The 115343-nt window shown below is 55.8% G+C and carries 83 protein-coding genes and 1 riboswitch (2 of these 84 only partly in view); of the genes, 56 read left to right on the forward strand and 27 right to left on the reverse strand.

Annotated features, from left to right (window positions below; all coding sequences use genetic code 11):
* A protein-coding gene (locus tag NYE48_RS01680) for a hypothetical protein (RefSeq protein ID WP_340996492.1) crosses the window boundary here: on the forward strand, positions 1 to 218 show its 3' portion. It extends 130 nt beyond the left edge of the window; only the last 218 of its 348 coding nucleotides appear in the window; its start codon lies off the left edge, out of view; its stop codon occupies positions 216 to 218.
* Positions 219 to 281: 63 nt separating this feature from the next.
* Here the strand turns inward: NYE48_RS01680 and NYE48_RS01685 are convergent, their stop codons facing one another.
* Positions 282 to 1115, reverse strand: coding sequence for an AraC family transcriptional regulator (locus NYE48_RS01685; RefSeq protein WP_340996494.1), 834 nt, complete (start codon positions 1113 to 1115; stop codon positions 282 to 284).
* 197 nt (positions 1116 to 1312) lie between these two features.
* On the opposite strand from NYE48_RS01685, the gene NYE48_RS01690 reads away from it, so the two are divergent.
* Positions 1313 to 2611, forward strand: a complete 1299-nt coding sequence (locus tag NYE48_RS01690; RefSeq protein ID WP_340996495.1) for an alpha-glucosidase/alpha-galactosidase — start codon at positions 1313 to 1315, stop codon at positions 2609 to 2611.
* Between the two features lie 155 nt (positions 2612 to 2766).
* Here the strand turns inward: NYE48_RS01690 and NYE48_RS01695 are convergent, their stop codons facing one another.
* Positions 2767 to 3867, reverse strand: coding sequence for an amidase domain-containing protein (locus NYE48_RS01695; RefSeq protein WP_212949464.1), 1101 nt, complete (start codon positions 3865 to 3867; stop codon positions 2767 to 2769).
* Positions 3868 to 4000: 133 nt separating this feature from the next.
* Between NYE48_RS01695 and NYE48_RS01700 the strand changes: the two genes are divergently transcribed.
* The 18 genes from NYE48_RS01700 to NYE48_RS01785 all read left to right on the forward strand — a co-directional run bounded on the left by NYE48_RS01700 (position 4001) and on the right by NYE48_RS01785 (position 30525).
* Positions 4001 to 4327: a hypothetical protein gene (locus tag NYE48_RS01700; RefSeq protein ID WP_036715485.1), complete on the forward strand. Its 327-nt coding sequence runs from the start codon at positions 4001 to 4003 to the stop codon at positions 4325 to 4327.
* A gap of 190 nt (positions 4328 to 4517) precedes the next feature.
* Entirely contained in the window at positions 4518 to 5807 is a 1290-nt protein-coding gene (locus tag NYE48_RS01705) for a cupin domain-containing protein (protein WP_340996502.1), read from the forward strand.
* 48 nt (positions 5808 to 5855) lie between these two features.
* Complete coding sequence (locus tag NYE48_RS01710; RefSeq protein WP_340996505.1) at positions 5856 to 8372, forward strand: glycoside hydrolase family 95 protein; 2517 nt, start codon at positions 5856 to 5858, stop codon at positions 8370 to 8372.
* A 344-nt stretch (positions 8373 to 8716) separates the two neighbouring features.
* Entirely contained in the window at positions 8717 to 9610 is an 894-nt protein-coding gene (locus NYE48_RS01715) for an ABC transporter permease (protein ID WP_052147446.1), read from the forward strand.
* Between the two features lie 18 nt (positions 9611 to 9628).
* Positions 9629 to 10492: a carbohydrate ABC transporter permease gene (locus tag NYE48_RS01720; RefSeq protein WP_036715492.1), complete on the forward strand. Its 864-nt coding sequence runs from the start codon at positions 9629 to 9631 to the stop codon at positions 10490 to 10492.
* A gap of 136 nt (positions 10493 to 10628) precedes the next feature.
* On the forward strand, positions 10629 to 12209 hold the full coding sequence (locus NYE48_RS01725; RefSeq protein ID WP_340996509.1) for an extracellular solute-binding protein: 1581 nt from the start codon (positions 10629 to 10631) through the stop codon (positions 12207 to 12209).
* Positions 12210 to 12282: 73 nt separating this feature from the next.
* The gene (locus NYE48_RS01730) at positions 12283 to 13305 is read left to right on the forward strand and encodes a response regulator transcription factor (RefSeq protein ID WP_340996512.1); all 1023 of its coding nucleotides are present in this window, start codon (positions 12283 to 12285) and stop codon (positions 13303 to 13305) included.
* A gap of 5 nt (positions 13306 to 13310) precedes the next feature.
* Positions 13311 to 15197: a cache domain-containing sensor histidine kinase gene (locus tag NYE48_RS01735; RefSeq protein ID WP_036715496.1), complete on the forward strand. Its 1887-nt coding sequence runs from the start codon at positions 13311 to 13313 to the stop codon at positions 15195 to 15197.
* Between the two features lie 205 nt (positions 15198 to 15402).
* The gene (locus tag NYE48_RS01740) at positions 15403 to 16965 is read left to right on the forward strand and encodes an extracellular solute-binding protein (protein WP_036709453.1); all 1563 of its coding nucleotides are present in this window, start codon (positions 15403 to 15405) and stop codon (positions 16963 to 16965) included.
* Positions 16966 to 16998: 33 nt separating this feature from the next.
* The gene (locus tag NYE48_RS01745) at positions 16999 to 19434 is read left to right on the forward strand and encodes a glycosyl hydrolase family 95 catalytic domain-containing protein (RefSeq protein WP_340996516.1); all 2436 of its coding nucleotides are present in this window, start codon (positions 16999 to 17001) and stop codon (positions 19432 to 19434) included.
* Between the two features lie 150 nt (positions 19435 to 19584).
* Positions 19585 to 20775: a glucuronate isomerase gene (locus NYE48_RS01750; RefSeq protein WP_340996518.1), complete on the forward strand. Its 1191-nt coding sequence runs from the start codon at positions 19585 to 19587 to the stop codon at positions 20773 to 20775.
* A 2-nt stretch (positions 20776 to 20777) separates the two neighbouring features.
* Positions 20778 to 21821 (forward strand): glycoside hydrolase family protein, encoded by a 1044-nt coding sequence (locus NYE48_RS01755; protein ID WP_340996520.1) that lies wholly within the window; start codon positions 20778 to 20780, stop codon positions 21819 to 21821.
* A gap of 11 nt (positions 21822 to 21832) precedes the next feature.
* Complete coding sequence (locus NYE48_RS01760) at positions 21833 to 24052, forward strand: glycoside hydrolase family 31 protein (protein ID WP_212949480.1); 2220 nt, start codon at positions 21833 to 21835, stop codon at positions 24050 to 24052.
* Positions 24045 to 25223 carry a glycoside hydrolase family 88 protein gene (locus NYE48_RS01765; protein WP_212949482.1) on the forward strand — a complete coding sequence of 393 codons (1179 nt, stop codon included), beginning with the start codon at positions 24045 to 24047 and terminating at the stop codon, positions 25221 to 25223. The genes NYE48_RS01760 and NYE48_RS01765 overlap by 8 nt, the downstream gene beginning before the upstream one ends.
* Before the next feature lie 64 nt (positions 25224 to 25287).
* Complete coding sequence (locus tag NYE48_RS01770) at positions 25288 to 27150, forward strand: alpha-L-fucosidase (protein WP_052146949.1); 1863 nt, start codon at positions 25288 to 25290, stop codon at positions 27148 to 27150.
* 120 nt (positions 27151 to 27270) lie between these two features.
* A complete protein-coding gene (locus NYE48_RS01775; protein ID WP_036709460.1) occupies positions 27271 to 28053 on the forward strand; it encodes a TrmB family transcriptional regulator in 783 nt (260 codons plus the stop codon).
* 78 nt (positions 28054 to 28131) lie between these two features.
* Positions 28132 to 28929, forward strand: coding sequence for an inositol monophosphatase family protein (locus NYE48_RS01780; protein ID WP_212949484.1), 798 nt, complete (start codon positions 28132 to 28134; stop codon positions 28927 to 28929).
* Positions 28930 to 29295: 366 nt separating this feature from the next.
* Positions 29296 to 30525 carry a glycosyl hydrolase family 8 gene (locus NYE48_RS01785; protein ID WP_212949486.1) on the forward strand — a complete coding sequence of 410 codons (1230 nt, stop codon included), beginning with the start codon at positions 29296 to 29298 and terminating at the stop codon, positions 30523 to 30525.
* 106 nt (positions 30526 to 30631) lie between these two features.
* On the opposite strand, the gene NYE48_RS01790 is transcribed toward NYE48_RS01785, so the two are convergent.
* Complete coding sequence (locus NYE48_RS01790; RefSeq protein WP_340996529.1) at positions 30632 to 31585, reverse strand: phospho-N-acetylmuramoyl-pentapeptide-transferase; 954 nt, start codon at positions 31583 to 31585, stop codon at positions 30632 to 30634.
* A gap of 325 nt (positions 31586 to 31910) precedes the next feature.
* Here NYE48_RS01790 and NYE48_RS01795 point away from each other — a divergent pair, with 325 nt between their 5' ends.
* From NYE48_RS01795 to NYE48_RS01830, 8 genes are all read left to right on the forward strand, one after another.
* Complete coding sequence (locus tag NYE48_RS01795) at positions 31911 to 32579, forward strand: response regulator transcription factor (protein WP_036709467.1); 669 nt, start codon at positions 31911 to 31913, stop codon at positions 32577 to 32579.
* A 2-nt stretch (positions 32580 to 32581) separates the two neighbouring features.
* On the forward strand, positions 32582 to 34015 hold the full coding sequence (locus NYE48_RS01800) for a HAMP domain-containing sensor histidine kinase (protein WP_340996531.1): 1434 nt from the start codon (positions 32582 to 32584) through the stop codon (positions 34013 to 34015).
* Between the two features lie 43 nt (positions 34016 to 34058).
* Positions 34059 to 34850, forward strand: coding sequence for a DUF3919 family protein (locus tag NYE48_RS01805; RefSeq protein ID WP_339323044.1), 792 nt, complete (start codon positions 34059 to 34061; stop codon positions 34848 to 34850).
* Between the two features lie 20 nt (positions 34851 to 34870).
* On the forward strand, positions 34871 to 35908 hold the full coding sequence (locus NYE48_RS01810; protein WP_340996532.1) for an ABC transporter substrate-binding protein: 1038 nt from the start codon (positions 34871 to 34873) through the stop codon (positions 35906 to 35908).
* A gap of 89 nt (positions 35909 to 35997) precedes the next feature.
* On the forward strand, positions 35998 to 37653 hold the full coding sequence (locus tag NYE48_RS01815) for an ABC transporter permease (protein WP_340996533.1): 1656 nt from the start codon (positions 35998 to 36000) through the stop codon (positions 37651 to 37653).
* A 48-nt stretch (positions 37654 to 37701) separates the two neighbouring features.
* A complete protein-coding gene (locus tag NYE48_RS01820) occupies positions 37702 to 38787 on the forward strand; it encodes an ABC transporter ATP-binding protein (protein ID WP_212949492.1) in 1086 nt (361 codons plus the stop codon).
* 127 nt (positions 38788 to 38914) lie between these two features.
* Positions 38915 to 39946: an extracellular solute-binding protein gene (locus NYE48_RS01825; protein WP_340996534.1), complete on the forward strand. Its 1032-nt coding sequence runs from the start codon at positions 38915 to 38917 to the stop codon at positions 39944 to 39946.
* Positions 39947 to 40261: 315 nt separating this feature from the next.
* Positions 40262 to 41182, forward strand: a complete 921-nt coding sequence (locus NYE48_RS01830; RefSeq protein ID WP_156124560.1) for a hypothetical protein — start codon at positions 40262 to 40264, stop codon at positions 41180 to 41182.
* Between the two features lie 100 nt (positions 41183 to 41282).
* Here NYE48_RS01830 and NYE48_RS01835 read toward each other — a convergent pair whose 3' ends face one another.
* Entirely contained in the window at positions 41283 to 43073 is a 1791-nt protein-coding gene (locus NYE48_RS01835; protein ID WP_340996538.1) for an ABC transporter ATP-binding protein, read from the reverse strand.
* The gene (locus NYE48_RS01840; protein ID WP_212949497.1) at positions 43070 to 44812 is read right to left on the reverse strand and encodes an ABC transporter ATP-binding protein; all 1743 of its coding nucleotides are present in this window, start codon (positions 44810 to 44812) and stop codon (positions 43070 to 43072) included. Before NYE48_RS01840 ends, NYE48_RS01835 begins: the two co-directional genes overlap by 4 nt.
* Before the next feature lie 427 nt (positions 44813 to 45239).
* On the opposite strand from NYE48_RS01840, the gene NYE48_RS01845 reads away from it, so the two are divergent.
* A complete protein-coding gene (locus NYE48_RS01845) occupies positions 45240 to 45914 on the forward strand; it encodes a response regulator transcription factor (protein ID WP_036709484.1) in 675 nt (224 codons plus the stop codon).
* Positions 45911 to 47191 (forward strand): sensor histidine kinase, encoded by a 1281-nt coding sequence (locus NYE48_RS01850; protein ID WP_340996540.1) that lies wholly within the window; start codon positions 45911 to 45913, stop codon positions 47189 to 47191. Before NYE48_RS01845 ends, NYE48_RS01850 begins: the two co-directional genes overlap by 4 nt.
* A gap of 60 nt (positions 47192 to 47251) precedes the next feature.
* On the opposite strand, the gene NYE48_RS01855 is transcribed toward NYE48_RS01850, so the two are convergent.
* Together NYE48_RS01855 and NYE48_RS01860 are read right to left on the reverse strand one after the other, a co-directional pair.
* On the reverse strand, positions 47252 to 47914 hold the full coding sequence (locus NYE48_RS01855; protein WP_036709488.1) for a hypothetical protein: 663 nt from the start codon (positions 47912 to 47914) through the stop codon (positions 47252 to 47254).
* A 275-nt stretch (positions 47915 to 48189) separates the two neighbouring features.
* The gene (locus tag NYE48_RS01860) at positions 48190 to 48921 is read right to left on the reverse strand and encodes a hypothetical protein (protein WP_340996543.1); all 732 of its coding nucleotides are present in this window, start codon (positions 48919 to 48921) and stop codon (positions 48190 to 48192) included.
* 298 nt (positions 48922 to 49219) lie between these two features.
* Here NYE48_RS01860 and NYE48_RS01865 point away from each other — a divergent pair, with 298 nt between their 5' ends.
* The gene (locus NYE48_RS01865) at positions 49220 to 50278 is read left to right on the forward strand and encodes a CotH kinase family protein (protein WP_339323052.1); all 1059 of its coding nucleotides are present in this window, start codon (positions 49220 to 49222) and stop codon (positions 50276 to 50278) included.
* Between the two features lie 88 nt (positions 50279 to 50366).
* On the opposite strand, the gene NYE48_RS01870 is transcribed toward NYE48_RS01865, so the two are convergent.
* From NYE48_RS01870 to NYE48_RS01885, 4 genes are all read right to left on the reverse strand, one after another.
* The gene (locus NYE48_RS01870; protein ID WP_340996544.1) at positions 50367 to 52301 is read right to left on the reverse strand and encodes an ABC transporter permease; all 1935 of its coding nucleotides are present in this window, start codon (positions 52299 to 52301) and stop codon (positions 50367 to 50369) included.
* On the reverse strand, positions 52276 to 53046 hold the full coding sequence (locus NYE48_RS01875) for an ABC transporter ATP-binding protein (protein WP_036709500.1): 771 nt from the start codon (positions 53044 to 53046) through the stop codon (positions 52276 to 52278). The genes NYE48_RS01870 and NYE48_RS01875 overlap by 26 nt, the downstream gene beginning before the upstream one ends.
* A 177-nt stretch (positions 53047 to 53223) precedes the next feature.
* On the reverse strand, positions 53224 to 54195 hold the full coding sequence (locus NYE48_RS01880) for a sensor histidine kinase (protein ID WP_340996546.1): 972 nt from the start codon (positions 54193 to 54195) through the stop codon (positions 53224 to 53226).
* Positions 54196 to 54894 carry a response regulator transcription factor gene (locus tag NYE48_RS01885; protein ID WP_340996547.1) on the reverse strand — a complete coding sequence of 233 codons (699 nt, stop codon included), beginning with the start codon at positions 54892 to 54894 and terminating at the stop codon, positions 54196 to 54198.
* A gap of 285 nt (positions 54895 to 55179) precedes the next feature.
* On the opposite strand from NYE48_RS01885, the gene NYE48_RS01890 reads away from it, so the two are divergent.
* Complete coding sequence (locus NYE48_RS01890) at positions 55180 to 56634, forward strand: catalase (RefSeq protein ID WP_212949510.1); 1455 nt, start codon at positions 55180 to 55182, stop codon at positions 56632 to 56634.
* A gap of 173 nt (positions 56635 to 56807) precedes the next feature.
* Here the strand turns inward: NYE48_RS01890 and NYE48_RS01895 are convergent, their stop codons facing one another.
* Positions 56808 to 57917, reverse strand: a complete 1110-nt coding sequence (locus tag NYE48_RS01895; protein ID WP_212949512.1) for a tetratricopeptide repeat-containing glycosyltransferase family 2 protein — start codon at positions 57915 to 57917, stop codon at positions 56808 to 56810.
* A 283-nt stretch (positions 57918 to 58200) separates the two neighbouring features.
* Between NYE48_RS01895 and NYE48_RS01900 the strand changes: the two genes are divergently transcribed.
* The 5 genes from NYE48_RS01900 (at position 58201) to NYE48_RS01920 (ending at position 65714) form a co-directional block, all read left to right on the forward strand.
* Positions 58201 to 58899 (forward strand): class I SAM-dependent methyltransferase, encoded by a 699-nt coding sequence (locus tag NYE48_RS01900; RefSeq protein ID WP_340996550.1) that lies wholly within the window; start codon positions 58201 to 58203, stop codon positions 58897 to 58899.
* Between the two features lie 36 nt (positions 58900 to 58935).
* The gene (locus tag NYE48_RS01905) at positions 58936 to 59784 is read left to right on the forward strand and encodes a glycosyltransferase family 2 protein (RefSeq protein WP_036709508.1); all 849 of its coding nucleotides are present in this window, start codon (positions 58936 to 58938) and stop codon (positions 59782 to 59784) included.
* A gap of 188 nt (positions 59785 to 59972) precedes the next feature.
* Positions 59973 to 60197 (forward strand): hypothetical protein, encoded by a 225-nt coding sequence (locus NYE48_RS01910; RefSeq protein ID WP_036709509.1) that lies wholly within the window; start codon positions 59973 to 59975, stop codon positions 60195 to 60197.
* A gap of 167 nt (positions 60198 to 60364) precedes the next feature.
* Positions 60365 to 64147 (forward strand): copper amine oxidase N-terminal domain-containing protein, encoded by a 3783-nt coding sequence (locus NYE48_RS01915; RefSeq protein WP_340996553.1) that lies wholly within the window; start codon positions 60365 to 60367, stop codon positions 64145 to 64147.
* A 367-nt stretch (positions 64148 to 64514) separates the two neighbouring features.
* Positions 64515 to 65714, forward strand: a complete 1200-nt coding sequence (locus NYE48_RS01920) for a multidrug effflux MFS transporter (protein ID WP_341000585.1) — start codon at positions 64515 to 64517, stop codon at positions 65712 to 65714.
* An 82-nt stretch (positions 65715 to 65796) separates the two neighbouring features.
* On the opposite strand, the gene NYE48_RS01925 is transcribed toward NYE48_RS01920, so the two are convergent.
* The 7 genes from NYE48_RS01925 to NYE48_RS01955 form a co-directional block, all read right to left on the reverse strand.
* Positions 65797 to 67125 (reverse strand): 6-phospho-beta-glucosidase, encoded by a 1329-nt coding sequence (locus NYE48_RS01925; protein WP_340996554.1) that lies wholly within the window; start codon positions 67123 to 67125, stop codon positions 65797 to 65799.
* Between the two features lie 46 nt (positions 67126 to 67171).
* Entirely contained in the window at positions 67172 to 68164 is a 993-nt protein-coding gene (locus NYE48_RS01930; protein ID WP_340996555.1) for an N-acetylglucosamine kinase, read from the reverse strand.
* 12 nt (positions 68165 to 68176) lie between these two features.
* Entirely contained in the window at positions 68177 to 69175 is a 999-nt protein-coding gene (locus NYE48_RS01935; protein ID WP_340996557.1) for a LacI family DNA-binding transcriptional regulator, read from the reverse strand.
* A gap of 130 nt (positions 69176 to 69305) precedes the next feature.
* Positions 69306 to 70700 carry an ABC transporter substrate-binding protein gene (locus NYE48_RS01940; protein ID WP_052146958.1) on the reverse strand — a complete coding sequence of 465 codons (1395 nt, stop codon included), beginning with the start codon at positions 70698 to 70700 and terminating at the stop codon, positions 69306 to 69308.
* A 56-nt stretch (positions 70701 to 70756) separates the two neighbouring features.
* On the reverse strand, positions 70757 to 71641 hold the full coding sequence (locus tag NYE48_RS01945; RefSeq protein WP_340996560.1) for a carbohydrate ABC transporter permease: 885 nt from the start codon (positions 71639 to 71641) through the stop codon (positions 70757 to 70759).
* A complete protein-coding gene (locus NYE48_RS01950) occupies positions 71638 to 72354 on the reverse strand; it encodes a carbohydrate ABC transporter permease (RefSeq protein WP_340996561.1) in 717 nt (238 codons plus the stop codon). Before NYE48_RS01950 ends, NYE48_RS01945 begins: the two co-directional genes overlap by 4 nt.
* A gap of 255 nt (positions 72355 to 72609) precedes the next feature.
* Positions 72610 to 72867: a hypothetical protein gene (locus NYE48_RS01955; protein WP_340996562.1), complete on the reverse strand. Its 258-nt coding sequence runs from the start codon at positions 72865 to 72867 to the stop codon at positions 72610 to 72612.
* A gap of 68 nt (positions 72868 to 72935) precedes the next feature.
* Between NYE48_RS01955 and NYE48_RS01960 the strand changes: the two genes are divergently transcribed.
* Positions 72936 to 74345 carry an MATE family efflux transporter gene (locus tag NYE48_RS01960; RefSeq protein WP_036709528.1) on the forward strand — a complete coding sequence of 470 codons (1410 nt, stop codon included), beginning with the start codon at positions 72936 to 72938 and terminating at the stop codon, positions 74343 to 74345.
* Between the two features lie 190 nt (positions 74346 to 74535).
* Positions 74536 to 75249, forward strand: coding sequence for a DsbA family oxidoreductase (locus tag NYE48_RS01965; protein ID WP_036709532.1), 714 nt, complete (start codon positions 74536 to 74538; stop codon positions 75247 to 75249).
* A gap of 93 nt (positions 75250 to 75342) precedes the next feature.
* Here the strand turns inward: NYE48_RS01965 and NYE48_RS01970 are convergent, their stop codons facing one another.
* Positions 75343 to 76398, reverse strand: a complete 1056-nt coding sequence (locus NYE48_RS01970) for a serine hydrolase domain-containing protein (RefSeq protein ID WP_340996564.1) — start codon at positions 76396 to 76398, stop codon at positions 75343 to 75345.
* A 231-nt stretch (positions 76399 to 76629) separates the two neighbouring features.
* Here NYE48_RS01970 and NYE48_RS01975 point away from each other — a divergent pair, with 231 nt between their 5' ends.
* On the forward strand, positions 76630 to 79017 hold the full coding sequence (locus NYE48_RS01975) for an Ig-like domain-containing protein (RefSeq protein ID WP_340996565.1): 2388 nt from the start codon (positions 76630 to 76632) through the stop codon (positions 79015 to 79017).
* Between the two features lie 95 nt (positions 79018 to 79112).
* On the opposite strand, the gene NYE48_RS01980 is transcribed toward NYE48_RS01975, so the two are convergent.
* Positions 79113 to 80885: a hypothetical protein gene (locus NYE48_RS01980; RefSeq protein WP_340996567.1), complete on the reverse strand. Its 1773-nt coding sequence runs from the start codon at positions 80883 to 80885 to the stop codon at positions 79113 to 79115.
* A 136-nt stretch (positions 80886 to 81021) separates the two neighbouring features.
* Between NYE48_RS01980 and NYE48_RS01985 the strand changes: the two genes are divergently transcribed.
* Both NYE48_RS01985 and NYE48_RS01990 read left to right on the forward strand, forming a co-directional pair.
* Positions 81022 to 81726 (forward strand): hypothetical protein, encoded by a 705-nt coding sequence (locus NYE48_RS01985; RefSeq protein WP_052146960.1) that lies wholly within the window; start codon positions 81022 to 81024, stop codon positions 81724 to 81726.
* A gap of 19 nt (positions 81727 to 81745) precedes the next feature.
* Complete coding sequence (locus tag NYE48_RS01990) at positions 81746 to 83065, forward strand: polysaccharide deacetylase family protein (RefSeq protein WP_340996568.1); 1320 nt, start codon at positions 81746 to 81748, stop codon at positions 83063 to 83065.
* A 218-nt stretch (positions 83066 to 83283) separates the two neighbouring features.
* On the opposite strand, the gene NYE48_RS01995 is transcribed toward NYE48_RS01990, so the two are convergent.
* Together NYE48_RS01995 and NYE48_RS02000 are read right to left on the reverse strand one after the other, a co-directional pair.
* Complete coding sequence (locus NYE48_RS01995; protein ID WP_340996569.1) at positions 83284 to 84222, reverse strand: hypothetical protein; 939 nt, start codon at positions 84220 to 84222, stop codon at positions 83284 to 83286.
* A complete protein-coding gene (locus tag NYE48_RS02000) occupies positions 84219 to 84368 on the reverse strand; it encodes a hypothetical protein (RefSeq protein ID WP_340996570.1) in 150 nt (49 codons plus the stop codon). The genes NYE48_RS01995 and NYE48_RS02000 overlap by 4 nt, the downstream gene beginning before the upstream one ends.
* 302 nt (positions 84369 to 84670) lie before the next feature.
* On the opposite strand from NYE48_RS02000, the gene NYE48_RS02005 reads away from it, so the two are divergent.
* From NYE48_RS02005 to NYE48_RS02035, 7 genes are all read left to right on the forward strand, one after another.
* A complete protein-coding gene (locus NYE48_RS02005; RefSeq protein ID WP_340996572.1) occupies positions 84671 to 86452 on the forward strand; it encodes a vWA domain-containing protein in 1782 nt (593 codons plus the stop codon).
* Between the two features lie 64 nt (positions 86453 to 86516).
* A complete protein-coding gene (locus NYE48_RS02010) occupies positions 86517 to 89909 on the forward strand; it encodes a tubulin-like doman-containing protein (protein ID WP_340996573.1) in 3393 nt (1130 codons plus the stop codon).
* Positions 89909 to 92359 carry a transcription initiation factor TFIID gene (locus tag NYE48_RS02015; RefSeq protein ID WP_341000586.1) on the forward strand — a complete coding sequence of 817 codons (2451 nt, stop codon included), beginning with the start codon at positions 89909 to 89911 and terminating at the stop codon, positions 92357 to 92359. The genes NYE48_RS02010 and NYE48_RS02015 overlap by 1 nt, the downstream gene beginning before the upstream one ends.
* 58 nt (positions 92360 to 92417) lie before the next feature.
* Positions 92418 to 93698, forward strand: a complete 1281-nt coding sequence (locus NYE48_RS02020) for a vWA domain-containing protein (protein ID WP_340996575.1) — start codon at positions 92418 to 92420, stop codon at positions 93696 to 93698.
* Positions 93699 to 93716: 18 nt separating this feature from the next.
* Positions 93717 to 94364: a hypothetical protein gene (locus tag NYE48_RS02025; protein WP_036709555.1), complete on the forward strand. Its 648-nt coding sequence runs from the start codon at positions 93717 to 93719 to the stop codon at positions 94362 to 94364.
* A gap of 678 nt (positions 94365 to 95042) precedes the next feature.
* Positions 95043 to 96305 carry a hypothetical protein gene (locus tag NYE48_RS02030; protein ID WP_212948614.1) on the forward strand — a complete coding sequence of 421 codons (1263 nt, stop codon included), beginning with the start codon at positions 95043 to 95045 and terminating at the stop codon, positions 96303 to 96305.
* On the forward strand, positions 96302 to 99487 hold the full coding sequence (locus NYE48_RS02035) for a GAP1-N2 domain-containing protein (protein WP_052146961.1): 3186 nt from the start codon (positions 96302 to 96304) through the stop codon (positions 99485 to 99487). Before NYE48_RS02030 ends, NYE48_RS02035 begins: the two co-directional genes overlap by 4 nt.
* Positions 99488 to 99541: 54 nt before the next feature.
* Here the strand turns inward: NYE48_RS02035 and NYE48_RS02040 are convergent, their stop codons facing one another.
* A complete protein-coding gene (locus tag NYE48_RS02040; protein WP_340996576.1) occupies positions 99542 to 99949 on the reverse strand; it encodes a VOC family protein in 408 nt (135 codons plus the stop codon).
* Positions 99950 to 100231: 282 nt separating this feature from the next.
* Positions 100232 to 100331, forward strand: a riboswitch (purine riboswitch).
* Between the two features lie 139 nt (positions 100332 to 100470).
* Here NYE48_RS02040 and NYE48_RS02045 point away from each other — a divergent pair.
* Together NYE48_RS02045 and NYE48_RS02050 are read left to right on the forward strand one after the other, a co-directional pair.
* The gene (locus NYE48_RS02045) at positions 100471 to 101901 is read left to right on the forward strand and encodes an NAD(P)/FAD-dependent oxidoreductase (RefSeq protein ID WP_340996578.1); all 1431 of its coding nucleotides are present in this window, start codon (positions 100471 to 100473) and stop codon (positions 101899 to 101901) included.
* Positions 101902 to 102316: 415 nt separating this feature from the next.
* Positions 102317 to 103645 (forward strand): MATE family efflux transporter, encoded by a 1329-nt coding sequence (locus NYE48_RS02050; RefSeq protein ID WP_246536749.1) that lies wholly within the window; start codon positions 102317 to 102319, stop codon positions 103643 to 103645.
* 166 nt (positions 103646 to 103811) lie between these two features.
* Here the strand turns inward: NYE48_RS02050 and NYE48_RS02055 are convergent, their stop codons facing one another.
* The 3 genes from NYE48_RS02055 to NYE48_RS02065 form a co-directional block, all read right to left on the reverse strand.
* Positions 103812 to 105446, reverse strand: coding sequence for an extracellular solute-binding protein (locus NYE48_RS02055; protein WP_340996579.1), 1635 nt, complete (start codon positions 105444 to 105446; stop codon positions 103812 to 103814).
* 81 nt (positions 105447 to 105527) lie between these two features.
* Positions 105528 to 106412 carry a carbohydrate ABC transporter permease gene (locus tag NYE48_RS02060; protein ID WP_340996580.1) on the reverse strand — a complete coding sequence of 295 codons (885 nt, stop codon included), beginning with the start codon at positions 106410 to 106412 and terminating at the stop codon, positions 105528 to 105530.
* 15 nt (positions 106413 to 106427) lie between these two features.
* A complete protein-coding gene (locus NYE48_RS02065) occupies positions 106428 to 107327 on the reverse strand; it encodes an ABC transporter permease (RefSeq protein ID WP_081992337.1) in 900 nt (299 codons plus the stop codon).
* Positions 107328 to 107898: 571 nt separating this feature from the next.
* Between NYE48_RS02065 and NYE48_RS02070 the strand changes: the two genes are divergently transcribed.
* From NYE48_RS02070 to NYE48_RS02090, 5 genes are all read left to right on the forward strand, one after another.
* On the forward strand, positions 107899 to 110151 hold the full coding sequence (locus tag NYE48_RS02070; protein WP_340996584.1) for an AraC family transcriptional regulator: 2253 nt from the start codon (positions 107899 to 107901) through the stop codon (positions 110149 to 110151).
* Positions 110152 to 110479: 328 nt separating this feature from the next.
* Positions 110480 to 111079 carry a TetR/AcrR family transcriptional regulator gene (locus NYE48_RS02075; RefSeq protein ID WP_036709578.1) on the forward strand — a complete coding sequence of 200 codons (600 nt, stop codon included), beginning with the start codon at positions 110480 to 110482 and terminating at the stop codon, positions 111077 to 111079.
* A gap of 103 nt (positions 111080 to 111182) precedes the next feature.
* Positions 111183 to 111455, forward strand: coding sequence for a hypothetical protein (locus NYE48_RS02080; protein WP_036709582.1), 273 nt, complete (start codon positions 111183 to 111185; stop codon positions 111453 to 111455).
* A 454-nt stretch (positions 111456 to 111909) separates the two neighbouring features.
* On the forward strand, positions 111910 to 114312 hold the full coding sequence (locus NYE48_RS02085; RefSeq protein WP_340996588.1) for a glycoside hydrolase family 95 protein: 2403 nt from the start codon (positions 111910 to 111912) through the stop codon (positions 114310 to 114312).
* Between the two features lie 257 nt (positions 114313 to 114569).
* Positions 114570 to 115343, forward strand: the 5' portion of a protein-coding gene (locus tag NYE48_RS02090; protein WP_212948623.1) for a GntR family transcriptional regulator. The gene runs 354 nt beyond the window's last position; 774 of the gene's 1128 nt are visible here — the first part of the coding sequence; it begins with the start codon at positions 114570 to 114572; the stop codon falls past the right edge of the window.

The following is a 115343-nucleotide window of genomic DNA, read 5'->3' on the forward strand; positions in this document are numbered from 1 at the left end:
AAAGAGGGCGTCTTCGTTACGTCAGCAAGCTCGAGCAGAATAAGCCGCAAATCAAAGGCATCCAGGAAAAAAGCAAACCTCAGGTAAAAAACCAACCCCAGGAAAAAAAAGCGAAGCTTTCGGCGTACACGGCGGCAAATCAGAGTTATGCCCTCCCGCAAAGCATCAGACGTACCGCGTTTATGGGGAAATTGGCGAAATCGAATTCGGGCCGGTAAGGCTCTTTTTATTTTGAAGATTGTTGCAAAATCCGGATTGGGGAAAACATGACGACGGCCGGACTACAATCTCGTTTCCCGGTATTGCCGCGGGGAGGAGCCGGTCACCTTTTTGAACATTTTCGAGAACAGGAACGGATCGATATACCCGACGGAACGCGATACGTCGCTGACGGACAGTTCGGGGTTGCGCAGCAGGTCGGCCGCCCGGTTCATCCGGTATTCCAGCAGAAAAGCCTGCAGCGACACGCCGTACTGTTCCTTGAACAAGCCTGACAGATACGTCCGGTCGAGACCGACCGAGCGGGCGATGTCCAGCACGGATATTTTTTGGCTGTAGCTGCTTTCGATATATTCGATCGCTTTGCGGATGTAACCTTCGCGGGAGTGGCGCGTTTTCAGTCCGTCGTCCGGTTGGGGCGAGCAGCGGATCAGATCGGCAAGGACGCGGTATAAAATGCTGTGGCTTACGACGTCGCCGCCCCGCTCGCCTTCGGCGGCCTTCAGATCGCGATAGAAGCTGCCGAGGCCGTTGTCGGAAAGCTCCGTAAACACCGGATGCGCGACATGGATTTGCGCCCGCTGCAGCAGCGATTTGGCGTTCAGTCCGGTGAAGCCGATCCAGGAATACGTCCAGGGGTTCGCTTCGTCGGCGCTGTAATGGACAAGCGTATCCGGGAAAATGACGAAACCCTGTCCCGCCCGCAGCTCGTACGCCGTATCATGCGTACGGAAGACGCCGCAGCCGCTATGGACGTAATGCAAAATATACGCGTCCCGGAGCCCCGGCCCCCAGGTATGCCCCGGCAAACATTCCTCCAAACCGAAAAACTGCAGATTCAAATCCATTTGCCCCTGGATCGCGGGGACGGTGCAGTTGTCGTTGATACGGGTCATGAGAAAGCTTCTCCTTTATCTCAGATGCGTTGTCTCTTTATATTATAACAGGTCAAACGTTTTATTTTTACTTTGTAAACGGATACAGAAGTGGGATTATGACATGTTTTGCTTTGTTTGCTCCATGTCGCTTCCGCGGGCGGAGGGGTATAGTTAAAACCAAGTTGAAGCGAATCGCGAAAGGGAGGAAACATTCCATGTCCAAAATTACGTTCATCGGTGCGGGCAGTACCGTTTTCGTCAAAAACGTGCTTGGCGACGTCATGACGACGCCGGCGCTTCAGGGCTTCGAGCTCGCCTTGTTCGATATCGATCCGGAGCGTCTCCAGGATTCCGAGCGCCTGCTGAACAGCATCAAAGCCACGCTTGGCAGCACCTGCGTCATCAAAGCCTACTCCGACCGCAAAGCCGCGCTGAAGGGCGCCAAATACGTCATCAACGCCATCCAGGTCGGCGGCTATGATCCATGTACGATCACGGATTTCGAGATTCCGAAAAAATACGGCCTGCGCCAAACGATTGCCGACACGGTTGGAATCGGCGGCATTTTCCGCAATCTGCGCACGATCCCGGTCATGCTCGATTTTGCGAAGGACATGCAGGAAGTGTGCCCGGACGCGCTGTTCCTGAACTATACGAATCCGATGGCGGTGCTCACCAACGTCATGAACACGGTGGGCGGCATCCAAACCGTCGGCCTCTGCCACAGCGTGCAGGTGTGCGTGCCTCACCTGTTCGAATCGCTGGGCATGGACCCGACCGGGGTGAAGGCAAAAATCGCCGGGATCAACCATATGGCATGGCTGCTCGAAGTGTCGAAGGACGGGGTCGACCTGTATCCGGAAATCAAACGCCGCGCCGCCGAGAAGCAAAAGGAAAAACATCACGACATGGTGCGTTTCGAACTCATGAACCGTTTCGGCTACTACGTGACGGAATCCTCCGAGCATAACGCCGAATACCATCCGTATTTCATCAAAAAGACGTATCCCGAATTGATCGAAAAATACAACATTCCGCTCGACGAATACCCGCGCCGCTGCGTCAACCAGATCAACGGCTGGAAAGAGATGCGCGAGAAAATTTTCGCCAGCGAAAACATCGAGCACAAACGTTCCAAAGAGTATGCGTCCTACATCATGGAAGCGATCGAAACCGACGTGCCGTTCAAAATCGGCGGCAACGTCATGAACACCGGGCTCATCACGAACCTGCCGAAGGAAGCCTGCGTCGAAGTGCCGTGCCTCGTCGACCGTTCCGGCGTCACCCCGACCTATGTCGGCGATTTGCCGCCGCAGCTTGCCGCGCTGAACCGCACGAACATCAACACGCAGCTGCTCACGATCGAGGCAGCCATCACCGGCAAAAAGGATCATATCTACCATGCCGCGATGCTGGACCCGCACACCTCTGCCGAGCTGTCGCTGGATGATATCGTGGCATTGTGCGACGATCTGATCGAAGCTCACGGCAGCTGGCTGCCGGAGTTTAAATAAGGAACGGCTCACCAGGATTTGCGAGGCTGGTTCATAGTGACTGCATGTACTGCCCCTTGATTTCAAGGGGCTTTTTTATTTGGCGAAAAAAAAAGAAACTGTCGGCTGTAAGCCACTGTCGGCTGTAAGCCGGCAGTTTAAAAATTCTTATTAAATTAAGGGATTTCGAGAATTTCAAAATAATCGTAATCACCGTATGCGGGAGAAATTGCGTCTAACAATGGAAGGGCTTGTCTCTCGTTAGAATGGCCCGCAAGTTTAAAATCTTTGTTTGAAGTATCATAAGCAGAAATAATCATAAGGTGTGTAGGAGTAGTAATCCAACCAGCCACACCTTTATGGAAAACGACAACATCTCCCTTATAAATAGTACTGTTGTAGATCGTGCTATGGTTGTCTTGATAATTTTTTCTCGAATAGGAGTGAACCGTTGATTTTGGTTTCCAATAGTCTCTAAATTCTTGTACGCTAATCCATGGACTAGGATCTGCAAGCGTCCAACTGTAATTTAATTCGGATGCGCTTTTAGGAGACAGGTATGTAGAATTTTTCTTATAAACATACCATTTTCCTTCCATTGCTTTTCCACCGCCAAGGTGCATGGCTTGTGAAACAAAATTTGTACAATCACTCCCCCACCCAGCATTAAAAGCAGGAAAGTTTGTATTATACTTATTATAATTGTTATATGCCCAATCTCCGGCAGCTGTTCCATTGTAGGCTGCAGCTAATGAAATTTCCGACTTAGATTCAGTAATTTGCTTCAAGAAAGTCTGCGCCTGCCCATCCTCAGAAGAAACGGCATATCGATCCAAATATCCTACTAATACTTCCTGATCCGAAGTAGGCAGGTTTTGGTAATACTTTTCGATTTCATGCATAATATCAATTTTGTCTTCCTTTACTAGCGACAACGTTTTCTCACGAATGCTTTGATCACCAGAGATTGTTTCAAGAATTTGGGCTACTTGTTGATCCTTTTTATAATATGTTTCCAGCGTCGCCTCAATTATATGTCCTTCTTCAGCAGGATTTACCAAGTAATCTCTGTTCGAATTCAAGAGATTAGTCACATTTTGTTCATTGCGGTATTGTTCAATGTATGGATTAATTAATTTCAAATTATCCATGGATGTAACGTCGTTTAAGTCCTCACTAACAGGTGGATTTGCTTCACTTGCATAAGCAGGGGCACTAATAATACTCAATGCTAAAAATGAACTCATAGCAAGTGTTAAAAAATTTTTCTTAAACATGATTTTGAAATAGACTCCTTAATATGGTATTTTATGGACAAACCTATTAAACTATATTTTCCAATATTTATCAATAGTGTTTTTATATGGAAGTTGGTCCGAATGATATTTTGTATACAAAGGAGGAGTTAAGGTGAGGATTCGGAGGATTTTTGGCTTAGTTTGTATTGTCCTGATTGTTTTGTTGGTGTTGGAACAGATTCCGGGCGTGCAGCGTTTTACGGCTGCAAACGTTTCTCGAATTTATGTTTATTTCACCTATGGGCATGACAAATTATTTTTTGAGAAAATAGAGTATGTACCGCAATTCGGAGATTATTTTGTTACCTATGAGAACAAGCTCGGTGAAAAATATTCATTTATCGTCTCGCCCCGTTTTTTTCCTGTGCTTGTAAAGTATGATCCGATCAAAAAAGAAGCGGTTGGGTATGACAGGTTTCAATACGGTAAGCTTGAATAACATAATGCATGGTTAAGCGGGAGGCTTATATCGCTTGGCTTGAATACACATTTGAAAAGCCCGGCAAGGTGCCGGGCTAATTTGCATTTCATAAAAAAACACAAGCCGTACGCAACCCTCGCCATGGAGGAGAGGAGCTGCCGGTAGTAGCATGAAGGAAGACGGATCGCGGGAAAGGGGATGGTGTATTATGAAAGCGCTCTTAGTGGGGATGGGCGAAGCCGGAAGCGGCTGGTACCGCAGACTGCGGAGCATGCACAGTGAATTGGAGCTGGCCGTTTCGGACCCGGACGAAAGCAGGCGGGAGCGGCTGCAGGCGGACGGGGTTCCTTTTTATACGGATGCCAAGGAAGCGATCGAACGGGTAAAGCCCGATTTTGTCATCAACGTGACGCCGCGCCATGTGCATACGGCCATCAACCATTTGGCTTTCGATTATAAGCTGCCGGTGCTTTGCGAAAAACCGATCGCCGAAAACTACGAGAAAGCCCTCGAAATCGTAAAAAGAGCGGAGGAGGAGCGGATTCCGTTCATGATCGCGGAAAATTACCGCACCTTCGCGCCCTTGCGCAAGCTGAAGCGGCTCATCGAGGCAGGCGCGGTCGGGGAGCTGCAATCGCTGGAATGCGAGTTTTTCCGGAAGCGCCAAAAGGTGGCGCTCGAGCCGAACGACGAGCTGGAGGAAGTGATCATCCATCATTTCGATTTGCTGCGCCATTTGTCGGGACGGGAGGTCGGCAAGCTGTATGCCGTCAGACGCCACGTGTTTCATATCGTGATGGATTTGCAGGCAGGCATTCAGGCCTCCTTCCGGTGCTCGCTGCACAGTGCGGGACGCGAAACGCAGTGGCCGGGCGATTGGCGGATCGAAGGGACAAAAGGCAGCCTGATTTTCAAGGATGGCGGGATTGAGCTGACGACGCCGGAAGGCGTGCAGCGCTGGGACGACTTCAGCGATGTCCCGGCCCCGACCGCCTTGCAGGAATTTCTGGCTGCGCTGGCGGAAAAGCGTCGCGGCGAAACCGATGCGAAGGAATATTTAAAAAACCAGGCGCTTGCCCATTATACGCGTTTGTCACTCCAGCAGGGGGAGCAGGTGGATACGTCGGCAAGCTGGGGATACGGCCCGGCGGACATCCGCAATTTTTTGCGGGCCGAACGGAAGCCGTCCCAAAGCCATGGAGGCATCGGAATGGTGGAAGGCGCAAGGCTGTTCGGCCAAGGGGACTTCGAGACGCCGCTCAAGTTTTTGTATTATTCGGTGCTGCCTCCGGGCACGTCGATCGGGTACCACGGGCATCGCGAGGATGAAGAGATTTATATCATCCTGGAGGGTACCGGACTGATGACGATTAACGGGACCGAAACCCGGGTTGGCCCGGGGGATATCGTCGTCAACAAGCCTTGGTGGAAGCACGGCCTGCTCAATGACGGCAGCGAGCCGATCCGGGCAATCGTGTTCGAGGTGGGCAAAACCTGATCATTGAAGCCGCGTAAGTGCTTAAGCAGAAGAAGGGGGGTTCAAGAGGTGAGCTGGACAAACGAACGGGATTGGAAGGATCGGCAAGCGGCGGCAAGGGAGGAAGGCCGGGCGGAGCTTGCCGGAGGCAGCGGAGCAAAAGGCGGAACCGGGCGGCACGGCCGCCCGGTGCGGCTGTGGTATGCCGCGCCGGCGGACCGATGGGAAGAAGCGCTGCCGATCGGCAACGGGCGTCTTGGCGCGATGGTATACGGCTCGACGGGGCTCGAAACGATCCGTTTGAACGAAGATTCGCTTTGGTACGGCGGGCCCGGGCGGGCGGCCAATCCGGATGCCCGGCCGTATCTGGACGAAATCCGCGGCCTGCTGCGGGACGGCAGGCAGGCGGAGGCGGAGCATCTCGCCCGCATGGCGATGACCGCCTCTCCCAAATACGAGCAACCTTATCAGCCGCTTGGCGACCTGATGCTGAAACCTTTAAAAGACGCCGCTCCGGTCGAGGATTACGAACGGGAGCTGGACCTGGAACGTGCCGTCGTTAACGTATCCTACCATGCGGACGGCGTCAATTACCGCCGGCAGTATTTCGTCAGCGAACCGGACGGGGTGCTGGTCATCCGCCTGACGGCAGACCGCCCCGGCGCGCTGATGTTTGCCGTCAATTTGATGCGCCGTCCCTTCGACGGCGTCTGCCGGGCCCTTGCAGATGGCACGGTCGTCATGAACGGGGAATGCGGCGCGGACGGCGTTCGTTTCAGCGCCGCGTTCCGCGCCGTCCATGAAGGGGGGACGGTACGGAACATCGGGGATTTTGTATCCGTGGAAGGCGCGTCCTCGGTGACGCTGCTGCTGGCTGCGCAGACGTCCTTCCGCGCGCCCGATCCGGAGGCAGCCTGCCTTGAGCAGCTTCAGCGGGCGTCGGAACGGCCTTTCGACGAGCTGTTCCAGCGCCATGTCACGGAATACCGGCAAAGGTTCGACCGGTTCGAGCTGTCGCTGACGCCGGGCGGCGATCCCTTGGCATGCCTGCCAACCGATCAGCGGCTGCTTCGGCTGAAAGAGGCGGGGAAGGCCCCGCGCAGCGAGCCGCCGGAACAAGCGAAAGCATCCGCCGATCCCGGCCTCATGGCCCTCTACGTGCAGTACGGCCGTTACCTGCTGTTATCCTGTTCGCGCCCGGGTTCTTTAGCCGCAAACCTGCAGGGCATTTGGAACGACAGCTTTACTCCGCCCTGGGAGTCGAAATATACGATCAACATCAATACGCAGATGAATTATTGGCCCGCAGAAAGTTTAAACCTTGAGGAATGCCATGAGCCGCTGTTCGACCTGATTGAGCGGATGCTGCCCAACGGGAAAGCCACGGCCCGCGATATGTACGGGTGCCGCGGGTTCGTCGCCCATCACAATACCAATCTTTGGGGCGAAACCCGGCCCGAGGGCATCCTGATGACCTGCACCGTCTGGCCGATGGGCGCCGCTTGGCTCAGCCTCCATCTGTGGGAGCACTACTGCTACGGGATGGACGTATCGTTCCTGAAAAAGCGCGCCTTTCCCATCATGAAGGAGGCGGCCCTTTTCTTGCTCGATTACATGACGGAGGACGAGGACGGCATGCTCGTCACCGGCCCGTCGGTATCGCCGGAGAACCGCTTTTTGCTCCCGAACGGTCAAAGCGGCAGCCTGTGCATGGGGCCGTCTATGGACTCGCAAATCGCGCTGACCTTGTTTGAAGCTTGCCTGAAGGCGGCGAAAACGATCGGCCGGGCCGAACGGACTGCTTCCGGTGCGGAGTTTGGCGGCGGCTATATACCGCAAGGGGAAGCTGAATTCGTGGCGGAACTGGAGCGGGCCATCAAGCGAATGCCGAAGCCGTCGGCGGGGCGTCACGGGCAGATCATGGAGTGGCGCATCGACCGCGAAGAAGCCGATCCCGGGCACCGCCATATCTCGCAGCTGTTTGCGCTGCATCCGGGCGAGCTGATCGACGCGCTTGAAACCCCGGAGCTGGCGGAAGCGGCCCGGACGACGCTGGCCCGCAGGCTGGCGTCCGGAGGCGGACATACGGGCTGGAGCCGCGCCTGGATCGTCAACTTTTATGCGCGGCTGATGATGGGCGGCGAAGCGCACGGCCATTTGGAGAAGCTGCTGTCGCATTCGACGTATCCGAATATGCTGGATTGCCATCCGCCGTTCCAAATCGACGGCAATTTCGGCGGGGCTGCCGGGGTGGGGGAAATGCTGCTGCAATCCCATGCCGGGGAGCTGCGGCTGCTGCCGGCGCTGCCGCCGCAGTGGCCCGCGGGCGAGGTGCGCGGACTGCGTGCCAGAGGCGGCTACGGCGTCGATCTGAGCTGGAAGGACGGCATGATCGTGGAAGCCGTCATCCATCCGGAGCGCAGCGGAACCTGCCGAATATGGTCCCCTGTGCCGCTCCTTGCGCAGAATCCGCACAACCAATGGCACGAGGAGAGCGGCGGCGCCGAAACGCCGGGATACCGCTATCTCATCGAGGCTGCCGAAGGGCAAAGCATTATGCTCGCAGCCAAAAAGGACCGGCGATAACCTTCATGCTTCGGCCGAAAGAAAATAATAAAACACAAGCCAGCCGACAAATCTCCATTCCGGCGGAAGGACCGCGAACGTTAAGATAATCACGAAGGCAAGGGATCGTTCCGAACGTGGGCCGGCCCGACCGAACCGATCGAACGGGAGAACAGGCAAGTTTCGGCCGATCGGTTTGGATAACGCTTTCTTTTCCAGAATACATTCCTGAACCGGCCTTACCAAGCGAGCCATCCGGCTTTCCGAACCGGTTCAAAAGCGAAAAAGGAGCGATGGACATGTCAGGACAGGCGCCGACGGCCCCCCGGGCAAGCCTCAAAACACCCAGCCGGTTCGCCAGGCAAATGAGCAATTTCCGCAAATACAAAGCGCTCTATTTGATAACGATTCCGGGCATTCTGTATTTTATCGTGTTTAAATATTTGCCGCTGATGGGCTCGGTCATGGCTTTTCAAAATTACAACATTTTCAAAGGGTTCACCGGCAGCCCGTGGGTGGGTCTGGACCAGTTCAAGCGGATGTTCACCTACACGGAATTTCTGCGCATTTTGGAAAATACGGTGCTGATCGGCTTGTACGACATCCTGTTTGCGTTTCCGGTGCCGATCATCCTCGCGCTGCTGCTCAACGAGCTGCGAAAGGTGCTGTACAAGCGCATTTTGCAGACGGTCGTTTATTTGCCCCATTTCCTGTCCTGGGTCATCATCGGCGGGATCATGATCGGCATTTTGTCGCCGACGACGGGGATCGTAAATCAGGTGCTGAACTTTTTCGGCTTCCAGTCGGTTTATTTTCTCGGGGAGGATTCCTACATCCGCAGCATTCTGGTGGGCACGGGGATTTGGAAGGACAGCGGCTGGGGGACGATCGTGTATCTGGCTGCGCTCGCCAGCGTGAACCCCGAGCTGTACGAGGCGGCGCGGATGGACGGGGCGAACCGCTGGAGGCAGACGTTATCCATCACCATCCCGGCGATTTTGCCGACGGTGACGATCATGTTCCTGCTGCATATCGGCAACTTCCTGGATTTCGGCTTCGAACGGGTTTTCGTCTTCGTCAATTCGCTGAACGAGCAAAAGGGCGACATTCTCGATACGTACATTTACCGGGTCGGCCTGATCGACCAGCAGTACAGCTATACGACGGCGATCGGCCTGTTCAAGTCGCTTGTCGGCCTGATGCTGATCATGATCGGCAACGCCCTCAGCAAGAAGGCAAGCGGAGAAGGACTTTATTAGGGAAAGGAGCATGCGACAATGAACATCAAAGGACGCTGGTTCGACTGGTTCAACTCGATATTTTTGGCGCTCGTCGGCTGCCTCATGGTTTTTCCGCTGCTCCATGTGCTTGCCAAGTCGTTCAGCAGCAGCAAAGCGATCAATGCCGGTCTCGTGAAGCTGTTTCCGGTGGATTGGACCCTGGTGAATTACCAGGTCATTTTGTCGGACAGCTCGATCTGGAGGGCGTTTCTGGTCAGCGTCATCATCACCGTCGGCGGCACGGCCATCAACTTGATCCTCACGGCATCGCTGGCCTACCCGCTGTCCCGTCCGGAATACACGATGCGGAAAATGGTGCTGATTTTCATCCTGGTCACGATGATTTTTCAGGCCCCGCTGATCCCGAACTATCTCATCATCAAAAATTTGCATCTGCTGAACACGTTATGGGCGCTCATTATCCCGTCGGCGATCAGCGCGTATAACCTGTTTATCATGAGGTCCTTTTTCGTCGGGCTTCCGTCCGAGCTGATCGACAGCGCCAGAATCGACGGGGCCGGCGAGCTGCGGACGATGTGGAGCGTCATTTTGCCCCTGTCCAAGCCGGTGATGGCGACGATGGGATTGTTTTACGCCGTATCGCACTGGAACTCGTATTCCACGGCCCTGTATTACATCAATAACCGCGCCCTGTACCCGCTGCAAATGCGGCTGCGCGAAATCGTGCTGAGCAACGATCTTGGCCAGGCCGGCAGCCTGCTGGAAGGCTTCAACGAAGTGTCTCCGGCGGGCGTGCAGATGGCGGTGATCATCGTTTCGGTGCTGCCGATCGTCATCGTCTATCCGTTCCTGCAAAAGTATTTCATTAAAGGGATGCTGATCGGGTCGATCAAAACCTAGAACGCGGCACGTCCTGCCATTGAATGCGGTTTCATAGTTGCGAAATTATGATAATATAGAGGTGTTCCGCACCAACGCGAAAAAGCGCCCGTCACGTCCTGCAGCGATACTCCGGATGAAGAAAGTGGGGGAGGCCATGAAAAAATGGTGGTATGCGATCCTGACGATGATTGTGACGCTTGCAGGCTGTTCTTTGCCGGGAATGACCCATTCGCCGGGCACCTCCGAATCCTCCCCTGGGCAGGCGGCCGGCAGCGGCGCGTCTCCGGGGGCTTTATCGTTTTCCATCGTTCTTTCCACCGGGTCCAATCCTTATGCGGCCAAGTCGCCCGACATTCAGCAGGATAAATGGGTCAAACAATTGGAAGCGCTGACAAACACCGATCTGCAAATTACGATGCTTCCGCTGAAGGATATCGACAAACGCCTGCCGGTGCTGCTGACCGGGGACGATTTTCCGGACGTCATCCAGACCGTCGGCGGGGCGAGCTCCGCCGCCATGGCCGGAACCGTGGAGGCCGGATTGTTTATGCCCCTGGATGATTTGCTCCGGGAGTACGCGCCCCGCCTGCTTGCGCGGATTCCGCGGGAAGCGTGGCAGGAAACGAGCTACCATGGAAAAATTTACGGCATCCCGGCCTGGCTGGATAATCCGTCGCGGCGGGGCACGTACATCCGTACCGATCTGCTGAAAAAAACGGGGCTTCCGGCGCCGAAAACGGTGGACGATTTTCTGAACGTGCTGCGCGCCTTCAAGAAGCTGGGCGTGGAAAATCCATACCAGATGCGCGAAAATTTCAAATACGCGGATATCGTTTTTGGCGCGTATGACGTGCTGGGATACCAGTTCGAGCTTCAAAACGGCGAGGTCGTTCCGAAGTTTTTCGACGAAAAACGCATGATGCAGGCGCTTTCCGTCTATAAGACGATGCTTGACGAAGGCCTGATCGCGAAAAATTTCGCCACGGTCAGCATCAGCGAATACAGCCGCAACATCAATAGCGGCAAGTCCGGCATATGGACGGCGAATGCGGCAGGGCTGCTTGAGTTCCGCACCAAAGTCCGGGAATCCGTTCCCGGGGCCGAGGTGGACGTCATCCCGTCTCCCATGGGGCCCGAAGGTTCGAAAGGGTACGGGCTTTACAGCTCGGTGATCAACTCCTATTTCATCAATAAGCATGTTTCGAAAGAAAAGGCCGTCGGCATCGTGCGGTTTTTTGACTGGATGTTGACCGACGAGGCCGAACGTTATTTTTCCTTTGGCATCCCGGGCGACACCTACACCATCGAAAACGGACTCGTCAAATACCGGTTCCCGCAAAACCGGGAGCAGCAGGATGAACAAGGCTTCCGCGAGCTGCTGTGGCTGACCCATGATTTGACGATCAACCGCCAGCGGATGAAGCTGCTTCCCGGCGGCGGCGACGTGATTCATGCGATCGATTCGACGCTTGCGAAAGAGGGGCTCGGCAATATCGTTTTCGTTCCCGAGCTGGAATCGTTCGGCATTTATCCCGAGCTTGCGTCGAACAATCCGAACCAGCCGCCGCCGCTGATCGTCGACCATATGGTCCGGATGATTTACGGCAAAGAGCCGATATCGGACTGGCCCAAGGTGATTCGGGAATACAGGGACCGCGGCGGGGATGCCATTATCCGCGAGGCGACGCAGCGCTATCATGCGCGGGAGGGCGTTCTGGTTTTGCCTAGCCGCTAAAGTCGTGAAACAGACAGGCGCATAGCGCCGCAGCTTTCTTTTCAAATCCGGCGAGAAAAGGGGTTATGGATCCATGCGTGTGCTGATTGTGGAAGATGAACCTGTCATTCAAAAAGGGCTTGTCAAAATGGTGCAGCGGTATCCCGCGTCGTTTTCGGCCATATATACGGCAGACGACGGGGAGTCCGCCCTGGAAATGATCCAAAGCGTGGAGCCGCATCTGGTGTTGACCGATCTCAGGATGAAGCGGATGGACGGCCTGGAGCTGTGCGAGCGGATCCACCGGGAATTCGCGCATGTGCAGGTCGCGGTCATTTCCGGCTACAACGATTTCGGGTACGCCCAGCGGGCGATCGAATACGGCGTCAAACGGTACCTGCTCAAGCCGGTGACCCAGCAGGACGTGCATAACGCGCTCCGCGAAATCATCGCCGGCATGAACGAAAACATCGTTCCCCTGCAAAAATACGTGGAATGGTCGGAAAAGCTGGAGCAAAGCATCTGGATGCTGCAAAAAAGCGACATGGACCGGCTGCTCGAAGAAGGGGAGCGGGAGGGATTGTTTGCGGGGCTGCATGTGCCCGGCATGAAATCCGTGCTGGAGGACTGCCTGCGCATGATCGCGGGAAAGCTCTCCCAGCGGGGATGGAAGCCGCAAATCTGCCTGGACATCCGCGGCACGGACATCAGCAAAAAGGAAACGCTCGCAGCATTCGGGGCGGTGCTTGAGCAAATGTATGCCCAGCTGCAGCTGACGCGCAAAGGCAAATTCAAGGATCCGATCGAGGAAGCAAAGGCGTTCATCGACCTGCATCTTTCGGAAGAGGTGACGCTGGAGGAGGTCGCCAAGCGGGTGGGCCTGACGCGGACCTATTTCAGCGCATTGTTCAAAAAGATGACCGGCGAAACCTTCGTGCATTACCGCATCAAAAAACGGATCGAGGAAGCGCGCAAGCTGCTTGCCGTCCCGACGCTGACCATCACGGACATCGCGGTTCAGGTCGGTTATGAGGATTATCCCCATTTTACCAAGACGTTCAAAAATTTCGTCGGCATGTCGCCTTCGGAATACCGGTCGTCTTTTGGCATCGAGTGATGCGCATGATGAAGCTTCGGCTGCGCGTCAAGCTGCTGATCGGATTTTTGGTCGTCATTTTGCTGTCGCTTTCGACCGTCGGGATCGCCTTTTATACGATATCGGCGAGGCAGCTGTCCCAAAGCGCGGAAAATCAGATGACGCAGATCGTCAACAACGCCGTCCATCATACCAACCTGTATTTATCTTCCTACCAGCGCTCGATGGTGGCCCTGCTTTCCAACCTGAACGTCAAAAAGTACATCGATCTGCCGTCCGACCGCGAGGAATACGAAAACTACCGCTACCTGACCGACATCCGCGATTCGATCGTGGAGCCGGTCTGGATCCGCAATCCGGAGATCAGCGCGCTGTACATCCTCGGCTACAACGGCAATGCGCTGTATTATTTCAACGGGGGCACCGAACCGTTCCTCGGCCCGGAAGATACGGCCAAACAAATCGATTACTTCAAGAAGCATACGGACCCGTCCGGGCGCCTGACCATCGTCAATCACAGCATCCAGGGGGAGGGGGCGCCGATGCTGACCTTGATCCGCCGCATCCGCGGGCTGCGTTCCCCGGAGATGAAAGGTTTTGTCGGCATCGAGGTCAAGTCCGAGGAGCTGTCGACGCTGTGGAAAGGAATCGATCTCGGGAAGGACAGCTATTTTTTCATCGTCGATAACCAGGGACGGATTCAATACCATGCCGATCCCGGGATGACCGGAAAGGCGCTTCCCGCCAGTTTGGCCAACCAGATTTCCGGGGCGGGAGCTTCGATGTTCCACAGCGCGGCGGAAGGCGAGAAACGGGCGTACATCAGCCGCAAGGCCGACTACTCGGACTGGAACCTGGTCGTGTCCATCCCCGACAGCCAGCTTACGAAGCCGCTCGAAACGACGCGGACGCTGATGTTCATCGTAGCGGGAATCACGTTCCTTTGCGCGCTGTTCCTGGCGAACCGCTTCGGCGGGGCGATCACGAATCCGATCCGCAGGCTGATGAAAGGGATGAGCCAGACCGAAAAAGGGAACTGGGAATTCATTCCCCTCCCGAAACGGCACGACGAAATCACGGAGCTGATCATCCGCTACAATTTGATGGTCAACCGGCTGTCGGAGCTGGTGGACATCGTCTACCAGTCCGAGCTGAAAAACAAGGAGATGCAGGCCGAGCGGCAGAAGGCGGAATTCCAGTCGCTGCAGCTGCAGATCAATCCGCATTTTTTGTACAACACGCTGGAAACGGTCGTCTGTTATGCCGTCATCCAGGACTCGGAGGAAATTTCCGAAATCGTCGGGGCGCTTTCCTATATGCTGCATTATTCGGTGCGGACCCATTTGGAGGAAATTACGGTCGCCAACGAGCTGAAGCACGTCATGTATTTTATGGTGATCATCAACCACCGCATCGGACGGACGTTCGAGATCGATATGCGGGTCGCGCCCGAGCTTTTGCTGCGGAAAATGGTCCGCTTGACGCTGCAGCCGCTCGTGGAAAACGTGTTTCAGCATGCGTTCCGCGGCGGGATCGAGGATCATCATGCGATTGCGATCGATGCGGGCGAAGAGGAGGACTGCTTCTGGGTCAGCGTCGAGGACAACGGCTGCGGCATGGCGCCGGAACGTCTCGAGGAGCTGCGCGCCAAGCTGCGCGAAAATCGGCTGGCCGACGGCGGCGGGGAAGGGCAAATTCACGGCGGCATCGGCGTCGCCAACGTGCACCGGCGCATTCAGCTCGTGTTCGGGGAGGATTATGGGCTGAGCGTGGAAAGCAGCCCCGGACGCGGCACGAAAATGATCATGCGCATGCCGCGCACGGCGGCGGCTCACGAAAAGGAGACGGCTGACGGAGCCGGAACATGGCTGCCTCCCGGCCGGTCCGATGGAGACGCGTGGCGGGCGGGGTGACCTTCTGAACGATAAAAATGGAACAGCCGGGAGACCGGTTGTTTTTTTGTTTGCCGTCCATTGCCTTCAGCTCCGGCCGTCACACCCTAAAAAAACACACCACCAGCATAATCCGCCCCATGGGTGCGCCCCGGGCTTTCGTTTTATCATGAGATCAGCAAGGAAAGAATGCCTGTCTCTACAGTAACGGAAAGGGGAAAAGCCAATGAAGAAATGGATTAGCCTGGTTTTGGCATCGGCGCTTCTGACGGTTGGCGTCGCAGGATGCGGCAAAGGCAGCGGCTCCGAAGCGGCAGACGCTTCCGACGAGTCCAAGCCGCTCAAATTTTCGATCTCCCTGACAACAAGCGGAAACAGTTACGCAGAAAGCGCAAAGGATATCAACAACGACAAGTGGGTCAAAGAATTTGAAAAGAGGGCGAACATCGACGTAGACATCCAGATGATTCCGCTCAAGGATTTCGATTCCAAGATGTCGATCATGTTTGCGGGCGGGGAGATTCCTGACGTGGTGCAAAACGTCGGCGGCGCGACGGACAAATCGATGTCGGGATCCATTGAAGCCGGCGTGTTTATGCCGCTCGACGACCTGCTCAAGGAGTATGCGCCTAATATTATGAAAGCGGTTCCGAAGGAAGCCTGGGCCGAAGTGAGCTATAAAGGAAAAATCTACGGCGTGCCGACATGGCTGAGCAACCCTTCCCGGCGCGCGACGTTTATCCGGACCGACCTGCTCGAAAAAACGGGGCTTCCGGTGCCCAAAACGATGGACGATCTTCTGAACGTGCTGCGCGCATTCAAAAAACTGGGCGTGCCTGCGCCGTACCAAGCCCGCGAGAACTTTAAATATGCGGACATCGGCTTCGGGGCCTACGACGCGCTCGGATACCAGTTCATGGAGAAGGACGGCGAAGTCGTTCCGAAATTCTTCAATGCCGAGAACATGGAAAAAGCGCTCAACTTCTATAAAACGATGTATGAAGAGGGCCTGATCCAGAAGGACTTTGCCACCATCCAGGCGCCGCAGTACACCGAGAACATCCAGGCGGGGAACGCGGGCATCTGGACGGCGAACGCAGCCGGCTTGCTCGATTTCCGCACCAAAATCCAGGAGGCCGTGCCGGATGCGAAGGTCGATATCATCCCGTCTCCCGAAGGAGACAACGGCTTGAAAGGCTACGGCCTGTACAGCTCGGTCAACACCTCCCTGTATATCAACAGCAAGGTCAGCAAGGAAAAAGCGATCCGCATCATCAAGCTGTTCGACTGGATGCAGACGCCGGAGGCCGTGAAGTTCTTCAGCTTCGGCATCGAGGGGGAAAACTACACCGAAAAAGACGGCAAGATCGATTATAAGTTCCCGACCGACAAACAAGGCAATGACGAACAAGGCTTCCGTTCCCTGCTCAGATGGGTGGGCGACGCAACGATCAACCGCGAGCGCACCGAGCTGCTTCCGGGCGGTACGGACGTGCTGAAGGCGCTGGACGAAACGCTGGCCCACGAAGGCATCGGCGGCATCGGTTTCGTGCCGGACCTGGAAACCTTCAGCCAATTCCCGGATTTGGCGTCCAAACGTCCCGACCAGGCGCCGAAGCTGATCATCGACCACATGGTGAAAATGATTTACGGCAAAGAGCCGATTTCGGATTGGCCGAAGGTCATCGAGGAGTATAAGCAAAAAGGCGGCAATGAAATTGTCAAAGAGGCGACCGAACGCTTCAAAAACAACGACGGCATTCTGAATCAATCGAGCCGCAACCAATAACATCCGCGGCAAGCGGGGAAAGAGGTGTACAGCATGGATACGGGTTCCGCGGAAGCATGGAGGCTGAAGCTCCTTACCCCGTCTTCCTGGTGGGGCGCTAGGTGGCGCGAAGCGCTTCCGGCCGGAAACGGCCGTCTCGGAGCGGCGGTGTACGGAGGCGTTCATCACGAGACCATCATGCTGACGCACGGCGATTTATGGTGGCAGAGCCGCACGCCCGAGCTGCCCGACGTCAGCGAACGGCTTGCGGACATGCGCCGGCTGATGCTGGCGGGCCGGGAGGCGGAGGCTGAGCCGATGCTGATTCGGGAGCTTCAAAACCTTGGATACGATCCGGTGATGGCCGTTCCGCTTCCGCTGGGCGATCTGACGATCCGTTGCGAAGTAGGCGAAGGATTCAAACACTATTCCCGCGAGCTGGATATGCAGACCGGCGAAATCATCGTTCGCTGGCAGGACAGGGGGGCCGCTTTCGAGCGGGCCCTGTTCGTATCCCGCCCCGATGACATGGTCGTGATGGAGCTGCGGGCGGAAGAGCCTTCGGCCGTAAGGGCCGGTTTATCGCTGGGGCTCCATGATCCGGCGGATGTTAAACGGCCGCCGGGCCGGCCTGAAGCGCCGCTGCCGACGGACGCGGAGTCGGGGGCGGACGGCGCTTATGTATGGTACGCGGCCCGTAGCGACGACGGCAGCGAATTCGGAGCGGTAGCCCGGATCGTTCCGGCGGACGGCAGCTTGGCCGCCGCCGGGGCGGAAACGGTGGTCGAAGGCGCCGGGAAGGTGCTCGTTTTGCTCCGCATGTTCGTTTCCGGCAGCAGGGAAGCGGAATGGGCGAGACTGAAAGCTGAACTGGCGGCGGAGCAAAGAGGCTACCGCGAACTGCTGGCCGCGCATGTCCGCGAGCATCGCGGGCTGTTTGACCGGGTATCGCTGGATCTCTCCGCGGGCGGGCGGGAGCGTTCCAATGAGGAGCTGCTGCTCGAAGCCTATCAAGGCGAAGCGCCGCTGGCCCTGGTGGAGAAAATGTGGGCGTACGGCAGGTACCTGCTCATTTCAAGCTCCCGCGAAGGGGGCAACCCCTGTCATCTATACGGATTATGGTGCGGCGAGTACCGGGGCTTTTGGGCGTTCAACATGGCCAATGAAAACCTGCAGATGATGTATTGGCAGGCGCTGAGCGGCCGGATGCCGGAGCTGCTCCTGACGGTGTTCGATTATATGGAGCGGCTGCTGGACGATTTCCGTTCGAATGCCCGGCATCTTTTTGGCTGCAGGGGAATTTTTATCCCGGCGCCGACGGCTCCGGATTCGGGGCTCGTCAAGACGCTCGCGCCGCATATCGTTCACTGGACGGGAGCGGCGGGCTGGGTCGCCCAACATTATTACGATTATTACCTTTATACCGGCGACCGGGAGTTTCTTAGAAACCGGGCGCTCCCGTTTTTAAGGGAGGTTGCTTTGTTTTATGAAGATTTTTTTGTCGTCGGGGAAGACGGCAGGCTGCTCAGCTGCCCGTCCAATTCGCCGGAGAACAGGCCCGGCAACGGGGCGGGCGGACCGAAAGGGACGACGATTAACGCGACGATGGATTTTGCCATCGCGAAGGAGGTGCTGAGCCGCCTGGTGGCGGGGGCCGAGGAGGAAGGCATGTACCCGGGCGAAATTCCCGTCTGGAAGGAGCTGTTGCGGCGCATCCCGGATTACCAGGTGAATGAAGACGGCGCGGTCCGGGAATGGATGCATCCTTCATACGACGACGAATACCACCACCGCCATCAGTCGCATCTTTATCCGGTGTTTCCGGGCAAGGAGATGACGAAGGAGAAGGATCCTGTTTTGTTCGAGGCGTTTTGGACGGCGGTCCGGAAAAGGCTGGTCGTCGGGATCAAAGAGCAGACCGGCTGGTCGCTTGCCCATATGGCGAATTTGTACGCCCGTTTGGGCGAGGGGGATTTGGCGCTCGAATGCCTGGATTTGCTAAGCCGCTCGTCGGTGATCAACAACTTTTATACGCTCCATAACGACTGGCGGCAGATGGGGATCGGACTCGCCATGGATTGGGCACCGGTGCAGCTGGATGCGAACATGGGCTGGACGGCGGCGGTGCAGGAAATGCTGCTCTATTCCGAGCCGGGGCTGCTGAAGATTCTTCCGGCGCTGCCTTCGAAGTGGCGAAGGGGGCGCGTGCAGGGACTGTCGGCCTGCGGCGGCATCGAAGTGGACATCGGTTGGGATGGGGAACAAGGGCGGCTGGAGGTAAAGCTGGCATCGTCAACGGCCGATCAGCGCGTCTTGGTGAAGCTGCCTGAGGGGGCCGAAACGGTTGAGGGGCGTTGTACGCTCCGGAATACTGCCGGACAGAGGGCTCCTTTGGCTGCCAAGCAGGGGCTGGAGATTCCGTTGCGGCTTCATGCCGGCGAGGCGACGGTTCTGACAGCGGCATTCAGGCCGTCGGCGAATCGGGGTTGAGCCGGTTATCCGCCTATTTTCAGGCCGTATCATCGGGTTCCGGGCCGGCAAAAAAAGTTATGTGCTTCGGGCGCGGCCCGGCGATGGGCGAAGGATGAACCGAAATGAAAACAATACAAACGCAAGCTGGCAACCGAAGGAGGGTTCCGGATGAAAGAGGCTTCTTTGCTGGACGACATCATGGCGACGGACGTCATCGATACGCATACCCATCTGGCGGGCGACCATCTGTGCGCGGAAGACTTTTGGGAAATCGCCGACTATTTCTGGCTGAACCGGGAGCTTCAGAGCGCAGGTTATCCGCCCGGGGCAGGATCATTGCCGGAGGAAAAGCGGATCGAAGCTTTCCTGAACGCTTACCATGTTTCGCGCAACACGCTGATGAACATCGCGTTCACCACGATCTTGAAGGACTTGTACGGGGTGAAGCTGACGGACGCGGCATCGGTCCGGGAAGCGGATGAGCGGATCAAGGCGTATCGTAAAGATCCCGTCTGGGCGCAAAACGTGGCGGACCGGCTGCATGTGCGCCGTTTTGCCGTCAATCATCCGCAGCATGCCTCATTCGAAGGCATGGGGCACGATGCGCTGCTGTTTCCGCGGATCGACGGCTGGCTGCCCAAGCTGGTCGGACAAATATTGCAGTCGGATCGGCGGGAGGAAGCGCTTGAGCAGGCCAAGGAACAGGTTCGCAAACAGTTGGGCGAATATCAGGAAATGGGCTGCCCCGGCATTATGACCACGCTCCCGGAGTTTGAGGCGTCGGCGCATGAAACGTACCGGATCGGCAGGGACAGCCGGTCCGACGAGGTGCTGTTCATGCTTTTGCACGAAGCGTGCGCGGAGCTGGAGCGCCGCGGCATGTTTTTGCAGCTGTTTCTCGGCGTGGAGCGCAGATGGGGCAGCGCTTCCGCGGCGCCGGTCAATGACCCGCTCCGGGTCGTCCGGCTGTACGGATTTTTCGAAAAATACTCCATCCCGTTTGAGCTGGTCACCGCCGCGGAGCTGAGCAACCTGGACGTCGTGCAGGCGGCATGGAACTTCCCGAATGTCCATGTCGGCGGGATGTGGTGGTACAACTTCCGGGCAAGCACGTATACGCAAAGCATGCAGTACCGGCTCGAAGCGCTGGCTCCCGCCAAAAGCTCGCTGATCGTATCGGATGCCCGCTGCATCGAATGGACGTACGGCAAGATTCATGTCGTGAAGCGGCTGCTGGCGGGATTTTTGGATGAGCAGGTCGCCAAGGGATGGATGGACCGCGAATTTGCGCTTTACTGCGGGGCGGAATGGCTGTATGGGAGTGCGGCCGGGCGGTACGGACTGAAGGGGCGGGAGTGAGCATGATGGATGTTTCGCTGATGGATCGGATGCTGCCCGCGCCGGTCAACGGCGGCTTTCGGATGGACGGCTGGTGGGTATGGTGCGGTTCGGTCATACGCGGCGAGGACGGGCGCTATCATATGTTTGCTTCCCGATGGCCCGACTGGCTGCCGATGCATCCGGGCTGGCTTCTCCGCTCGGAGATCGTCAGAGCCGTATCGGATACGCCGGAGGGACCTTATCTTTACGCCGAAACGGTGCTTCCCGCCAGAGGGGCGGAGTATTGGGACGGGCGCAGCACGCATAATCCTCATATTATCCGGCATGGCGGCAAGTATTTCCTCTACTATATGGGCTCCACGCATCCGTTTGCGGAGGCGAAACCCGGGGAGGAGATTGGGCTGGACGACTGCCGCGCGATCGCGGCGAGGGCGAACAAACGGGTAGGCTTGGCCGTATCGGACAGCGTGCTCGGACCATGGGAGCGGATGGATTCCCCGATTTTGCCTGTGCGCCCCGGCAAGTTCGACAGCTACCTGACTTCCAACCCGGCGCCTTGCGTCAGGGAGGACGGATCGGTGCTCCTGATTTATAAGGCGCGGAAATATGAAGGACACGCGTACGGCAACATGACGCTTGGCGCGGCGATGGCGGATGGGCCGGAGGGACCTTACCGCGTCATCCGCGAGGAGCCGTTGTTTCCGCCCGACGTGCATGTGGAGGACCCGTTCATTTGGCGGACCGATAACGGATACGCCATGATCGCCAAAGATATGGAAGGCCATCTTTGCGGCGAGAAGCACGGCGGCATTTTGGCTTTATCGGACAACGGGACGGATTGGCGGTTAGCCGATGCCCCTAAAGCTTATTCGCGGGAAATTTTATGGGATGACGGACGGAAGCGGGTGATGGGCAGCTTCGAGCGGCCTTTCCTTTTGTTCCAGGACGGCCGGCCGACGCATCTGTTTGCGGCGACCGCCGACGGTCCGGGAGGTTTCCGTCATGCGCGGCAGACATGGAATATGGTGATACCGCTCTCGGCAGACCCGCCGGGCGGCCTGTAGGAGGGAGAGCTATGCGGCATACGGATTGGATCCAAGCGGCGCCGGGCGTATGGAAGACGACCCTCGGCAGCCCGGAGGGGCTGACGCCGCTCACCTGCATGAAACGGAAGCCGAAAACGGAAGCGATGGCCGGGATGCCGGATGTTCCGCTTCCGATAGAATGGGAGGAAATCGCATTCACCGAGCTCAAAGCAGGCGGGAGCCTGCTGTCGTTTCCGCTCGGCCAAAGCGAGGAGCTGTACGGCGCCGGCCTGCAGTTCATGCGGATGAATCAGCGCGGCCGAACCCGATACCTGCGGGTAAACAGCGATCCCCGGCAGGATACGGGGGAGACGCATGCGCCCGTCCCTTTTCTGGTGAGCGGGCGCGGGTACGGCGTGCTGGTGGATACCGCGCGGGCCGTCACGATGTACTGCGGGTCGACGCTGCGGCAGCATGAAGGCGCCGCGGCAGAGGCACGCGACCGCAATACGGATCGCGGCTGGAAAGCGACGCCGGCGTCGGACCGGCTGGAAATCCGGCTCCCGCCGGAAGGCGCGGCGGTATACCTGTTTGCCGGTCCCGGCATGATGGATGCGGTGCGCCGCTACAACCTGTTCTGCGGCGGGGGCGTTTTGCCCCCGCGCTGGGGGCTGGGCTTCTGGCACCGCGTCCCGACGCTGTACCGGGATGAAGAGGTCGAGCGGGAGGCGATGGAGTTCCGCGCAAGGGACATTCCTTGCGACGTCATCGGGCTGGAGCCGGGCTGGCATTCGGCGAGTTACCCTTGCACTTATGAATGGGGTGCGGACCGTTTCCCCGATCCGGCCGGATTCGTTTCCCGCATGCGGCAGGCCGGGTTCCGGCTCAATCTGTGGGAGCATCCCTACATATCGCCGCGGTCGGAATTGTACGGCGAGATGCAGGCGCTGTCCGGCGATTACGCCGTATGGGGCGGCCTTGCCCCCGACTTTGCGCTGGAGAAGGCGAGGGAGCTGTACGCCGCCCAGCATGAACGGGAGCATGTCAGCCTCGGCATAGCCGGCTACAAGCTGGACGAGTGCGACGGCAGCGAGCTGACGCGCAATTCATGGATGTTCCCGGCGCATGCGGCCTTTCCGTCCGGACATGACGGGGAGCAAATGCGGCAGCTGTACGGGTTGCTGCTGCAGGACATCACAAGCGGCCTCTATCGCCGGAAAAACCTGCGGACTTACGGGCTTGTCCGGGCCTCCAACGCGGGCGCGTCGTCGCTTCCGTACGTGCTGTACTCGGATTTGTACGACCACAGGCAATTTGTAAGGGCGCTGTGCAACGCATCGTTTTGCGGGCTGCTTTGGAGCCCGGAGGTGCGCCGGACCGAAAGCACCGAAGACTGGGTGCGGCGGATGCAGACGGTTTGCTTCTCGCCGCTGGCAATGCTGAACGCCTGGGGGGACGGCGTGAAGCCGTGGAGCGATCCCGCAGCGGAGGCGGAGATCCGCCATTATATCCGTTTGCGGATGCGCCTGCTGCCTTATTTGTATACCGTATTCGCCGAATATGAGGCGAACGGGACGCCTCCGTTTCCGGCCATGCCGCTCGTGCTGGACGAAGCAAAGCGCACGAAGCAGCGCGCCGCATCCGCCGCCGGAGAAAATCATCCGGACGCTGCAGCCTTAAACGGTGCCTCTCCCAAAGGACCGATCCAAGCCTTCGATGTGCTTGATACTTCGGAGGGAGCCTACGGAACCCGGCTTGGGCGCGAATGGGATGACCAGTTTTGCATCGGGCGCGATCTGCTTGTCGCGCCGATGTTTGCGGGCGAAACCGGAAGGGATGTGCTGCTGCCGGAGGGCGTCTGGTATGAAGCCGAAACCGGCGTGCGCCGCGAGGGGGGTCGCGTCATCCGCGTGGAGTGCCCGCTGGAACGCCTCCCGCTTTTCGTTCGCGAGGGTGCCGTCATTCCGATGATGCCTGCCTTAAGCCATGTGCCCGAAGGAGACATTCCGATCGAGCTGGTCCATTTTGGATCCGCACCGGGCGAAAGCCTGCTGTACGACGATGACGGAGAGACCTTTGATTACGAACAGACCGGCGGATGCTGGCGTAAAGTGACGGTGGCCAAAACCGCGGACGGGAGCTTTTCCGGCACCGTGGAGCCGGGAGGAGCGGGAAGCCGATACCGCATCGCGGGCTGGCGTTTCGGGCAGACCAGCTTGCCGCCGGAAGCATCTGAACCTGCGAATAGAGGAGGAATATGCAATGAGTGAACAGACTTTACAACAAGCCGAAGCCAAACCGCTGCAACCGGCAGAGATCCCTGCTTCCGTCCAAGTTTGGGCGGACGGCGCGTGGGACCGGATTCGCCACAAAATCGGACGGACCAGCCGCCGCATCGGCGTCAGCTGCCCGCATGCCTCCGTGAACGGCGTATACGACGATATGCGCGTGTCCTGGTGGACGGCCGGCTTCTGGCCGGGCATTTTATGGCAGCTGTCCGCGGACGGCGGACAACCCGAATTCAGGGACATCGCGGAACGGTGCGAAGAACGGCTCGATGAACCGCTGCATGCGCTGGCGGTGCACCATGATTCGGGGTTTATCTGGCTGCTTTCCGCCGTGGCCAACTACCGTATCACGGGCAATGAACGCTCCCGGCAGCGGGGGCTGATGGCGGCATCGCAGCTGGCGAGCCGTTTTAACCTGAAGGGACGGTATATCCGGGCTTGGCATGATGCGGAGAACATCAACCGTGCCGGCTGGTCGATCATCGATACGATGATGAACCTGCCGCTGCTGTATTGGGCTTCGGAAACGACGAACGACCCGCGCTTCCGGCATATCGCCGCCGCGCATGCGGAAACGGTCCTTGAGCATTTCATGCGCCCGGACGGATCGAGCTATCACATTTTGCGCTTTGACGCCGAAACCGGGGAACTGCTCGGCGCGGATGCCGGGCAGGGTTATGCGGAGGATTCGGCCTGGGCGAGGGGCAGCGCCTGGACGTTGTACGGGATGGCGCTTTCCTATAAATATACCGGAAACGAAGCGTTTTTGACCGCAGCCAAGCGGGCCGCGCATTTCTTTTTGGCCCATCTGCCGGAGGATTACGTGCCTCATTGGGACTTCCGGGCGCCCCGGAACGACGACACGCCGCGCGACACCTCGGCCGGCGCCTGCGCCGCCTGCGGGCTGATCGAGCTTGCGGCCCATGTTCCCGCAGGAGAAGGCCAAACGTATTTGGACGCCGCCGGACGGCTTGTCCGCGCCCTGGATGAGCAATACGGCGCTTGGGACCGGGAGGACGAGGAAGGGTTGATTTTGTCGGGTACCTCCAATCTGCCGGGCGGGGTGCACATCGATACGCCGCTTATTTACGGAGACTACTTCTTCGTGGAGGCCGTCTCGAGGCTGCGCGGTTCCAAGCTCGGTTTTTGGTAACGGATGTACGAAATAGGAGGCTATTGAACAGGACACGGGACAAGGAAAGGGGATCGGGAGAAGCATGGGGAATCGGAAGGGGCATCAGACGGACATCAACCTACCGGGACGCGAGTATCCATCGGCCGTCCGCGAGGAAAATCTGCTGGATGATCCTCTGCAGGCCGTAAACGATGGCCCGGAGGCCGGGGACGAAGCCCATGAGCGAAGGATCGCCTGGTGGCGCGAAGCGAGGCTCGGCCTGTTCATTCATTGGGGGCCTTACGCGCTTCCGGCCGGCGAGTGGAACGGGGAAGAGGTCAAAGCTTCCTACAGCGAGCATATTATGCTGCGCGCCCGCATCCCGGTGCAGGCTTACGAGGAAATGGCCGAGCGTTTCAACCCTACCGCCTTCGATGCCGGCAGATGGGTGCGGACCGCCAAGCGGGCCGGGTTGAAATATATTATTTTTACCGCCAAACATCATGACGGATTTGCGATGTACGACTCGAGAATATCCGACTACTCCATCGTGCGGCATACGCCGTTCGGGCGGGACCCGTTGAAGGAATTGGCCGAAGCGTGCCGCGAGGAAGGACTGGTATTCGGCATTTATTATTCGCACGCCATGGATTGGCATGACCCGGACTCGCAGGGCAACACCTGGGATTATCCCGGCAACATCGGCGCCTACGACGAGGTGGAGAGCTGGATTCACGATGAAGACAAACGTTCCCGGTTCGACCAATATCTTCACCGCAAATCGCTGCCGCAGGTGCGCGAGCTGCTGACCGAATACGGCAAGGTGGGGCTGATGTGGTTCGACTGCGGGGGCAAGCTGACCCGGGAGCAGGGGGAAGCGTTTCTGACCACCGTTCACGCCCTGCAGCAGGACTGCCTGGTGAACAGCCGCGTCTGGAAAAGCCCGCTCGGGGATTACGCCAACACCTCCGACAATCAGCTTGAAACCCGGGCCGTCCGCAGGGACTGGGAAAATATCATCACGCTGAACGACTCCTGGGGCTATAAAAAATCGGATGCCAACTGGAAGCGGCCGGATGCCATCATTCGCCAGATCATCGACGTGGTCAGCAAAAACGGCAATCTCGTCATCAACGTCGGACCGACGGCCACGGGCGAATGGGATCCCGTCTCCGAATCGATCCTGCTGGAGGTGGGCGAGTGGCTGCAGGCGAACGGGGAAAGCATTTACGGCGCGGGAGCGTCGCCGACCGCCAAGCCGTCTTGGGGAAGATGCACGCTGAAAGGCCGTACGCTGTACCTGCACATATACGACCGGCCTGCGGATGGACAGCTGGTGGTGCCGGGGCTGCTAAGTCGGGTCGAGCGGATCTACCCCCTGGCAGGAGGGGAGGATTTGGCGTTCCGGCGGCAGGGCGCACAGGATATTGTCGTATTCCTGGACGATGGGCTGCAGATTCCGGACGGAAAACCGGTCGTCCTGGCGGTCCTATGCGCCGAAGCGGTCCAAGGAAATCCCGTCCGGTTGCTGATGGACGGCCCGGGTTCGCCGCCGATGTACGAGCTGGGGGTTTTTGAAAGCGAAATTTCCGGCTCCGCGCTCCGCTACGACACGGGCAAAAAAAACCGCGACAACCTGCTCGATTGGTCCGACCCTGCGGATTTTGCGTTCTGGAACATACGCACTTCAGGCCCCTGCACATTTACGGCAAGCCTGGTTTACGGATGCGGCGCGGACGGGGGAGGTTCCTACCGCTTGGAGGCTTCCGCTCCCGGTCAAACGCTCCGTCAAAAGGTCGAGCCGACCGGAGGTCCATACGAATTCCGCGAATTCGAAGCCGGCATCCTTCATTTTCCGGATGCGGGCGAATACCGGATCGAGCTGCATGCCGAACGGATCGAAGGCGCGTATTTGATGCAGCCGCGGCAACTGAGGTTAACGCCGGCGGCCAAATCTTTTATATAAAAGAACAGCCCGCTGCCGGTTTTCCGGTCCGGGTTGTTTCTTTTTTTCGGGTTGACATGTGATGGCTCTATGAGTAGTATTTATAAATAATACTATAAAATCCGAAAAAGGGGTGAGTCCATGATCGAGGAATTGCGAAGCATCGGCTTGTCCGATTTGGAGGCGAGAATTTACCTTGCCCTGCTGGAAGAGCCGGAGATTTCGGGATATGAAGTGGCGAAAAGGGTATCCGTATCCCGAACCAACGTTTATGCCGCTTTGCGCGCGCTTACGGACAAAGGGGTGTGCCGCACGATTGAGGCCGAACCCGTTTTGTACGATGCCGTTCCGATCGCGGAGCTGATCCGCACGATGAAAACGCGTTTCGACCAAACCTCCAGGCTGCTGCTGCAGGAGCTGGATGCGCCTCCGAAAAAGGCGGCGTCCTTTTATTCCTGGAAAGGAGAGCAAGCGCTGCGGCAGGCGATGGATCGGGTGATCGCCAACAGCGAGCGCAGCATTATCGTCGATGTATGGTCCGAAGATTTTCAAGCGATGGAAGAAGCGCTGCTGGATGCCGAAGGGCGGGGCGTTCGCGTCATCGTCATGACGATCGGCAAGGTTCATACGCCGCTGAAGGAAGTCATCACCCACCTGAGGAGTGCGGACTGGGAAGGGCATATATCGAGGAAATTTTCCGTTTTAGCCGACGGCAAGGCCGCATTGATCGGAAGCTTTGGCAAAACCGTCAAATTGTCCGCGCTGGAGACGGACCATCCGTCGATCATCGAGCTTTTGAAAAACGGATTTTACCATGATCTGGTCGGCGAGCGGATCGAACGGGATTTTGGCGATGCATTGGCGGAGAACTACGGCAAGGATTACGAAAAGATCATTGCCTCTTACCGGGAGCTGCTCGCCTAGGGCCGGCTCCGCCTCTTTTGCGGATTTTGTAGTAGTATTTATGAATACCATTAAAATGTCGAAGGAGTTGTATTTTGTATGATCCAAGCGAATGTCGATGAAATTCGGGACGTTTTAACCCGCACCGGGCAGCTGCTTTTGCAAAAATATAACCGCGAGCAGCCGCCGCAAACCCGGGAGCTTCTGATCGAACGTTTCAACGATGCCAACGGCTGGGCCGAACGGGAGATTCGAAAGGCTTTGGAGCCCCGTTATCCCGGCGTGTGCTGGTCGGAAGCCGAGCTGGATGCCGGCAAACAGGCCGATCCCGAATTCGGCGGGGCCTATTGGGTGCTCGATCCGATCGACGGCGCGGTGCATCTGCACCAAGGGTTTGCGTTCTGGTCGACCTCTTTGTGCTTGATCGAAGACGGCGTTCCCGTCTTTGCCGCGGTATATGATGCGAACCAGGGTGAGTTTTTTTATGCTCTTCGGGGTCAGGGGGCGTTTCTGAACGGAAAACGGATCGGGGTGGCGCGGAAAACGAAACTGAAGGATGCACTGCTGCTGACGGCACCGCCGAACAAAGTCGACGTCGAACCGGAAAACGTCCGCTACACCTCCTGGAGCTTCGGCAAGCTGCTCCCCGAATCGACGGCCGTGCGCATGCTGGGTTCCGTCGCGCTCCAAATGGCGTACGTCGCCTGCGGCCGGATGGATGCTTACTGGGAATACGGGCGGGAAATCTACGACTGGATGGCCGGTGCCCTGCTGATCGAAGAAGCGGGGGGAAGCGTGTCGGACGTGGACGGCAAGCCGTTTGCCTGGGGAACTTCAGGCGTCATCGCCGGATATGAACCTTTGCGGTTCAGCATTCAAAAGGTGTTGGCGGAGTAAGCAAGCGGTGATGGCGGGAGGAATGTCCGGGGCAGCATGCCCCGGTTTTTTTGCGTCCGGAGTCCGGCATAATCAGGGGGTGAATTGGCATTTACGGCTGCCAAAGAGGCACATAAGGGACATGGAAAAACATGTCGATTCAGGACTTTCGATGCAATCTTTTCTGGAACTATTTACAAATATTAGCATGGCATCTAAAATGGATATAGGCGTTTAAATTAAAGCGCTTTAATTTAAAGGAGGTGTTCGGACGAGGCTGTTTTGTTTAACCGTTATTACTTTTCCAACCAGATGCTGCATGACGTCACCCGGCTTAAACAGGCAAAGGCACGGACCTAAATTCGACTTTAAAGGAGAGTAAGGAAAATGAGAAAAAACGGAAGGTTTTCGCTTCGCGGCAAAGCTGTTATGATCAGTTGTCTCGCTTTTCTCTTGATTCCCGCAAGTTTCGCTTTCGCATCTCCTAACAAGCCGTTTCCGCAGCATACGACATATACATCCGGCACGATCAAACCGAACAACGTCTCGCAAAGCGCGATGGACAGCGCGGTCCAGTCGAAATGGAACAGCTGGAAGGCGGCTTATTTGAAGCCGGCCGGCACCGGAAAATATTACGTGAAATACGATTCCAACGGCGATACGGTGTCCGAAGCCCATGGCTACGGCATGCTGGCAACCGTTCTGATGGCCGGGTACGACAGCAACGCGCAGACCTATTTTGACGGGCTTTATAAATATTACAAGGAACATCCAAGCGACAACAATCCGTACCTGATGGCGTGGAAACAAAACAGCAGCTTCCAAAACATCGAAGGCGCCGATTCGGCCACCGACGGCGACATGGATATTGCGTATTCGCTGCTGCTCGCGGACAAGCAGTGGGGAAGCAGCGGCAGCATCAACTATCTCCAGGCGGCCAAAAACATCATCAACGCCATCATGGAAAGCGACGTGAACCAGACGCAATGGACGTTGCGTCTCGGCGATTGGGCGACGGACAGCAAATATAAAGACGCGACGCGCCCTTCGGATTTCATGCTGAACCATATGAAGGCTTTCCAGGCCGCAACCGGGGATTCGAGATGGAACAACGTCATCGACAAAACCTACACGATCATCAACTCGATTTACAACAACTACAGCTCGTCGACGGGCCTGCTCCCGGATTTCGTGGTGTTGTCGGGCGGGGCGTACAAGCCTGCTCCGGCCGATTTCCTGGAAGGCGCCAATGACGGGAACTACGAATACAATTCCTGCCGCACGCCATGGCGGATTACGACCGACTACCTGATCTCCGGGGATAACCGCGCGCTCAATCAGCTGAACCAAATGAACGCCTGGATCAAAAGCAAAGTAAACGGCAACCCCGGCAGCATCAAAGACGGCTACAAGCTCAGCGGCAGCGTCGTCGGCTCCTACAACAGCGGCGCGTTTTACGCTCCGTTCGGCGTCAGCGCCATGACGTCCTCGGCCAATCAAAGCTGGCTGAACTCCATATGGTCCAAAACGGCCGGCAGCTCGAACGAAGGCTACTATGAAGACAGCATCAAGCTGTTTTCGATGATCGTGATGTCCGGCAACTGGTGGACGTATTAAGGGAAAGACCGGTTGAAGCCGGCAGTCTGCATAAAAAGGCCCGATTCGCTTGTATTTCACAGCGGATCGGGTCTTTGTCATGTCTTGAATCCGAAAATAAGCCGGTTTAATGCATGAGGTATTTCCAGATCAACCAGCAGATCAACACCGACATCCACGAAACGAAACCAAAAATCATCACGATTTTGTTTTCGCTCCATCCGTATTTTAGCCTGAAATGGAAGTGGATCGGGGTCATCCGGAACAGCCGCAGCTTCGTGCGTTTATAGTACCACACCTGCAAAATGACCGACAGCTGCTCCGCCAAATAGACGATAAACAACATCGGGATCAAAATCTCGACCTTTTCGATCACGGCCAGCACGGAAAGGGAACCGCCGATCGCCATCGACCCCGTGTCGCCCATGAACGCCCTTGCCGGATAAATGTTGTAAAGGAAAAGTCCGAGCAGGCAGCCGATCATGACGAGCGAAAAGGTCTGCACTTCAGGTTTGTCCGAAATCATGAAAAAGAAAAAATACGTCGGAACGGACACGTTGATGAGCAGGCCGTCCAGCCCGTCCGTAAAATTGATGGCATTCGCGGAGCCGACCACAAACAGCAGGAGGACCGCCACATACACGAATACCGGCAGGTGCAGCTCGTACCCTTGAAATAACGCGATGTCGCTCGTGAGGCCGAAGAAGCGGAGAAGCAGGTACAGGATCGCCCCGGTAAAAAGAAATTGAAGCACCAGCTTCGTGCGGCCGGAGATGCCGGAAGGGTCTTGCCAGAAGGCTTTTTTGAAATCGTCCAGGAATCCGACCGAGCTGAACAGCAAAAACGTCGCGCACAGCAGCAGCATCAGCGGCACGGGGTGGAACTGCAGCGAAGTCGCTACCCCGATGAGCAGGATGAGCCCCGCCATCAGCGGCGTGCCCCGTTTGGCCTGATGATCCGCCGGAAGCTCGGCGCGAATCGGCTGCGTCAGCCGCAGTCTGCGCAGCGTCCAGATCAACAGCGGCGTCAGCGCCGCCACCAGCAGGAAGGACAGGCCGGAAACAGCCATAATTCCGTACATAAGATAAACTCCCTTATTTGAAAAATATGGTATCCCTATCATATAAATAATTCGGGCAAGCAGACAAACATTCCTATTATCGAGGCACTGATCCGTTTTCAGGTCATTTTCCGTGTTCCGCGACGGGATATTCGCCTACGGACGGATAATCCCTGCATTGCGGTGCCGGCGTCGAAAATCGATTCCTGAGCCATGTTTGTTTTTAGTCCAAAAAACCCCGATTTACATCTTGCCCGATTTAAGCTAAGTTGAACGTAAATAAGTCATCTGATGTCGAAATACGCGATACGCGAAGTTCCCATATGGATGGGGGAGGTGCACAAAGGTGAATATTTTGATTATCGAAGACGATGCCAGCATCCAGATGCTGCTGAAGCTCAGCCTGGAGGTGGAGGGGTACCGGCCGTCCGTTGCCGGCAGCGTCGCCGAAGGCTTGGACATTCTTGCGGAAGGACAAACGGATCTTGTTTTGCTCGATTTGATGCTGCCGGACCGTTCGGGTTTTGAATTGCTCCAGCAGCTGCAGCGTCAATACCGGAACATTCCCGTCATCGTGCTGACGGCCAAAAACGAAATGAACGATAAAATTCTCGGGTTCCAGCTCGGGGCGGACGATTATTTGACGAAACCGTTCGAAACCCGGGAGCTGGTGGAGCGGATCAAAGCCGTCATGCGCCGGATGCGGGCCTCGCAGCCCCCGTCCGAGACGGTCGCGATCGGCTGCATCGAAATCGACCGGAGGGAGCGGTCCTGCCGGATCGCGGGCAAGCCGCTGAAAACGACGAGCAAGGAGTTCGACTTCCTGTGGCTGCTGTGCACGAATCCGAAAAAGGTTTTTACGCGGGAGGAATTGCTTGACCAGGTTTGGGGTTACGAATATTACGGCCATACCCGTTCCGTCGACATGATGGTGAACCGCCTCAGGGAAAAAATGAAGCCGCATGACCATCTGGTGGCAACCGTCCACGGTACAGGCTACAAGCTGGAGGTATAGGGATGGGGCTGCGCAATAAAATGTTTCTGCAACACGCCGTCACGATCGTAATGCTGCTGGCGGCGATGTATTTCGTCGTCAATTACACGCTGAACAAAAGCATGATCGAACGCGATACGCAAACCTTGAGCCAGTATTTTGCCCTGCACCGCATCGAGGCGCTTAAAATCGTCAACGACAAAAAAATAAGGATGGACCAGCTGTTTTCCGGCACCTACGCGCCGTTTATCGCTTCCCACCTGGCCGCCAACAGCAATTTTCAGGTGCAGCTGTTTGCGCCGGACGAAACGATCGTCGGGAGCAGCAGCGACAAGGACAACCTGCTTAAACGGGGCGACATCGCGGCGGCGCTTCAGGGGCAAAACGCGACGGTCATCACGGAAAAGGAAGGCATGCGGACGCTCATTTATTCCGCTCCGTTTTGGTATGAGGGAAAAATCGTGGGCGGTTTCCGTTATTTGCTCGATTTAAGCCCGAACGCGGAGACGCTCCGGCAGATGCGCATCTGGTTTATCGGCGCAGCCGCCGGATGCCTGGCGCTGTCTTTGCTTGCAAGCTATTCCTTCGCTTCGTTTTTGATGAAACCTCTGTATGCGCTGCAGCGGGCGTTAAGGCGTGTTTCGGTCGGAGATTTCAGCAGCAAAATCGAAGCGAAAACCCGCGACGAGGTCGGCGATTTGGCTAACAGCTTTAATGAGATGTCGCATGCGCTTCAGCATCACATCGAGCTGCTGCATTACGAGCAGGGGAAGCAGAAGGCGTTTTACGACAACATTACGCATGAATTCAAAACGCCGCTGACTTCGGTGATCGGGTTCTCCGAGCTGATCTCCAAAATGCAGCGGATGGAGGATATTCAGGAATGCAACCAGTACATCCGCAAAGAAAGCACGAAGCTGCTGAACATGGTGGAGGAGCTCCTGCAAACGTCGCTGAAGGGCGACGAGGCTTGGCGTATCCGGCCGGAGAAAGCGGACCTCGGTGCCTTGATCGCGGACAGTCTCCGCATATTGAAGCCGACGCTGGAAAAATCGATGATTTCGACGACGGTGAAGGGTTCGCATTTCGAGGTGTTCCTGGACCCGAAACGGACGCAGCAGGTGCTGTTCAACCTGATCGACAACGCCATCCGGCACAGCGAATGCAAACATCTGCACATCGAGCTGAAAGAGCAGGGAGGCCGCGGGTACGTCAGCATCATCGATAACGGCAAAGGGATATCCGAGCAGGATCAAGCCGCCTTGTTCCTTCCGCCGCAGGAAAAACCGGGCCGCGTCATTTCCAGGGATTCGCACGGCCTCGGTTTGCCGCTGTGCAAACAGCTGATGGAGCTCCAGGGCGGGGAATTGACGCTGAAAAGCCGCCCGGGCAAGGGGACGGAAGTGCAGCTTGGTTTCAGCAAAGAGATGCCCGGCATCGGGTTGTTACAAAACTGATACAAAGTTTCAATTTTTTTAAGAAAAAAGGAGGTTAAAGTGAATGCCAGAGGGAAAGAAAGGGCTTTCATGGTTTCGCCTCATTCTCGTCCAGGCCGTTATCGGCTGCGTTCTGATCGGCATTTGCTCCTATACCTTCCGGATTCCGCTCGATGTAGTCCGGACGATTCCGCCCCAGCAGGACCAGTCGGACCGGTTTGCAGGCATCCCGATGCGGATCGACCTGAACTATCCGGGTCTCGGCCAAGTCGTTCTGGACGATCCGAAGGAGCTGCTTGCCCTGAAGTCGGCGTTTTCGGCTTTGCTGACGGCCGGCCGCGAGGAACGCTCCGTCAAAAATGCGCGCCTGCTGCTCAGCGGCAGCATCGCGTATTTGGATCAGGAGGATGTCCCGTTTCAGGTGCAGACGAGTGCGTTCCGATTCGGGGACGTATCCGTCAATTCGTTAAATGTAAGCGCAAACATCCGCAAGCTGCAAAGCACGCTGATCGACAAGGTGTTTACGTCGTCATTGATCGGCGCGGCGGTCGAAAATTCAGGGAACGAAGTGTACGCGCTGAAAAGCGGCGTCATGACGCCGCTGTCCAAGGCGGAGCGCTCGGCGCTAACGGTGCAAATCCGCACTGCGGCCCGGGTGATCGACTTCAGCCGTTTCGAGGAGCTGTCGAGGCAGCCGGACCGGCATTTTGTCGTCTCGCTGCAGGCTTCCGAACAGGGGAAAAAGCATTGGCTGCACATCGACCGGTTTAACGGCGCTTACATGGTGGTATACGATTTGCTGGACGAGACGAACCAAAGAGCCTATTTCAAACTAAACGTTGCCTCAGGAACATAAGTGAAGGGATGGTTTGAAGCATGGCTTCCAGAAGGAAAAGCAACAGCTCGCTTATCATCGTGATGTTGGCGATCGTCGTTTTGGTCGGGGGATTTTTCTTATACAAAGCAGGGGTGTTCGGCGGCAAAAGCAAAGAGAAAATTACCGTATACTCCATCTTCCAGGAGGAAGAAGCGCGAAAGATTCTGGATAAGTTCAAGGAAGAAACGGGCATCGATTACGACATTTTGCGCCTGCCAAGCGGCGAGGCCGTCTCCCGCGTGCAGAACGAAATGCTGAATCCGCAGGCGGACTTCCTGATGGGCGGACCTGCCGATTCGCATGAGGTGCTGAGAAAAGCCGGAGCGCTGGAGGCTTACGTTTCGCCGAACGCTTCCGACGTGCCGGACAACATGAAGGACAAAGACGGCTACTGGACCGGATTTTATCTGAATCCCGTCGCGATCGGCATCAACGAGGAACGCTGGAAAGAGAAATACGGCAGCGATCCGTATCCGGAAACGTTCAAAGATTTGCTTGATCCGAAATTCAAAGGCGAAATTGGCATGTCCGACCCTGCCACTTCCGGCACGGCGTACACGGCGGTCGCATCGCTGGCCCAGGTATGGGGAGAAGACGAAATGCTGAACTACATGAAGGAGCTTCTGCCGAACCTGAAGGAAAGACCCAAATCCGGGATCGAGCCGATCCAAAAAGCCGCCAAAGGAGAGTACACCATCGGCATCACCTTCCTTGGCGACCAGCTGAAAATCAAAAACCAGGGCAATCCGATCCACAGCATCGTGCCGGAAGCAGCCGGATACGAGGTAGGCGGCCTGTCGATCGTGAAGGGTGGACCGAATACGAAAGCCGCGAAAAAGCTGATGGACTTCATGCTCACGAACGAGCCGGGCGAGCTGTACACCAAGTCGGCCTACGCCGTATCCGTGAAACCTTCCGTGCCTATTCCGCAGGGCGGCATCGACATCAGAACGACCAAGTACAATACGGCATACGATCTTTGGAAAGCGGCCGAGCAGCGCAAAGATCTGCAGAGTGCCTTAAAAAGCTTGAGTTAATCGGACAGCCGCCGGGGGCATGCGGCACCCACACGGGTGATGCGCTGCCCCTTCATGGATAGACAGAAGAAAGGTGGGAGCCCTACCCCATGAAAGAGAAAAAAGGCACCCGGGAGTCGCTGAGCCGGCTTCTGAAAGATCCGTCCTCCCTGGTTTTGGTGTTGACCAGCTTTATCGTGTTGATTCTGTTCGTCATTTATCCGCTGATCGTCGTGGTGTTCACCTCGGGTTTTGACAATTGGGGCACGTTTTTCAGCAAACCCCGCTACGGCCGGGCGCTGCTCAATACCGTCGTCAGCTCCTCGTTGTCCGCGGTGACCGCGACGGTCATCGGTTTCGTGTACGCTTATGCGATCCATTACAGCAACATCGCGGGCAAAAAGTTTTTCCGCATCATCGCGTTTATCCCGCTGCTGGCCCCGTCGGTCATGAGCGGCCTGGCGTTTCTGCTGCTGTTCGGCCGCGGCGGCATGATATCGCAGTGGATGAATTCGGTATTTCATATCGAGCTTGATTTGTACGGCCTGCCGGGGCTGTGGATCGTGCAGACGATCTCCTACTTCCCGCTGGCTTACATGACGATCACGGGCGTGCTGCGCTCCATCTCGCCGAATCTCGAAATCGCCGCCCAGAACCTGGGCGCCAGAGGGTTCCGGCTGTTCCGGACGATTACGTTCAAGCTGGCGCTGCCGGGCGTCATCAACGCATTTTTGCTGGTGGCGATCAACTGTTTTGCCGACTTCGGGAATCCGAAGCTGATCGGCGGCAACTATTCGCTGCTTGCGGTCGAGATTTACGGGGAAATCATCAACAATGAGCCGGGCCTGGCTTCGGTGATGGGGATCATTCTCGTCATTCCGGCGTTGCTCGTGTTTTGGCTGCAAAACAAAGTGCTGTCCAAGGGTTCCTATTCGACGGTGACGGGCAAGCCGGTTTCCGGGCTGAAGCAGATCACGACCTCCCGGAGCACCGACGTGCTGCTGTTTATTTTTAACGCTTTGATTTCGGTTTTCATCATTTCGATGTTCGCCATTACGGTGTTGTTTGCCTTCACGAAAAACTTCGGGCGCGACAACACGTTTACGCTGGATCATTTGATGAAGGTCGTGTTCAGTTCCTCCAGCCCGGCGGTCATGAACAGCTTGGTGTTATCGCTGGTGAGCGCGATCTTGGCGGTGGCGTTTGCGCTGGTCCTGGCGTATATCGTCGTCCGCAAGCCGTTTCCCGGCAAAAAGCTGCTCGATTTCAGCGCGGTGCTGCCGATTGCGCTGCCGGGCACGTTTGTCGGCCTGGCCCTCATCGTGACCTTCAGCAAAGGCCCGGTCGTGCTGCAGGGCTCTGCCGTGCTGATCGTCATGGCGATGCTGCTGAAGCAAATGCCCGTCGGCTACCGCGGGTTGACCGCTTCCTTCAAGCAGGTGGACAAATCGATCGAGGAGGCGGCAACCAACCTCGGGGCGAACAGCCGCAAGACGCTGACCACGATCGTGTTCCCGATGCTGCAAAAAACGATCGTCGCCAATTTCGTGTACGCCTTCATGAAAAACATGAACACGCTCAGCACGATCATTTTCCTGATTACCCCCAAATGGGTGGTTGCGGCCGTGTCGATCTTCAATTACGCGGAGACGGGAACCTACTATTGGGCGGCAGCCGTTGCCGTCGGCCTCATGGGCGCCACGCTCGGCACGCTGGGCATCATCAAGCTCATTTTCCGCTCGAAGGTGAAAATATTCGATTTCTAAGCTGCATGAGCCCCGCGGCAAAACTGGAAAAACAGGGAGTGGACAAAAGTGGAATCACAGGTACTGCTGGATTTGAAAGACGTCAACAAGGTATTCGGGCAAAATCACGTCCTTAAACATATCAATCTGCAAATCGAACGCGGCAAATTCATTACCTTTCTCGGCCCGAGCGGCTGCGGCAAAACGACGCTGCTGCGTTCGATCGCCGGGTTTTACACCGTCGATCAGGGAGAAATATGGATCGACGGCAAAATGGTGAACGACCTGCCGCCATACAAAAGGGGAACGCCGATGGTGTTCCAGGAATACGCCTTGTTCCCGCATATGACGGTTTTCGACAACGTGGCGTATGGGCTGGACATGCAGAAACGCCCGGAGGCGGAGGTGCAGCAGCGGGTGCAGGCGGCTTTGGCCCAGGTGAAGCTGACGGGTCTGGAGCACCGTTATCCGCATGAAATGTCGGGCGGCCAGCAGCAGCGCGTGGCGATGGCGCGGGCGCTGGTCATGAATTCGCCGATCATCCTGCTCGACGAGCCGCTGAGCAATCTCGATGCCAAGCTGCGCGAGGAGGTTCGCGTGGAACTGCGCAACATCCAGCAGGAGCTAGGCCTGACCGTCATTTACGTGACGCATGACCAGCTGGAGGCGTTGTCGATGTCCGATTATATCGTCGTGTTCAACAAGGGAAAAATCGATCAATACGGCACGCCGCATGAAATCTACTACAAGCCGCGCACCCGGTACGTCGCGGATTTTATCGGCACGACGAACTTCATCGAGGCGGCCGTCGAACGCCAGGAAGGGGATCAAGCTGCCGTGGCTTACGGCCAAGGGCGCCGGGCAGTCCTGAAAACGGACGAATCGTGGGCCGCGAATCAACGCGTGATCCTGAGCATCCGGCCGGAATCTTTGCGGCTGAACCCGCCGGAAGAGTATGCGTTCCGCATGAAGGGCAAGGTGAAATCGTCCATGTTCCTCGGCGAAAAGGAGCGGTATTTCATTTTGGATGACGAAGGAAAAGAGTGGATCGTCGATGCCTACGACGTCGGGCAAACGACTTACGACGGCGAAGTGGCGTTCGGGGCGGCGGCCGACAAAATTCATATCATTCCTGACGATGGGGATCAAGCTTAGCTTGAACTCCATGTAGAGTTCGATTCATTTCGAGTTTGTTATGGATAAAAAAGGAAAACAATGTTGTTTTCCTTTTTGGCGTTTCCAGTTGTTTCAGGAGCTAAGGGCATGAGGGGGAGTTGTAGGGATGAAAAAAGGGAGTATGTTTTTGGTTCTGGCCGCCATTCTTGTTTTGGCAGCGGGATGGATGTATAAGGGCTACCCGGGGAAAACCGCGAAGCCGCCCCTGAAGGTATACGTCATTTTCCAGGAGGACGAAGGCCGTATGCTGCTCGAAAAATTCAAAAAAGAAACCGGCCAGGCTTACGAGGTGATCCGGATGTCCAGCGGGGAAGCCAGCTATCATCTGCTGACGATGAACAAAACCGGGATCGACGTGGTGCTTGGGGGACCGGCGGATTTGCATGAGCAGTTGAAAAGCAGCGGCAAACTGCTGCGGTATTCGCCCCGGATGAGCGACAAAATTCCGGCCGCCTACAAAGACAAGGAGGGATATTGGACCGGCATGTACATGGGGGCGCTGGCCATCGGCGTCAGTGAGCAGGCGTGGAAGGCGGATCCGAAGCTTGCGCGGCTTCCTTACCCCGAGCGTTATGAGGATTTGCTTCGCCCGGAGCTGAAGGGGAAAATCGAAATCCCCGATCCGGAGACGTCCGGCACCGGCTATACGCTTCTCGCTTCGCTGGCGCAGCAGCTGGGGACGGACGAGGCGCTGAAGCTGATGCATGCCCTAAAATCGCAAAGCTCCACGACCACCTTTTCGGGCATCTCTTCGGCGCAGCGTTTGGCGGTCGGGGACGTTGCGGCCGGCGTCAGCTTTTTGGGCGACCAGCTGCGCTTCGTCAGCTCCGGTTACGCGATCCGTACCGCCATTCCGCCCCAGGCGGGATGGGAGGTCGGGGCGGTATCGATCCTGAAAAACGGGGACAACAAAGCCGCGGCGAAAAAGCTGGCCGATTTCGTGCTTTCCAAAAGCGCGCAAACGGCATACATGAACGCGGCGTACTCCCTGCCGGTCATCCCCGGCATCCAGCCCAATCCGCTGCTGGCCGGCGTCAAATCCGAGGAGCTGCTCACCAGCTACCGGTTCGACGTGGCGGCAACGGCCCGGTCCGAGCTGCTGGCGCGGTGGAAGGAAGCAGGGCAAGGGAGCCCGTAGCTTGGAGTCTGGGGAGGTTTTGAAGGTCATGGGCGCGGTGCCCCTGACGTTTCGTAAGCCGCGCCGCGACCCGGGCTAAAGTCTCGGGCATTCCGGCTGGTCCACGGAAAAGATACGACCCTTTGCCTATAAAATCCGCCGCTACGAAATGGGACTATGGCTCGCCGAAAATAGGGACGGGTTCCCTTCTGCAATCGGGCATCGCGGCTTATGATAAAAGGGGGGATTTCCGCCCCGCCTTTCGCGGAAGCATCATTCTCCCGCGGATGGAATAAATATCGTTTTAGCCATTATGAAATGCAGGAGGTGCAGCTTATGTCGCTGCTTCGCAAGCTTACGACGATCGTGTGCGCCGTGTTGATTGCCGGCGCGTCGCTGTTTGGCGCAAATCCCGGCCAGGCATCCGCCGCTTCGGACCCGTTCCCGGCGTATCACAAGGTGTTCAAGAAGGGACCGAAGATCCCGAATCTCGATACGAATTACGTGCCGCAAGGGTTGACCTATTATCCGGCCAAAAACTGGATTCTGATCTCGTATTATTACCATAAGAAAAACAGCAGTGCCGTAAAAGACAGCCTGATCGCCGTCGTGGACGCCAAAACCGGAAAATTCGTCAAAAACGTGTATCTCGCCGACGAGAAAAAGTCGGGAGGCATTTACCACAGCGGCCACGTCGGAGGCATGGGCGTATCCAAAACGTATCTGTGGATCGCTTCCTCCGCGAAGTCTTCGGATACGAAATACAACATGCTCCGCTACAAGCTGAGCGATCTCGCCGCTGCCAAAAACAACAGCCATCTGAAACTGAACAAAGGCTTTAAGCTCAAGGCATCCTCCTACGCGACCGTTGCGGACGGAGACTTGTACGTCGGCAAATTCGACGAGAAAAACAGCTCCTCCCTGTACCGGTACAACCTGAACGGTTCGGAGAATCCGTCGTCGAGTCCGATCGCGACCTATAAAACGCCGGCCAAGGTGCAGGGCGTTGCCGTTACCGGCAGCCATTTGATTTTTTCGACCTCGTACGGCCGGAACAATCCGGGATACCTTCGCATTTACACGAAGGCGGCTTCCCCCAAGCTGAAGAAAACGATGAAAATCCCGAACATGTCCGAGGATCTGGCGATCATCAAGGGCAATCTGTACATCAACTTCGAGTCGGGAGCCAAATATTACAGCGATTCGAGTTACATCAAAAAGACGTTGTCCTATGCCAAGCTGAGCTCGGTCATTTAAGGCGATATAACCAAAAACGAACCGCAACAAAATAAAAAGACTCCGGTCGGAGTCTCTGGGTGCCGGGAAGGTCTGCAGGACTTTCCCGGCCTTTTATGTTTTATTTCGCCTTTACGAGGCTTTCGTCGGCTTCCTCGGTTTCCGGGGCCTCGCCCTGCCACAGCAGCTGCATCTCGGAACAGGTCGCAAGAAGCTCGGTCAAGGTGCCTTCCGCTTCGATGCGTCCGTCCTTCATGACGATGATGTGATCGGCTTCGGCCAGCGCCGCTTTGCGGTGGGAGACGGCGATGCAAGTCGCGTCTTGTTCCTCGAAGAGCCGCCCCCACAGTTGTTTTTCGGTTTCGACGTCCAGCGCGCTCGACAGGTCGTCGAAGATGAGCAGGTCGGAGTCCGTCATCATCATCCGCGCGGTGGCCGCCCGTTGGATCTGGCCGCCGGAGAGCATAACGCCGCGCGGACCGACGAACGTATCGAGCCCTTTTTCCAGGTCGCCGATATCCTTTTCCATCACCGCCAGCCGTACCGCCCGCGCGAGGCGATCCTCGCCGCCCGGGCTGCCCTGGATGATGTTCTCGCGAAGCGTGTCGCTGAACAGCCGCGGCACCTGAGGCGTATAAGCCGCCCTCGGCGGGATGAGGAACTTCGCCGGGTCGATTGTCTTGCCGTTCCAAAGCACGGAGCCTTCCGATGCGGGCAGCAGGCCGAGCAACGCGCGCACGAGCGTGGATTTGCCCGAACCGATGCGGCCGGTAACGACCACGAATTTTCCGCGTTCCAGCGAGAAGCTGATGCCGCGGATGCCGTTTTCCGAACCCGGGTACGTGTAGGATAGCCCTTTGACTTCCAGCGTTTGCAGCCGTTCTTGCGGATCTTTGCGTATCGCCGGCAGCTCGGGCGGTTCCTCGTAAAGATAGGTTTCGCTGAATTCCATGATCCGCTCCTGTTCGCCCGGACGGAACAACACGCTCATCCGATCGAGCGACACTTTTAACCGTTTATGCTGGAATACCATGAACCCGAACAGCGAGATGCTGAATGCAATATTCGTCAAATAGGAGGTAAAAAGGGCAAAGTCGCCGACGGTAAACCGTCCGGCCTTCATCGCCGATGCGCACATCAGCAGAATGATGCCGGTGCAAATGCTGAGCACGTGCTGGTTCAGCGAGCGCATCCATTCCTTGAACAAATTATCCTTCAGCGCCGCCTGCCGGCGGGATTCGTTCAGCTGGACGAAGCGACGGTGAACGTGTTCTTCCGCCTGCCCCAGCTTCAGCGCCTGCACCGCCCCGAAGGATTCCGCAATAAAACTGGTAATGCGCCCGGTGGCTTCCCGGTTCATTTGGCCGTAACGTCTCGCCCGGTTGCCCGACAGGTTGTTCAGCAGCGTCACTGCAAGCAGGGGAAGGAGGGCGACGAGCGTAATCTGCCAGTTGATCCGGGCCATGATGACCAGGGAGATGACCGCAAAAGCCAGCCTGCCCCAAAAATCGACCCAGGATTCGACGTATTCGACCACTTCGTCGACGTCCTCCCGGAACCGGCTGACCGCTTCTCCCGGAGATGCCGGGAGGTTGCGCCCGGGCCAGCGCATAATGCCTTTCAGCATATTGGTGCGCAAAATCGCCTGGACGTCGTAAATGTAAGTCACCCATTTCCAGAACGCCCAGAAAAAGACGCCTACCCGCGAGACTCGCACGAGCGCGATGAAAATGAGCGGGACGGCAAGCCACAGATAGTTATGGGACTGGCTGGTCGCCCGGTCGAAAAACCACTGCATGCCGAGGCCGATCAACAACGGGATGGAGTGAAACAGCCCCCAAAGCAGCCCGTTGACGATAAAAAGCGAAATATTATAGGTAAACAAACGTTGGATAAAACGGGTTACGGTCATGCCAAATCCTCCTCCCTGCCCGTAATCAGGAGCTGGGCGTAATGCGAAGCGGGATCCTTGGCGAGTGTTTCCCTCTCGCCGAATTCAAGGATGCGCCCATCCCCCAGCACCATAATGTGATCCACCTGTTCCAGCGTGGAGAGCCGATGCGCGATCACGATGCCCGTGCAGTTCTTCATGAGCTGGTCCACCGCGGTTTGCAGCATCGCTTCGGTTGCCGCGTCGAGGCGCGAGGACGGTTCATCCAGAATGACGAGGCTCGGCTGGGTCAGGAATACCCGCGTCAGCGCGAACAGCTGCGCTTCTCCGGCCGACAGGGATGAACCTCCCGCCTTCAGATGGGTGTCGAGGCCTTCCGGCTGCGAATCGATCCACTGCTTAAGCCCGAGGCGTTCCGTCGTTTCGAGGATGTAGCCGTCGGAGATGCTGCCGTCAAACAGCGTCAGGTTGTCGCGCAGCGTGCCGTCGAAGAGCTGGACGTCCTGCGTCACCATCCCGACTCGGCGGTACAGCGCCGATAGGCTCAAGTCCCGGATGTCTACGCCTCCGACCCGGATCGTGCCGCTGCCGATGTTGTACAGTCGAAGCAGGACGCGGCTCAGGCTGGACTTGCCGCTGCCGGTGCGGCCGATGATCCCTAAGCGTTCGCCGGGGCGCACCGCAAACGTAATGTCATGCAGCACCGGCTTATCCGGGCTGTAGCTGAAATGGACATGCTCGAATTCGAGGCCGAGCGCGCCTTCCGGCAGCGCGGTCTTGCCGCCCTCCACGATTTCGCTGCGGCTTTCCAGCAGCTCCTGAGAGCGCATCATGCCCGACTTGGCCTTCTGGAACTCCTGCACCTGATCGCCGAGCTGCTCGATCGGATCGTTCAGCATTTGCGTGTATTGGTAAATCAGGAACAGCGTGCCGAGGGAGATGTTTCCGATCAAATAATAATGCACGCCCAGCAGCAGGACCACCGTCACGGCGAGGGCAAACAGCACCACCGTCGTGTTCCAGGGAACGACGCGCAGCATCCACGCTTTGCGGCCCTTCAGAAAAACATTGCGCATCGCGCGGTAAAACCGGTTCATGACGTACGGCACGTTCCCGTTGGCCTGCACGTCTTCGATCCCCGCGATCCGCTCCTCGATAAAGCCGAACAGCGCCGCGCTTGCCCCGCGTTCGTCCTTGGACGATTTGACGCCCATGTCGCGGACGAATACCATGGCCCCGATGGAGGCGAGCGTGAAGAGGGTCATAACCGCCGCAATCGGCCAATTGATCGTAAACATAAAGCCGAGAATGCCGGCGAGCAGCACGAAGCTGCCGATGACCTTGATGATAAACATGGAAAAAAAGTTCGACATATGGGTGACGTCCCCGTCGATGCGCTCGATCATTTCCCCGGGCGTTTTCAAATTGTGAAACCGCATATCGAGCCGGAGGCAATGCTTCAGCAAATCGCCGCGCAGCAGGTTGGTGGAGCGCCAGGAGACGTCGTTGCCCAGGTAGCTGACGGCCACTGTCAGCACCTGGTTCAAGGCGGCGAGCACGAGATAAATGCCGGCCAGCGTAAGCAGGCTCGACACGATGCCGTTGTCGGCGGCCGTATCGATAAAACGCTGCACGATCTGCGGATTGACGAGCTGCACGCCGGTCGAAGCCAGCAGAAGCAGCAGCAGGATCGCAAGGCGCCCCGCAACCGGGCGAAGGTACCGGAGCAGCCATGTCATGGATTGCCGTTTAGGTTGCATGTTTAAAAACCCCCAATTCCCTAAACAAAACCGTTATGCACTGCATGTGATGGTCGCCTGGAACGTTACGGCCCAGACGCAAATAATACCCATCATACAATAATTTGGAAACGATTCAAGATAAAGTTTGACTAAAATAAAATCTTTCCCGGCACACCCCCTCCAAGAAAAAACGAGACATCCGGTTTATGTACGGTTCTTGCCCAGTTCATATTGAGTTCATGAAACGGGGTTATACTGAATACCGTTCGCAAGGCAGGCAAAATGATCATGCCGAAAGCGCAGAGGAAAACGACGTGATGTTACGATCGTCGGGAACGCCGATGTTTACGAGATCGGAGCGAAATCGGTAAAATGACTTAGACATGGGTGTGAACGCATAAATTTTGGACGTTCATGTTTCAAGTAGAAAGGAGCGGAGGCTGCAATGGCCCATATCCTAGTTGTCGATGACGACCCCCATATCCGGGAGCTGGTCAGTCATCTGCTGAAAAATGAAGGGTTTACGGTAACGGAGGCCTCCAACGGTCTGGAGGCGCTCAGCGCGATGGAATCGGCCAAGGCCGATCTCGTCATTCTCGACATCATGATGCCGGGCATGGACGGCTGGGAGCTGTGCCGGGAGCTGAGCAGGGATTACGACATTCCGCTGCTCATGCTTACGGCCAAAGGGGAAACGTCGCAAAAAGTGAAAGGATTTGAGCTTGGGACCGACGATTATCTGGTCAAACCGTTTGATCCGCTGGAGCTCATCGTCCGGGTCAAAGCCCTGCTGAAGCGGTACCGGATATCGGCATCCCAGGAAATCCAGTTCGGCGATTTGCGCCTGAACCGCAAAACGTACGAATGTTATGTCGGGGCCGATCCGCTGACTCTGCCGCTGAAGGAATTCGAGCTGTTGTTCCTGCTGGGCAGCTATCCGGGCAAAACGTTTTCCCGCGACCAGATCATCGAACAGATTTGGGGATACGACTATGAAGGCGACGAACGAACCGTCGACGTGCATATCAAACGTCTGCGGGAACGGTTCGCGGATCAGCAGGACCAATTTTGCATCCGCACGATTCGCGGGCTCGGATATCGGCTGGAGGTGCTCTCATGAGCAACCGGGAGGGCAGGCAGCGGCGCGAGCTTCTGGAGCGGGACCGCGAGCAGAACAAGGCTTGGCGGCGGATGAAGCGGCAGGAAATCGCGGCGGCACGGTTCGAAAAAACGGAAAAGAAACGGAAAGCTCGTCAGGAGCGGTGGTGGCGGATGGACGGTAAAAAGGACGACCCTGCTTTCAGCTTTTGGCTGCGCGTCAGAATCGTATTGTTTATGCTGCTCGTTTTGTGCTCGCTTGCCATATGCTGGATTGGAGCATACTATATTACCCATTCCTTAAGATGGAACATGCGGCCGCTCGTCGGGCAGCTCGTGAACTCGGTGCTCGGATTTGTTATTTTCGGCGTAATCATTTCGTTTGTTTCCAGGTTCGGAAAGGGGAGGCAGAGGGAGTATTGGCAGATGATCATCGATGCGCTGAAGCGGATATCGAAAGGGGATTTTAAAGTCAGCCTGCCTGTGCACGGCAGGGATGACGACCCTTGGAGGGAAGTCGTCCAGAGCATTAACAACATGGCCTCCGATCTGAACAAAATGGAGCATATGCGCCAGGAATTCATTTCGAACGTGTCCCATGAGATCCAGTCCCCGCTCACTTCGATCACCGGCTTTGCGCGGGTTCTTCGGGAAGAGCAATTAACCCCGGATCAGCGGAACCATTATTTGAACATCATCGAACAGGAAAGCGTGCGATTGTCGCGTTTGTCCGAAAACATGCTTAAGCTTGCGTCGCTCGATTCGGAGAAACACCCGTTCCATGCGGCTCCCTTAAGGCTGGACAAACAGCTCCAGACGCTCATTCTCGCCTGCGAACCCCAGTGGCAGGGCAAAAACCTGGAGATGTCGGTCGATCTGAAACCCGTGACCATCGAAGCCGACGATGATCTGCTGAGCCAGGTGTGGGTGAATTTGCTGCATAACGCCATCAAATTCACGCCCGAGGGAGGTTCGATCCATGTCACGCTGGAAACGGACGGGCGCGAGGCCGTCGTTTCCGTCGAGGATACGGGGATCGGCATTTCGGCCGAGGACCAGGCGCATATTTTTGAAAGGTTTTTCAAAGCGGACAAATCAAGAACCCGCTCCGGCGGAGGCAGCGGGCTGGGCCTGTCCATTATCCAGAAAATCGTGCAGATGCATGGCGGAAGCGTTTCGGTGGCCAGTACGCTTGGCGAAGGCACGCGCATGACCGTGAGGCTTCCGGTGGCCGCGGCCCGTGCCGGTCAAAAGCAAGCGCCTGCACAGGATGTCCCCGATCGGGGTGCTTTTTCGTAGGGATTCTTAATGAAAAAACGGCCGGTGTAGATGATTCTACAACAGCCGTGTTGTTGGCGGTTATGGCAGATGAATCGATTTAATATGGTCGCAGTGAAGGAAAACGGTTTTTCCTCCGGCCTCGATCAGTTCGATGATCCGGTTATCCACCTTTTTCAGCAGTCCTGCCTTTAACGGAGATTCTCCCAGATCAAAGATGACGAGCTCGTTTTGAAATTTCTCCAGTTGCTGCTCTAATGTACGGGAGAGAGGGACGGCCGGCTGCTGCAGATGGAAAGGATGCTGGCTGAGATAGAATGGGGTCATGTTGGGCGGAAGCGGGCAGATATATTTGACATGATGGAGCGAAACATAAATCGAGTGGTACAGCGGCGAATAAAAAATAAAGTAATCGTTCATGATGCTTGTCACATAACCGTAAACGGGATGAGGGCCTCCCAGGCCGATTTCCGTAAAAATGCCCCTGGAATTCATCAGCATTTTCCGATAGGAAATGTGCACATGGTCCACGAGCGGTTCCCGGTCGGCCGGCGAGAAATCCTCGCCGTCATCGGCAAGTTTCAAATGCTGCAAATGGTGCACCGGCGCGTACACATACCGGGAGTCGGAGAACACGACGACAATGTCGCTGCCAAGATCGATGAGCTCTCCGGTGATGGGGATTTTGCAGCCGGATAGTTTGAGTTCGATTTTTTTGCCGAGGAGAGAACGGATCGACTCCATAATCTACCTCCTTTCACATTACGATCAGGGGGAAGCTGCATCCTATGGACAAGCCGTGTCGAAGCGGATTCGAAGATCATGAACGATACGGCTTGCATATACTCCTTTTAACGGTCTGCTAAACGGTAAGCCGTGTAAATAAGGACAGCTCCTGCGGAGTTGTGAATCTGCGGCGCGAGGAATGTAGATTCATGAGACTCCGCAGGGAGCGTCTATATTTTTTACGGCCCGATGACTAGATTAGGATAGAAGGTTCCAAGGCGAACCGGCTGCGGTTATTTGCGTCCGCCGCTGCGTCCGCCGCTGCGTCCGCCGCTGCGTCCGCGGCTGCGTCTGCTGGAGCTGCGTCCGCCATAGCTGCGGCTGCCGTAACTCCGGCTTCCACCGCTCCGGCTGCCTCCGTAGCTGCGATTGCCGCCGCTACGGCTACCGCCGCTGCGATTGCCGCCGCTGCGGTTACCGCTGCTGCGATTACCGCCCGATTGGCTGCCTCCGGATTTGTTGTTGCTATTTTGGTTGTTGTTATTGCTGTTGTTATTGCTGTTGTTATTATTGTTATTGTTATTTTTGTTGTTCGAATTGCTGCTTACGACCGCGACCGATTTGATATGGTAGATCGGGATGCGGACGACTTCCTCTCCTTTTACGGCGAGCATGAGGTAGTTTTGGTTGGCGTCGGCGACGATCCCCTCGAGCTTTTCAGGGCCTCCGCGGTTCACCTGCACATAGCGGTAACGGAGCGCCTGCAGAAGCGAGCCGAAGCTGTAAGCCCGAATCGGACTCGTCATGGTCGTTCCCGTCATGGATTGATCTCCCGATTGGCCCGTCGAAGAGATGCTTTTGATGTGTTGGGTGTTCACGTACACGACATTGCTGTCATTTGTCCAAACAGCCATGTAGTTGTTCTGTACGCTTTGCAGAACACCTTCAACCGAATCATGCCCGCCACGGTTGATCTTCACGCTTTGGCCGACCAGGTTCATTAAATCATAACCGGCTAAAGACATTTCACATTCCCCTTCCTTGGAGTGATTAGGTAGACGAGAGAGGCGTCGATTCGTCCTTCAAGTCTATCTATGCAATATTTATATGTGTCCTCGTGTTAGAAGGGACTAGCCGAATATACTAGATTATCAAAATTGAGTGAATATCCCTCTGCCCGGTTGCTAGAATGTTGCCAAGACAAGTTTAGGCATTTTCCCGGAACACCAAGGCATCCGCCCTGACGGCATCCGCCCCTTCGGCATAATATGGTGAAAAGCCCGCATCATAGGCTATTCTTCGTGTTGGAAAGGCGGTTGCTGCATGGGTCTGCCCGTATACCGGATCGCAATCAAGGATAAGGATTTGAAACAGATGGAGAACCACATTTGGTCTGACCGTTTTTTTCCGGCGACGTTGTCGAACGGGAACGGGTCGCCTCAAGCCATCCGGATTCGGTACCGGGGCGGCCATACGCGCGAATATCCGAAAAAATCCTATGAAATCCGCACATCACGCGCAACGTATCACTTTAATGCCGAGTATGACGATCCTTCCTTGATCCGCAATGCGCTTTCATTTCATTTCTTTAATATGATCGGCGTTCCAAGTCCCTCGACGCAGCACTGCGTCCTGCAATTAAACGGCGTGAACCAAGGCGTGTATTTGCGGATCGAGGCGGTGAATCAAACCTTTTTCCGCGTGCGCAAGCTTCCCGTCCGAAGCATCATTTATGCCGTCAACGACAATGCCACCTTCGATTTGAACAACGTCAGCACGAATACCCCGAAAACCTCGCTGTTTTCCGGATACAGGCTGATCAAAGGCCGCGGGGAAGACCGTCTGAGGCTGATGCGCTTCATTCGGAACATCCACGCCAAACGGGGGAAAACGCTGGAAAAATATTTGAACCAGCGTCTGTACATGGACAATTTTTTGACATGGCTGAGCGGGGCGGTGCTAACAGGCAACTACGACGGATTTCGGCATAACTATACGATTTTCGAATACAGGAAGCGGAAGGCATACGGTTTTCTGCCATGGGATTATGAGGGAACCTGGGGACGGAACTGCTACGGCAAGGAGGTCGCTTCGAATCTGGTCAGCATTAAAGGGCATAACAAGCTGACGGGAAAGGTGCTGGCCTACAGCGCCAATCGGCAGCGATACAAGGAGATTCTCGAGGAAATTCTCGCCTCCTCCTTTACCGCGCATCAATTGATGCCGGTGGTCCGGAACATGCTGCGCCAAATCGAAGACGACGTATACCGGGATCCGAAATACAAGTGGCCTCTCGGCATGTTTTTGAACGAACACAACGTCATTTACGCATACATCGAAAACCGCCGCCGGGACATCCGGCGCGAACTGCAGACGCTGTGAAGGCGGGAATCCGAAAAAAGACATCTGGAGCCGTTCGCCAAACGAACGGGCAGATGTCTTTTGTTTAAATATAATGAGCATTGATGCGTTACAAGATTTTTTGGTATAAATGGCTTAAATAACGCCAGCGGGTCACCAGGAAATAGACGACCTGAATGCCGAGAAACGTTGCGAATACGGCCAGCGTATGGGAGACGACGGAAAAGTCGACCAGGCCCTGGAGCGCGGTAAACGCCACGCTGCTGTGCACGATCGCCACGAGAAGCGGCAGGAAAAACATGAGGACAAGCTGGCGGGTGACGGTTTTGGCAAGTTCCTTGCGGCTCAGCCCCACTTTTGAAATCATCCGGTACTGCTCCTCGTCTCTCGATAAATCGGCATAAAGCCTGAAATAGATGAAGCTGGCGGCAAACGTGAAAAAGACGATTCCGACCAGCCCGCTGACGATGAGCAGCAAGCCGTTTAACTGCTTCGAATGCATCCAATCCAGTACAAGCGCAGAGAAGTTATAGGCGTATTGCCGCTCGTTTGCTGAATCCGCATCCAGGGCTTTCCTTATTTCTTCGGCAACCGTACGCGTATGATGCCACTCCGGGACGACGAACACGACAACCCGGGTCTTATATTCATCGCCCTTCGCCAGCCGCTCGTAATCCGAATCCGTAATAATCCAAACATTGCCGTAATCGGGAATGACGATATGGGGCAGCGCCTTGACGATGGGAAGTGTCATGGTATGTTCGCCTTTCGTGATCGTAAGCCGATCCGTCTGAAGGCCTTCGAGCCTGTACTTGTCATTCTGCGTCACCGACGACGGAGAGGCCATGGTTTCCCCGCTGCGCAGCGTTTCCTGGGGATAACCGAGGACAGCGGCCAGCCCGTTATAGTCGCTCAGCCGGATCAAGGTTTTCCCGTCATCGGAGTAGGCCGGAACGAACGAAGCCTTGCGGTAGGCAAAACCTCCTTTTTTCAGCGTTTGCTCGATCAAACGGATATGCTTCTGCTCAAATGAAACGTCATCACCAGGTTCCGGAAAGGAGACGTGCGTAAAAGCGTACGGGTTTTTCATCGCCGCAAGTCCCGGATCGCCGATGGCAAGGGCTGTTCCGATGCCGGTAAAAGCGATCGCCGAAATGACTGCGACCATAAAAAACATGACCGCGTTATCCTTCATCCGGTAGACGAGCTCCGATACCGTCAGCAGATTGGTCCGTTTGAACACGAAGCGGGGCCTGTTTTTCAAGGCGCGGATGACGTACACGCTGAGCTGGGTGAAAAGAAAATAGGTTCCGATAATGACCAGCACCACGCCGCCAAACAGCAGGCCGAACGAATAGATGCGGCGCAGCACGAACAGGAAGACGCAGGCATAACCCAGCCCGATCAGCAGCACCGCCAGGATGGAAAGCGGGACGGATGCCTTGGGTTCCGGTTTCGGTTTATCCTCGGATTTGATGAGGTCCGCCAGCGTGCCTTTTTTGGTCATAAGCGACGTGAAGGCCGCAACGGCCATGAACAGAACCAGATAACCGCCCGCGGTCAGCCCAATCGCTTTGGCCGGCAGATAAAACGGAAGCCCGCGTTCGATCACCAGCATGGATGCGCAGATGAGCAGGATCAGCTTGGAGAAAACGATGCCGACGAGAATGCCCGTAACGATCGCCGCGACGCCGATCAAGACGTTTTCGATAAAAAGCATGCGGTTAAGCTGTTTGCGGGACATGCCCAGCAAAAGCAGAATGCCGAACTCCCTTTTGCGGACCTTAATGAAGGAACCGACGGAATAAAGCAGGAACAGGAATGAAAACACGAAGATGACGACTTGCGAAATATGCATTCCCATCGTTGCGAGGATGCTGAGCGTGATGCTGTCGGCCATGATTTGCCCCTTGAGGTCGGGATGGAACGCCAGCATGGCGTACGTAAAAAAGATCATGACCGAAAACGCGCTGCTCAGGAAATGGGCGACATAGGTCCGTTTGTTCCGGATGACGTTGTTAAACGCGAACTGGCGGAAATTCATGCCCGTTTCCTCCCAGCAGCGACAAGACGTTGATGATCTTTTGATAGAATGCGGTCCGGTTTTCGCCGCAGTAGATTTCGTTGTACAGCTGTCCGTCTTTGATAAAAATGACGCGGCTGCAGTAGCTTGCCGCCACGGCGTCATGCGTGACCAGCAGCATCGTCACCTGATCCTCGCGGTTTCGCTGTTCTAAAATTTCCATGACTTCGCGCGCCGATTTGGAATCCAGGTTGCCCGTCGGCTCATCCGCCAGCAGCAGCTTGGGCTCATGGATCAGCGCCCGGGCGATCGCCGTTCGCTGCGCCTGTCCTCCGGAGATTTCATACGTCCGCTTGTCCAGGATCGGGGCGATGCCGAGCTTCTCCGACAGGACCGCCACCTTTTCGTTCATGTCCGCAAGGCCGGCTCCGTCCAGCGTCAGCGGCAGCACGATGTTTTCCTTGACGGTGAGCGTATTGAGCAGATTAAATGACTGGAACACAAACCCGAGCTCGCGTCTTCGAAACAGGGCCAGCTGATCCTGCGACAGCGCGTAAGGGTCTTTGCCGTCGATGCGGATTTCGCCCGTGGTCGGCTTGTCGATCGTGGAGATCATGTTGAGCAGGGTCGTTTTGCCGCTCCCGGACGGGCCCATGATCCCTACGAATTCGCCCCGCTGGATGGACAGGTCGATGTTGGAGAGCGCTTCGTACGAAACCATGCCCTTATATATTTTGCCGAGGTTGCGGACGGATAACATTTCCATGGCTTGGTGACTTCCCCTTTCGTTTTCCGGGCTTTCATCCTCAAAACCCTTCGTTCTATTCGTATCCCAGTATACGCCCCGGACAGGGGTTCCTCCTATCGACGCAGCTTTCACGCATCTTACAACGCTGTAAGAAATGCCGTTTACAACAACCCCGCGAATCGATTCCCGGATCAATCAAAAACGGATGCGGACAAGCGTGCCTTCGCCTTCAACCGATTCCAGCTCGATGCGGTGGTTCAGTTTGTCGATCACTTCCTTGACGATGTACAGCCCCATGCCCGTGGATTCCTTGAAACGCCTGCCGTTTTCCCCGGTGTAGAAGGGACGGAACACGCGGGGGAGGTCCGCTTTGGGAATGCCGACGCCGCGGTCTTGTATGTTCAAGACGACGTCCCGGCCTTCCTTGACGGCCGACAGGGTCACTTTTTTTCCGCTGCCCGCCGAATATTTAATGGCGTTGTTCAGCAGCTGGCCCAGGATGAACTGCATCCACTTGGCATCGGTCCGTACCGAAATTCCTTCTTCGATCGAGACTTCCGGATAAACGCGGCTGCGGATGAAATACCGTTTGTATTCATGGACCGCTTCGTTCGCCAGCTGTCTCAGATCGACGGCATCCACGCTGAAATCCTGCTCGAAGGTGCCCAGACGGGCCGTGTACAGTGCCATGTCCAGCCCTCTCCGCAGGCGGTCCGTTTCCTCCGAAATGCTGCCCATCCGCTCGTCCCCGCCATCCTGCGTGATCATTTCGATCACGGACAAAGGGGTTTTCATCTGGTGGATCCATTGGTTTAAAAAGGTCATGTACTGCTCGTTTTTTCGTTCCCAATGCTGAAGCATGTTTTGGTACTGCCTGTATTGGTTTTCCAAAAGCTCGCTCAGGGCAGCGGGAAGCGGCGCCGGCTCATGCTTGTGCACGGAGTCGGCGAGGGAAGCGACGGGGCGGGACAGCCGGGCGTAAAACCCGCGATGCGTGGCATAACGCAGACCGAGGTATCCCGCGAAAATAAACAGCCCCAAAAACAAGGCGTACATGGCGGTCAGCGGATGATCGTATCCGTCAAACCAAAACACCGCCATGACGGCGAGCAGCTGCGCCAACGTAAATATCATCAAGGGGAGGTGCTCCCGAATGAACAGTTTCATTTACTTCGGCTCCTCCGCGTTCAAGTTCAGTCTGTAACCGAGCCCCCGCACGGTCTCGAGCGTTTCCTCCAGGCCAAGCTCGGCTAGGCGTTTCCGCACGCGCGTGATGTTGACGCTGAGCGTGTTGTCGTCCACGAAGGCGTCGTCCCACAGCTTTTCCAAAATGACCTCGCGGCTTGCGACCCGCGGGCTGTACTCCATCAGCGTTTCGATTAATATCGTTTCCTTTTTGCTGAGCGGCACGCTCCGTTTGCCGAAATGAAGCTCCATGCGTTCCGGGTACAAAATCAGGCCGCCCAATTCGACCGTGCGCTCGTCGTTTTTCACGGCATAGTCGCCGTACGCCCGGCGAAGCTGGCTGCGGATCTTGGCCATGACGATTTCATAGTAAAAGGGTTTCGTAATAAAGTCGTCCGCGCCGTTTTCGAGCGCCATCACCTGATCCATTTTGCCGTCGCGGGCCGAGATGAAAATGATCGGGCAGGTCGACACCTGCCGGATCTGGCGGCACCAGTAATATCCGTCAAAGCTCGGGAGATTGATGTCCAGCAGCACGATGTGGGGGGAATGCCGCTGAAATTGTTCCAGAACCCGGTCGAATTCATGAATAACAATGGCCGTATCCCCGTACTTTTCAATATGGGCTTTCAGCAGGTCGGCGATTTTCGGATCGTCTTCGACGATAAGCATTTTATACATAAAGGTCTCCTTCGTTCATTCGTCTCTCGCAATGGATAGGTTGCTTTTTTGAATATTATACACGTTGTCCGCCGTTTCACGATCATGGGGAAGCGCAGGAAGGTTGCTTTTATCCATTTGGTTGCCCGTACCCGGCATATATCGGCAAAAGAGCGCATACGATTAATTTAGAATAATTATAATTTAGTATTGATTTTCATTTTCAATGAGGGTACAATAAATGACGTCGAGTTGCTTATTTAGAATTATTCTAATTTAAAAATAAATCAAGGAGGCATGATCCTTATGGCCAAACTTACGACGAATCAAGGCGCGCCCATCGGCGATAATCAAAATTCCAGAACGGCGGGGCAGAACGGACCTACACTGCTGGAGGATTATCAGCTGCTGGAGAAGCTGGCGCATTTCGACCGGGAACGCATTCCGGAACGCGTGGTGCATGCCCGGGGAGCGGGAGCCCATGGCGTTTTCAAGGTCATCAACAGCATGAAACGGTACACGAAAGCGGCATTTTTGCAAAAAGAAGGACAGGAAACGCCGGTATTCGCCCGGTTTTCCACGGTAATCCACGGTCAGCATTCCCCGGAAACGCTCCGGGACCCGCGCGGTTTCGCGGTCAAATTTTACACGGAGGAAGGCAACTATGATTTCGTCGGAAACAACCTGCCGATCTTCTTTATCCGGGACGCGATGAAATTTCCGGACATGGTGCACGCGCTGAAGCCAGACCCCCGCACGAATATTCAAGAGGAAGACCGTTATTGGGACTTCATGTCCCTGTCGCCCGAATCGACGAATATGCTGGTCCACCTCTTTACGGACGAGGGCATTCCGGCCAATTACCGCCAAATGCGAGGCTCCAGCGTCCACGCCTTCAAGTGGATCAACGAATACGGCAACACGGTGTACGTGAAGCTGCGCTGGGTTCCGAAGCAGGGCATCAAAAACTTGAGCCGGGAGGAAGCGGCGCAAATCCAGGGCAAGGACTTCAACCATGCCAGCCGCGATTTGTATGAAGCGATCGAGCGCGGCGATTACCCGGAATGGGATTTGTACGTGCAGGTGCTTGATCCGGCGGATCTGGACAGCTTCGATTTCAATCCTTTGGACGCCACGAAAGACTGGTTCGAGGAGGACATTCCTTATCAGCTGGTAGGAACGATGACGCTCAACCGGAACCCGGAAAACGTATTTGCCGAAACGGAACAGGTGGGCTTTAATCCGGGCGTGCTTGTACCGGGCATCGAACCTTCGGAGGATAAGCTGCTGCAGGGACGGCTGTTCTCCTATTCCGATACCCAGCGCTACCGCATCGGGCCGAACTATTTGCAGCTTCCGATCAACTGCCCGTTCGCGAAGGTAAGCAACAATATGCGCGACGGGGCGATGGCGTTCAAACAGCCGTCCGACCGGATCAACTACGAGCCGAACCGCTACCAGCATACGCCGAAGGAAGACCCGGCCTACAAGGACGTGCCGCAGCCGGTGCGGGGCACCGTTTCCCGCGAAAAAATCGACAAGCCGAACGATTTCGGCCAGGCCGGCCAAGTGTTCCGGAAATATTCCCCCGAGGTCCAGGAGCAGCTGATCGGCAATTTGGCCGCTGACCTGGAGCCTGTAGCGGAACAGACGAAACTGCTCGCGATCTGCAATTTCTACCGTGCGGACGCCGAGCTGGGCAAACGTCTGGCGGCGGCGCTGAACGTCGATTTGACGCCGTTTCTATCCCGCATGTCGTAAGCAGCAACAACAAGGGTTGTCCCCAGAAGCCGCAGGGCTTCGGGGCAGCCCTTTTTTTGATCCGTAAAATGTACTTTCGAGGCAAACGCAAACAAAAGAAACCGCCCTCCGGTTGAGGCCATGCTCCGGAAAGGCGGTTCGTCCGCATTCGCCCGACCGTTAACGCCGTTGCGTTATGAGTCGGCCGTTTCTTCTGAATTTTCGACGGGGATGATCCCCAGCTTTTGTTCCAAGTAGGCTTTGTTTTGAAGCACGGAGGGATGATCGGGCTGATATTGCCTTGCGGCTTCATTATGATGATAGGCGATCTGGTGCATGCCGAGCCGATCGTAACAGACGCAGAGCTGGAGGTGGGGGAGCCAGGTGGAACAGCTTAAATTTTGCATGCCCCAGGTGTTGGCCGGAGCCGGATTTTCCAGCGCTTGCCTATACCAATAAACGGCTGCCGCATAGTCCCCGGCTTGCAGAAAATGATATCCCATGCGGCAGCAAAATTCCGGCCGGGGCGCGCCGTATTCGAACGATTTCAGCGTAAAGGCCAGCGCATTGGCGTTGTCGCCCAGCTCGAGATAACAATCCGCCAGCTTGCCGCAGGCCGCGATATTGTCTTCGACCCACCCCTTTCCTTCATCCAGAAACTTCCGGTAATAGACGGCGGCCAGTTCGAAGAAGCGATGATCCTTGAGCTCATTGGCGAAATAATAAGTATCCCTCGGCGTGAAGACCTCTCCCTTGGCCAGCCGTTTCATATAAATGTTCAGGTTCCGGTCGCTGTCCCGCTCATCGCCGCAGTGCGTCACGGCAATGTCGCTGTCGATAATCCGCCCGGCGACTTCGAGATATTCATGGACCGCCCCAATCCAGCGGAAATCGTTGCTTCGTTTGACGAGACGGTTGCGCCGCAGGCTGGATATGACGTTGCCGTGCTCGTCGAACGCCAGATGATATTTCATCGTGACGGAATCGACGCCGGGGTCCAGGTTTTGTTTCAGTTCGAGCAGCTTTTCGAGATCTTCCTCCTTTAAAATATCATCCGCGTCCAACCATAAAATATAATCCATTTCCGCATGGCTGAACGCAAAGTTGCGCGCTGCGGCAAAATCGTCGATCCATTCGAAGTCGTAAACGTATCGGGTAAATTTGCGTGCAATTTGCTTGGTGTTGTCCGTGGAGCCGGTATCGACAATGATCATTTGATCCACCGCTTTTTGAACGGAAGAAAGGCAGCGCTCCAGCGACTTCTCCTCGTTTTTGACGATCATGCACAAGCTGATGGTAATCATCTTCTCACTCCTTTGCATGCAGGACGATTCAAGCACCCGAATTTCCCATCCCGGAACGAAAACCGGGCGGCGAGATTTTAGCCGATGGTACAAAGGCTGCGAATATGCATCTGCTGATGGGCTGCGGGAAAAGGCATCAAGCGACTTCAGTCATATGTATGACGAAAATTCGGAAAGCAGACCGCCGCAGGCTCTTTTTACCTTGGACGCCAAGCATGAAACCGCTGAAAAGCTCATATATTGGGATGGGGTTTTCGACAATCTTCAGGTCAGGAGAGTGGCTATGCACCGTTTCTGGGAAAAGGTCATCAAACCGGTGATGATCGCCGCGCAGCCGGCGCATATCGTTGAAATCGGATCGCTGACGGGGCTGAACACGTTCAAGATTCTGGATTATTGCCATCATACCGGCAGCAAATGCACGGTCATCGATCCTGCTCCGCAATTCGATGCGGATTTGTTGTCGGATTATTATGGGGAATCGTTCCGAATGGTCAAGGATTTCAGTTTGCAGGCGCTCCCGGGGGTAGAGCCCTACGACATGATCCTGATCGACGGCGACCATAACTGGTATACCGTATACCATGAGTTAAAGCAGGTGGAGCGGATGGCCCTTTCGACCGGAGCCTTCCCCGTCGTCATGCTGCATGACATCGATTGGCCGTACGGACGGCGGGATATGTACTATTTTCCCGAGAGCATTCCGGAGGAATACCGCAAACCCAGCGCCATGCAAGGGGTGGAACCCGGCAATCCGCTGCTCGTACCCGGCGGAGGCTTCAACCATATGGTCCACAACGCCCTAGTCGAACATGGGGAACGCAATGGCGTGTTGACGGCCGTCGAGGATTTTTTGAAGGAAACGACGTTTGACCTGTCTTGGCATGCTTTGCGTTCGAACAACGGCCTGGGGATCATCCTGCCCGGCGATACGCCGTACGGGCGGATGATTCCGTTTATTTTAAACACATCGGGATTGTAGGCCATCCGTTTATCATTAAAAAAGGGGGCGTTATCGATGCCGCTTACCTCGATCGTCATGCTTACCCGCAACGGTCTGGACCTGACGCGAAGATGCGTTGAAAGCGTAATGCGCCATACGGAAGAGCCGCTTGAATGGATTGCCGTGGATAACGGCTCCACGGATGGAACGCTGGAATTTTGGAATTCGATGGAGGACGTCAAGCTGATCGCCAACGCGGAAAACCGGGGGTTCGCCGCAGGCAACAACCAGGGCATGCTTGAGGCTTCCGGGGATTTTATCCTGCTGCTCAACAATGACACCGTCGTAACGCCGCGTTGGCTCTCCGGTTTGTATGCCGCGCTTTTCCGGGACCCTGACATCGGCATCGTCGGGCCGGTTTCCAATCATGTGGCTCCGATCCAGAGAGTTCCCCACGCTGAGTGGCCGACGCTTGAACAACTGGACGCTTATGCAGCCAGACGGCAGCAAGAGCAGGCAGGCTCCGGCTTTTACGCGCATAAGCTGGTCGGCTTCTGCATGCTGTTCCACCGTCGTTTGCTGGAGCGGATCGGCGGCTTTGACGAGCGTTTTTTTCCGGGCAACTACGAGGACGACGACTTTTCCATCCGGGCCCGCATCGGCGGCAAACGGCTGTGGGTCGCGCAGGATGTTTTTATCCACCATGAAGGGCAGGGGACGTTCGCATCGAACCGGCTCGACTACAAACGCTCTTCGCTGGCGAATGCCGAAAAATTCAGGGCCAAGTGGAGCACCGGATTATCGGCGCCCGAGATGGATTGCTTGGGTTATAATCCGTCCGACATCGTGGCGCGCGAGCCTTTTTTCATCCCGGAAAAGCATTTCGTCCCGCTTGGGGACAATACCGCTTCAAGGAATAAATAGGGGCCCGTGCCTGTCGAAAGACCGGAGCCATTCCCGCGAGGGGGAGGGTTCCGGTTTTTTGCGTGTATAGACCGGTTTTCCCGGATTTTGGCCAAAACTTCATGTTCGTGATGCAATAGACAATATATACCATATGGGTTATATTGGAATATATATTATGTGGTGCGCATGACGGGAGGCCTTGTTCTTTGGAGAAAAAAGTCACGGTTCTGATCAGCTTTATTATCGGATTTATGCTCATGCAGCTCTCATCGGAGGAGCCTTTGTCCCTTTTCAAAACCTTTTTCGGGTCCGTTACCAAAATCGAGCCCTATCTCATTTACCTGCTGCAATTTGTCGGACTCATCCTGGTAATTTGGTCGATTTATCTGGCCTTTAACGAGCTGGTCAAGCTGCATAAAAACAAATCCTGAAAACAACAAGCTCTGCCTGGCCGGCAGGGCTTTTTTCTGCTGCGTTTCGGCTTTGGAAAGCCAGGGCATCTGGCCGATATATTTTTTTCGGGATGGAAAACATTTCAACCCGTTCTCCCGTCAAATAAGTGTAGCCTTTTTTACACAAAACCAAGAGGAGGAGAACCGTGAAAAAGCTTTGGATTATGCTCGTGGCCGTGCTGATGGCCGTTTCCTTGTCCCTTCCGGCTGGAGCGGTGCAGGCGGCGGCCAAACCGAAACCGATCAGCGTATACGTCGACGGGGTGAAACTGAACCCGCTGCAGCCGCCCACGATGACCAAGGGCCGGACCATGCTGCCGATGCGGGCCATTTTTGAGGCGTTTGACGCCAAGATTCTGTGGAATCAAAAAACAAGCACGGTCACGGCCATACGCGACGACATCACGATCGTGCTGAAAATCGGCGCCAAAACGGCGACGGTGAATCAGCAAAAGGTGACGCTTGACGTGCCTGCGCAAAACTTGAAGGGAACGACCATGGTGCCGGTCCGGTTCGTCAGCGAGACGTTGGGCGCGCAGGTGCTGTGGAATCAAAGCACGCAGACCGTCAACATCGTCACTTCGGACACTGCCGTGAATGCCGTTTCTTACGTGACCGCGCGCGTCATCGGGAAAAGCGGCGACGGCCGCGACCTGGAGGTAAGCTTTCCGAAGGTCCAACGCGAGACGAACGTCAGCGAATACCGCGTCCTGATCGTCAAGTCCGCAAACGCGTACGGATATACGCTGTCCCAGGCGTTATCCACCGGATATTATACCTCGGTGCGGCCGACCGGCAGCGATTTGGCCATCACCCTGTCCGGGCAATCGCGGGACGTCACCGGCGAGCTGCTGCGGGCCAATCAGCCTTACAACGCCTATGTGCTAACGGTAGCCAAGAAGGGTGCCAGCGCCTTGTCGGGCATATCTCCAACCGTCACGCTGTCGACGGCTTCGCCCGTAAACGCGGTCTCCGGCGTCAAAGCGGCGGATGTCGGCGATTACGGCGACGGACGGGATATCTCGGTCAGCTTTAACCAGCCGTCGAATACGGCCAACATCCAGAACTACCGGATCATGGTCGTGAAGACCAAGGATGCCGGCAGCTTCAACCTGAATACGGCTAACAACGCGGCAAGCGCCAATTATACGACAGTAAACAAAACAAACGGCTCCACGATTACGACGACTTTAAGTTCGGGCGCCAGGGATACTTCCGGGGAATACATTAAAAACGGCGTTTCTTATACCATTTTCGTGCTTTCCGTCGCAAGCGGCAGCAACGCCTCGAACCAGCTTTCCGCGGGTTCGCCGTCGTTTGCGCTGGCATCGAATCCGATCGCCGCTCCTGTCATTACCAGCGTGCAGGACGTTGGCAATTACGGCGACGGCCGCGATCTGAACGTGCGGTTTAACCGCTCTTCCGACGAATCCCGGATCGGCAGTTACCGGATTTTCGTCGTCAAGGACAGCAAGGCGGGCAGCTTCTCGCTATCCGATGCAAGGAACCTGTCGAGCTCCTATTATACGGAAGTCGGCAAAACGGGTAATAACATCAGCAAAACCTTGTCCTACGGGGCCAGAGACGTAGACGGATCGCTGATCAGCTCCGGCGTCGCCTACCGCGTCTTTGTCATGGCGGTGGGAACGGGTAGCTACAACGGCAACTACGCGCTTTCGGCGCCATCGTATGCCGTCGTGCTGTACGGGAATTCCGGAGGTTCGGACGTCTACGCCGCAACGAACGTCGGCGTCAGCGACGTATCCGATTACGGCGACGGCCGCGATTTGCGCGTTTCGTTCAACCGGGCCGCGGATGAAAGCAATCTCTACGGATACCGGATCATGGTCGTTAAAGCCTCCGACGCTCCTTATTTCAGCTTGTCGGATGCAAATAACGTGTCCAGCTCGAACTACACATCCGTCGGCAAAACGGGCTATAACATTACGAAAACCCTCGCTTCGGGCGCCAGGGACGTGGATGGACATTCGATCCGCAACGGGGTCAATTACCGCGTATTCGTGCTTTCCGTGGGATCTTACGGATCCAATGCGTTGTCTTCGTATTCTGCGTCTATTACTTTGACGGGGAATTCAAACGTATATCCGGCGACGAACGTGTCCGTCAACGATGTCGCCGACCACGGCGACGGCCGCGACCTGCAAGTTTCGTTTACGCGGGCTGCGGACGAAAGCAACTTGAGCGGTTACCGGATTATGGTGGTAAAGTCCTCCGACGCCAATAGTTTCAACTTGTCCAAGGCCAACGCCGTTTCCGGTTCGAACTACACGTCCGTCGACAAGACGGGATCTAACATCACGAGAACCCTCGCCTCGGGAGCCAGGGACGTGGACGGACAGTCGATCCGCAACGGGGTCAGCTACCGCGTGTTCGTGCTTTCGGTAGGATCGTACGGGACAAATGTGCTGTCTTCGTATTCTTCGGCCATCACGTTGGCGGGGAACGCGAGCGTTTATCCGGCAACGAACGTGTCCGTTAACGACGTTGCCGATCACGGCGACGGCCGCGACCTGCAGGTTTCGTTCACGCGGGCAAATGAGGAACAAAATATCAGGGAATACCGGATCCTGGTCGTCAAAGATTCGGATGCCGGCTACTTTACCCTGGCGGATGCCTTGGCCGTATCCGGCTCGAATTATACGGCCGTCAGCAAAACCGGCTCCAACATCACCCGCACGCTCGCCGCGGATGCGAAGGACGTCAACGGCCGGTTGATTCAAGGCGACACCAAATATAAGGTATTTATCCTGTCCGTAGGAAAGGAAGATACCCATGCATTGTCCGCTCCTTCCCAGGCAATCGGCTTGTCGCAGACCTTTACGGTGGGACCGGCCAAAAACGTGGCCGTGAAGGATATCGGTGACGCGGGCAACGGCAGCGATTTGCAGGTAACCTTTACCCGCGCGGATAACGGCGACGACGTGTCCCAGTACCGGATCATCGCCGTAAAGTCCAGCGAAGCGGGAAGCTTTAACCAAAAACTCGCGGCCAATCTGGGCTACTACAAAGCCGTGGAAAACGGCAATAAAGGAAGCTACGAGGTGGTCTTGGACGATAATGCCAGAGACTCCGACGGCCATTTCATCCGTAACGGAATATCGTACAAAATTTTTGTCCTTTCCGTCGGAAACCACAACAATTATGCGCTGTCTGCCGCTTCCGAAGCCATCACGCTGGATACGCTGCTCCCGGTTTCACCGGTCAAAGAGCTGAGCGCGACGGATGCCGGAGACGAGCATAACGGAAAGGATCTGAAAATCTCGTTTACCCGCGCCGATCACGAAGCCAATATTAAAGAATACCGGATTTTCATCGTGCCCGGATCGAAAGACCTTAACCTTGAAAATGCGCTGGCGTCGGGTCAATTTACGAGAGTTCAGGTGGGAAGCGATTTTAGCGGGGCGATGAGCGATTCGACAAAGGATACGGATAATAAACCTTTGGCCGAAGAGACCCCTTACAAAGTTTATGTGCTGTCCGTGGCCAAAACCGGAACCGGCGCGCTGTCCAATCCTGCGGAGGTTGTTTTAAGGGATCTGACGCAAGTGCCGACGAATATCACGGCAAAATGGGCCGATGGCGGGATCGATGTCTCTTTTAAAAAGCCGGCAAACGAGAGCCAGGTTCAAAAATATGCCGTGATGGTCGTCCCTGCGACGTTAAAGGATTTTACCCTGAAGACGGCGACGGCAAAAAGCATCGACTCGAACATGAAATTCATTAACGTCAATGAAGAGTACGCCGTCACATTTAAGGCGGACGATACCGACGTCGCGGGAAACCGCCTAAGCGATAAAAATTCCTATTATGTCTACATCCTTAGCGTCGGGGAAAAGAAAAGCGTGCTGTCCAACCCTGTTTCGATTGTCAAAGCCGATGCGAAAGCAACGGTTCAAGGAAAAAAATAACCTTTCAAGAGCGTATTCGAAAAAAATGCCGGGTCCATGGGTCCCGGCATTTTTGCGTCTTGTGGGGAGATGGGCGTGCTTTATAAAACGCGGTTCAGTGTTCGGCTTGCCAATGCATGCATGGATATCGAGTTTGCAATTTAGGGTTCTTTTTCGGGAGGGAAATGAGCTACAATAGATGGATATGAACACGGGGAAGAGGGGGCTTGGCCCTCCGGGCTTGGCAGAAATGCGGGGCGCCTATGTTGTAACAGATTCAAAGGAGGAACAGTGACATCCTATGAGCAAACCATTAACGACGCGATCGGTTCAAAGCGGCGGTCAAGAAGAAAGGCTGACTGTGCGCCCGAGCCCAAGCAGGCTTTGGATGATAATCATTCTTGGGGCATTATCCGCTTTCGGTCCTTTTTCGCTGGACATGTATTTGCCTTCGCTGCCGATTTTGGCCGAAACGATGCATACGACGACGTCGCTGACGCAGCTCAGCTTGACTTCGTGCCTGATCGGGCTTTCGGTCGGACAACTGTTTGCCGGGCCGCTGAGCGACGTGCGCGGGCGGCGCATTCCGCTGTTGGCCGGCATGGTCGTATACGGCTTGTCCTCTTTGTTATGCGCGTTCAGCACGTCCATCGAAATGCTGATCGTGCTGCGATTCATTCAAGGGATCGCCGGTTCGGCCGGGATCGTCATTTCGCGGGCCATCGTCAGGGACATGTATTCGGGCTCGGAGCTGACGAAATTTTTCTCCATGCTGATGCTGGTGAATGGCGCGGCCCCGATCCTGTCGCCGATCGTGGGGGGACAGCTCCTTCAGTTCACCTCTTGGCGCGGCGTGTTTATCGTGCTGGCGGGGATCGGCATCGTGATGCTGCTGGCGGTTTTTTTCGGCCTGCCGGAGACGCTTGCGGCAAGCAAACGTTCCAAAGGCGGTACCGCCAATACGCTTAAAACCTTTGGCGTGCTGCTGAGGGACCGCAAATTCATGGGGCTGGCGTTAAGTTCGGGATTCATCTCCGCCGCCATGTTTGCTTACATTTCGGGTTCGCCGTTCGTGCTGCAAAATATTTACGGGGTAAGCCCGCAGGTGTTCAGCCTCATTTTTGCCATGAACGGCATCGGCATTATTATCGCGGGGCAAATCACGGGACGGCTCGCCGGAAAGGTCAGCGAGAAAAAGCTGCTTGTGACCGGCATTGCCTTGGCCACGGCCGGGGGCATGGCGCTTCTGCTGCTGCTTGCGGTCAAAGCACCGATCGCCGCGGTGCTGCCGCCGCTGTTTATCGTCGTATCATGCGTCGGCATCGTCGGCACGGCCGGATCGTCGCTGGCTTTGCAGGATTACGGCCATGCCGCCGGCAGCGCATCGGCGCTGCTCGGGCTTCTGTCGTACATTTTCGGCGGGGTCGTCAGCCCTTTGGTCGGTCTGGGCGGCAGCACGTCGGCGCTGCCGATGGGGCTGGTCATCGCCGGGGCGGACGTATGCTCGATTTTGTGCTACCTGCTGCTGGTTCGAAGCTCGATTCATCCGGCCAAGACGGCGGATGCCGCCCCAACTGTGCATCACTAAGGAACATAAGAAAAGACTGCCGCGGCAGTCTCTTTTTTGCGTATATTCCATTAACAGGTTTCGGAGGCGGCTGTGCTGAAAATCAGGAAATGCCCGTCTCCGACGCTTTAAAAAATTGCGGCAAATACGCTTTGTTCGCTTCAAGCATTTCATCCAGCATCTTGATGGCGACTTCCACCGAAGGCACCAGCGGATGATGCGCCAGCGCCTGAATGGCAAGGCCCCGGTCGCCGGTGACGGCGGCCTCGATGGCAAGGCGTTCGTACGTTTTCACCGCATGGATCAAACCGGTCGCCATCGGCGGGATCTTGGTTAACGGCAGCGGCAGCGGGCCGTTTTTGGTGACGACGCAGTTCACCTCGATGCTGGCGTCGTCCGGCAGGAAACCGATGATGCCCTGATTGGCGACGTTTAACGTCTGGATGTCGTTTTTGCCGTTATATAGCGAACACATCAGATTCACGGCCGCTTCGGAATAAAACGCCCCGCCGCGCTGTTCCAGCTGTTTCGGTTTTTCGTTCAGGTCCGGGTCGTTGTACAGCTCGAACAGCTCCTCTTCGACGCGTTTCACGACTTCGGCACGGTTTTCGCCTTTATGGAAGGATTCCAGCTGCTCTTCGAGCATGGCGTCCGTCATGTAAAAGTATTTCAAATAGTAGGAAGGAAGGGCGCGCAACGACTGGAGAAACTCGGGATTCCATTCCCTTGCCGGGACGTTGCTTGCGCTGTAGCCGGCGGTATCGGCAAGCAACTCATCCAGCTTGTCTTCGCCGTTCACGTCGACGCGAGTCACCCAGTGCAGATGGTTCAGGCCGACGAATTCGGCATAAATCCGGTCCGTTGCGACGCCGTATTTGGCCGCGGTCCGCTTGACCAGCCCGATCGGCGCATTGCACAAACCGATGCTGCGCACGTTCGTGTGCTTCAAAATGGCCTCCGTTACCATGCCGGCCGGGTTGGTGAAGTTCAGAAGCCAGGCATTCGGTGCCAGTTCTTCGATGTCGCGGCAAATGTCGAGCAGCACCGGAATCGTCCGCAGCGCCTTCATCATGCCTCCGGGGCCCGTCGTTTCCTGCCCGATGACGCCGTATTTGAGCGGAATGGATTCGTCGCGTCCGCGCGCCTCCAGCATGCCGACGCGCATCTGCGTGCTGACGAAGTCCGCGTCCCGAATCGCCTCGCGGCGGTCCAGCGTGAGATGGACTTCGATCGGAAGGCCGGATTTTTCGATCATGCGTTTCGCCAAGTTGCCGACGATATTCAGCTTGCGCTTGCCCGGCTCGATATCCACGAGCCACAGCTCGCGGACGGGAAGCTCGTTGTAATGCTGGATGAAGCCCTCGACGAGCTCCGGCGTATAAGAAGATCCGCCGCCGATGACGGCGATTTTGAGTCCTTGTTCAGATGCCATGTCTGCACGCTCCTCACATGAATGAAATGGATGGATTCAAAAGGGATTACCTTGCTGCTAACGGAATATGCTCGAAGTCGCGGAAGGTCCGCATTTGTTCATACGCCTCCCGGCTTACCGGGATCCCGTCGGCTTCCATGGCCGACCAGACCGCGCCGACGACAGGTTCCGTGGATAACGTAACGATCGTTGCGTTCGGAGCCGTGCCGGCAACGGCCTGCTCGATTTGGCCGCGAATCCAGCCGCGGTCGCCCCTTGTTAGCAGACTTCCCGCCAGCACGACGTCAAAGGTGTCGTTTTGCATGCCCAGCCGGCGAATGACCGCCACCGCTGATTTTCCGAGCTCGATCCCCTGGCGCGACAGAATCTCCAAGGCTACCGCGTCGTCCTCGGCGGCCGCTTCGAACAGCAGCTTGGCGGCGTGCACGGGCACATGCTTCCCGTGGTCCTGAAAGTCGTCGAACATGTCGCCGACGCTGTCGTATCCCAGGAATCCAAGCAGCAGCGGCGTCAATTTGGTCGGCTGCTCGCGCCCGTCCCAGGCCCGGATGACGGACCGGAAGACCTCGATATTCAGCGAACCGCCGCCGCCGAAATCGCCGTACATATAATCGAAGCCGCCGACTTGGACATGCATGCCCGCCGGGTTTCGCCCCGCGGCGTTGGTTCCGGTGCCGCAGATGAGCGCAACGCCGTACGGGCGGTTCGTGCCGGCCCGAAGGCCGATCATCGTATCGCAATTAATGGTATAGTTCCGGGTAAAGCCGATGTCCTGTATAAGCGGATGCAGGATGCGGTAATCCGCTTCGCGGTCCGCCCCGGCGAGCCCGAAGTAGGCATGCGACAGCTGGCTTTTCGTAAGGCCCGCTTCGCTTAGCGCGCCTTCGGCGGCTTCGCGGATGCTTTGCGCGGCAAGGCTCCGGTCAATCTGATGATTGCCGTTGCCGCTGACGCCTTTGCCAAGCACATTGCCGCGTTCGTCCGTCAGCAGGGCGTAAGTTTTGGTTCCTCCCCCATCGATTCCCAAGTAGTAAGCCAATGGTCGTCACTCCTATTGATTTGTCGTTGCGGCGGTGGATTCCCTGATGATCAGTTCAGGATTGATTTTGACGTTCGATCCGCGTTTCATCGTGCCGTCCATCCGCTTCAGCAGCATATCCGCGGCAGCCAGGCCGATCCGGTCGGCAGGCTGGCGGACGGTCGTGAGATGAGGATGCAGCTGCGAAGATATTTGCTGATCGTCATAACCGACGACGGCAACCTGATCCGGCACGCGGATGCCTTCTTCCATCAAAGCATTGACGACGCCAAGCGCAATGTTGTCGTCCCCCGCGAAGACGGCGGAAGGGAGCTGTCCTTCGCGAATCCATCTGCGGCACGTCTCGTAGCCAAAAGCGATTTCGAATTCGCCGGTAACCATTTCGAACGGCCGGATGCCCTTTTCCTCAAGCGCCTGCAGAAAGCCGCTGCGCCGTTCCTTCGTACTGCGGAACATTTCCTGTCCGCTCAGGTGCGCGATCCGGGTATGTCCGAGGTCGATCAGATGCTTCGCCGCATCGTAACCGCCTTTGTAGTTGTCGATCGTCACGGAAAAAGCGTCGTTTTCGGGCTTCTGGTTGTCGATCAGAACATAAGGAATATTGCGGCGCTTCAGCTCCACGATATAGTTGTCCTCTTCCATCGGCGACAGCAGGATCAGGCCGTCGACGCGGTCTTCCTGAATCAGGTAATGGGCTTCGTCGGAGCCGATGCCCGTCGAGACCGAGACGGCAAGAAAATAGCCGTGAAGGGCAAGCACTTCGTTCAGCTCCTTGACGACGGCGTCGAAAAAGGAGTCCTGGAGCGTGGTGACGATCAAGCCTACGATCCCTGTTTTGCCCCGGGCGAGGCTGCGCGCCGCGGCGTTGGGGCGGTAGTCGAGCTCCTTGATCGCGTCAAGCACCTTTTGCCTGTTTTTCTCGCGCACCGTTTCGGCGCCGTTTAATACCCTGGACACCGTCACAACCGACAATCCTGATTTTTTGGCAACATCAAATATACTAACCTTCATCGTTTTTATTCTCCTTGCGGCAGATTTTCCGTACATTTTATTGCAGCTTAACATTAGTATACATGGACGAAAGGCCGCCGCGAAGCGAAATTAACAGATACCGTCCCGGTTCCGGGACGGCACTTCCTATTTATTTGCGTTTGATGATTTCCATCACCTTTTTCTGCACCGTCGGCATGACTTCTTCGACGGTTTTATGCCCCGTATCGAGCGGCTGCATCTCGTTGATGAACATGTCGTTGATTTGCGAATAGTTGGTGATCAGGTGGTTGTAGGATTCGAACCCGTATTTCACCGCGCCTTCGTATACCTTTTTCACGTCCGCCGGATCGATGCCGTCAAAATGCTTGTAATAGGCTTCGGCCGCCTTCGTATTGACCGGAGGGTTGCCGCCGCTCAGTTCGATCGATTTTTCCTGGACTTCGTCGCTGACCAAATATTTGATCCACTCGAATGCTTCCTTCGGATGCTTGGAGCCTTTCAGGATAAAGAGCGGATCGACGAACAGCACGCTGCGCACCTTGTCGTTCCCGCCCGCCGGCACGGCCGCGACGCCGACCTTGAACGGGAAGTCGTTGGAGCCCGCCAGGTTCCAGGAGCCGCCGATGCTCATCCCGAGCTTCCCGGTGACGAAGGCATCGCCGTTTTGCCCGGCGACGCTTTTGCTCCATTCGGTCGTCGGGGATACTTTGTCTTTAAAGATCAGACCGTACAGCTTGTTATAGGCCGCGATGACTTCCGGCGAGTCGAAACGGGTTTCGGACGGCACGCCGCCGTTGGTCCAGGTATCCTGGGAGTATGGCTCAACGCCGAAGTACAGCGGACGCATGTCGCGTTCGGACCAGGTGAAATCGACGCCGTATTGCGTTTTGGCGATATCGTCGGAGACGTGGGTCAATTTTTTCGCGTCTTCCACCATTTTGTCGAACGTCCAGCTCTTATCCTCGTAATCGCTTGGCGGATAAGGCACGTTGGCCGCATCGAACATATCCTTGTTGTAGAGCATCAGCGTGACGTACATATTGACCGGAATGCCGTATACATGGTCCTTGATGGTGTAGATGTTCATGAGGTTTTCCGGGATGTTGTAGTCGGATGCCTTGAACCCGTCTTCTTTAATGATGTCGTTCATGTCGAGCAGCATGTCTTTGTTGTAGTATTCCGCGAACCCGCCGTAGCCGTAGTGGCTCGTCACGTCGGGCGATTTGCCGCCGGCGATCATCGTTTGCAGCTTGCTGTCGAACTGCTCGTAAGGCGCTTTTTCCACTTTGACCTTGATGTTCGGATGTTTGGCCTCAAAATCCGGAATCAGCTTTTCGATAAAGGTGCGGTCTTCCGAATCGATGGTGTAATGCGTAATGGTGACCTGATCGCCGGATGAAGCGGTTTTGCCGGTATCCCCATCGCCCGCGGGAGCGACGTCAACCGCCGACTTGCCGCCGCCGCAGCCGGACAGCATCAGAGCCAACAGCGTGGTGCTTGCCAGCAGAAGCGTAAACGTCTTTTTGATCCTTTTCCTTTTCATGAACGGTATCCCCCATCTATTCAAGAGTCGATGCCGCCCCTCTGGCGGCGGGGCCTTTACTTGATGCCTGTGAGCACGATTCCTTCCACGAACCGTTTCTGCGCGATGGCGAACAAGGTGACGATCGGCAGCATGGCGAGCACGGAAGCCACCATAAGCAGATGCCACGGCGGGATGCGGAAGCGGGACGAGGTGAAGGAAGACATGCCGACCGGAAGCGTGAACTTATCCGATGAGCTTAAGTAGAGCACGGGCGTCAAAAGATCGTTCCAGCTGTAAATGAAGGCGAAAATGGCAACGGTCGCAAGCGCCGGGCCCGAAAGCGGGAGGGCGATTTGCCGCCACATGCGCAGCTCGCTGCAGCCGTCGATGCGTCCCGCATCGAACAGCTCCTCCGGCAGCGTGGAAAAAAATTGCCGCAGCAAAAAGATGTTGTACGCCGACCCGAAAAACGCGGGCACGACGAGCGGCAAAAACGTATCCAGCCAATTCAGCTTGGAAAAGAGAATGAACTGCGGAATCATGATCGCCGGGTAAGGGAGCATCATCGTGCTGAGCATCAGCATGAACCACAGATTGTTGCCCTTGCCCCGGTACCTCGCGAAGCCGTATGCCGCCAAAGCCGACGACAGCAGCGTGCCTACGACGGTCAATACGCCGATGATCAGGCTGTTCATGTACATCTGGCCGAAGTTCAGCGTTTCGAAAATTTCCTTATAGTTGCTCCACTGCCACGATTCCGGAAAAAAGCTCGGCGGAAACTTCAGCAGCTCCTTTTTCGATTTCAGCGAGGTGGAGACCATAAAGAACAGCGGCAAAAGCATCAGAAAGGTGGTGACGATCAGGGCGATGAAGCTGGCGATGCGCACCCCGTCGATCTTGCGCCTGGACCGGATCGGCGAAGACGGCGCTTGGGGGCCTGCAGCCGGGATCGTACTCATTTACGTCCGCCTCCTTCGTAATGAACGAATCGGTTCGAAAATTTCATGATCAGGGCCGTAAACAGCATGACGACGATCAGCAGCACCCACGCCAGCGCGGAAGAGTATCCGGCCCGGTATTCCTTGAAGGCGCTGGTGTACAGATTGTACACGTAGAACCAGGTCGAGTAGTTCGGCCCCCCTTGGGTCATGACATAGGCCTGGGTGAACACCTGGAACGAGTCGATGATTCCCATGATGAGCTGGAACAGCAGCACCGGCGAGATCATCGGAAGCGTCACGTTCAGGAAAATCCGGAAACGTCCCGCGCCGTCAAGCTTGGCGGCTTCCACCAGGCTTGCGGGCACGCCCTGCAGTCCCGCGAGGAACAAAATCATGCCGGAGCCCGCCGTCCAGAACGACATGATCATCAGCGCGTACAGCGCGTAGTCCGGGCTCATGAGCCATGCCGGGCCTTTGATGCCGAACCAGGACAGCACGTAGTTGAACAGGCCGATCGATGGATTGAAAATCCAGTACCACAGCAGCGACATCGCGACGCCGGAGACCATGCTGGGAAAATACATGGCGGTGCGGAAAAAACCGCGAAACGGTATTTTCTGGTTCAGCAGCAGCGCAAAACCGAGCGCCAGAAGCAGTTGGACCGGCACGCTGATGAACGTATACCGCACCGTCACCACGACCGATTTCCAAAACAGATCGTTATGCAGCATCTCGGTGTAATTGGCGAGTCCGACAAATTTCGGCGGGTGATGATGTCGTAATCCGTGAAGCTGTAATAAAGCGATGACAGAATCGGATACAAGGCGAACACGAGGAACCCGATCAGCCATGGAGAAATGAAGAGGTACATGTACAAGGTCTGCCGCCGGCTTTCGCGGTGAGTCACGGAAACACCAACCTTTCTTTTGAATTAAAATTATAACGCTTTAACTTTTGGGATAAACTTTACTTGATTGTGTTAGGTTTTACACGGGTAGTACATCACAAAAGTTAAAGTGCTTTAATTTTTGATGCGGCCCGATGACCTTATCATAGAGGATGGTTTTCCAATTATCAACACTTTTTTTGCTGCCGCTGTAAGCGCTGCCTTGGGCGCTGCGGGCAGGTGTTGTCCTCGCATGCTCCAAAAGGCCGCAGCGGCGCGATTTTTCATGGTTTTTCCAAGCAACCGTTTTCCTGAAAATTGTTCGAATGAAATTTGGATGAAAGGAATGTAATCTCATGAAAAGTGTGCTAACATACCATTGTTTTCATTTATTTTACTTTTAGGAAGTAAGGTGATTTCTGACTTATGACCGCACATTCGATGGATTTACAAGAACGGTCAGAATCCACACGTCTCAGCCTTGTGCGTTTAACCTGGCCCATCTTTCTGGAACTGTTTTTGTTCATGCTGATGGGGACCGTGGATACGTTTATGCTCAGTTCGGTTTCGGATGACGCCGTATCCGGGGTAGGGGCAGCCAACCAGATCATGTCGATCGCCATTTTGGTGCTCGAAGTGATCGGAACCGGGGCCTCCATCGTCGTCGCCCAATATTTGGGGTCCAGGAAAAAGCTTGAAGCCGCGCAGGTCACGGGAAACGCGCTGACGCTGAACCTTGCGGTCGGGCTGATCCTGAGCGTCGTGTTTATCGCGTTCGGAGGTTTCATGCTGCGGCTGCTCAACGTGCAAGGGGATATATTTGAATATGCGCACTCGTATATGAGAATCGTCGGGGGCGGGATTTTCCTGCAGGCGCTGATCAACGCGCTGGCCGCTACGATTCGCACGCACGGTTTCACGAAAGAAACGATGGTCGTTTCGTTTTTGATGAACCTCATCCATGTCGGCGGCAACTACGTGCTGATATTCGGGCACTTCGGTTTTCCCGCGCTGGGCGTGGAAGGGGCCGCGATATCGACGGTATTCAGCCGGTTCATTTGTTTCGGCATGTTTTTGTGGCTGCTGTACCGGATCATGGAGGTGCGGGTCGAGTGGCGGTTTTACGTCCGCTTATCCAGGGACTACGTCCGCAAAATTCTCGGCATCGGCATTCCCTCCGCGTTTGAAAGCATCGTCTACCAGAGCTGCCAGCTCGTTTTTACGATGTACGCGACTTACCTGGGGGCGGAAGCGATGGCCACGCGCCAGTACGCCAACAACATTTCGATGTACATTTATTTGTTCAGCATGGCGATCGGCATGGGGACGGCCATCATCGTCGGCCATTACGTCGGCTCGCGCCGCAACCAGGACGCCTACGCGCGGGTGTTTCAAAGCGTCAAATGGGCGCTGGCCGCGACCGTGGTCATCGATCTTGTCGTGATCGCGTTTCGCACCCCGCTGATGAGCCTGTTCACCGACAACCTGGCCATCATCCGCATGGGGGCCCAGGTCATCCTGCTCAGCATCGTGCTGGAGACGGGGCGGACGGTGAACATCGTCATCATCAACTCGCTCCGCGCGTCCGGCGACGCCCGCTTCCCGGTATACATGGGGCTGATTTCGATGGTCTGCATGTCGCTGCCGCTCGGTTATTTCCTGGTGTTCCGCCTGCATCTCGGCCTGGCCGGCGTGTGGCTGGCGATTGCGGCCGACGAGTGGACGCGCGCCGTCATCATGTTTTTCCGCTGGAAAAGCCGGGCTTGGGAGCGGCATGCGCTCGTACCGCCCGCGGAGCAGGAACCGGCGCCTGCTGCGACGCCGACGACGGGGTAACGGCGGAATACGGACGAACGGAAGATGGTTTGCTTTCCCGGGTTGCGGAAACCAAACCTTCAGTATATAATGTGTATAAAATAGTTACAGTTAGACGGCAGGAAATCCTGCCTTTCTTTTTGGATTATTCTGTGTATAAAAAAGTATCAGTTAGTCGAACCTAAGCGTACCACTTTGAGGAGGATGACAAATGAAAGTTGAAGTATGGTCCGATTTTGCCTGCCCGTTCTGCTACATCGGAAAACGCCGTTTCGAAGCGGCGCTGGAAGGCTTCGAGCATAAAAACGAAGTGGAAGTAGTGTTCCGCAGCTTCGAGCTTGATCCAAGCGCGCCGCGCGATAACGACAAAGACATGCACGCGATTTTGGCGTCCAAGTACGGCATGAGCTACGAACGCGCCAAAGAGATGAACGACAACATGACCGAACAGGCGAAAACGGTGGGGCTGACGTACCGCTTCGATACGATGAAGCCTACCAATATGCTGGATGCGCATCGCTTGACGCATTGGGCGGGCGAGTTCGGCAAACGCTACGAGATGACGGAGCGGCTCTTCAAAGCTTACTTTACGGATTCGGAGCATTTGGGAGACCGCGAGGTGCTTGCGCGCCTGGCCGGCGAGATCGGACTGGACGCGAAGGCTGCGGCCGACATGCTCGAAAGCGAAGCCTATAAAACGGAAGTCCGCGAGGATGAGGGCCAAGCGTCGAAGCTCGGCATCACCGGCGTGCCGTTTTTCGTCGTGAACCAAAAATACGGCATTTCCGGCGCCCAGCCCGAGGAAGTGTTCGCGAACGCGCTGAACGAAATATGGAAGGAAGACCACCCGCTGAAGATGGTGGGCGGTTCCGACGATTTGGCGTGCCAGGACGGTTCCTGCGCGCTGCCGGCGGACAACAAATAATAGGGGTTAAAAAATAGAAAAGGAAGCGGGTCCCGCATGCTTCAGCGAAGCTGCCGGCCCGCCTTCTTTTTTTTTGCATGCGAAAAGGACGGTTCAATGGATCGTTTTGGTCATCGCTTTGATCAGTTCGAAGCCGATGTCGTCGACGTGGTTTTTTCGCGGGCGCAGAATGGAAAACGGCCCCAGCGCCAAGCTGCCGTTGTTCGCCAGCACGATCACCGCCATGTTTTTCTCCTTATGGAAACCGATAAAGCTGCTCGATCCGTACGTGCCGCCGTTATGCCAATGCACGCTGTCGTGGTAAACGCCGGTTCGGATCATCCAGCCCATGCCGGCTTCGCCGCCGCGGCCGAGCCGGTGTCTCGGCTTCTGGGTCTCCTTCATGGCCGCCGTCACGGATGCGGCTCCCATGCCGACGTTGGCTTTGACGAACTGCAGCAGGTCCCGGACCGTGGTCCGCAGCCCGCCGGCCCCCGCCAACACGCCAAGATCCCAGTGGGGGACGGATTTGCCATTGGCCGTATATACGGGCAGGAGCCTTTGCTGCTGATCCGGACGAAGGCGGAATGCCGTATCTTCCATAAACAAAGGCGCGCATATTTCTTCGCGAACGAGCTCCTCGAGGCTTTGGCCCGTGCAGCGGGTCAAGATGTATCCGAGAAGCCCCGCCCCCAGATTGGAATATTCGAATTTTCCCGGAGCCTGCGGTTTGCAGGCCCGCAAATCCTGGAGCAGATGTTCTTCCGCGTAGTGCTCGTAAGGATTCAGTTTGTTTCCGATGACGGCTTTCAAGCCCGCGGGCAGCCGGGGAAGTCCGGAAGTATGCGTTCCCAGCTGTTCCAGGGTGATGCGGCTGACCTCATGGTTCGAGGCGCATTCAGGTATGTATGTTCCGACGGTGTCTGCCAAGCCGAGCTTGCCGCGCCGTTCCAGAATGAACAGAAGCGTATTCGTAAAAGCCTTGGTTAGGGATCCGGCTTCGTATATGGCGGAAGCATAATCGAAGCCCGGGGATTGCCCGTGTCCCCAGCAGTACTGGTTGCCTTGTTCCAAAATGCCGATCGTGACGGTCAGCGGGGACCTTTTGCCAAAATGTTTTCGGACCAGCTCCTCGGCCAGCCTTGCAATGGGATGGTCGGTTGTGATCATCGTTGGCACCTCCATATCCATATAGACGTTCATTTGAAGGGATAGTTGCCTGAAGCTTGGCTTTTTTGCTTTTTCAGCGCGTAAAAAATCGACGGCCAAAATTCGACGAATTCGCCCCATTTTTCGAAAAAAAACCGAAAAACATTCAAAAAACCTAATATTCGACGGCCGGATGGCCGATATGTGAGGTATGATGTGTTTATGTCAATACAGAATTGGAGGGAATTAACATTGCAGAAGAAGCTTCGGAAGATGCTTGTCATGATGCTTGTGCTCGTATTGTGCATGGCATATTCAGGGGTCGGCATGGCTGCGAACACCGCTGCCGATTTGACTAAGCTGGTTCTATCGAAATCCCAGATTACGCTGGAGATCGGCGATTCGGCATCCGTGACGGCGACGGGCGTTTATAAGGACAATTCAACCGAAAATGTGACGATAAAAGCAAATTGGAGCAGCAAAAACAACGCGGTGGCCACCGTATACAACGGCACGATTACCGCCGTAGGCGAAGGAACGTCGACCGTTTCTGTCGTATACGGCAGCGAAACCGAGTCGGTTCAGGTCAACGTGACGAAAAAGGTCAAGGCGCTCACGAAAGACGTGCAAAAGCTTGACCTGAAAATGGGCGAAAGCCCGACCATCCATCTGACGGCAACCTATACGGACAATTCCACGGACACGGACGCTTCGAACAAAGCCGAGTGGACGGTGGACGACGGCAACGTCGTTTCGGTCGTTAACGGCAAGGTGACGCCGATCGGCCCGGGAACGGCGACGATCACGGCGGCTTACGGCAGACAATCGGTAACCGTCCCGGTCAGCGTGGAAGTCGTAAAACGATTAGACCCAAGCACGACGCAAGTGTCGATGCTGCTCAGCGAGAACAAACCGGTTCAAATAAAGCTGAAAGCTACATATCCCGACGGCAACGTGCAGAACGACGTATCGGCGCAAGCCGAGTGGTCCACCAGCAACGCGGAGGTAGCGGACGTCATTAAGGGCGAAATTACCGCTTACGGCCCGGGAACGGCGACCATTACGGCCAAATACGGCACGCAGACCGCGACCATCCAGGTGGACGTCGACAAGGCGATCCGTCTGCAGGCCAGCGAGCAGAACATCTTCCTGCATGCCAAGGAGTCGCTGCCGGCTCCGATCAAGCTGGAAGCCGTATATCCGGATAAAGGCGCGGTGGACGTGACGAAAGACGCAACGTGGACATCCAGCAACGAGCAAGTGGTGTTCGTGAAGCAGGGAGCGGTGACGGCGAATTCGCCGGGAACGGCTGTCATTACGGCCAAATACGGCGATAAAAGCGTGACGATCAACGTGGACGTCGACGTGCCTCGCCATTTGGATATGGTCGAGGACGTAGCTTTGAGCCTGTCCGGAAACAAAACGCATCAGCTTGAGCTGAAGGCAACGTACGCCAACGGGCAAACGGAAATGGTACAAAACAAAGCGCAGTGGAAATCCAGCAAGGAAGATGTCGTATATGTTTCGAACGGGCTTTTGACGGCCTATAAAAAAGGCGAAGCGGACATTACGGCGACTTACGCTGGCGTTAGCGTGACGACCCATGTCGCGGTAGACATGCCTCTGAAGGTCGAGCTTTCCTCGAAAAAGGTCTCGTTGAAAGTGAACGGAACGTACCAGGCAAGCATCGTGCTGGATTACGGCGCCAACAAACCTGCGGAGCAGGTCACGGATAAAGTCGAATGGAGCTCCAGCAAGGAAGAGATCGCCAAAGTGGACGAAAACGGCGTCGTTACGGGCGTCGGCACCGGTACCGCCACGATCACGGCGAAATATGAAGGCAAAACGTATACGATGACCGTAGAGGTGGGGCTCGTCAGCGAGCTGACCTCCCTGCAAAGCCTGATCATCCTGTCCGCCGGAGATAAGAAGAAAATCGATTTGACGGCCGTGGACGATCCGGAATCGCCGGACGGCTTGAACAAGAGAGCAACCTGGAAGTCGAGCAGCCCTTCGGTAGCCAGCGTGGACAGCGAGGGCGTCGTGACGGGCTTGAAGAGCGGGAAAGCGACGATTACGGCGGAATACGGCGGCAAGAAGGCTACCGTGCAGGTTGAAGTCGACGTCATTTCCAAAATCGATGCCAGCGCTGATTTCCTCTTCTTGAAAACGGCCGGCAGCGCGAAGGACAAAACCGCAAACGTGGCCGTAACGGTAACGTTCAGCGACGGTTCCGCCAAGGACGTCAGCAGCAAAGCGGAATGGAAAACCTCGAACTATAAAGTGGCCACTGTCGTAAACGGCAAAATAACGGCGGTCGGCAGCGGCAAAACGACGATTACGGCCAAATACGCCAATAAAACCGTCCGTATTCCTGTGGAAGTGGACGTCCTGAAATATTTGCAAACGAACGAAGTGAGCCTGAACATGAGCGTTGGCCAAACCTTCAATCTGACCGCAACCGCCACGTACAGCGACGGAAGCGAATCGGACGTATCGAAACCTGCGCTCTGGAAATCCTCGCGCATCCTGACCGCAACGGTGAAGGACGGCGTGGTGAAGGCGACGGGCAAAGGGAAAGCCACGATTACCGTTTCGTTCGGCGGCAAGTCGACGAAAGTGGTCGTAAACGTGAAATAAATTAACGGCATAAAATTTCTAGATCATTAATTCATATGCCTCATTTGAATGCACGAACGGGCGGCGCAAAAAAACATTTTGCGCCGCCCGTTCTTTTATTCCAAGCGTTCCACGTCAAACACCGGGACATTGATCGGCTGATTCAGCGGGTCGCCGCCGGGGATGACGTCTTCGAATTGATTGAACATTCCGACGACGGTTATGCTCGTTCCCTCGTTGAACATGTAATCGCCGCGCAGCTTGATGTAAGAAGCGCCCACCTGCGCCAGCGCCTGGCCTTCTCCGCCGTAGACGATATAGCAGGCGAAGCTTACCTTTTCGTTTTCATGCGCAAGCAGATCGGCTCCGTCGATGTCGGCGTAATCCTTTTGGAAGCCCGCGAACTGGTAGCTGTCCCCTTGCCGCGTATAGACCGCCTCTTGCGAGGCGGACGCACTTCCGTCTTCGCCGACGCCCGCCGGGTTCGTCACAAGCAGTGAACGGTCGGGCTGCACCGCGTAACCGTCGGCTTCGAAGAAAAACAACGGCGTCATTTGGCTGCCGTGAACTTCGTATGCCGCATACAGCGCTTTTCGCGAGGCGGATTCGCCTTCGACGAGAAGGACCGGCGCCGTTTTCGTGCTGAGCGATTCTTCGACCGAAACGTTCCGGATGGCGACGTCGCCCGGAAATTCGCGTGTGCTCGCCGCCTGCACCGTCTCGTCCGCATTCATGACCGCAAAATAAATGGCGTTGCCGTCATCCGAGCCGATGGCATAAGCGCTGCCGCCAAACCGGCTGCCCCCGCCGCCGACATGGCTGAAATTGGCCGTCTGGCCGACGAGCTGCAGCAGACGGAGCGGGTCATGAGCGGTCCAGGCCAGCCTTGCCTTTTTCACTTCATCCGATGTGTCCCGGTAAGCGGATAACGCCTCATAAAGGGCAATAGCCCCTTCGTAGTCGTTGTTTTTGATTTTCCGCTGCGCCGAGGTCAGCCATTTTCGGATTTGCCGATCGATTTCCTTCAGCAGGCTGGATTTGATTCCGGCGCTTTGCACGTAAGACTCGTAGGTTTTGGCGTGAAGCGCGTAATTGGCCGGCTGGTCTCCGTCCACATCCTTTTTCAGAATCATCCGGGAGAGCTCTTCCGTTTTGCTTTTGACCCATGGCGCCTGGATCTTCCGCCCTTCATACTCATCCATCAGCGTTTGCGAATAATCCAGCAGCTGGGCGAATTTTCCGCCCCCGGCGAGCCGGGACATCAGCTTTTCGTCGAAATCTTTGAATTTGGCACCAAGCTGCTTGGTTTTTTCGTCTGCCCCGCCGTAAAACGCTTCGGGAATCGCCTGCAGGTTCCATTTTGCGCCGGCTTCGTCCGTGAGCCCTTGATTCAGCTGCTGCTCCAGCTGGCCGTAAAACAAGCCCTTGAACTCTTTGAAATAACGCGTGATATCGTCCGAAATGCCGTAGCCCGCCGAAATTTTGGGGTAAACGGCCGCAAACCGTTTGTCCGCGCTCATGAACTTGTTCCGGGCATCCTGGAATTCGCCGTAAACCTGAAGAAAGCCGGCAAAATCCTGGCTGGAACCCGTCCGTTCCACGCGCCCGTCCAGGCGGGCCAGCGTGGCTTTCATCTCCGTAACCGGCGCGAGCTCGTTCAGGCGTTTGGCGATCAACGCTTCTTTGTAATGAAAGGATCGGTTGTTGGCCGCCTTCCGGTACCACTCCTCCGCTTGTATGAGGTTGTTTTCCCGATAGTAACGCTCCGCCTCGTCGACCCATGCCATTTTGCGCTTCATGTCGATCCCTTTGAACGCGATCAGGACCAGCATGGCGATGCAAAGCAAGATGAGAATATGCCTCAAGGTCAGCACTTGTTTTATTTTCATTTGTGGACGGCCCCCCAAGCTCCCTCTAAAATTCTCCTGATCATATTCCGATATTAATAGAATGTAGCATTTTTCGAATGTACGTCAAATGGCAAGCATTTCGACAGGTTAATTTGATATCGAGGAGATATGTATCATGAACGGCAAACCGAATCCGAATATGAAAACTAGAGGCTGGCTGAAAAATCTTTTGACCGCCCGCTCTGAAACCGCATCCGAGACTGCGGCGGCCGAAATTCAGGCAATAACCGAAAACGAGGCTGAACCTGCCGTCCCGGCTTCGTCCGACGCGGAACTTTCGCTGCTGGACCAGGACAAAGCGGCTTTGGACCTCATCGTTGCCGTCGAAAACATGCTGAATGACCGCCAGCTGACCGCGTTCAGATTGAAAGACCACGAAGAGCAGCTGCAAAACGCTTATGATACCATCAATCGACTGAAAAACGAGCTGAGCAAAAAAGAACACGCGATTCTCGAAAAGGAAAAGGAGTTCCGGAACCTCGAGGACAAGCTGACGCAAAAACAAATGAGCTACGACCAGCTGCTTGAAGACTATAAAGAATACCAAAACTCCGCAAGCTCCGGCATGGAAAATTTGAAGTACCAGCTGGAAAAGGAACGGAACAAATACGCGAAACTCAACGAGGAGTTCAGCCAATACCAGCATGAAAGCGTGAGAAAAACAAAGGAACTCGACGAAAAAATCCGGGATCTGGAGAGCGAAAACCAGAAGGTGGAAAGCCAATACCAAAAGGTGCTGGAAGAGAAAAACCATCTGCTGCAGACCATTTCCGATTTTACCGCACGCATGAATTTCTCGCTGACCCCTCCAACGGAATAACGGCAACGGGAGGTTTACCATGCAGCAACCCTATTTGACGAAGTGGCTTGAGATCCGGTCCATTGAAGAGCGGGAATCCGGCGATTTTTTGATGCAGGTGGACTTCGTCTGCGATCAGACGACCGCGATGGTTTGGAAAGTAGACTCCTTTACGGGACCGCGGATTCGCCAAGTGTTGACGGAAGCCGAGGACGCCGATATGAAATTCAGGCTGTCTTTTGCGAGCGAACGCAGCTCTCTGGATCAACAACGGTACGGCCAAATTACCAGGTACGGCAGAAACGCCGTGCGGAAAGTGAAATTCGCTTGTTCAGAGACGTTTGCGGAACAGCTTGCCGTGCTGAAGCGGATCGGCGATGCCGGCGAATTGGAGGGAGCCTCTTTCATCGCTCCAAGTCTTGACTTGAGTAATAGCAGCGGTATCGATTCCGAACCCGAGCCCGATCCGAAACCTGCCAAGGCTGCAGTGAATGCCGGAAAAATCGCAAGCGTGGGCGCCGCTTTGCTGGTCCTTATTCTTTTATTTTATTTCTCTTTTTCCAAATCTTCACTCATGGATGAAAAGGCACTGGCCAATACAGACGGGACGGCCCTGGCGGAAGGCGTTGCCGCGGAGGACAAATCCGCGCAGGGGGAACGTTTGACCGCGCAAACCGAAAGGGAATCCTGGGTAAAAACGGCCGCTGCCGCCGCTGCCATTCCCGCAGCTTCCGAGCCGCCCGTCCCGCTCAAGCCGCAATTTCAGGCGCCGGCAGCGGTCAGCTTGGATAAGCCGGTCAATTTCGGCATTTCGAAGGAGTCCGTCGCGATCACCTTTGATGACGGCCCTTCCAAATACACCAAAGAGATCGTCGATATTCTGGAGCGTTACAACGCCGGGGGGACGTTTTTTTTCGTCGGAACCCAGGTCCGAAAGTTTCCCGAAGCGGTAAAATACGCTTCCGACCATGGCTTTGCGATCGGCAACCACTCCATGACGCATGCCAATCTGCAGAAGTTGCCCGCGGAGCGGCAGCAGGCGGAAATTTTGCAGACAAACAAGCTCATCAAGGACATTACCTCAAAGCCTGTCGCGCTATTCAGGCCACCCTACGGCTCCATGAACGGGCATACCCGAAAAGCGGCGGAAGGCGCCAACATGAAAATCGTGTTGTGGAACCGCGATCCGGAAGATTGGAAAAGCAAAAACAGCCCGCAGCACGTTCTCAATTACATTGAGCATGCCCAGGCGGGGGGATCGGTCATCCTTCTGCATGAATCCGAAAAAACGGTCCGTCTCCTCCCGCAACTGATTAAATATTTGCAAAAGCAGCAGATTCCGATCGTAAATTTGGAATAGCCTTGCCCCAAGCTGCTTTGTTCATCCCCTAAATATTTCATATTTTTAACCATATGATAAACCCGAAAAGGCCTGCTCCATTTTGAGCGGGCCTTTTTCAAATATAACCGGGCTTTATTTTGCGGCGTTTTGCGGACGAATCCAAAAATTGCGCAGGGTTTGCGGCGGTTTTATCGTCATATAATAACGGCCCCTTTAATAGAATTTGGACACATGCTCTAATCCCAGTTCTGGAATTCGGGGTCCCAACGGTATTTTTCGTTATAGAGGGCCGACACCTCGTTGCGAAGGCCGTTCCACGTTTGATCGGGATTGCGCCGTACCAGCCGGTATAAGCGAAGAAACCGGTCTTTCGGAAGATGGCGGACGTAACGAAGAATAAAATCCGGGTACGCATCCACGTAGGTTTTCATCCGGACGGCCGCGCCGGCGACAAGCGCCATGATTCGGACGCCGTTCTTCATATCGAGGATTTCGCGTTCGTACCGCAGCACGTACCGGATGGCTTGATGTTTGATCAGTGCGCGTTTGATTTTGGCCAGCTCGCCGATGTATTCAGCCAGGGCGGGTTCGAAATCGCTGATCATAAGCGGTTCGAGCGTCAGATCCATGTCTTTGCGGAGCGCAAACGACTGAAGGAGCATGATTTGCTGCAAGCGGATCCGGTCATTATGTACGATCGTCGCCATTTCCCGCAAAATTTCGTAGCCGAGCTGCTCATCGTCTTTAATGGCGGCCGAAGCCGTCGTCAAATTCGTATAAATGCCTTCGATGATCCGGCGTTGGCTGCTTCGCAGCAGCCTTTCGAGCTGCCTCCGGGTTTCGGGCTCGATCATTTTCCGCTGAAACCACCAAAGCAGGCCCGTCAGCAGGATGCCGCCCGCCAGGCAGAGGATGATCTGCAGGAGGGTTTGGCTGAATAGCACGGCCGCAAGGGTGATGAGCAGGGCGATCAGACGCTCGTTTTGCATGGAACGTTTGGCTTGGATGCGAGCCTGCTGCATGACCGGAATCAGCGCTTCCCGGCCGCAATTTGCGCATCGGTCTTCCCATAGCACCGTAAAAAAACGGCAATGTTTGCAAATTCTTAACTTTTCGTAGGCATATCTCGTCTTATGATAAGGGCGTAGGATCAGCGGCTTTTTCTTGGCCATCATGCGCGATCCCCCCGCGGGTTGGCGATTTCCAGGAGCGTTTCATCGATATCCTCGGGCGTAGGAGCTTTCTTTTGTCGATGGAAATACACGGCGATTTGGATGACGATAAAAAGAAACAAAATGCCGAGGCATCCGTATGCAATCATAATCCGCACTCCTTTCGGGGTTCAAAAACGATGAGTTCAATTGTTTGCGAGACTTAAGTCCTATACGCAGCGCAGCGGCTGCTCTCATTGAACTTTGCCGGCTTTAATTATATCATATTATAAAAGTATTGGGAGTTTTTAGTCGCCTTATGGCGGCTTTCGCTGCTAGATTTGGAAAACCGGGGATTTCGTTTATTACGTAATTTTATCGTTTCTTAAGCATTTTTTAAGACTTTTTTCCTAAAGTAGAAGGAAGGCTTATGAAATCCCACAATTCACTAGAGAAGGAGTATCGAAAGTCTATGCTTCATAAAAATAAAATAGCACTCTGTCTTCTGCTGGTAGGTTTGCTGGTCATGCTGCCGGTTTGGAGCCCCGGGGTTTCGGCCGCCGCCGCGCAGCCGTCTTCCCATATCGATGCGGTGCTGGTCCTTGATGCAAGCAACTCGATGAAAACAAGCGATCCGAACGAGGTCAGCGGCGAAGCGATGAAGATGTTCATCGACATGCTCCAGGCGCAAGGGGACAAGGTGGGGATCGTCTCCTATACCGACAAGATCCAGCGGGAAAAAGCGCTGCTTACGATCCAATCGGATGCCGACAAAAACGACTTGAAGCAATTCATCGACCAAATCGACCGCGGCGCCTATACGGATATATCCGTCGGGGTGAAGGAAGCGGTCAAGGTGCTGAAGCAGGGCGCCGAACCGGGCCATGAGCCGATGATCGTCGTGCTGGCGGACGGCAACAACGCGCTCGACCCGAAATCGGGACGCACGCAGGCGCAGTCCGACCAGGAGCTGAACCAATCGGTGCAAGAGGCAAAGGCCGGCGGCATCCCGATTTATACGATCGGCCTCAATGCGGACGGCAAGCTGAACAAAGACGCGCTTTCCAAGCTCTCGGACCAGACCGGGGGCAAGTCTTTTTCGACCAGTTCGGCCGACGATCTGCCGCAGATTTTGAGCGAAATTTTTGCCAGCCACCAAAAGCTGAAAATCGTGCCGGTCAGTTCGATCACGGCAAACGGCAGCTATCAGGAAGTCGTCGTCAACGTGCCGAACGCGAACGTCCTGGAAGCGAACATCTCCCTGATGTCCGGCAAGCCGGTGGACGTCCAATTATCCGATCCGTCGGGGAAAGACGTGCCGGTTCCATCGGCAAACGTGCAGCGCTCCACATCGAAGACGTATTCCCTGATCAAGCTCCTCAAACCGGAGCAGGGCGATTGGAAGCTGCGGGTCAAGGGCATTCCCAAGGATAAAATCGACATCAACCTCATTTTCAACTACGATCTTGAGCTGGCCATGGAGCCGCTGAAATCGGCCTCCGTCAAAAAAGGCGATACGGTCGACATCAACGCCTACCTCGTCAGCAACGGACAAAAGCTGAACAATAACGGGCTTTATAAGGACATGACCGCCAAACTTCTTGTCAAGGATCTCGATACCGGGGATACGAAAGAGGTGGAGCTTGCCAATCAAGGCGACCATTTCGAAGGTTCCTACAAGGTGGAGGCGAAACATCAATACGAACTGAAGGTTCGCGCCGAGGACAAAAGCTTTTACCGGGAATCGAAGCCGGTGACCATCAGCGCCAAAGCCGCCGGCGCCGGAAGCGGCGGGGCCCCGGGCGCGGACAAGGCAGACAAGAAACCATTTCCGGTGTGGCCCGTAGTGATAGGCATCGCCGTCCTGACCGTGCTGGCCGCTGCCGCCTACTTCGTCATGGGCGCGGTCCGGAAAGCGAATAAAGGATTCGTCGGGCAGATGGTCGTGGAGATCCGCGACGAAAACACCGGCGAAAAAACGTATCCGCAATACAAAAAGCTGACCGCCTTTAAGGGCAAATTCAATTTGCATCAGCTGCTCCAGCTTGCGCCGGAACTGAAGGAAACGGAAAAAGTCATGTTTATGCCGGGCAAAAACGACCGGCTTGTGCTGAAAAACAACTCCGCCTGCACCGTCGAGAAATCGGGGCGCGCGGTGAACGCCGCGCAGGGTACCGAGCTGAAAAGCGGCGACCGTCTCAGCATATCGCTGCCGCAGGTGGATAAGACGATTTTGATCGAATATTTGGTGTGATGTTGAACGAATGAAACGCAAGCAACAATAGACGAACCTTGAGAAGCACTCAGGAGGGGAAAAGATGAAACCGGTAGTTAGAGAACACATCCAGCAGCTTGACGTATCGCTTGGCGGAGGAATCGTCAGCGAGAAAATCCGGGTCGATACGATCGACAATCCGATTCTCATTATTGGCCTTGGAGGCACGGGGATCGACGCGCTATTGCGCCTGAAATACCAGATCAACCGCCGCTTCAAGCTGCCGGAGGATCCGCTGTCCAAGAAAAAAATGGAGAAGCCGTCCAACGTGGAGTTTTTGGCTTTCGAAACGAACGAACAGGACCGGAACAAACGCTATAAAGGGGTGGGACTCGATTCGATCAACGAATTCGTCCTGCTTTCCAACGCCGAAATCGGCGGGCTGCTGCAGAACCGCAGCATTTTGGAGCCGTACATCACGGATTGGCTGTCCCCGGAGCTCAGCATCACCGACGGCATGAACGGCGCTGCCGGCGTGCGCCAGGCGGGACGCCTGCTGTTGTTCACGAAAATCAACCAGGTGGTTCAAGCCATCGACAAAAAGATCAAAACGCTCTCCGTCGGCACCAGCAAAAAGCTGATGGTGTTCCTGCTGACGGGGCTCTCCGGCGGAACGGGCAGCGGCTGCTTCCTGGACATCGCCTACATCGTGCGCGGCATTATCGAACGCGATTACGGCTCCGCGGGGATCGACCGCGTCAACACGCTCGGCTACCTGTTTACGCCTGACGTGAACCTGTCGAACAAAAGCCTGAGCGAGCATACGCGGGAATACATCAAGAAAAACGGCTACGCCGCCTTGAAGGAGCTCGACTACTGGATGAACGTCGACGCCCGCGGCGAACGCTTCAAGCAGCAGTACGGCAACATTTTGACCGTCAACTCGCCGCTGCCGCCGTTTAACCTGTGCCATCTCATTTCCGCGACGAACACCGAAGGCAAGCTGCTGGAAAACGCGTACGATTACTGCATGAACGTCACCGCCGAGAACATCACGAACTTCATGGCCAGCGAAGAAAAGCAGTCCGGCGAAGAATTCGCGATCCACGACTACATCAGCAACATCCGGACCAACATCGCGCAGATGAACAAGATGTATCCGGCCAACTACGATTACAACATTATCGGCGCATCGTCCGCGGTGCTGCCGATCGAGGAAATGACGACATACCTGGCGTACCGCCTCTTCGGCAAAATGGAATCGATGTTCGAAAAGGCGCCGAGCCAGGAGGACGTGGAGAAGTTCGCGCGTAAGCTGGGCATCGACCTCGACACGATGGTCAAAACGTTCGAATCCCGCGTGCCCGAGCCGCTGCCGGGTTACCAGAACAGCGAACGCCTGAGCTATACGAACGTCGTGAAAAACCAGGTCATCAATATGGATACCGAGCTGGAGCAGACGTTCCTGGCCCGTGCCCGCGAAGAATACATCAAAGCGAAAAAACAGCTGCCCGGCGAAATCGTGCAGCAGTTCAGCGACCAGGTGCGCCGCATCTTCCTGCATCCGCAGCAAGGCCCGTTTTACGTATCGCGCCTGCTGTACACGGAGAAGGGATTCTGCCTCCTGAAGATGCTGCTGTCCTACATCGAGACGCTGCGGGAGAATTTGACCCGCATTCCGCGCGACATCGAGGCGGCCAGGGAGCAGGCGAACGAACGGCTGGGCGATGCGAAAAGCGCTTTTGTCTCCAAGGAGAAAAAGAAAAACGTCTACATCGAAGCGAAAATCAACGAGTACTGGCTGATGGCGGACGTCGAGCGCACCGAGCAGATGATCGAGTTTTACGAGGATCTGTATGAGCTATTGAACCAGGAAAACAACCGCATTTATAACGTCTATACCGAAATTTTGAACGCCCTGAACGCCATTTTCGCCAAAAACGGGGACATTCTCCTAAACGGCGAAGAGCAGCTGGATCATAAAGGCAACAAAACGTACTACTGGAATATCGTCAGCGTGCCGGACATCTCCAAGGTCATCAACCGGATGATGGAGCAGAAGGACGTCGAGGATCTGATCCGCGATTTCACCCAAGAGCTGCTGGAGCATTCCGACCGGTGGATCAAAGAGCAGGAAATCGATATCGTCAGCTCCATTTCCGACTTCCTGACGGAAAAATTCGGGGATCTGATCACGAAGTCGATGGAGGATTTCCTGGTGATGAAGTTCGGGCAGGAGGAATCCATCGAAAAATTCGTCGAGCGCAAAATCGCCAGCAAGCTGGACGAGGAGGCCGTGCCGGTTTTCCATTTGAGCAACAGCGCGGGCAACTTGTATTTCCCTTCCTGGGGCTTCGTGTCGGTGCCGGTGCAGGCGCCGAGCATCCTGAAAGGAATTCGCAACTACCAGAGCAACTCGATCGGCAAATCGAATTTCACGGTGAAGGAAAGCGAAGTGAAAAACCGGATTTTCTGGCTGAACACGAAAAACGGCGTGCCGCTGTTCGTGTATACGCCGCTGAAGGTATACGAGGAAAGCTACGAACGAACCATCCTCGACAAAGAGGGCATCGGTCGCCATCTGGTGCAAACCGACCGCGCCAATTGGACGTACCTGCCGTCCCCGATCCCGGAAAAATCATGGGGCGAAACCTACGTCAATCCGCGGGTTCAAAGCTATAACGCCCGCGTCCGGGCGGAATTCGGCCGGGCTCTTGGGTACAAAATCATCGTGGAAAAAGGCGTCGACCAAAACACGAGCAACCGCTTCGCGGTGGTCTATACGAAGCCGTTTGATCTGGATCAGCTCCTTCGCGCTTACGACATGCAGCTTGGCGCGGCCAAGCCGAATCTCGGCGAAGTGAAGCGTGCCGCCACCGAACTGAAGCGGCTGCTTGAAGACGGGCTGGAGCAGGAAAACGTCAAGGATATTTTCGGCAGCATCAACGAAGAGCTGGCGAAGGAGAACCTGATCCGCTCGCCGGAGCAGATTGCGCGCGTTCGGGCGGAATTGGCGAAATATGAGGCGATTCAATCCAAGCTGAAAGAACTGGAGGCCGTCATCAACAAAAACCAGGACGAGGAAAAATGGCTCGACCAGTTTATCGAAGCGATGTATACCGGCACGATCTGCAAAAAAGGGGCGCTGTACGTCTATGACCGCGATCCGGAAGAGGAAGCGTGGGAGCCGTTCGCGAACCTGATGAAAAGCGTCAATTATGTGGAATACGAGGTTTACAAGCATTTCCGCGGGCTGGATGAGCGAAGCCGGAGCACGCTGCTGCGCAAATCCTCCCGCCGCGATCAAGAGCTGACGGCTTCCGAGGACATTTCAGGGCTGCTCGTCAAGATGGATGATCTGTTCGGGGTATTCCTCGACGCGCGCGAGCGTCTGGAATACGAGAAGGTGGAGCTGGCCGACGGGGAAGAACGCTATCAGTTCTACAAGCAGGTCGCTTCCAAATTAAACGATATCCGCAGAAGGTTGAAATCATGATGGAGCGGGTATTGGAACGGTTCGCCGCAGGTTATGCCGCCGATCAGGATAAGCTGTCGGGCAAAGGGGATGACCAGAGCAGCATCCACTACCCGGCCGTGTTTCTGTTCATTGGGGATAAATCGGCCGAGGCCATCGAGCCGATGATGCGCATCAATCATAAAAAATGGGATAACAGCGCCGGCGTCATGTATTTTCATGTCGGAACCGGCCGCGGGCCGGGAGGGCCGCATTCGGGACACGCAAGCCGGTCCGCGTCCGGGAATCCGGGGGCGGGCTCACCGGCCTCGGGGAAAACCGGAATTTCCGGCGGCGCCGAGCTGCGGGTCAGCCGGTTTGCGATCGACGCCGGACCTGCCGGACAGGATCCCAAAACGCTCCGCAAAGAGCTGTACCGTTCCTTTTACCGGGACGAGGAGCAGCTGTACGCCCTGAACCGGGCGCTGCGGCAGCTCAGCTACAACATAGCGGACTACGGGCGGCTGTATTCGTCATTCGACCGCATTCATCTTTCTGTCATTACGCGGGTCGACGACCCGCTTAATGTGTTCATACCGGAAGTTTCCCTGCTGGCGCAGTCCATCTTCGCCCAGTCCTTCAAATCGGTGCAGATGGATTTGTACGTCCTGATCAGCGAGCGGGACCAGATGGAATCGTTCGGGTACGGCAGCTCGGCCGGGGTGGCTTTTCTCCGGGAACTGGAAGTGATGCAGAGCCCCGACTACAGCTTTTCGGCAAAGCTGCACGTGACGGAGGACGGCCTGTCCATCCCGGTCACGCACCGGCCGGCCCCGCTGTTTGATCTCGTCTACGTGCTTTCGGACAAAAACGAACGCGGCATTACCGCCGCCCACGGCATGCAGGACAACTACGAAATCATTTGCCATGTGAGCCTGCTCAAAAACCGGAAGCAAAAGGAAAGCCATTTCGACATGAATGCCGGAGGGTATAACAACACCTCCTTCAAAAACAACGTCATGACCGAATCCGGCCGCCAGGGATACGTTTCGGCAGGTTTTTCCCGCGTTAAACGTCCCAACGAGTCGATTGCGCTGGCCGTGCTGTACCATTTTTACGGCGGTTTGCTCAGCCGGATGAAAAACGTGCCGGAATGGGGATTCAAAGAAAAAATGTCCTTTTTCGGCCTCGACCCGGCGGCCATATCGGAGCAAGCGGAAAGAATCGTCCCGGACGGCGGCAAAATCGCCGAGATGACCGGCATGATGACGCACCCGGTCAGCTACGGCTCGCTAAAGCGCATGACGCTCCGCGACGCGGAAGAGGCGCTGTTCGGCGGCGGCTGCGAGGCTTATTTCCGGAGCAACTACGTGCAGGAGACCGAGCTGCGCTTAAAGCAGCTTCAAGCCGGCGAAGGGCTGGGGGAACGGATCCGCCGCCGTTTGCGCGAGCAGTCGGCCGTGGGGATTTTCGGGATCGCGTTATGGACGGACGAAAAAAACGGCGGCAGCGTGCTGGAGGCGGTACGGAGCCGCATCCGCGATTTGGCGGGACATTGGGAAGCCGAAAAAGCGGAGCTTGCAAGTTACTATGAGGAGCGGGTCGAAAACCAGCCGTTCCCGAAACGGCCGCTGATGGAGAAGCATAACGTCCGAAGCTTCATCCGTTTTTTCTTCGAGACGGTGTACCGGCGGAAGCTGGAGCTGCTGCGGATCGAGACCGAGCTGAAGCTGTATCGGCGTTACGAAACGGAATTGGCCCGAATCCACGCGGAATATAAGCAAAAGGCGCTGGAGCTTACGGAGGTCGAGGAGACGCTGCTGCATGCGGCCCGCGCAAGCATCCGGGAAGCCGACGATTACATCGGCCAGAACGTCATGGAATATTACGGCGTGGTCACCGAAGAGCTGATGCGCGAGCTGGAGTCGCGGCGCGGCGAAGGCGTTTTTTTCGAGGAGCGGTATATGGGAAGTTTCGCCGAGCTTTTGGATGAAGGCAGGGAACGGATGTTGATGCGGCTGATCGATGTGTGCAGAAGAGAGCTGTTGGAATCGGAAGCGTTCGATCAGACCTTCGAGGAGGAGCTTTTGAACCGGGCGAACGTAACGGCGGAGTATGGCAACCGGCAGGTCCTTTCGAAGGAAGAGCTGTTCAAAAGGCTGTACCGGACGTTGGAGGAGCACGCCGTCATCAACCTGCGCCTGCTCGAATACACGCAAGAGCACCGCTACGAGGAAAAATACTTTTTCGGGGATGCCGAAAGCGAATTTATCCGGTATGCGGCCGCAGCCGACGAGACCTCCCGGATCTACAAGCTGGGCGTCGTGCATGAGAAACGCAGCAGCGGCGTCGAGAAATTGAACCTGATGGGCGGATTTCACCTTGAGGATCTGATGTATTACCGCAACGGAAAAGTTTATTACGAAACCTACGTTCAGAACGGCTACGAATTCCATGGGATCGACGCCGAACGGCTGCCGGAGCTGAAATAGCCCCGTTTTCAATCGGTCGCCGAACTTTCGTTTGGCCTTAAAGGAAAGGAAGATGGATATGCAGCGAAAATTGAATCTGCTCCTGCTGCTGTTCAGCCTGCTTGGCGGTGCCGTCGGCTACATCATCGCGGAGATCATGCTGAATACGTGGGGAAAAGACTGGCCCCGGATCGTGGCGGTCGGACTCTATTTTGGCGTGCTTGCCTTATGTATCGGGCTGGGCTGCCTGATCGCCGAAGTCATGTCGCCGCGGCTGAACGGCCCCTCCTGGAAGCAGCGTTATGCGGGGACGTCGTGGAAGCTGCTGGTGCCGGCCACGCTTGTGATGATATTCGTCCTGTCGCTGGCTCTCGAATTCGTGTACGAGATCAACGGCGGGGGAACGAAGCCGGTGAAGGACATCGCGCTGGTGATCGACAACTCGGGCAGCATGACGCAGACGGATCCGGACAACGAACGATACGCCGCCGCCAAAAACATGATCGACCGGATGGACGGCGGCAACAGGGTCGCGGTGCTGGTGTTTAACGACCAGACGACGCTGCTGCAGCCGTTTGCGAAAATGAAAAACCAGGCTGCCAAGGACGAAGTGACGGCCAAAATCGACGCGCTGGAAGCGACGGACGGCGGCACGGACATCGGCCTGGCTTTGTCGGACGCGATGAAGCAGATTGAGGATGAAGGCAATGCAGGGCGGGGGACGATGGTCGTCCTGCTTTCCGACGGCGCGAGCGAGGTAGACTTGAATTCGGCCCTTGCTCCTTATAAGCAAAAGCAAGTCCAAGTGAACACGATCGGGCTGAGACTGATGGATCCGCAAGGTTCCGATCTGCTGAAGGCGATCGCGCAGGAAACGGGCGGACAGTATTACGATGTGCAAAATGCCGGCGATTTGTCGCCGGTGTTCCAAAAAATATACCGGGATGCAGGCGAGCGCACGCTGCTTACCGAGCGGACCGGACCGCAGGAGAACAGCACCCTTTACTTGATCGCCCGCGTGGTTTTCCTCGCATTGATCGGCGCCGGCATCGGCATTGCGCTCGGGCTGATCTTCGATAACCGCTATCTCGCCCGCAGCTTTGGCGCCGGAGGCACGGTTTCCGGGCTGCTGGCGGGATTGCTGCTGGAATTCGGATTGACGGGCGAAGACTGGAAAGACAGCATCATCCGGCTTTTGGCCTGCCTCGTGCTCGCCGGCGTACTTGCGGTATTTACGGCGATCGTGCCGGTCAAAGAGAACGGAAAGATCGAAGCGGGCCTGCATCGTCCAGGCCAAGCAGGGCGTTCGCGGAACGGATTTGCCGGCCGGAACCCCAACAGCAACAGCAGAGGATTTTAAACGGGAGGAGAAAACAGGATGAGGTTCATCGATGCGGATATCAGCTCCATGCTCATTCGCGGCGTGACCCATCAGCTGGATGGAGACCGCTGCACGCTCCGCTGGCGTTGGCCGGAGGATATCAAGGCGGTCTATATCGAGCGCAGCATGGCGGGGGAAGAGCCGATGCCGGATGCCCGCCGGCCGAACATGAGCAGGCTGAAGCTGTACACCCGGAATGAATATAAAGCGGCGAACGGCTACCATGACCGGATCGACGGGGTCGGAAAGGTCGTGTATACGATTTATGCCGCCACCGAAACGGAGGAGGGCCCGGCGCTGATCCGCCAGCATGACGGCCAGAACCGGAAGGAATTCAGCACGGGCAGAGCAAAGGTGTGGTTTTCCATCCGCCACAAGGGCGGTTGGCTGCAAAAATACAAGTCGGTGCAAATCAAGGTAACCACCGAGATTCCGATCCCGAAAGAAGCGCTTTGTTACGTCAAAAAGACCGGCGGTTATCCGGCGAATAAAGACGACGGCACGCTGTACCCTTTCGTGGCGGATTTCGAAGCCGGCGTAAACGTACTGCCGGTGATCGAGGTCGGCAAAAACGATTACGTGCGGCTGTTTTTCACCGACGGGAAGAAATATGGGCAGATGTATGAGTTGGTGCCGGAATCGTAAATTGGGCGCTCCATGTAAATTCCCTCCGGCCTCTGTTGAAGTCGTGTTATCGGAATAGACTATGAGGACATAACACGACTTCAAAGGAGGCCCGTAAACTCTCCGGGCAATTTACATTCCGCTTGGTGTTTCGGGAGGAAAGTGTGAGCTAATTCGGAGGAGTGAAGAGATTGCCTCGCCTGCTCCGTTGAAGCGAGAACATAACACGGCTTCAAAGGAGGCCCGTAAACTCTCCGGGCAATTTACATTCCGCTTGGTGTTTCGGGAGGAAGGTGTAAGCTGATTGGCAGGAGCGAATCAGCTTGATCTTCGCGTGGGCGCCCGCCGGGGGAAGAATTTTATAGGGATCGCGCACTCAAACGAGAAGTTTCTTGCTTTACGAAGTATAATGTAGTAGGAAGACGCATAAGACGAACGCAAAAGGTCGCGAGAGACGAATCGATAGGACGCCGTGATCGGCAGCTCGATTCCGTCCATCGCGTCGGCCCGCTGCGCAATGCTCGGCATAAAGTCATATTAGCCTTATTTATAGAGTGAAGTTTTAATAACATAAACGAATCATTCCATAAAAAGCTTCATAATGAACTATTTCGTCACTTTTGATATGATGATCGATACGCGCAGGCAGCAGGGCTGCCGTGCGGCAACCCACCAGCCAAAGGGGGAAGAGGGAAACCAATGGGCATTTTCAATATGTTCAAAAAGAAACCGATCGCCGAGCCTAGGCCGCTTTTTTACGATATTGTGTGTCCGTATTGCTTCAGCAAATTCGCGCCGGACGAGGTCGTCTTCCGTGCAGCCCACAGCCGGGAGGACGACGAGGATTACGCGCTGCAGGAGGACGAGGTGCTGAACCGGTACCGCGAGCGCTTCGGCTTGGACTCGGTGTATGACATGGAAGCCATTTTGCGGCCAAGCGACATTCCCGAGGAACGCCATATTTATTCCGATCACGTGCTGGTCGGCCTGAATGACCGCTACGGGGTAGTGACGCGCCGCCGCCTGTGCCCGAAATGCCATAACGAGCTACCGGTCACGTCGGGCAAGGTGCCGAGCAACATCATTTCCATTATCGGCGCTTCCCAGGTCGGCAAATCCGTCTACATGACGTCGCTGATCCATACGCTGCAGCATTCGACGGCCGACCACTTCAACGCGGCATGCATGCCGCTGAATGCTGAAATCAGCCGCAAATTCCGGACGATGTACGAGGAACCGCTGTTTGAACGCGGGGATTTGCTGGCATCGACCCAGAAGGAAAAAATGCAGGAGCCGTTCATTTTCCAATTCGTGTTCAAGGACGAGAGCAAACCGCCGCTGACGCTGGTGTTTTTCGACGTGGCGGGCGAAGGGATGGTCGACGAGGATTATCTTGGCCTGCACGGCCAGCATATCAAAAATTCGGCGGGCATCCTGTTTATGGTCGATCCGCTGCAAATCCGCTCCATCCGCGATAAAATCCGCATCCAAATGGGAGACGAGCCGGGAGAGTGGGTGCCGCAGTACGACGAGCCGCGCGACGTGGTGCTGACGTTGTTCGGCGACTTTATCGCTTACGAGGATAAGGGGAAAACCGACATTCCGACCGCCGTGGTGCTGACCAAAAGCGATATGCTCCACTCCTTGAAGGACGAAGACGGCGAGTATATCAAATCGAACAGCAACGTGTTCCACAACATGGTGCACCGCAAGGCGCTCAATTTGACCGAATTCGAAAATATCGACGGCGAGATCCGCCGCTTCATCGAAAAGGTGGACCGCCCGTTCAAAGGCACGATGGACGTTTATTTTTCCAACACGGCGTATTTTGCGGTATCGGCGCTTGGCAGCAACCCGGTCAACCAAAAAATGCAGTCCGTCGTCAGCCCGATCCGCGTGGATGAGCCGTTTATCTGGCTGATGTATAAGCTGAATTACATAGAGGGGAGAGTCGACGCATGATGTTACCCCCGAATGTAGTGCAGCAGCAAATGTATACGCGCGAGCGTCGGGGCATTTTCCGCGATAACGAAGGATTTGACACCGTCGCCCGTTCTTCGGGTCTGGATCAAGCCTATATCAAAAAGGTGCTGCATCCGTATTGCCAATACGATGCCCCTGCCGAACTTGCGGCACGAACCGAGAAGGAAGGACAGGAATATCCGGATGCGCTGCACGTCATCCATACCGAATCCGGCGATACGATCGTCGGACGGAGCGTATTCCAGCCGGCGGATTTTACGGGGCTGCGCAGCGCCTTTTTTACGCATAACTACGTCATTCCCGCAGATTTCAAAGATTCGCCGGAAACGGATTACCGCACCTGGCTGAACGCTTCGTTTGCCGAACGGTACGATGTCGAGCAGGGGATGGACCTTCCGGAACTGCCCGCCATCCCGGCCAAGGACCATGAGGGCCATCTTACCCGGGAGCAGGCGCTCGGGCTGCTTCAGGAACTCAAAATCGACGAGCAGGCGTTCAAGCAGCTGCTGTTTGCGGCGATGGCCTCGGTGGCCGGCAAGAAAAAGGTCTACATTGTGCTGGACGTGCCGATCGAGCAGCTTTCCGAAAAAGCGAAACGGCTTTTGGCGCTGCTTTTTGCCAGCCTTCCTTACGGCATCCGCCGTCAGCTCGGCTTCCAGACCTATGCGCGGGAGCCTCAGAGCAAAAAAGGCGTCCAGATCATGTTCGTCGAAAAAGGAAGCTTGCGGCTGAACGACCGCAGCATCGAAAAGGACTTTCTGTTCGAGCTGGCGGCCGGGCGCATATTAAACGCCGATCTGGACTGGGACGACCAGCCTTATTTGGATTTTGCCTGGGATAACCTTGGTAATCCGGAACGGGCGGAGCGGTTTTACGATTTTTCGGCCCGGATGCTCAAAGACATGGAGCCGATCCGTCAAATCGCGATCGCCAGCTACCACGAGCTTGCCGTGCTTTTCCAAATGGAAGAAGGGAACCTGGAGCTGTACGAGCCGAACAGGCTCAGCGTGCTTCGGGCGATGCTCGATTTATTGGAGCCGGCCGGTTCCCTGCCTGCAAAGATGCGGCTGAACGATTTGTTCCTGGCCAGCTTCGACCTGGAGTTTGACCGGGTCAAACAAGGAGAGCTGCCCGAGCTTGAAATTCTGGAATGCATCAAGGACTATTACCGGGTGGATAAAAAACACAGCGAACGGAAGATCGTGGAGTATTTTATCCGGGCGCTGAATAACGCCATTACCCTTGGCCGCAAGGATCTGCTGTCCGCGATCTATGGAATGATCGAAAGCGATGCGGACCTGTGCACGGCATTTTTCGGCCGGGTGCTCGCAAGCCAGGGGCTGCCGAAGCTGATGTTTAACCCATATATCGAAAACCGGCTGAAAAAAGCGATGAAAGCGCGGGACGTGGCGGACCTGCTGCATCGCTGGGTGACGTCGCATCCGGTGGTGTTAAGCAACGACTTTTTTGTCCAAACCGCCGAAAGTCAGCTGATAGACAAGCTGCGGAAGGAAGCCGAGCCGGTCAAAGCCGTCAATCAGGTGCTGGATCAGCTGGACGAGCTGGACCAGGATCCGCAGCATGGTTTTTCGCTGGTGGAAGGAGGCTCGTTTTTCGTCGACAGGCTGATGTATGCGGCGAACCTGTTCCTCCTGAAGGACGTGCAGCTCGACAAGATCACGAAAGAGCAGCTGCTGCAAATCGGCTTTTTGAACAATCCGAAGGAGTTCCGCTCCTGGGTGTCGCGGTTTGACACCCGGACCCGTTCGAAAGCGGAGGTCATGCTGGCCGCGCACCGCTGGTTTACGAGCGTGGAGCCGGACCCTTCCCTGCTGAAAGGACTTTCCCCGGAGGAGCGGGACGAGCTTCAGCGTCTTGCCCGAAATTGGCTGCGGAAGGAAGTCGGGTTATCCCGTTTCGGCAGCATCACGCTGGCCTTCTGTTACGATGTGGATGCAGGGGCGGTGGATTACAACGGGCTGATGGAATTTTTGCATAAGCATGCACCTCATCCCGAGACGGTCTACGAATTTATCGAATGGTCCGCGAAGGAGCCGGCGTTCGTGCGGCCGCGCGGCTTGATTCCAGCCTATGCGACGGCGATTTTGAATTATTTCCAAAATTACGATGCTGCCGCGTTCAAAAACAAAGAAAACGTGCGCAAATATTTCGACGCGGCGGCTCCGGAGTTAAAAGCGGTCTACGACAAAGCCAGATACGAGCTGGCGTCGCCGCTTGTGAAGTTTTTCCGGGGCAACCCGAGAGTATTCAAGCTCAGCGCGGTGCTGACGCTAATGATCGTCGTGATCGGGGGCATGCTGATCGTCATGCAGGCCAACGGCGGGTTCAAAAAAGAGCCGGAGAAGCAGGTCAACGCCGAGGCGAAACCGCCGGTTGCGGCAACCGAAAACCAAAATAAGGCGGAGGAGCCGAAGGAACCGGTCGAGGCCGCGAAGGAAGTGCCGGTCCTGACGTCCAAAACGATCAAAAACGCGGACAAAACCCGCGTGACCCAGCTTGTGTTCCACTTCAAGCAGCCGGCTTCCTGCCGCGATTTCGTCGCAAATGAAGTGACTGTCATGGGGAAAGACGGAAGCATCATTTTGGAAGTCCCGACGCCGCGTTTCGTTCATGCATGCGCGGAAGAAACGGCATCGGATCAAGGCGCGGGTTCCGCGGATGGAACGGGGACGGCTTCGGGTGCGAACGGTACGGAAGGAACGGCGGGAGGCCAAAACTCCGCGTCCGGCTCGGACGGTTCAGCCAACGAAACCGGAAATCCGGAAGGTGCCGTCGCTTCGGATGGCACGGCATCCGGCCAGGAAGGGACCGAAGGAACGGATGCGTCCGGCACGTCCGCAAGCGGAGGGGATAACCCCGGCGGCAGCGGGGCAGCCGGAACGGCGGAGGACGGCGGTCCGGAAGCTTATACGAGCACGGTAACGCTCAAACTGATCAAAAAGTTGGACCTGAACAAAGTGGACCAGGTGCTGGTCGATAACGTGCCTTACGTGATCATACCGGAAGACCAGTTAGGCAAAACGGACGTGACCGGGGAGGGCGCGTCCACAACGGATACCCAAAATACAGTGGAAGGCGGCACCGAAGACGGTTCGCTGGGCGGCATCCAAGATACGGGAAACGAATCGGAATCGCCATAAAATAAACAGAGCGTCCTGATCCTCATTGGAGGAAAGGGCGCTCTTATTTTTGCCTCAGGCCTTCATTTGCTGCGAATCCGGATGCATCGCCATAAATTCGATGCGGTTGCCGTCGGGATCCCTCGCCCAGCACTGCCAGTTGAGATCCTTCCCCTGCTGCGGCTCAACGTCAAGGGGAACGCCGTTTTGTTTCAAATGGTCGGCGATTTCCTCGATGCTGTCGACTTCAAGGCACAGATGGGAAAAGCCGACGGGGCGTTCCGGCCGTTCCGGTTTTTGCTTGCCGCCGTAAAACAGCTCGATGAACTGGCCGTCGGCGACTTTAATGTATTCAATCCACGGATTGCCTTGATCGTCTTCGATGGAAAACGCCTTTTTAAAGCCGAGAACGCCGCAGTAAAAATGCAGGGAGCGTTCCATGTCCGCCACGTCAAAAGCCAAATGCCCGATTCCTTTGATCATTTTGCAAGTCCTCCTTATCGCGTTGGCATGGGTCATACCGGTGTCTTTTTGTGGAAGCGCATTCATGATAACTCCAACGGCCGCGTTTTTCAATACCGTGAAGCGCATGGCAAAGGGCGAAAAACACAGCAAAAGCAGAAGGTGATTCTTGAATGTTCGGTTTTAGACTATGATTTATTAAATAAGCTAAATAAACACGCTCGTTTTACTCGATAAATACGAATTATTTTGTTGTTTTTGATTGACACTTTCGTGTTTGTTCGATAAACTTATATTTGTTGTTGATGATATAGAGAGATTGTTCGTATATCCTCATTGATATGGTTTGAGGGTTTCTACAAGGGACCGTAAATCTCTGGCTACGAACAGGACTGCTTTTTGGCATACCTGTTCCTGCGCCGGGGATTTTTTTGCGCTTATAGACATTTTGTCCGGATTCCCGAACCGGGCTTATGGCACCGGGGGCGGGGATGCCCCGCAGGGAATGAAATCCGACTACTCATACTTCCAGGAGGTTCGAGATGAACAAATATGACGTGATTGTCGTTGGAGCCGGTCCGGCCGGCATTTTTGCCTGTTATGAATTTGCGTTGAAGGCTCCGCATTTGAAGGTGCTGTTGGTGGATAAAGGCCATGACATTTATCGGCGCAGCTGTCCGATTCTGGAGGACAAAATCAAGCTTTGTCCGCCTGCAGGAGGCCGTAAGGAGTTTGCCGGCTGCGTACCCGCGTGTTCGATCACGGCAGGCTTCGGCGGAGCGGGCGCTTATAGCGACGGGAAATTCAACATCACGACCGAATTCGGCGGCTGGCTGACGGATTATTTGTCTCCTTCCAAGGTCATGGAGCTCATCCGTTACGTGGACGCGTTGAATCTGGAGCATGGGGCAACGACGAACATCACCGACCCGACGACCGACGTCATCCGGGGCATCGAGCAGCGCGGTTATGCCGCGGGCTTGAAGCTGCTGCGGGCACAGGTGCGCCATCTCGGGACCGAACAGAACCTGGAAATTTTGAAATCGATATACGAATTTTTGAAAGCCCGGGTCGATATGATGTTCAAAGCGGAAGTCGAAGACATCGTCACGAGCAAAGACGGCGGCACGCATACGGTGCACGGCATCGTGCTGAAAAACGGGGAGACGTACGAAGCCGACCGCGTGATGATCGCGCCTGGGCGGGACGGCTCGGGTTGGCTGACTTCGATCCTGAAAAAGCGCAGGCTGAAAATGTACAACAATCAGGTCGATGTCGGCGTCCGCGTCGAAACGTCCGATGTGGTCATGCGGGAGATCAACGAGCATCTATATGAAGGAAAGTTCATCTTTAACACGTCGGTAGGAACAAGGGTCAGAACGTTCTGCAGCAACCCTTCGGGGCATGTCGTGGTGGAAAACCACACGGGGGCGATGGCGGCCAACGGCCATTCCTTCAAAGACCCGGCGCTGGGGTCGAGCAATACGAACTTCGCTTTGCTCGTCTCGCATAAGTTTACGGAGCCGTTCGACAAGCCGAACGAATACGCGCGGGAAATTTGCAAACGGGCCAACGATTTGTCGGGCGGCGGGATCATCGTTCAGAAATACGGGGACATTCTGCGCGGCAGACGTTCCACGGAAGCGCGGATCCGCGAAGGGTTCCTGGAGCCGACGCTGAAGGAAGCGGTGCCAGGGGATTTGGGGCTTGTCCTACCGTACAATACAATGAAAAGTTTAATTGAAATGATGCAGGCGCTCGATCAGGTGACGCCGGGGATCGCTTCCGAGCATACGCTGTTTTACGGCGTGGAGGCGAAGTTTTATTCGGCCCGGCCGAAGCTGTCGGAAACGCTGGAAACGGAAATCAGCGGGCTGTATTGCGGGGGCGACGGCGCGGGCATTACCCGCGGTCTGGCCCAGGCGGGAGCCGCCGGCGTGTGGATTGCGCGCAGCATCGTGGATTCGCTGTAAGCATGCATATGCATAAGGTGTTCCGGAACATGGCCGACGGCGTGACAGACGTGAGCCGGACGCGAACATCGTTTTTTTGCAAAGGTTATTTAAAGGTATGCCTTTTCCGATTTTCGGAGGGGCGTACCTTTTTTGTACCCCGATTGGTTAAAAAATGTATTAGAAACAAACCGTGAAGAAAATGAAAGGGAACGCATTTTTTAAAAAATAATTTCCTGGCTTCTATATTGATAAATAATAAACGATACAATATAATGTCTAAGTGTATTTCAAACCAATGAATTATTTGTCTAATAAAAGGAGATGTTGTCATATGAGTTCCTCACAGCAGGCCGCCGGGCATGCGGATGATATCCGAAGGCCTGAAGGCGCGCCCCCATTGAATGCTCAAGCGCAACCTGGCGTCTACCGCGCCATGATTGCTTTTCTGATTCCGCTCATCTTAAGCAACGCGCTGCAGTCCGTCGGACAGCTGGCCGGCACGATCGTGGTCGGTCGGTGGATCGGCGTGGATGCGCTCGCGGCCATATCGGCCTTTTTCCCTCTGTTCTTCCTGCTGGTTTCGTTCGTGATCGGAATCGGCTCCGGGAGCGCGATCCTGATCGGTCAGGCTTACGGCGCCGGAAATATGGAGAAGTTAAAGACGATCGTCGGCACGACCATGACCTTTACGTTCCTGCTTGGCATCGTGCTTGCCATCGTTGGCGGCATTTTTACGGAGGATATTTTGCGCATGGTCGGCACGCCGGCCAACATTATGGACGTCACGATCCATTACGCGCGCATTATGTTCTGGAGCTTGCCGGTCATGTTCCTGTACATGGTGTATACGACGTTTATGCGCGGAACGGGCGACTCCAAGACGCCGTTTTATTCCTTGATCGTCAGCACCGTGCTGAATCTGGCTTTCCTGCCGGTTCTTATTTTCGGGTGGCTGGGTTTGCCGAAACTGGGCATTTACGGCGCGGCGTACGCTAACGTGATTTCGACCGTCATTACGTTCGTCCTGCTGCTTTGGTACACGTATTGGAAGAAAAGCCCGCTTCGCTTGGACGCTTCCGTACGCAAGCATCTGGGCATGAACAAAGACATGTTGAAGCTCCTGCTCCGTTTGGGCATCCCGTCCAGCGTCAGCATGATCCTCGTGTCCTTGTCCGAAATCGCGGTCATCGTGTTCGTCAACCGTTTCGGCTCCAATGCCACCGCGGCATACGGATCGGTGAACCAGGTCGTGAGCTACGTCCAGATGCCGGCGATCAGCCTCGGGATGACGGTGTCGGTTCTGGCGGCGCAGTCGATCGGCGCGAAACAGAACGATCGTTTGAAAGAGGTCATCCGCGCGGGAATCGTGCTGAACTATATTATCGGCGTGGCGCTGATGATCCCGATTTACATTTTTTCGAAAAACATTTTGTCCTGGTTCATCACGAGCCCGGAAACGCTGAATATCGCCCATGAGCTGCTTGTCATTACATTGTGGAGTTACCTCATTTTCGGTCACGTGCAGATCGTCGCGGCGACCATGCGCGCAAGCGGCGTCGTATTATGGCCGATGATTTTCAGCGTCATTTCCATCTGGTGCGTCGAGGTGCCTGTCGCATACGTGCTGTCGTACCATACGAGCCTTGGCATTCGCGGCATTTGGCTCGGCTATCCGGCGGCATTTATCGTCAGCATGATTTTGGTCTATTCGTATTACTGGTTGTCGTGGAAAAAGAAACAGATTACCAGTCTCGTGCAATAAGTCAGCTATTAAATCCAAGGGGTTCTCGTCTGAACGCGAAAAAAGCAGCCTGCGCAAGTAGCCTTAAAGGGCAAAAGCGCAGCTGCTTTTTTTTCTTTTGTTTTGTTCTTCTTTGGGCCCGGAAATAGGAGGTGCGGACGGGCCGCTGCCTGCGCGGTGAACTACGTCAACCGTTGTTCTTGTATCGTTCGTAAGCCTGGTTGTAAATCTCCATATATTCGTCCACGCCCATCTTCCGAACCGTGTCGACGTATTTATCCCACTCGGACATCGGCACGGCGCCGGTAATGAACTTCGCTTCCATCTCGCCGATGTAGGTCTCGATGTCGGACCCGACGGTGGAGCGGAAATCCGTCTCTTCTTCCGTGTAGTTGAAGGCGTTCCAGATCTCCGGGATGCGGTGCGGCTCTGCTTTCTTGCCGACGGCGATGGATTCCGGAAGGGACTCCGAGCCTTTGAAATATTTTTCCTGCACGTAACCCGGATAACTGCCGCCGAGCCATGTAATATATTTGGCCAACGCCTGATCCATCGTCAGCCCGTCCGGATTGTTCGTGATCTCCTCGACGTATTCCAGCTTGCCGTCCGCCGCCTTGCGGTACGTCTGCCCTTCGATGCCCATGAAATAGAAGGTCGCCCCTTCGTCGCCGTAAAAATGATCGATCCAGCGCACCGTCGCTTCGGGATGCTTGTTCTTGTCGGTGATGACGAAGGCGCCGGGCCAGACGGCGGGCACTTTGATGTGCGAGTACATCTGATCGCCGTGCGGTCCTTTCAGCGCGCCCAGACCGGTATACCCGTCCTGGTTCATCTGGGTTTTCGGGTTCGGGTTGATCGTGGCACCCAAAACGCCTTCCTGCCCCTTGGCATACAGCGCGGCCGTCTTGATCGTGAAAATTTCCGGATCGATCAATCCTTCGGCATACAACCTTCGCACATAATCGATGACCTCTTTATATTTGGGATCGATGCGGAAGAAGCGGAGCTTGCCCGTCGCAGGATCGACGTCGACGAATTTGTGCCCGAGGCCGCGGTCGCCGAATCCCCAAGCGCCGCGCAGCTGCTCGATCAGCGGGTTGATGCCTTCCCCCGCGTAAGGAATTTCATCGGCCTTACCGTTGCCGTTCAGGTCGGTTTCTTTCACTTTCTTCAAATACTGGTAAAGCTCCTCGGTGGTCTCCGGCTCCTTCATATTCAGCTTGTCGAGCCATTCCTGCTTCACCCAGAGCGGGGTGCCGATCAGCATCGGCAGGAAGTCCGGGCTGTAGAGGGAAGGGAACGAATAAATGTTGCCGTCGGGCATCGTCAACCCTCGTTTCAAGTCCGGATATGTTTCGAGGAGCTTTTTGAAATTGGGCGCGTATTGATCGATGAGATCGTTCAGCTTGACGAAGGTCCCTTGCGCCCCGTATTTCATCAGATCGGATGCGGGAACCCGGGCCGAGTAGAATGCATCCGGATAATCGCCGCCGGCTAAAGCCAGATTGCGCTTCTCGGTCAAATTCTCGAAGGGCACGAGCTGGAACGTCACGTTAATGTTCGTCATCTTTGCGTATTCCTTCCAGACGAGCGTTTCTTCGAACTTGTTGCCGTTGGTCGGCGCTTTGCCCGTAAAGAACGTCAGCGAAATCGGTTCCTTAACGATCGGCATTCCGGTTGCGTTCACATTCGCCCCCGCTTCCTTGCCCGGTTTCGGATCGGCTTTCCCTTCCTCTCCGCTTCCCCCGTTGCTGCAGGCCGACAGCAAGCCGGCGGCCAAGGCCAAGGCCAGTGCTGCAGCGGTCCATCTCTTTTTGCGCATAACATATGCCTCCTCATGAATTGGTTTTATATATCGCCTAATGAGTGTCAGTCAACCTGAGAAGCCTTCGGGACGCTTGCGCTATCCTTTGACCGCCCCGATCATGACGCCTTTGGCGAAATATTTTTGCAGGAACGGATATAGCAGAAGCACCGGCAGATTGGCCACGATAACGACGGCGTATTTGATGGCTTCGCTTTGCATGACGGTTTCGGCCAGCACGTTGTCGCCGACGCCTTGCATCTCCTGCATCTGCTCCTGGATCAGGATTTCCCGCAAGATGAGCTGCAGCGGGTATTTCTCGCGGTCGGTCAAGTACATCAGCGCGCTGAAATAGGCGTTCCAGTGGCCGACGCTATAGAACAAAATCATGACCGCGATGATCGGCATCGACAGGGGCAGCACGATCCGGACCAGCGTTCCGATATTGGAGCAGCCGTCCATGGCCGCGGCCTCCTGCATCTCCTGCGGGATGCCGTTCTGGAAAAACGTCCGCATGATCAGGACGTTGTAAACGGATATTGCGCCGGGCAGGATCAGGGCCCACATCGAGTTTAGCATCCCGAGGTCTTTGATCAGCAGGTACGTCGGCACCATGCCGCCGCTGAAAAACATCGTCAGCACCATCATCCCGGAGATGACATTGCGGCCGTACAGGTCTTTGCGGGACAGCGGATACGCCGCCGCGATCGACAACAGCAAATTGATGGCCGTCCCGATCACCGTGTACAGCAGCGTGTTCGCATAACCGGTCAAAATTTCGGCGTTTTGAAAAATTTTTTTGTACCCGATCCAGGTCATGTCTTTGGGCCAAAGCCACACTTCGCCGCGCATGACCGCCCCGGGGCTGCTGAATGACGCGACGAGCACGAAAATGAGCGGGTACAGCACGATGACGCAAATAAGCGCCAGAAGGGCGTATACGACCCAGCCGAACAGCTTGTCGCCTAAACTTTGATTAACCATGCAAATCAGCTCCTCCTACCATAAGCTGGTGTCGTTCATCTTTCGGGCGACGCGATTGACGACGATCAGAAGAATGAAATTGATGACGTTGTTGAACAGTCCGACGGCCGCCGAATAGCTGTATTGCCCGTCGACGATCCCTTTGCGGTACACATGCGTCGAGATGACGTCCGAGGCCGTCATATTAAGCGAATTTTGCATCAGGTATACCTTCTCGAAGCCGACGCTCAGGAGCGAGCCCATGTTCAGAATAAGCAGGATGGTAATCGTCGGCATGATGCCGGGCAAGTTGATATGCCATATCCGCTGCCAACGGCTGGCGCCGTCGACCCGGGCGGCCTCGTGAAGCTGCGGGTCGATAGCGGTCAGGGCGGCGAGATAAATGATGGAACTCCAGCCCATCTGCTGCCAGACGCCCGACAGCACGTACACGCTCTTGAACCAGCTCGGCTCCGTCATGAAGCGGATCGGTTCGCCCCCAAGCCAGGTGATGACGAGATTGACCAGCCCCGATTCCGGCGAGAGAAAAATCAGGAGCAAGCCGACCAGGACGACGGTCGATAAAAAATGCGGCGCGTACGTTACCGTCTGAACGAACCGGCTGAACTTGCGCGAACGCACCTCGTTAATGAGGAGCGCGAGCAGGATCGGCGCCGGGAAACCCACGAGAAGCTGATACAAGCCGATCCCCAGCGTATTTTTAATGAGCCGCCAAAAATAGTAGCTTTCGAAAAACCTTTCGAAATGGTGCAACCCGACCCAGGGGCTTCCCCAGATGCCCTTCGTGGCGATAAAGTTTTTGAAGGCGATCTGCACGCCGTACATGGGGACGTATTCGAAAACGATAAAAAAGGCGACGACCGGCAGCAGCAGCACGTACAGATCCCAATTTCTGCGAATTTGTCTTTTCAACATATCACCTCGCTTTGAACGTTCGTTTAGGAGTATAGCAGCGACAGGGACGGGGCGGTATTGACACTTCTTTCACTTCTTTGCGCCGAATTGGCCGACATAAAGAAAAGATAAGGATCTAAAAAAATGCAGAGATTGCCCGATCCTCCGGCATGGGCGGCGCCCGGAGGCTGCGAAGCGAACAAAAAAGAGACCCAAGTCCACGCGGCTTTCCAAGCTTCCGCGGCAGATCAGGTCTCTCCAAGGCTCCACCCTGTCTATTTACTTATTGGTATCAAGATAAGGGACAACTGTTAATCCTGTTCAAACAAAAGGTTAACGCCACATTAATTCTAAACCCGTTCCTCCGCCGGTCCGCCCCGAGAGCGATCTGCACGGATCAAAACAAAGGTTTGCGAGAACGATGATAAAAGCCTGCCGACTGTTTTCCAAACGGTAGGAAAAATGAACTTTCCCGGAGAATTATAGAACGTGACTGGAGGAGGTTTCGAATCCACTTCAAGTTTAGGGGAAGCCATGTTTATAGGCCTGTTCAAGGTTTGGGGTAGTTAGATGGAGAAGGGAGCAAGCATGATTGAAATGGCCGATCGTAAACCGCAAAACGCTAGGGTTTCAGATGTTTGCCATTTTTCTATGCATCATCCTGTTGTTTTCCGTTTTTAACGTGCTTAGCATTTTTTTGTTCAACCGGGGAGTGCAGCGCGAGGTGATCCAGTACAACCGCCTGATGTTGAACAATACGGCCGACCTGTACCGCGCCCATTTCGAGCGCATCCGGACGATGCTGTTCGAAACGTACCGGAACGCACATGTCGTGGCTTATGACAGGCAGCTGGGAAAAACGGGGGAAGGGCCGCAACCGCTGATGGCTTCGGAAGTTCTGAAGGCGGTTCGCGCCGAGGCGTTTAATTCGATGAATTATCTGAATAACTTGCTCATCTATTACGAGCGCGGATCCCTGATCGTCGACAAGGAGGGCACGGTCGACGCGGAAATGATGTTTTCCCGTTTCTACGAAAGCAGCCGTTATCCGTTCGCTTATTGGCGGGATCAAACGAATCGGGCCGACAATTACGTTCTGCACCCGAACGACGCGTTCACGATCAACGACCTGAACGTGTCCTACACCGCGCAGCTGATCCCGTTTTCGTTCCGGATGCCGTCGTCGGATTATGTTGTGATCGCGCTGCTGGACGCCCGAACGATGTATCAGACGTTTTTCGGGGAAACCGGCGACCGGCTGTTCATGATCGTCTCCGATGACGGGACGCTCGTGTACAGCTCCTCCGGCGAGCTGTCCGCGATGGACATGCCCGCGTTCGAAGGCGGCCGGGACTATGCGCTGTCGGAAGACCGCTATTATTTTGCGAAGAAAGACCCGGCGTCCGGATTGACCTACGTTACGGCCGTACCTTCCGCGGATATTGCGTCGAGAGTACGGAACGCCAGCCTGTCGCTCCTTGTCGTCTTCGCCGTGTCCGTCGTCATCTGCGTGATGGCTTCGCTGTATTTCGGCCGCAAGATCAACCGTCCGGTGAAGCAAATGGTTGCATCGCTCATGCGGCGGGATCCGGTCAAAGTGCCGAGCGCGATCCAGGAGTTCGATCTGATCCAGCGAAATATCGGCGAGCTCATGAAGGAGAAGGAGGCCATTCGCAAGGAACTGTTGGGGAAGCGGACGCTCCTGACCAGCTTCGGTTACATCAACAAATTGAAGGCGATTACATCCGACATCAACGAATGGAACGATATCGCCGGAATCGACGAGCCGTTCGTCCTGGTGCTGTGCCAGCTCCATTTCAAATCGAAAACCGTCTCCGCCAGCCAGCTCCGGACCGACCGGATGGCGTATTATGTCCGGGAATATATCCATATCTTCCTATCGGAGCGAATGCCTTCGTCGCATACGTTTCAAATCGAGAACAATCAGATTCTGTCGCTGATCCGGAGCGAGGAAACACGGGAGACGCTGGATGAGACGTTGGAGACGCTCAAATCGATCCTCGACCGCGACAAGGCTTACCTGCTCGCGACGATCGCGGTCAGCTCCGTCCATGATAGTTCCGCGCAGTTCAACGACGCCTATCGCGAGGTACTCCGGATGGCCCGGCAGGCGAGGCCCCTGGACGAAAGCCAGGTGCTGCGCGTTCATCGCGCCGTGCCGGAGCTGCTCCTGCTGACGGTGCCGCAGGAACAGGAATTGTACGCAAATTTGCAGGCCGGAAACCGCAATTACTGCATCTCGTTCATGGAACGCATGCTGGACCGGATGGACAAGAAAGGGGCCGGCGTTCAGCAGCTCCGTGAGCTTGCAGGGGGCGTCATCGCCAGAGTCGCGAAAATACTGGAGCCTTACGGCTCGGACGCCGACGCCTCGATGCGTCTGCGTTATGTCGAGCATGTAGGCGAATGCTTTACGCTCGACCAGTTCAAGCAGCTGTTCGTGCAGTTGTTCACCGATGCGGCTGCGGTCGTCCAAGCGAATAAGGAGAAGCAGGATCCGACCGTCTCGCTTGTCATGGAGATGATCGAGAACCGGTACGCCGACGATCTTTCGCTTGATTTGCTGGCCGACAGGTTGAACTTGTCCGCAGCCTACCTGTCGGTTTATATCAAGGAGAAGACGGGCGCCAATTTCAGCGATCATCTCAACGCGGTCCGGATCCGCAAGGCCAAGGAGCTGCTGGCGGGCACCGAGCTGAGCGTGCAGGAGATCAGCGCCCGCATCGGGTATCGCAACGTGACATCCTTCAACCGGATGTTCAAAAAAATAACCGGCATTCCGCCGGGCGAGTACCGGAAAAGCCAATGGCTCAAAGCTGAATAGGAGCCTTTCGCAAAAAAAGGCGACCTTGGCATAGGATCGCCTGAAATGATCCGCCCTTGGGTTTGAAGCAGAAATACTGCAAGATCGCAGAAGCAAAGCGCCTTAAGCGAAGAGAGCGACGGTGAACGGATGGCCGGGATCCCTCCGAACCGTGGCTCGGCGTTCGCCTTATAGGCGCTTTATATATATGAACAAGTTGAAAAGGGAGTTCAAATAAAGTGCGATCCGCGAATTGCTGCGCTTCTTGCCGGCCGTATGTTATTGCAATATACTCGGAATGGAACAATCGTTCAACATTAAGCGAACCGAGGAACAGAGGGTTTATTCCATGAACAAACGTCATTACAACAGCGAGGAAACGCGGCAGGTCATCGCCGAGAAAGCGGCGCAGCTGTTTGCGCAAAAAGGCTTTGCGGGCACGTCCATCGCGGATATTTCGCGCGAGTCGGGGTTTAGCAAAGGCCATATTTACTACCATTTCGAAAACAAAGAGAAGCTGTTTGTCCACTTGTCCCTGGAGACGATGCGCAACTGGGGAGAAAAGTGGAAGGCGGTCGCGGGTTCGTACCCGACGGCCGTAGAGAAGCTGTACGGGATGGCTTATTTCGTCATGAATAACTACAAGACGCCGCTGCTGCCTGTAGGCCAGGAGCTGGCGATGAATCCGAACACTTCCCCGGAGACGCTGCAGGCGCTGCAAGGGCTGGCGGCTACGCCGATGGCCGCTTACGCGGAGATTTTCCGCGAAGGGGTGGAAAACGGCGAATTTGCGATCGAGAACCTCGAAGAGACGACGCTGCTGTTCGGCAGCTGGATGGGGACGTTGTGCCAGTTTACGCTGACGATGGACGGCGAACCGCTGCAGCGGCTGTTCCAGCAGGCGGTGACCATTTTTGTGGGAGGCATCCGGAAGAGGGAAGACACTTGACGTTACGCATGACTTTTGCCGTTTTGGCTTCGGAACGGTAACTTTCTGCATCCCTATAACGTTCTACTTAATAAGTATGATTGTTATGGTGGAGGTGATGTGCATGCTTTATTGGTTGTTCGAAAGGATGAACGTCCTTCTTCCCGCATTTGTTATCTGTCCGCTCCTGGCGGTTTTGATCGGGGTGTTTTGCCGCCTGCTGCACGTCAATATCCTGGTCGGCGCAGCCATCGCGCTGCTGCTTCCGCTGCTGTTTCTTGCAAACGACTTGTCCGCTTTGGCGGACAATATCGACGCATGGGCCATGTACGGCGCGATTTATGGGATCGTCGCGTTTGCGGTCTACAAGGTATGTCCGAAAAAGGTAAAGTTCTGATCCGTTTTTGAGCCCGGCCTAAAACTTCACTGACCTTGCAGCATAGGCAGAACGGGAGCCATGCTTGGAAAAGGCAGTCTATCAATGAAACGAACGGAAAAGGAGACCGCTTTGGGCAAAATCGTTACCGTCTGAAAGTGCCGATGAATACATTCGTGAGGGTCGTTCTCAGCCGCCTATTGGAAAGTTTGCGTCCGATAGGGAAGCAGGGAGGGCTCTTTTTTCTTTGAATAATATGTTTAATTTTGGATGTCGGGAGTGTACAATGTTCCTCAATACGGAGATAGTGTAATCATAAGGGCCGGTGCCGCTCTGGATCGTTTCAGTCATACCGCTGAATATGGAAGCGTTTGCGGCGTACGATAGGCGCTGGGGCACCAGCCGAACCGGGTAACATCGTGGATTATATAGCTATGGGTCAGGCCATAGAAAAATGGGATGGGGGTCGGCGGCAATGGCGAAGGGGAACATGCTTTGGTACAAGCAGCCTGCGAAAAAATGGGAGGAGGCGCTCCCGCTGGGCAACGGACGAATGGGCGCGATGGTGTTCGGCGGCATTCGGCGCGAACGGCTGCAATTAAACGAGGATACGCTTTGGGCCGGTTATCCGGTTCAAGAGGATCATCCGGGGGCGGCAGCCTCCTTGCCGGAAGCCCGCCGCCTGCTGGCGGAGGGAAAATACGCGGAGGCGCAGCAGCTGATCGAGCGCAGCATGCTCGGCATGCCCGGGCAAGGCGTGCAGCCGTATCAGCCGCTCGGCAATTTGATGTTGGAATTTGCGGGGGAGCCGGATGAACGGGACTATACCCGTTCGCTGGACCTGGATACGGCGGTTGCCCGGACCGAATTCGGCGCGGAAGGACGCAGGCAGAGCCGCACGGCGTTTATTTCGGCGGCCGACCAGGTCATGGCCGTCCGCATCGAAAGCGCAGATCCGGCTGGCGTGAAGCTGGCGGTGTCTTTGACTTCGGAGCTGAAGCATGCCGTGCAGGCTTATTCTGACGGCTCGCTGCTGCTGACGGGCGAATGCCCTCTCCGGGTGCGGAACCACAACAACGGGCAAGAACCGGCCGTGATTTATGACGAAGAACAGCCGGGAAGGCCGATGCGCTTCGCCGCGTTCGTTCGCGTGCTTCCTGAAGGGGGGCGCCTTCATGCCGGGGATGGCCGGCTGATCTTGTCGGGCGCGAGCGGCGTCACGCTGTTGTATACATCGGCGACAAGCTTTGACGGTTCGGACCGGATTCCGGGGCATAGCGGCATCGATCCGGCGGCGGTCTGCCGCCGCGTCATGCGCGAAGCGGAGGGCCAAAGCTTCGATGCGCTGCTGGAGGCGCATGTACGCGATTATCAGGCGCTGTTCAAGCGCGTAGATCTTCAATTGGGCTCCCCGCAACGCGCGGATGTCCCGCGCGGCCTGCCGACGGACGAGCGGCTTCGCCGCATCATGAACGGCGCCAAAGACCCGGATATGCTCAGCCTCGTGTTCCAATACGGCCGCTACCTGCTCATATCGAGCTCGAGGCCCGGAACGCAGGCGGCCAACCTGCAGGGGATATGGAACGACAAGGTGCAGCCGCCCTGGAACTGCGACTACCATTTCAACATCAACGTGCAGATGAACTACTGGCTTGCCGAAACATGCCATTTGTCCGAATGCCACGAGCCGCTTTTGGACCTGATCGGGCAGCAGGCCGTCACCGGCGCGCGTACGGCCCGGATTCAGTACGGCTGCCGGGGCTGGACCGCGCATACGATGTCGGATTTATGGCGTACGAACAACGTCGGGCCGCACGGGGATGCGCAGTGGGCTTATTGGCCGATGGCCGGGGCCTGGCTGTGCAGCCATTTGTGGGAGCATTATTTGTTTACCAGAGACCTGGGTTTCCTGAGGAACCGGGCATGGCCGCTGATCCGCGAAGCCGCCGGGTTTTTGCTCGACTGGCTTGTGGCCGATGATGCGGGACGGCTCATCACCAGCCCGTCCACTTCGCCGGAAAACAGCTTCATCGTGCCGGGTACGGACCGGCATAGCTCGGTCTCGCGGGCTTCGGCCATGGACATGACGTTGTGCCGGGAGCTGTTTGGAATCGTCATCGAGGTCTGCGGTTTGCTGGGAGAAGGAGAGGATTTCGCCGATCGCTGCCGGGAAGCGCGAAGCAAACTGCCCCCGCTGCAAATCGGCGCGAACGGCCGGTTGGTGGAATGGGATCGGGATTTCGACGATGCCGATCCGAAACACCGCCACCTTTCCCATTTGTACGGCCTGTACCCCGGCAGCGAGCTGACCGTAACGGGAACGCCCGAATACGCGCAGGCGGCGCGGCGTTCCCTCGAGATTCGCGGCAACGAAGGCACGGGCTGGAGCATGGGCTGGAAAGTGGCGTTGTGGTCGCGTTTAGGCGACGGGGACCAGGCATGGCAGGTGCTGAACAATTTTCTTGCGATCGTGGATGGCGAAGGCTTTGATTACCATAAGGGCGGCATCTATCCGAATCTGCTGTGCGCGCATCCGCCGTTTCAGATCGACGGCAACTTCGGCGCCGCGGCAGGCATCGCCGAAATGCTGCTGCAAAGCCATGAGCGGGACATCCATCTGCTGCCGGCCCTGCCGGGGGAGTGGAATGAAGGAAGCGTCAAAGGATTGCGGGCTCGGGGCGGTTACACGGTGAACGTATCCTGGGCGAACGGCCTGCTGGAGGAAGCGACCGTAACGGCCGATTTCGACGGAAGGAGCAGCGTAAGGTACCGCGGGCAAACGCTCGACATCGATTTTACGGCCGGCACTTCGGTAACGATCGGAACGGCGGAGGAAGGTCTGCTGCGCATTCGACGGGTCGACGCGGGAACTGCCTGAGCGGAGCGAACGAATGCTTTCGGGGATGAAGCCACCCGGCTCCGGTGATCGCCATCGACGCAAATCGCATCCGCTCCGTTGACTTGCCTTGCAGCCTAAATGATATAATGAATGTTATAAAATCATGCCAACGAACGAATCGAGACTAAGGAACGCGCATCCGGAGGACTGACGGGAGAAGAACGCTTAGCTCATTCCATACACACAAGGGCGGGGCAACCGCATGCGAAGCAATAAACGTCATTGGGGGGTAGCAGATGAGTCAGGAACGGGAACCGCTCTATATCCAGATCCAAAACCACTTCAAACAATTGATTTCGTCCAGGCAGCTGGTGGAGGATGACCGGATTCCGACCGAAAAGGAATTGATCGAGCAATTTCAGGTCAGCCGCATTACGGTGGCCAACGCGCTGGCCGACTTGGCGAACGAAGGGTGGATTTACCGGATCCCCGGCCGGGGCAGTTACGTCAAGGGCATACCGGAAAGCTACATCCAGAACGCCGGGGACGGCCCTTTCGAAGCGCAGCAGGCGACAACGCCCAAAATCGGGCTTATTTTTCCTTCCATCGAGGACTTTTTTGCGATCCAAATGGTGCGCGGCATCCGCAAGGCGCTGAAGGACAGCAAATATTCGCTGATCATCATGTTTACGTACAATTCCAAGGAACTCGAAAAAAACGCCATTCGCGAGCTGCGCTCCAAAGTGGACGGATTGCTGATTTTCCCGGTGGACGCCGAGGTATACAACGAAGAAATCATCGCCCTGAAAATGCAAAATTATCCGTTCGTGCTGCTGGACCGGCATCTGCCGGGCGTCGAGACGAATGTCGTGTTGTCCGATCCGCTGCAGGGTTCGATCCTTGCCGTGGAGCATCTATGGAACGAAGGGCACCGCAACATTGCGATCTGTTCGGACACGCCGATGCCGACCGTTACCGTCGAGGAGCGGATCCAGGGGTACAACGAGGCGTTGAAGCGTCAGGGGGCGCTCATTAATCCGGCGCTGATCCTGACCGATTTCAGCATTCAG

Origin of the sequence: Paenibacillus sp. FSL M7-1455, assembly GCF_038004655.1 — a bacterium.
Taxonomy (GTDB): domain Bacteria; phylum Bacillota; class Bacilli; order Paenibacillales; family Paenibacillaceae; genus Paenibacillus_AQ; species Paenibacillus_AQ cookii.

Coding starts and splice junctions, on each gene's coding strand:
- NYE48_RS01685 (WP_340996494.1), bottom strand. CDS start 1,115: ATGACCCGTATCAACGACAACTGCACCGTCCCCGCGATCCAGGGGCAA.
- NYE48_RS01690 (WP_340996495.1), top strand. CDS start 1,313: ATGTCCAAAATTACGTTCATCGGTGCGGGCAGTACCGTTTTCGTCAAA.
- NYE48_RS01695 (WP_212949464.1), bottom strand. CDS start 3,867: ATGTTTAAGAAAAATTTTTTAACACTTGCTATGAGTTCATTTTTAGCA.
- NYE48_RS01705 (WP_340996502.1), top strand. CDS start 4,518: ATGAAAGCGCTCTTAGTGGGGATGGGCGAAGCCGGAAGCGGCTGGTAC.
- NYE48_RS01715 (WP_052147446.1), top strand. CDS start 8,717: ATGAGCAATTTCCGCAAATACAAAGCGCTCTATTTGATAACGATTCCG.
- NYE48_RS01720 (WP_036715492.1), top strand. CDS start 9,629: ATGAACATCAAAGGACGCTGGTTCGACTGGTTCAACTCGATATTTTTG.
- NYE48_RS01725 (WP_340996509.1), top strand. CDS start 10,629: ATGAAAAAATGGTGGTATGCGATCCTGACGATGATTGTGACGCTTGCA.
- NYE48_RS01730 (WP_340996512.1), top strand. CDS start 12,283: ATGCGTGTGCTGATTGTGGAAGATGAACCTGTCATTCAAAAAGGGCTT.
- NYE48_RS01735 (WP_036715496.1), top strand. CDS start 13,311: ATGATGAAGCTTCGGCTGCGCGTCAAGCTGCTGATCGGATTTTTGGTC.
- NYE48_RS01740 (WP_036709453.1), top strand. CDS start 15,403: ATGAAGAAATGGATTAGCCTGGTTTTGGCATCGGCGCTTCTGACGGTT.
- NYE48_RS01745 (WP_340996516.1), top strand. CDS start 16,999: ATGGATACGGGTTCCGCGGAAGCATGGAGGCTGAAGCTCCTTACCCCG.
- NYE48_RS01750 (WP_340996518.1), top strand. CDS start 19,585: ATGAAAGAGGCTTCTTTGCTGGACGACATCATGGCGACGGACGTCATC.
- NYE48_RS01755 (WP_340996520.1), top strand. CDS start 20,778: ATGATGGATGTTTCGCTGATGGATCGGATGCTGCCCGCGCCGGTCAAC.
- NYE48_RS01760 (WP_212949480.1), top strand. CDS start 21,833: ATGCGGCATACGGATTGGATCCAAGCGGCGCCGGGCGTATGGAAGACG.
- NYE48_RS01765 (WP_212949482.1), top strand. CDS start 24,045: ATGAGTGAACAGACTTTACAACAAGCCGAAGCCAAACCGCTGCAACCG.
- NYE48_RS01770 (WP_052146949.1), top strand. CDS start 25,288: ATGGGGAATCGGAAGGGGCATCAGACGGACATCAACCTACCGGGACGC.
- NYE48_RS01775 (WP_036709460.1), top strand. CDS start 27,271: ATGATCGAGGAATTGCGAAGCATCGGCTTGTCCGATTTGGAGGCGAGA.
- NYE48_RS01780 (WP_212949484.1), top strand. CDS start 28,132: ATGATCCAAGCGAATGTCGATGAAATTCGGGACGTTTTAACCCGCACC.
- NYE48_RS01785 (WP_212949486.1), top strand. CDS start 29,296: ATGAGAAAAAACGGAAGGTTTTCGCTTCGCGGCAAAGCTGTTATGATC.
- NYE48_RS01790 (WP_340996529.1), bottom strand. CDS start 31,585: ATGTACGGAATTATGGCTGTTTCCGGCCTGTCCTTCCTGCTGGTGGCG.
- NYE48_RS01800 (WP_340996531.1), top strand. CDS start 32,582: ATGGGGCTGCGCAATAAAATGTTTCTGCAACACGCCGTCACGATCGTA.
- NYE48_RS01805 (WP_339323044.1), top strand. CDS start 34,059: ATGCCAGAGGGAAAGAAAGGGCTTTCATGGTTTCGCCTCATTCTCGTC.
- NYE48_RS01810 (WP_340996532.1), top strand. CDS start 34,871: ATGGCTTCCAGAAGGAAAAGCAACAGCTCGCTTATCATCGTGATGTTG.
- NYE48_RS01815 (WP_340996533.1), top strand. CDS start 35,998: ATGAAAGAGAAAAAAGGCACCCGGGAGTCGCTGAGCCGGCTTCTGAAA.
- NYE48_RS01825 (WP_340996534.1), top strand. CDS start 38,915: ATGAAAAAAGGGAGTATGTTTTTGGTTCTGGCCGCCATTCTTGTTTTG.
- NYE48_RS01830 (WP_156124560.1), top strand. CDS start 40,262: ATGTCGCTGCTTCGCAAGCTTACGACGATCGTGTGCGCCGTGTTGATT.
- NYE48_RS01835 (WP_340996538.1), bottom strand. CDS start 43,073: ATGACCGTAACCCGTTTTATCCAACGTTTGTTTACCTATAATATTTCG.
- NYE48_RS01840 (WP_212949497.1), bottom strand. CDS start 44,812: ATGCAACCTAAACGGCAATCCATGACATGGCTGCTCCGGTACCTTCGC.
- NYE48_RS01845 (WP_036709484.1), top strand. CDS start 45,240: ATGGCCCATATCCTAGTTGTCGATGACGACCCCCATATCCGGGAGCTG.
- NYE48_RS01850 (WP_340996540.1), top strand. CDS start 45,911: ATGAGCAACCGGGAGGGCAGGCAGCGGCGCGAGCTTCTGGAGCGGGAC.
- NYE48_RS01855 (WP_036709488.1), bottom strand. CDS start 47,914: ATGGAGTCGATCCGTTCTCTCCTCGGCAAAAAAATCGAACTCAAACTA.
- NYE48_RS01860 (WP_340996543.1), bottom strand. CDS start 48,921: ATGTCTTTAGCCGGTTATGATTTAATGAACCTGGTCGGCCAAAGCGTG.
- NYE48_RS01865 (WP_339323052.1), top strand. CDS start 49,220: ATGGGTCTGCCCGTATACCGGATCGCAATCAAGGATAAGGATTTGAAA.
- NYE48_RS01870 (WP_340996544.1), bottom strand. CDS start 52,301: ATGAATTTCCGCCAGTTCGCGTTTAACAACGTCATCCGGAACAAACGG.
- NYE48_RS01875 (WP_036709500.1), bottom strand. CDS start 53,046: ATGGAAATGTTATCCGTCCGCAACCTCGGCAAAATATATAAGGGCATG.
- NYE48_RS01880 (WP_340996546.1), bottom strand. CDS start 54,195: ATGAAACTGTTCATTCGGGAGCACCTCCCCTTGATGATATTTACGTTG.
- NYE48_RS01885 (WP_340996547.1), bottom strand. CDS start 54,894: ATGTATAAAATGCTTATCGTCGAAGACGATCCGAAAATCGCCGACCTG.
- NYE48_RS01890 (WP_212949510.1), top strand. CDS start 55,180: ATGGCCAAACTTACGACGAATCAAGGCGCGCCCATCGGCGATAATCAA.
- NYE48_RS01895 (WP_212949512.1), bottom strand. CDS start 57,917: ATGATTACCATCAGCTTGTGCATGATCGTCAAAAACGAGGAGAAGTCG.
- NYE48_RS01900 (WP_340996550.1), top strand. CDS start 58,201: ATGCACCGTTTCTGGGAAAAGGTCATCAAACCGGTGATGATCGCCGCG.
- NYE48_RS01905 (WP_036709508.1), top strand. CDS start 58,936: ATGCCGCTTACCTCGATCGTCATGCTTACCCGCAACGGTCTGGACCTG.
- NYE48_RS01920 (WP_341000585.1), top strand. CDS start 64,515: ATGATAATCATTCTTGGGGCATTATCCGCTTTCGGTCCTTTTTCGCTG.
- NYE48_RS01925 (WP_340996554.1), bottom strand. CDS start 67,125: ATGGCATCTGAACAAGGACTCAAAATCGCCGTCATCGGCGGCGGATCT.
- NYE48_RS01935 (WP_340996557.1), bottom strand. CDS start 69,175: ATGAAGGTTAGTATATTTGATGTTGCCAAAAAATCAGGATTGTCGGTT.
- NYE48_RS01940 (WP_052146958.1), bottom strand. CDS start 70,700: ATGAAAAGGAAAAGGATCAAAAAGACGTTTACGCTTCTGCTGGCAAGC.
- NYE48_RS01945 (WP_340996560.1), bottom strand. CDS start 71,641: ATGAGTACGATCCCGGCTGCAGGCCCCCAAGCGCCGTCTTCGCCGATC.
- NYE48_RS01950 (WP_340996561.1), bottom strand. CDS start 72,354: ATGCTGCATAACGATCTGTTTTGGAAATCGGTCGTGGTGACGGTGCGG.
- NYE48_RS01955 (WP_340996562.1), bottom strand. CDS start 72,867: ATGAGATTACATTCCTTTCATCCAAATTTCATTCGAACAATTTTCAGG.
- NYE48_RS01960 (WP_036709528.1), top strand. CDS start 72,936: ATGACCGCACATTCGATGGATTTACAAGAACGGTCAGAATCCACACGT.
- NYE48_RS01965 (WP_036709532.1), top strand. CDS start 74,536: ATGAAAGTTGAAGTATGGTCCGATTTTGCCTGCCCGTTCTGCTACATC.
- NYE48_RS01970 (WP_340996564.1), bottom strand. CDS start 76,398: ATGATCACAACCGACCATCCCATTGCAAGGCTGGCCGAGGAGCTGGTC.
- NYE48_RS01980 (WP_340996567.1), bottom strand. CDS start 80,885: ATGAAAATAAAACAAGTGCTGACCTTGAGGCATATTCTCATCTTGCTT.
- NYE48_RS01985 (WP_052146960.1), top strand. CDS start 81,022: ATGAACGGCAAACCGAATCCGAATATGAAAACTAGAGGCTGGCTGAAA.
- NYE48_RS01990 (WP_340996568.1), top strand. CDS start 81,746: ATGCAGCAACCCTATTTGACGAAGTGGCTTGAGATCCGGTCCATTGAA.
- NYE48_RS01995 (WP_340996569.1), bottom strand. CDS start 84,222: ATGATGGCCAAGAAAAAGCCGCTGATCCTACGCCCTTATCATAAGACG.
- NYE48_RS02000 (WP_340996570.1), bottom strand. CDS start 84,368: ATGATTGCATACGGATGCCTCGGCATTTTGTTTCTTTTTATCGTCATC.
- NYE48_RS02005 (WP_340996572.1), top strand. CDS start 84,671: ATGCTTCATAAAAATAAAATAGCACTCTGTCTTCTGCTGGTAGGTTTG.
- NYE48_RS02010 (WP_340996573.1), top strand. CDS start 86,517: ATGAAACCGGTAGTTAGAGAACACATCCAGCAGCTTGACGTATCGCTT.
- NYE48_RS02015 (WP_341000586.1), top strand. CDS start 89,909: ATGGAGCGGGTATTGGAACGGTTCGCCGCAGGTTATGCCGCCGATCAG.
- NYE48_RS02020 (WP_340996575.1), top strand. CDS start 92,418: ATGCAGCGAAAATTGAATCTGCTCCTGCTGCTGTTCAGCCTGCTTGGC.
- NYE48_RS02025 (WP_036709555.1), top strand. CDS start 93,717: ATGAGGTTCATCGATGCGGATATCAGCTCCATGCTCATTCGCGGCGTG.
- NYE48_RS02030 (WP_212948614.1), top strand. CDS start 95,043: ATGGGCATTTTCAATATGTTCAAAAAGAAACCGATCGCCGAGCCTAGG.
- NYE48_RS02035 (WP_052146961.1), top strand. CDS start 96,302: ATGATGTTACCCCCGAATGTAGTGCAGCAGCAAATGTATACGCGCGAG.
- NYE48_RS02040 (WP_340996576.1), bottom strand. CDS start 99,949: ATGATCAAAGGAATCGGGCATTTGGCTTTTGACGTGGCGGACATGGAA.
- NYE48_RS02045 (WP_340996578.1), top strand. CDS start 100,471: ATGAACAAATATGACGTGATTGTCGTTGGAGCCGGTCCGGCCGGCATT.
- NYE48_RS02050 (WP_246536749.1), top strand. CDS start 102,317: ATGATTGCTTTTCTGATTCCGCTCATCTTAAGCAACGCGCTGCAGTCC.
- NYE48_RS02055 (WP_340996579.1), bottom strand. CDS start 105,446: ATGCGCAAAAAGAGATGGACCGCTGCAGCACTGGCCTTGGCCTTGGCC.
- NYE48_RS02060 (WP_340996580.1), bottom strand. CDS start 106,412: ATGGTTAATCAAAGTTTAGGCGACAAGCTGTTCGGCTGGGTCGTATAC.
- NYE48_RS02065 (WP_081992337.1), bottom strand. CDS start 107,327: ATGTTGAAAAGACAAATTCGCAGAAATTGGGATCTGTACGTGCTGCTG.
- NYE48_RS02075 (WP_036709578.1), top strand. CDS start 110,480: ATGAACAAACGTCATTACAACAGCGAGGAAACGCGGCAGGTCATCGCC.
- NYE48_RS02080 (WP_036709582.1), top strand. CDS start 111,183: ATGCTTTATTGGTTGTTCGAAAGGATGAACGTCCTTCTTCCCGCATTT.
- NYE48_RS02085 (WP_340996588.1), top strand. CDS start 111,910: ATGGCGAAGGGGAACATGCTTTGGTACAAGCAGCCTGCGAAAAAATGG.